Consider the following 113,093-nt stretch of genomic DNA (forward strand, 5'->3'; position numbering starts at 1 on the left):
TTTTATCCAACGAATACACAAAGTCGGCTGTTCCTACCTTTTGATTTTTCGCATTTAGAATTTCTACACGGGCAGTAGTCGAAGTCTTACTTTCCTTCAGTGAAATTACTTTCTGGGTCAGACCATCCAGTCCTGCATCGCGCCACAGGCGTGCGCCGTTCTTATCCCGGTTGTCATTATCCGTTGCCGGGCGGAAAAGGCTCAATGTCAGCGGAGCAGCCAATAAATCTTTGCCGTTCAGATTCAATGAAGTAAGTGCTCCTGTTTTCTTATCAACGGTGAAAGTCGTTTCGCCTGCTTTTTGCGGACGGTAGCCTGTGTAATTCTTATTACCGGCAAGTACAAACTGGTCGTATGCCACTTCCCAGTCCTTATCTATCATTGAAGAAGCTTCACGACGGGTCCAGCTGATATTCAGATAAGCCTCACGGACTGTATTCGGAAGTTTTACAGCACCCAAAGTAACATCGACGGTGGCGTGCGGCGCACAATCAACCATTTTCGTACCTTCCGCCAATATCTTGCCATTATCTGCTGTCACATTCCAGTTCAGTATATACTCGTTCAAGTTAGAGAAATCATACCAGTTCTTAACACGGATGGTCAGATTCTTCTGATTTGCGAGCGTTGCTTTTATGTTCTGATATACTTTCTTTACTTCGAGCAAATGCGGGTGCGGTTCACGATTAGCACCTACCAAGCCGTTACAGCAGAAGTTGCCGAAACTCGGAATTCCTTCCGGTCCGTAATCACCGCCATACGTCCAGTACCATTTACCGTTCTTGTCTATTTCGCGGAATGACTGATCCACCCAGTCCCAAACGCAGCCGCCTTGTGCCATCGGGTTGTTTTCAAATACATCCCAGTATTCTTTCAGTCCACCGCAACTATTACCCATTGCATGGAGGTATTCACAAAGAATGAAAGGACGATAGATGTCTTTCTCGTTTACATACGCTTTGATGTCGTCCACACTGCGGTACATACGGCAGTAAATATCTGTGTTATAGTTCAATTCAGCACGTTCATACTGCACGGGACGAGTTTTCTCTACCGATTTCAGCCAGTCATAGGTACGTTCGAAGTTGATTCCGTTTCCGGCTTCATTTCCCAACGACCAGATAACGATAGCCGGGTGATTCTTGGAACGCTCATACATGCGGTGGGTACGATCCATGTGCGCAGTCAGCCAAGTACTATCCTTGGCAAGGGAAGCAGGACCATATCCCATTCCGTGAGATTCGATGTTTGCCTCGTCAATCATGTACAAGCCGTAACGGTCGCAAAGTTGATACCAGTAAGGATGCGTGGGATAATGTGAGTTACGTACGGTGTTGATATTGTGCTGCTTCATCAGTTTGATGTCCAGTTCCATCAGTTCCTTGCTCACAGTACGTCCCAGTTGGGAGTGTTCGTGACGGTTGGTTCCCTTCACCAGTACCGGAACGCCGTTGATACAGAAACGTCCGTCTTTAATCTCCGAGGTACGGAAACCTACTTCACAGCCGGTCAGTTCAGTGACCTTGCCTTGTTCATCTTTCAATTCGAGCATTAATGTATAAAGATAAGGATGCTCCGCGCTCCAAGCCTTTACACCGGGGAGCTTCTTTTCTTCAAATGCGATAAAATTGCTCAATCCACGGGATTTTATCCGGATAGCATCCTGCAAAACAGCTTTACCATCAGCATCTTTCAGTGTATAAGCAATGGAAGAAGTAGTAGCGGAAGGTCCCTCTACGGTCACTTCAAGTCCGAAAATACCATCTTTGTATTTCTCTTTGTCTAAAGAAGCATTCAGTTTATAGTCTGCAATATACTGTTTGGGGGTACTGTAAAGATACACGTCACGTTCGATGCCGCTCAAACGCCACATATCCTGACATTCCAGATAAGCGCCCGAACTCCAACGGTACACCTCCAAAGCGACCACATTTTCACCTTCATTCAGTACATCTGTAATATCCCATTCGGCAGCCGTCTTTGATCCCTGGTTATATCCCAGTAATTTTCCATTCACCCATACATAATAGAAAGAAATAACTCCTTCACAACAAAGTACAACCCTGCGTCCTTGCCAGTCGGCAGGCACTTTGAAGGTACGGCGGTAGGAGCCGACTTCATTCTCTGCATAAGGAACCAGCGGCGGATTTTTCTTGAAGTTGAACATTTTATCATCAAACTCGTACGTCTCGTTGACATAGATAGCTGTACCATACCCCTGTGGTTCCCAGTTACCGGGCACGTTGATGTCCGCCCATCCTCCTGTATAATAAGAAGGTTGGTAAAAGTCCTTCGGACGGTTATCGGGATTCTTCACCCAATGGAATTTCCACTTTCCGTTCAGGCTCATATAAAATGGAGACTGCTCGTATCCTCCCGGCTTTTCAATGTCGGAAGCGTTGGCATAAGGCCATACGTATGTGTGAGGAGCGAGTTTGTTCAGTCCCACCGTATATTGGCTTTGCCATTCGGGCAACGGTTGTTGTTGCGCTAACATGAAAGTTGTGGCAGCCAGTACTGCTGATAAGATTAAAAACGTTCGTTTCTTCAGGTTATTCATGGTTAAGTACTCATTATTAATTTAGTTCATACTATTTCTTAAAGCTATTATTTTAAGGCACGGATTACACAGATTTCACAGCTTCAGTACTATGATTACGCAAAGCAACAGTGTTAATCCGTGTAATCCATGCCTCAAATAACCAATATTGATTATTCAATCATTATTTCATCAAAATAAACTCTCGCCTCTTGTCCCGGACGTACATGGTCGGCAGGACATTCTCCCGCCCCTTCTGCCGTTACACGGACATATCTTGCTTCCGTTCCTTTCATATCCATGGAGAAATCTTCGATAAAGGTTCCTTCACGGAATATATCCCGGAAAGTAAAATTCAGACCTGCTACCTCACGATAGATTTCGTTATCATCTGAAACTGCAATACGGATTGATTTCGGTTTATGTACCGCCATGCCGTAATTAGTGATACAACCTATAGTAAAAGCATTCAATTTTTCTTTTTGCAGCAAATCTATCGTAAAAGATATGTGGTCGCTCTTCTCCCAACAACACCATTCAAAGTCTGTATACTTCAAGCTACCACGTAATCCGTTCGTCATGAGTTTCTCATTCGGTTTATTTCCGAGGATAGGTTTGCCGGTCGCTTTGTTCCAGACAATAGGTAATACAAGCGTCTGCCCCATCTGCTCACCTTGTGCAAAGGTAGCACTCTTAATGGTTTGAGTCGCCGTTACCGTTAATGAATCGGTATATAAAGATGAACTAGCCGTCGGCTCGCTACCATCTACTGTATAACGGATTTCCACATCAGGACGAATACACTCCAACTTCACTTGCAACACACTATTTTCGGGAGTCACTTTATGCTGGATATTATACATGGAACGAGCATAAACAATTCCCTTCTCTGCAAGATGCTCATTATACCTGTCCATTCCTTTCAGGAACAAAGCCCAGTCTTTTTTATCCGGTTGTGTCCAAGCTACTTCGGCTAACGCGGCTAAACGAGGAAATAAAAGATAGTCCACATCTTCCGGTTTATTACAGAATTCTGTCCACATACAAGCCTGTACACCCATCAATAACGAAGCATATTCCGGTTTCCAATCCTTTTGTACCGGCTCGTAATCATACACGTCTTTCAGGGTATTATTCCCGAAATATGTCAACGGTTCAAACCACTGCGGTCCCTGATAACGAATCAGATACATAATGCGTGCCGGAGTCATAATAAAACGATGTCCTTTCTCTGCCGCCTTCAATGCAGCCTGTCCAAACCCTTGCCAACCAAGAATAATAGACTCTTCCGGCAGAAAACTGCTATTGGTCAGTTCATCCCAACCGATCACCTCTCTGCCTTTGCTACGTACATAGTCACTTATCCGCTTCATGAAATATCCTTGCAGGTCCTCTTCATTAGCCAGATTTTCTTTTTTCATCCGTGCCTGACACAACGGACACTTCTTCCAATGTGTTTTTTGAGCCTCGTCACCACCAATATGGATATAGCGTGAGGGAAACAATTCCATGATTTCATCCATCACATTTTGCAAAAAGTTGAAAACACTGTCGTTTCCTGCACAATAAATGATCTCGGAATTTCGTCCTCCCAAGCCGGGCAATACACCAATATAATCCTTCACCGTCGGGCAAGCCAGTCTGGGATACGCTGTCAATGCAGCATTGCTATGAGCAGGCATATCTATTTCGGGCACAATCTCAACCTGACGTTCAGCAGCATAAGCCACCATTTCCCGGATGTCCTCTTGGGTATAGAAGCCTCCTACCGGGGTAGGTTCTCCCTTTTTCGGATTGCGACGGGCAGGAAAAGGCAAATCCTGATGATCCACCCGCCACGCACCGACTTCCGTCAATCGGGGATATTTCTTTATTTCCACCCGCCAGCCATTGTCGTCTGTCAAATGAAAATGAAGTGTATTCAGTTTAAGCATTGACATACAATCAATGATACGTAATACATTTTCTTTAGGAATAAAGAAACGGGATGCATCCAACAACAATGCCCGGTATCCGAAACGTGGTTCATCCTGAATGATTACGACCGGAATGCTCCATTCCAATTTCTTGTCCAACAAACTTTCTCTTTCAATGGAGGGAGGAAGTAATTGGCGAATTGTTTGTAAGGCATAGAAAAAGCCTTTGTTATCCGAAGCCTTAATAACAATCTCTTGGGGAGAAACTTCCAAAGAATAGGCTTCGCTCTTCAAAGAAGGGTCTGTCAGCAAACGGACATTCCCCTCTCCTCCTACATTCAGTTTGGGGGTAAAACCGGCTGTACGAGTAAACAAAGTAATCAAACCTCTTGCAATTTCCGCCTGCTCCTCATTCTCCACTGCAAAAACTGTCTGATCGGAGAATAAATGGTTGCCACTGCCCGGCATCATCTGTGCCGGGCGCGGAACCATAGAAATACTGCGTGTTAAGTTTGTATTATCACATCCTGTCACTATTGATGCCAGAAATCCGGTCAACAGTATGAAGATATATTTTATCATGATATTATTTCAGGGTTATTCCTTGTCTCTTTCGGGGGAGAATCGGACAGGGTCATTATATTGTTCTTGTAGTTTCAACATCTCTTCTTTCAATTCCTTCACTACCGGCTCGTATTCAGGTTGCTCGTAGAGGTTATGCATCTCTGTCGGATCTGCCTGTATGTCATAGAGTTCCCACCAGTTGATATCATTATAGAAATGAATCAGTTTATAGCGTTCTGTGCGTATTCCATAATGGCGTTTCACCATGTGCTCGGCCGGATATTCATAGAAGTGATAATAAAGTGCCTTGCGCCAGTTTTCCGGATGTTCTCCTTTCAACAGAGGAACAAGCGAGACTCCCTGAATATCCGATGGCACCTCTGCTCCTGCCAATTCGAGGAAAGTGGGTGCATAGTCGATATTCTGTACCATTTCGGTGATATCCCCTCTACGGTCGAAGCCTTTCGGTAAGCGCATGACAAGCGGTGTACGCATGGATTCTTCATACATAAATCGTTTGTCGAACCAGCCATGTTCGCCCATATAGAAGCCCTGGTCGGAAGTATAGACCACAAGTGTATTATCCAGCAATCCTTTTTCTTTCAGATAATCGAGTACACGACCTACATTGTCATCCAGCGATTTAACCGTCTTCATATAGTCACGCATATAACGCTGGAATTTCCAATTGGCAAGGTCTTTGCCTTGCGGATTCTGTTTGTAGAAGTCATCGATAATCGGACCATAGAATTTATCCCATGCAGCACGTTGTCCTTCGTCCATTCGGGCTAAGAATCTTTCGTACAGTGATTTTAACCGCGAGTTCTTGTCAGGACGCAGCATTTTGAGGTCATAGATCATATCCATATCTTTCACGATGCTCATTTCTTGTGCAGCGGCAGCCGGACGGCCTTCATAATCATCAAAGAAATTATCCGGCAACGGGAAGGCCTTGTCTTCATATAAAGCCAGATTGCAAGTATCTGCCATCCAGTTACGATGAATAGCCTTATGATGAATCAAAAGGCAGAAAGGCTTTTGTGGGTCACGCTTGTTTTCCATCCAGTCAATGGCATCATCCGTAATAAGATTGGTGATATAACCATGTTTCTGAATGGTATCATTGTCCTGCGTAATAAAGTCCGGATTATAATAATCTCCTTGTCCGGGGACGATTTGCCAGTAATCAAATCCTGATGGCAAACTCTCAAGATGCCATTTACCGACTAATGCGGTCTGATAACCGACTTTTCTCAAGAGTTTAGGGAAAGTCTGCTGAGAACTGTCGAAAACGCAAGTGGTATTATCATAGAATTTGTTTGCACAGCTATGTTTACCCGTTATCATGCAGGCACGGCTGGGACCACTTAAAGAATTGGCCACAAAACTTTGAGTAAAACGTACTCCGTCAGCTGCAATACGGTCGAGATTCGGAGTTTCCATATAGCGAGTGTCATAACAGCTCATCATTTGAGCCGTATGGTCGTCTGTCATGATATAAACAATGTTCAGAGGTTGCTGTTCCGCAGGTTTTTGCTTGCCTGCACAAGAAGCTAGGGAAGCTATAGCAGCTACTCCCGCTAAAGGAAAAAATAAGTTTGATTGCAGTTTTTCCATAAATACTATTTTGTATAAGATTGCAGTAGCAAAGATAGAGGATAACCATCTATTCAGACTTCCACAAATCACCAATTAATGTCCAATATTCTACAAATCTTTTTATTTCATCAAAAAATACAGGAAATCACTATTTACTTGCTATACTTATAAGTAACAAAAAGGGGGATTTTCCCCCTTTTAATTGAAAGGCATTCATGTCATTAAAAAATCTGATGACAAAATAAACCTTTTACTCTCCCGCTTCGGGAACCGGTTTGATCTTATCCGCTAGTGCACTCCAACCCGTTTTATATGCTTCCACTTTATCTATTGCTACAAAGATAGATTCCAAAGCATCACAGCCCTCGAAAGCCGTAGCATTATATCCTAGGGTAGTTGCTGATAAAATAGTCAAGCTTTTTAAAGCAACACAATTCTTGAATGCCCGATCGAAAATATTAATAGTCCCCTTTGGAAGAATAATTGTTTCAATGGATGTATTCTTATCCTTTTCCGGCAAAGCTGGAAGATTTATATAGAATGCGTTAGCTGGAATAGCAGCACTATATACCAATTCCGATAAATCAATATTTACCACACCACTTGCTGTCTTTAGAGGTGTAGCGATGTGATCTCTAAGACTTGGAGCTCCTCCAGAACACGTTCCTGTCACCTTAACACTCAATACCCCCTCCGGTATTGTGATTGCCGCACCTGTATATTCTATAGTAGTCCACTGGATACCTGGATCTGTAGCTGCCTTAAACGTCACTGTTTTAATTACTGTTTGAGTTTCTCCATCCGAAAGCAAGAAAGCGACTGTAGCTTCTCCGGCTGCCGGATAAACAACTTTCAATTTTGTGTTATTTCCCGAACCTGTCACTTGTATTGTCCAGTTTGAAGGATTGGTATCCAACATTCTCATAATACAGCCTTCCGGAAGCACTATCGGATAAGTTTCTTCTCCTGCAGTCTCTTTACTATATTCCGCTGCTAAATAGCCATTCCAGTTGATATATTTAGGAAGTTCTACCGTTGCACCTCCGTTCAATGTAATTGTAACAATATTACCCGATTGAGTAACGCCCGTCACAGGATGGGCAACCGGATATGACGGTATCGTCACCGAGTTATCACCAATAGTTAATTTGGTAGAACCGTCCTGATTTGTTTCCATTTTGATAGCATCTCCACTATTTACGTAAATAGTTTTACCATCTACCTGCAAGGGCTCACCGCCCAATGTCCAATACCATTTACCATCATCGCCTTTATCCACGCCAATACTTTCTTCATTTGTTCCACTCACCTCACCATCTTTGTTGTAAAACAACGTAATAGGAGATGCATGAAGAAATGAAATTTTATAGCCTTCCGTTCCATCTTCTTTTGTCACCTTCTCTACATCGGTAATATAATCTGTAGCAGTAAGAATTCCCTGCAAGGAATTCAGTTGCTCAACCACTGTCTTCTGCCATTTCTCCAAAGCGGAAATTCTCTCTTCCTGTCCGTTGACTGCATCCCACAAATCTCCGTCATCATAGCTACAACTGCCTAATAAAGTTGCCGCAAATACTACACATAAAATTGATTTCAGTTTCATATTATTATCTTATTAAAAAGGTTTATTTATTCAGTTTATTAATAAAGGATCAGATCTTTCCGATATGGCATATCATGATCGGTATAGGTATCGTCGATATAGAAACGAACCCAGTCTATCTCCATACGGGGAATCAGCGCATTCGGATTATTTTTCAACATATTCCTTGCTGTCAGATAACTCATTTCCATTGATGGATAATCCGGAGCCTGTTTACCTAGGAACATCATCGTCAGAATGTAATAAAGTCCCTCGGTATTTACTTTATCTGTAAACGGCCATCTGGCACCATTAGCCAACGCTTGTGCTTCAGTTATAGTTATTGTAGTCTTACCATTGACTCCCATACGCACGGTTTGATTATCCACCCATTCCATCCAATAAATCTGGAACTGATCTATTGTTCCCGCAATGTCGGTTACGGCAACAGTCGGATTATAATGCCGACTTCCCCCTGTTCCAGGAGCTGTGTTTCCGATATGGAAAGTTTGTTCCGCCGATCTTCTATAGCTTAAATTTCCATGTTTGGTGTTATTTTCCATCACGTCTATTTCTCCAAAATCCGGCCAGACATTCCACTGCGAGTCGCCTCCTACCTGCTCATTACCTTGGAGCCAGATACCCGGTAACATTCCGCTATTTTCTGCACCACGAATACGTGCACGCGTCTCAATACGCATTCCCGGATAAATACGGATATTAGAGGATGCCCAAGTAGGACTATTTACATTTCCTCGCATAAACTTACAGGAATAAAAAGCAGAAGTTCCAAAATCTTTAGTACCATTATTTCCTGGAGTACGCTCTTTCAGTGAAATCATTCTCAAATAACCTTCGTCTGTAACCCATGCATATTTAGCATTATCCACAGAACCTGCAGTTTCTACTGCCGCTGTATTCTGGTCAGCAAAACCTAAAGGATATTCATTACTTACATATGTTTTATCATTACTTTCTTTCGTCGTTAAACACGAAGATATTTTATGAAATTCATATGCACGAAAGAATTTCCACTTTCCTTCCGGAAGCACTTTTCCACTATTCGGATGAGGATCTCCCTCATTCATTACCTGATAATTAGTCTGTCCCCAAGCTTTTATAGCCGCTTCATTTTTCGGTGAAACAAACAACTGGTCTGCATCTTCATATAACCAGCGTTCATCTCTTACCTCACTGCCCATATTTTTATGAATATCAGTCTTCTTTATAGTCAGCTTCGTAGCCTGTAAAGGATAGCGGCTAAGAACAGGAACTGTAGCAAGATCAAGAGTCAGCTCTTCATCCTCGGTAGTATTCACATCTTTTATCATAGTAACCGGCGCACTTTCTACCGAGTTCGCTCCAGCAGGAATAGTCAATTCTAAAGGAAGATTTTCATAACGTTCTCCTTCTCCGGCCTTAGGAGTAATAGTAATGGTAAGTTCATCTTTCAATGTAGTGTTGACGGAAGCTACCAATACAAAAGTCTGTCCCTCCTTCACCGTATTATCGGCATTATTCTTCAACGAAACTTTAGAGTAGTGGTAGTCACTGACAGTCACAATTTGCAAAGCACCTGCCATTCTATATCCACGTGCAAATGCAGATATTTCGATGGAACGTTCTCTATTCAGTCCTTCTTTCTTTACAGGAACCCGGACGGTTTTAGTCATCTCTCCCTGCCTCATGGTAACCACCGATGGAAAATCATCAAATACCAACTGATCGACTGCTCCCTTATCAGTAGTGGCACTCAATCTGATATTCAGATCTTCATTCATCGCTTTTTTTCCTTCTTCTGTACCTGTCACGTCAAAAGTGATTTCCAGCACCTCTCCCATTACCAAATCCGTACTGTTCAGTGTCATCTTTAAAGGTACAGGTTCTGCCAACGGGCTTACATTATCATCGTCAGAACATCCTGACATACTCACTGCCAGTAATATAAGCAGCATCCACAAATATGTCCATTCTAAAATCTTTTTCATACAGTATATCTTTAATTATAAAGTCTATGATTATTATTTCCACCCCGGATTCTGCTTCATCTGCTTATTCAGTTCCAGTTCATTTGGAGGAATAGGTAACAGATAGTCTCTCTTAGGATTGAATTGATAACCACCCGGTATCAACTCCTGCAAAGGATCCATCCATCCGTTGCCATCTACCAATACTTTGGCTAATGCTTCATGTTTATCTTCCGCAAATGATTTGTATAAAACACCATCATGTCCCAAATATGCTCCTTTGCCACGTTTGCCAACAATTACCTTATCAGCAGCCCAACGCATCAGATCATCCAGACGATATCCCTGCAGTGCCAGTTCCACACGACGCTCACGACGAATCTCTTGCATAACGGGAGTCAATGTATAACCATAATCTGTAAAGTTAGGATCTCTGGCAGGTGTCACATAAGTTACTCCGGCACGTGCACGCAGAGGTTTCAATGTTTTACTTAACACTTCATCATCACATTTGCCCAATTCCTCGGCAGCTTCGGCATAGCTCAATAATGCATCAGCATAACGCATGAGTACCAGTCCGGTTTCACAGTCCCCTGAAACGTATGTCGTATCTACTCCGAGACGAATGTGATACCCTGTTACATTTTTAGCATTACCATCACCTGCCAGGAAAGGAGGATTGATTGTTTTATCACCGGTAGAAGCATCTGCCACTTTCATCGGACGAGAACCTTTAGCAGTAGATTTAAACTTATAGCCACTGCTCATGATAGTTTCTGTGAGGCGCAAATCCCGGCTTTTAAAGGTTTCATTAAAATCTTTAAACTTGCTATTATTCGGATCAACAGGCGTTCCATCAGCATTCAAATAGGTATTTACCAAGTCTCCGGCTATACCGGCAGGTCCATCCTGATCGACAACTCCTCCACCCACTAATCCGGTCAAGGCATGAAACACACCGTCAGTAACCGAATATTTTCTCCAGAACAATACTTCTGAAATGTTGGAATAATCATTTTGATTAAACAGACGTCCGTAAGCATCTCCCGGATTGACTACACCGCCATCTGTTTCTTTCGTATTTAATTTTATACCTTGCTCGAAAAGCATATCTCCCCATCTCAACACTTCTCCAAAGAAATAAGCCGATTGGTCAGTGGCAGCCGCAAATTCATCATTCTTGTGGTATTTCTCCCACGAACCTTCGTATAGCGCAACCTGCATGGCAAGCAACATAGCCGCTTCCTTACAAATACGCAAACCGCTGTATTTGCTTCTATTGAACAATAGTTTCTCTGCTTTGTCCAGATCTTCCAAGATAAATTTAGCAACTTCACCACGATCTTTCTGCGGGATCTGCAAACCGGCTATCGTGGCATGTTCATCCCAGAAAGCATCCATAATAGGAATATTACCGAACTTCTTCAACTGAACAAAGTGCCAGTAAGCCCGCAGGAAGTAAGCTTCGCCTTTCAATGATTTTACTTCTTCTGTTTCCATGTCTTCCGGTACTAGGTAATAGTGAAAGAAATAATTCACATTACGCAGATTTTTATAACCGTTTTCCCAGTCTTCACTGCTGGAAAACAAGGTTTCCTCACCATTCAGACGCTTATTGTAAATTTCGGAAAGAATATTATCACTGTTCTTTTCTTCTCCACGCACTCCCATTCCGAATTTCGCTAATGAAGGAAGCGCTGTATAAAGACCATTGATATATCCACGCACTTGGGCTTCACCGGACAAGAACGATTCGTTGTTCGGTACGGTAAGCGGCTCACGATCCAGAAAGTCGGCACAAGAAGATACACATATTCCAAGACCCGCCATCAATACTATATATAAATAAAATCGTTTCATACTTCTCTGTTATTTATTAAAAAGTAAAATCAAGACCAAATACAAAGTTTCTGTTCATCGGATATACTTTACCGTTACCGTTCTCATTGGCAGCGGAGGTAAGTCCCGGTGCTGTAGCATTGCTACCACCCGCCCAAGTATTTACCTGATTCAAGGTTTCAGGATCAAAAGCCTTAGGCAACTTAGTAATAGTAAACAGGTTGTCACACGTAAAATATACTCTCAAATTTTCCAGTCTCATAGTTTTCAAGAGCTTCTTGTCGAATGTATAAGACACGGTCAGGTTCTTCATACGCATATAAGCGGCATTGACCATATAGCGTGTTGTATTGTAACCAATATTTGTATTATAATCTACTGTTTTGGGATCTGTCAGACGAGGAAGATATCCACGGGGATTCGACGGACTAAAATAGTCGAGATGCTCTTTAAAGAAGTTCTTTCCACCAAAAAGATAAGTACTTCCCGCTAATGCAAAATCACGTTTCGCCACTCCCTGGAACAAAGTAGAGACAGAGAATCCTTTATATCCCAAGTTCAAATTTATACCAAATGAATATTTAGGTGTAGCATTTCCGATTACCTTCAGATCGCCATGATCCTCCAATGTTCCTTTTCCCGGATCTACTTTACCATCACGATTAGTATCCAGATATTTCAAATCACCCACTTGCCAAAGGTTGTCATTCTTAAAGAAAGAAAGATCTTTACTATTCAGATATGAATCAATCTCCTGATTGGTCATAAACAAGTCATCTGCTACGAATCCCCAGATCTCACCTATATCCATTCCTTCATAATAACCTTTGTTGCGATCCAAACCGGTATGGTTGTTATAAATAATACCTTCAGGATTGTTATACTTCGTAATCACAGCCTTGTAATTGAATAAATTGAATCCTATTCCATAACTAAAACCACATTTCAACTTATCCTGCCAGTTGACAGAGAGTTCCCAACCCCGGTTACGAAGAGTAGCATTATTTATTTTTGCACGATCATCGGGAATGATACCGCTGACAGCCGGAATAGCTTCAGCAGGACCAATCATGTCTTTGGTCGTACGTTGATAAACATCAAACGTTACAGACAAACGGTCTTTCAATAACATAAGATCCAAACCGAAGTTGGCGGTGTCTACTTTCTCCCATGTAATGTACGGGCTGATCATTTTCGGAGTTAATGAGATTGTTCCTTTACCTATTACATCACCTCCTCCCGGAAGTAACCATGCATTCACGTTATTCGGGTCAAGACTCATCACTCCCAGATAATCATATAATCCTGCACCATTCTGATTTCCCAGACGTCCATAAGAAACACGTACTTTGAATTGTGATACCGGCATATTCAAATCGGCAAAGTATTTAGTACGGGCAATGTCATAACCGGCAGAAAAAGACGGGAAGAATCCCCAACGATGTCCCGGCGCAAAGCGGGAAGAGCCGTCATAACGTCCGCTAAGTTCCAAGAAATATGTATTCTGATAGTTCCAGTTGATTCGGGTATAAAATCCCATCGTAGCCCAGTGAGTGCGAGCCTCTCCGGCATATACGGTTCCATCGGCATTGTCAAATGAATAAGTATCTTCGCTCAACATTCCATCTTTATACATATATTCACTGGAATTTTTTTGCAATTCCATTTGATAACCTGCCATGATTTTAAAATCATGATCCCCCCATTGATTCATGTAGGTACTGGACAAACTGGGAGACAGATAGTAATTGAAAGCACTACCGCGTGTCAGTGAACCGAAACGTGTATTTTGCCATCTCATACCCGGATATTGATATCCCTGACGGTTGCCGGAAGTCTCTATAACTTGCCCGTTAGGCAATGCATGATTGCTTTTTTTCAATTTGAAACTATTATTTTCCACATCCAAACGGGCTTTCATTTCTCCCATGATATCCCATCCTTGCAGCGGAGTAATAATAGCCGAGAAAGATAATGCATCCGAAACACGGTTCTGATTATAATTGGACTTTTTCAAGTATAATAATTCATTCCAAGTTGGAGTAGAATACTCCGCCTGTTCAATGGGTAATTGAGTCACACGGGTTGGAGCCGTATTGGCTATCGTACCATAAAAAATAGTCTGATTAGCCATCGGACGATTGATTATGTTTATCGTTGCATTATTATTAAAGTGGAATTTCAACCAATCGGTTGCTGTAACCGAAAATTTAGTATTGATATTATACTTTTTCAGATCATCCTGAACCTGATCCATCAAACCTTCCTGATAAGTATATCCTAAACCAATGTAATAAGTAGATTTTTCTCCACCACCCTGTACACTCAAATTATGAGAATGACGTATCGCACGGTCTTTGAAATAATAATCAAACCAATCTGTATTACCATACTGAACATTATCGGCTGCTGCCCAACCGTCACCCGCTTGATTAGGACCGATGCCGGGAAATTCTGCCGAATAAGGATTAGCCATAAAGCCTTTTATCTTTTCGATGGTTGCATTTGAGATCTGAGCTGTACGTCCCATATTCACATCCCGCTGATTGCAATAGTTGGCATACTCTAATGAGTTCATCATTTGCGGCATATTAATAGGAGAACTGAAACCAACCGTTCCGCGATAGGTAACACGTGTCTTTTCCTTCCGTCCGCTTTTAGTGGTAACCAATACTACTCCATAAGCAGCACGGGCACCGTACACAGCTGATGCGGAAGCATCTTTCAAAACACTGATACTTTCGATATCGGCAGGATTAACATTCTGCATACTTTGTTCCACACCGTCTACCAATACATAAGGTTCGCCACCATTGATAGAACCAACTCCACGAATATTAAATTTAATTTCAGCACCAGTCTCACCACCTACACCGTCCGCTGCAGCATCTGACGCAAAGTTCAAACCAGCGACATTACCTTGCAACGCGCTAGTCACGTCGGTTACCGGACGATTGACAATCGCATCGGACTTAACTGTAGCTACGGCAGCCGTAATTGTATTACGTTTCTGCTTCCCCATACCTACCACTACCACTTCATCAAGTACTTTTGAGTCTTCTTTGAGCACGAAACGATTACCCTCCAGTTTCGTTACTTTTACTTCAAGAGGAGAAAAACCTACATAAGAAATAGTTAATGTGGCTCCAACTTTACCTTTTACAGAGAAATTTCCATCAATATCGGTTATGGCACCTTCTTGCCCTCCTTTTACCATGACTGTAGCACCAATAACAGTTTCACCCTTATCATCTACTACTTGTCCTTTAATCATTTGTTGCTGTGCAAATACTCCCGACGGAAATAACAGGAGTAGCATCAGAAGAACAACAAAGCAGCTTTGTTTTTTCATAAGCTTCTTTCTTTTCATAATATTACATTTAACAATAAAGACTTTATTTATTAGCTAACAAAAATAAATCTCAAAGACTCTTAGTTTAAAAGAGTTATTAAAACTACGCATTCAACAACTCTTATCGGCTACAAAAATATGAAGGCTATGAAAATAAGATGTTCCAAAATCGCTATTTTATATCCAATTTTGTCTGAAATCATCCATTTCATCGATAAATTATAGCGTTATAGACATCATTAAACACTTTCCAAGTCAAATAAGGAAAGCTATAATTATGATAAGACCTAACTTTTCTTTTGAGCTGAATACATGTTCTATTTTTCATATTCAGGAAGATGAAACGGTAACAGAAAAAAGTACCCTAACATAAAAAAGCATTAAGAAACTACATATATATGCATATTAGAAGAGAAATACTACATTTATTTTCGGATAATATGTATTCTTCCCAAAGAAATTGATAAACTTCCTCGGTGAGCAACAAACCGTTCCTCGGTGAGCAATACCTCCTTACTCACCGAGGAACCGCCCCAAAGTCACCGACCTAGGTATAAAAGTTTTCTGAAAAGACTATTTGCAAGCTAGTTCATCTTTAAATAAACAACTGAAACAAAAAGCAGAATATTCTCTATATAGGAAAATAAGAAGCATATAAACATAAAAAATGAACCTACAAGAAACACTTTCAAAGGCTATACAGCAAAACAGCATACAATCTCACACTCTATAAATGAAAATGAAGCGCATTTTTCAGCAAGCCATTGACCATTGACCTAAATATTAAAAGCAGGATGAATGGAATATACATTTTTTCAGATCAGCACATTTTTAATCCGATCCTTTCAGCAACCATACTCTTTCAACGTCTGCATCAACTTCGCTCCATTGATCGGCTTCACCAGATAATCATCGCAACCGGCTTTCAAAGCAGCCACCCGGTCGGCATCAAAAGCATGAGCGGTCAGGGCGATAATTGGTATTTCCGTATTGAACTTCCGGATCTCGGAAGTTGCAGTACGCCCATCCATAACAGGCATCTTCATATCCATCAATATCAGATCCACCGGTTGAGTCCGGACGATCTCAACCGCCTTCAGCCCATTCGGAGCATGTAACAACTGAAATTTATTTTTCAATATAGAAGATACTAAAAAAAAGTTACTCTGAATATCTTCTACTACAAGCACTCTTTTAGAAGACTTCATCTCTTCGGAAGCATGAGGTTCTTCTTTTTCCACTTCCCTCCCAAGGCGCTGACGGGAAATATACAGTCCGCTGTCGACCGATTCGAACTGGCACGGCAGAACCGCCCAGAACAGGGATCCTTTATCAAATTCCGACTCAAAACCTATCTCTCCTTTGAAAGCCTCAACTATGGCTTTACAAATAGATAATCCCAATCCGGTCCCCTGCGCAAACTCATCCAGTTTTTCAAAACGCTGGAACACCTTGTCTTTTTTATCTTCCGGTATGCCGATGCCTGTATCACGAACATAAAGATGAATACTCCCGTTTATCTTTTCATATCCCATTTCAATCATTCCTTCGCAGGTATATTTGATGGCATTAGTTACAAAATTGGTGAGAATCTGTGCCAACCGGTTCTTATCCAGACGAACGATACAAGATTCATAAGGATTCATAGCAACCAAACGAACCTGTGGATTCACTACACGACGATGCATTGCAGCAGCCAATTCATTGAAATAAACAGCCAGATCAAAATCCTCGTATTTCAATTCTACCGAGCCGGCTTCTATTTTCGAAAGATCCAGTATGTCATTAATCAGTTTCAGAAGCAATTCATTATTGGCATTGATAATCTGAATGAACTCTTCTTTTTCTTCTTTATCTTCCGTCACCATCAGCAAGTCGGAAAAACCAACGATAGCATTTAGAGGAGTACGGATTTCGTGACTCATATTTGCTAGAAAAGCAGACTTCAACCTATCGGATTGTTCAGCCCGGCTCCTCGCCTTTTCAAGTTCACCAATCATGTGCTGCCGCTCGGTCACATCATCCACGCGAATTACCACACCATCAACATCTCCCTGTTCATTAAATATAGGAGTAGCAAATACTTCAATGACGTGCTTGTTATCCAGATTAAACAAAATAGACTCTACCTGACCGGATTGGCGGGCACGTTGCATCACACAATTCTCACAAGGAGCGTTGCGATTATGGGCTGTCAAATAGCAAGGTTCTCCTTTCTTATAAGCCTCATACGAAAGGCTTTTACTACAAAGCGAGATATTCTCCCATTGTACGATATAGTCGTTTGCAATATACGCCAAGCCTGAATTAATATTGTTCAGCACCAATTCATTCTGACGAATCAAATGAATCATCCTTTGTTCGCTCTCAAGGAGTTCTTTTTTCGAGCGCACAGCTTCTTCATAGAGATTATCATATTTGTTTTGCCATAAGATACGCTCGGTGACATCCTGAGTTATCACCATATAATTCGTAATTTCAGACTTTTCATTATGAACGAAAGAAACAGTGATCTCAAAGAATCGAGTACCGGACAAACAAGTAGGGAAAAGATGACGTAAGGCATCAAAATCATATTTTGCAACGAAACGCACAGTCTCCCCTTTTCTAATTTGTTCTCTGATTTCATCAGAGAAACTCGTATAGTTGAATAGATTATAACCCAAAATATCTTTTTTGTCTTTTATCCCCATTGATCTCAACCGCGAATAATTGACATCTATCATAATGCCATCCTTATCATACAACTCGAGTCCTACAGACAAATCATTAAAAATGTCATGTAATAAATTATCAGCTATCCCATTTATCCGAATCTGTTCCATGTAGCAAGATTTGTATAGTATTGCAATTTCGTTTGTTCAGCCGGGCAAAGTTAAACAAATATTTTGCTACATATTAGAAAAGGGACCTTTTGGTCCCTTTCTGTATCTTTATTTGGTGCTTTGGTATAGAAAACTTTCAGCTTTAGCCAATGTCTCCGGTTTACCGATGTCAATCAGTTGTAAATTCTCTGCAAGATAACCGGAATAGTTTATTTGCCGACAAGTGGCAAGATAGAAATCCATAATAGAAAACTTCCCTTCCCAACGAGGCGTATCCATAAATTGGAAAATGGCAGGTGAAAGGACATGGATACCGCTGAATGCATATTCCTGATAGCATAATTCATCATATTGGAATCCCTCCGGCTTCACCTGTCCCGTATCCTTGTTAGTCCAGCCACAAAGTTTCTTCTTTTCATCAAAAAGCAGATAACGAGAGGTTTTACGTCGGCTTGCCAGTAAAGTTGCCACACCGCCACTCTGTAAATGATAGTCATATAATTCCTTCAGATTCACATCTGAAAGAATGTCTACATTATGTATCAGGAAAGGTTCATCCGAATTTTCAAAGAAAGAACGGGCTTTCTTGACTCCTCCACCAGTATCGAGCAACAAGTCACGTTCGTCGGAAATATGTATGGTAAGCCCGAAATTCTCATTGACTTTCAGGAAGTCAAGTATTTGATCGCCAAAATGGTGGATGTTAATCACAATTTCCGTGAATCCGGCAGCTTTCAGTTTTAAAATCACATGTTCCAACATCGGATGTCCGGCTATGGGAACCATAGCCTTAGGCATGGTATCGGTAAGCGGTTTCAACCGGCTACCCAAACCGGCAGCAAATATCATTGCTTTCATTTTATTCGTAACTTCCTCCTTTATAGTTAATCTCTTTAGATGGTTGCCTCAAACGTACGTTCTATATTCTGTTCCCGGTGCACCAGTTCGACTTTCACACCAAATTTCTGATTCAGGTGTTCTGCCAGATGCTGGGCTGAATAAACAGAACGGTGTTGCCCTCCGGTACAACCGAAACAAACGGACAAATTGCTGAATCCACGTTCCATATAGCGTTTTACGGAGGCGTCTACCAAAGCATAGGCATGATCGAGGAAACGGAGTATTTCACCATCTTCTTCGAGGAAAGTGATTACAGGTTCATCCAGTCCGGTGAAAGGTTTGTAACGCTCATACTTACCGGGATTGTTGACGGCCCGACAGTCGAATACATAGCCTCCTCCATTGCCGGTAGAGTCATCAGGAATTCCTTTCTTATAGGCAAAGCTCATCACTTTGACAGTAAGCTGCCGCTTTTTCAGGTCGTCCGTAAATTGTTTCAGTCCGGTAAGTTCCCGCAAAACCCTGCAGAGATACGGATATTCCGGGTATTCTTCTTTCAACAATTCACGCAGGTTTTCGATAGCATAGGGAACGCTTTGAATAAAATGAGGTTTCTTTTCGAAGTATCCGCGGAAGCCATAAGCCCCCAGCACTTGCAACGTACGGAAAAGAACAAAGTGACGAAGTTGGCTATAAAAATAGGATTCGTCAATCGGTTGGTATTTGCGAAGAGCGTCTATATATTCTTGCAGCAGTTCTTTACGGAGGCTATCCGGATATTTCGCTTTCGCTTGCCACAGGAAAGAGGCTATGTCATAATAGAACGGACCTTTACGTCCTCCCTGAAAGTCGATAAACCACGGCTCCCCGTCTTTTATCATCACATTACGACTCTGAAAATCACGATACATAAAAGTAGCGGAAGAACTACGTAGCAGAACATCGCTCATCTTCTGAAAATCATCTTCCAGTTTGTCTTCCTGAAATTCCATTCCGGTAGCTTTCAGAAAACAATATTTGAAGTAATTCAAATCCCAAAGGATAGAACGCTGATTGAACTCCGGTTGGGGATAGCAACGGGAAAAGTCGAACCCGTCAGCACCGGCAAACTGAATAGCGGGAAGTAAACGGATCGTCTTGCGGAGCAGTTCTTTTTCTTCCTCGGAAAATACACTGGTGGCCCGGCCTTTCTCAATGGCATGAAACAATAAAGTATCACCTAAATCTTCTTGCAGATAACAAGTTTTATCTTCCGATGCAATGTAAACTTCGGGAACCGGCAGGCCGTTTTTACGGAAATGTCCTGCCATATAAAGAAAAGCTTCATTCTCATCAATAGAGGTTCCATATACTCCAACCAGTGTTTGTATGCCCGTCAGACGGAAATAACGGCGATTGGAACCGGAAGACGGTAATTCTGCGATGTTTTCAGCGGGAACACCTGTATATGACTGATAAAGTTTCTGTAGTTCTTCGGTAATCATAGTCGTATATTTTCGGGCAAAGATAGAGAATCCAGCTAAATAAAGAAAAGAATTTTCATTCAAACACCATTCTCTGACTCAAAGGAATAATAAAATAAGTTTGCTTTCTTAACAAATATTCATTTGAATATATTATCTTTGTTTCAGTTTAACTGACCTAATACCATGAGAAAAAGAACCTTTATTCTGCTATGTATAGCGTTCATTATACAGTTTGTCGGTGTTCCCTCCCTTCAAGCCGGACATTATTATTACAAGCAAATCTCCCTGAAAGACGGGTTACCTTCTACCGTACGATGCATCCTGACCGATGAACAAGGTTTTGTATGGATTGGAACCCGTTCCGGACTAGGACGGTACGACGGCCACGAACTTAAAAAGTATACTCATCAAGCAGACAACCCTCATTCCATCCCCCACAACCAAATCAATCAGATAACAGAAGATAAACTGAATAACATCTGGATTCTGACAGAAAAAGGAGTGGCATGTTATCAACGGCAAAGTGATGATTTCTTCATACCTACGGACGAGAAAGGAAATAATATAGTAGCCTACTCGACTTGTTTAATGAAAGACGGAGTTTTATTCGGCTCGCAAAACAAAGTCTATTTCTATAGTTATCAGCATTCTTCTCTTCACCTTTTACAGACGTTTAATCGAGAGCCCAATTTCAATATCACGTTACTAAGTTTATGGAATGAGCACACTCTTCTTTGCTGCAGCCGATGGCAGGGATTACTTCTTCTGGATTTAAATACGGGTAAACACACACCTCCTCCTTTTGACTGCGGAAAGGAAATCATGAATATGCTTATTGATTCACAAAACCGGATATGGATAGCCCCCTACAACGAAGGCATAAGCTGTTTTTCCCATGACGGAAGACCATTGGCTTCGTATACCACACACAACTCGGATTTAAGCAATAATGTCGTCTTAAGTCTTGCTGAACGGGAAGGGAAGATATGGATCGGAACGGATGGAGGAGGCATCAATATTCTTGAACCTGAAACGGGAAATTTCTCTTTATTGGAGCATGTACCGGGAAGAGATAACTACTCACTGCCCGCTAACTCCATTCTCTGTCTTTATAATGACCGGAACAATAATATATGGGCAGGAAGTATTCGCAACGGTCTTATCAGCATCCGGGAGGTTTCCATGAAAACTTATACGGATGTATTGCCGGGCAATGACCGCGGATTAAGTAACAATACCGTACTAAGCCTCTATCAGGAATCTGATAGTCGCATTTGGATAGGCACGGACGGTGGAGGTATTAACCTTTTTAATCCCCTTACAGAAAAGTTCACCCACTTTCCTTCCACATGGGAAGATAAAGTAGCCTCTATCTGCCCTTTTACCTCCGGTAATCTATTGCTTTCTATTTTCTCACAGGGCGTATTTGTTTTCAACCCGTCAACGGGAAAGAAGACTCCTTTTATTATTATTGATCCCGAAACTTCCAAACGTCTCGGAAGCCGGGGAAAAACAGTAAACCTATTCCTCAATTCCCCCCATAGTGTACTGCTATTGGGAGACCATATCTACCAATACAACTTGAAAGAACAAACATTCAGTATTGCTACCGAACAACAAGGAGCAGACATTATCGGTACCATTTTGCCTATAGCAAATAGTCAGAATAACACATATCTGAACGACAGCAAACATATCTTCTGTCTGGACAACCGTACCAACCGCCTCGAAATAATATTTCAATGCAGTAAAGACACATTGATTAATTCTGTCTCACGAGATGAATATGGAAATTTCTGGATAGGAAACAATTACGGACTAATACATTATAACCCTGTCACTCAAGAACAAACTCCGATACCAACCTCCCTCTTTGAAGAAGTCACTCTGATAGTATGCGACCAGCAAGGAAAAGTCTGGATAGGAACTGACAATATGCTTTTCGCCTGGTTAATCAAAGAAAGAAAATTTGTTCTATTCGGTGAATCCGACGGTGTCATTCAGAATGAGTACCTATCCAAGCCCCGTTTATTAAGTTCACAGGGGAATATCTATATGGGAGGTGTGAAAGGATTACTGCATATTAACAGCAACTTGCCCTTAATCACTTCCGAATTCCCGCAATTACAACTCTCGGATGTGGTTATCAACGGAGAATCCGTTAATGATAAGCTAAGTAGTAACCCTATAGGAATTTCTGCTCCCTGGAACAGTAATATAACCATTCGGATCATGTCGAAAGAAAAAGATATCTTCCGGCAGAAAGTATACAGATATCAGATAGAAGGACTGAACGATCAGCAAATCGAATCATATAATCCCGAATTGGCCATACGCTCACTTCCTCCGGGAAGTTACAAGATCATGGCTTCCTGCACAGCGAAAGATGGTAGTTGGATTCCCAGTCAAGAGGTACTGGAACTGACGATTCTCCCTCCCTGGTATCGGACATGGTGGTTCATCATTAGTTGTGCAGTGTTCATTACTGCTGCTGTCATCGAAACTTTCCGAAGAACGTTAAAACGCAAAGAGGAAAAGCTGAAATGGGCAATGAAGGAACATGAGCAACAGGTGTACGAAGAAAAAGTGCGCTTCCTTATTAATATCAGTCACGAACTGCGTACCCCATTGACTCTCATACATGCGCCACTTAGCCGAATATTGAAATCGCTTTCTGCCGAAGATACACAATATCTACCTATAAAAGCGATATATCGCCAGTCACAGCGAATGAAGAATCTTATCAATATGGTACTTGATGTGCGTAAGATGGAGGTTGGAGAAAGCAAATTGCAGATACAACCATACGCTCTCAATCAATGGATTGAACATGTATCACAAGATTTCACCAGCGAAGGCGAAGCAAAGAACGTATGTATCCGTTATCAGCTTGACCCGCATATCGACACTGTTAGTTTCGATAAAGACAAGTGTGAGATTATTCTAAGCAATCTGCTTATCAACGCCTTAAAACACAGTCCGCAAGATGCAGAAATAATCATTACTTCGGAGTTGCTTTCAGAGGAAAACAGGGTCCGTGTCTCCATCATAGATCAGGGAAACGGTCTCAAACAAGTAAATACGCAGAAACTCTTCACCCGTTTCTATCAGGGTACAGGAGAACAGAGCGGGACAGGAATCGGATTATCCTATTCCAGGATTCTGGTCGAATTACACGGAGGTTCCATCGGTGCCCTAGACAATCAGGAAGCCGGTGCAACATTCTTCTTTGAACTCCCACTTCGCCAACAATCAGAAGAGATTATCTGCCAACCGAAAGCCTATCTGAACGAATTGATGAGCGATGACAGTAAAGAACAATTGCCGGAGGAGAGTAATTTCGATACGAGTTTTTACAGTATATTAGTGGTGGATGATAATCCGGACCTGACGGATTTCCTAAAAAAGTCACTGGGAGAATATTTCAAACGGATAATCATTGCTTCGGACGGTGTGGAAGCCCTCCAACTGACCAGAAGCCATACTCCGGATATTATCGTCAGTGACGTGATGATGCCGAGAATGAATGGATATGAACTTTGTAAAAACATCAAGGAAGACATTACCATCAGTCACATTCCTATTGTACTGCTGACAGCAAGAGATGATAAACAAAGCCAGTTAAGTGGTTATAAGAATGGAGCAGACGCCTATCTTACAAAGCCTTTTGAGATAGAAATGTTAATGGAAATCATTCGTAACCGGTTAAGAAACCGCGAATCTATCAAAAAGAGATATTTAAATGCAGGATTGGTTCCTGCACCGGAAGAAAGCACATTCAGCCAGGCAGATGAAACCTTCCTGTTGAAACTGAATAAAATTATTCAGGAGAATCTGGATAACAGCAATCTGGATGTCACTCTTATTTGCAAAGAAATAGGAATGAGCCGGGCTTCCCTTTACAATAAGCTGAAAGCTCTAACCGATATGGGAGCCAATGATTACATCAATAAATTCCGGATGGAGAAAGCGATCACATTCATCACTCATACGGATATGTCTTTTACGGAAATTGCCGAGAAGATCGGATTTACTACTTCACGCTATTTCAGTACGGCTTTCAAACAATACACAGGAGAAACGCCGACTCAATACAAAGAAAAACAGAAACAAAAAAGGAAAGAAGGAAAATAAAAAAGGTGAACATCATGCGGACAAAAAATATCCACGATGATGTTCACCACCCATTTTATCATTGCATCTCACTTACATTCAGCCATTCACTTTCTTATAATCCTCCAGAAACTTCTTCAATCCTGAATCAGTTAACGGATGATTGAGCAATCCTTTGATAGCACTCAACGGACAAGTAGCCACGTCAGCTCCTACTTCCACACATTCGATAATATGTTTTGTATTGCGAATAGAAGCAGCCAACACCTGTGTTTTATAATCATACGTACGATACATACGTACGATATCTCCCACCAGCTTCACCCCATCTTCACAAATATCGTCCAGACGGCCGACAAAAGGTGAAACATAGGTAGCTCCGGCTTTAGCAGCCAGCAATGCCTGTCCTACAGAAAACACTAACGTACAATTGGTACGGATTCCTTTCTGCGTGAAATGTTTGATAGCTTTGATTCCATCAGCAATACAAGGAACCTTTACTACGATATGCGGATTGAGTGCGGCAAGTTCCTCGCCCTCACGAATCATCCCTTCATAATCGGTTGCTATCACCTCGGCACTTACATCTCCCTCAACGATCTTACATATCTTGACGTAATGTTCACGCTGATTCTGCGTTCCTTTAATGCCTTCTTTCGCCATCAACGAAGGGTTGGTAGTCACACCGTCAAGTACTCCGAGGTCATAAGCCTCCTGAATCTGCTCCAGATTAGCTGTGTCAATAAAAAACTTCATACTCTTAATTTTTAATGGTTAACGATCTAATAGTCAAAGATAAGAATTTATTTCTATTCATCCCTGATTAAGCGATCGTAATTGACGGATCAAGATATACATCCTGAATGGCATTCAATAATTCTACTCCTTCGTTCATTGGCTTCTGGAATGCTTTACGCCCGCTAATCAATCCCATACCTCCGGCACGTTTGTTGACTACGGCTGTAATGACAGCATCACGTAAATCGGAAGAACCATGAGATTCTCCACCCGAATTAATCAAGCCTACACGTCCCATATAGCCGTTGGCTACCTGGTAACGGCAAAGGTCAATCGGATGTTCGGAAGCCAGTTCGGTATACATACGTTCGTCGATCTTTCCGAAACCAATGGCTTTGAAGCCACCATTATTAGTAGGAAGTTTCTGTTTCACAATGTCAGCTTTGATAGTCACTCCCAAGCGGTCGGCCTGACCTGTCAGGTCGGCGGCAGCATGGTAATCGACTGCACCTTTCTTAAAATCATTGTTACGCAGGTAACACCAGAGGATGGTTGCCATACCCAATTCGTGAGCATATTCAAAAGCTTCGGCAATCTCTACCAGTTGACGGCGACTCTGTTCCGAGCCAAAATAAATAGTAGCTCCTACGGCCACCGCTCCCATATTCCAGGCTTCTTTGACAGTGCCAAACAACACCTGGTCGAAGCTATTCGGATAAGAGAGCAGTTCATTGTGGTTCAATTTCACAATGAAGGGTATCTTATGCGCATATTTACGTGCTACGGATCCAAGAATTCCAAACGTGGAAGCTACTCCGTTACAACCGCCTTCAATAGCCAGTTTCACAATATTTTCAGGATCGAAATAGATCGGATTGGGAGCAAATGATGCTCCGGCAGTATGTTCGATGTCCTGATCGACAGGAAGTATAGACACATAACCGGTATTTGCCAACCGTCCATGTCCCAACAGAGATTGCAGGTTGTTTAATACTCTTATGTTTCGATCCGAATCAATCCAGATTTTATCTATCGTATCGGGAGACGGAACATGAATTAATGATTTATCGATGGTTTCACAGGTATGTTCCAAATAATAACAGGCCTGATCTCTTAATAATTCAACTACTTTACTCATAACTTTACTTTTTAATATGTAACTATTTTATTTTTTCTTTCCCTGATTGGCAACTGCCTCCATTAGTTTTTTAATCTCTTCCGGATTTCCCAGGAAGTAGTCGTTGGATACATTCAGGTTTTCATCAAACTCAAATACGTAAGGCACAGCCGTAGGTAGATTCAGTTTGACAATATCTTCATCGGAGATGTTTTTTAGATGCTTGATGATGCCTCTCAAACTATTGCCATGAGCGACCACCAACAGCGTATGAGCTGTTTTCAGACTAGGAAATATATCACTTTCCCAATAAGGCATAATACGTTCAATGGTATCTTTCAACGATTCCGTGCGAGGTAATTCTGCATCGGGCACTTCATGATAACGGTAATCAAAATGCGGATTTCTCAAATCTTTTTCCGAAAGTGGATTGGGGGCTATATCATAACTACGGCGCCAGATGAGCACTTGTTCTTCACCATACTTCCCGGCAGTCTCGGCTTTATTCAATCCCTGTAAGTCACCATAATGTTTCTCGTTCAGACGCCAGTTCTTTTCGACAGGAATCCAGTCGAGATTCATTTTATCGAGTACGCAATTCAACGTTTTCACTGCACGTTTTAAATAAGAGGTGTATGCTTTATCAAAATTAAAGCCATACTCTTTCAATGTTTCTCCGGCTTTTTCGGCTTCGGCAACCCCTTTTTCTGTCAGGTCTACGTCGGTCCAACCGGTGAAACGATTCTCTTTGTTCCATGCACTTTCTCCATGACGGAGCAATACTATCTTTTTCATTGCTAAAAGTCTCCTTTCTTCTTTTTATATATACAACAGATTGTTTCTTCACAAAGTTCACTAGAAAACAAATAGTTATCAATACCCAGAAATTATGATTCTTTCAGCTAAGAAGTAAGGTGCAGTAATTAGGCATATAAAAAAACTTACTCTCCTCTAACTCAAAACTTGCATGTATTGATCGCTTATGAATCAAAACAAGTTTATCGTCAGAGAAGAGTAAGCCTGTTAGAGAGAGAGTTTATATATACAAGAAAATCTGTTCTGTTTTTCTATTGTTCGTTTTCCTCAAAGTTATTTATCGGAAGCCTGCGTATCAGCATCTTTTCCATAATATCCTTCTTTTATTTTTTGAACGTTGCGCAGTAATGCCGCATAATGCCGGTAATTGAGATCTCCCTCCTTAGAAGCATCAAGTTGCTCTTTTACCGACTCTTCAATCTTATCTAAATGCTGTTCTACAAAAAGCTGAATATCAGAACGGCTGATTGCCAGATTTGCATTGGCACCATCTTTGCTACTAGGTTTAATCATGCCTTCGACAAACCCCAGATAAGTCCGGTGCAACTGACGGCGGAAATTATTCTCCAGTTCATTGGGATCATTCAACGGTTTCCATATTGCAGTAAATACATCGTTCAAATAATCATCGAGTGCATACGATTCCGAAGAACACAATGAGGTTGAGTAAATATTATACAACATTCCCGGTGCAAGTAGCAAAGCTACAACAGAGCTTTGGCGGTCACGAATCTCATCCACCGGCTTGACTCCGGTACGACTCACCACTTCATCAGGATAGAGCCAGAGCGGAGCTACAAACAAATTGCGTCCCAACCATTCAACAGCTTCTTTCTGCAAACTGCGTGGCAGATAATCATGCACTTTGAGATCCGGCAAATTATTGGTATAGCGTCCTCCTATGTTCTTCTGCACTTGCAGGGTATACTTCAGATGTTGGGCACGAACCGAATTATAAATGGTGGTTAAGTCAGTGTACTCTCCGTCAGGCTGTGCTGTCCAGGTCAGTATGTTTTCCATCACTCTTTTCAGGTTCTTTATACCGTATTCATTGGCTTTCATATTATTGTCGCCCAAGTCCTCACTCTGGCTACGGGGATCAAATCCCTTTCCTTCATCACCAACAAACCACAAGCGATGATCTCCCCGCAGTTTTTTGGTTACTTCGGCACGTAATACGTCTTTTTCTTTATAAGGATCCTTAAATTCCGGACGATAGCGATATCCCCATTGGATAGCCCATTTGTCATAAACACCGATACGAGGGAACAATCCTTTTTCGGAAATCCGATCTTCCGGTTGGGCTACATAATTGAACCGCGCATAATCCATGATCGATACCGTATGACCATTGGCTTCTACCCAAGCTTTATCACGCAGTTTCTCTACCGGAGTAGCCGAACTGGCTGCCATATTGTGCCGTAAGCCGATACTATGCCCCACTTCATGTGAAGAGACAAACTGAATCAGACTGCCCATTAATTTGTCGTCAAAAGTCATCGTGCGCGCGTGCTTATCCAGTGGCCCGCACTGCACCATATACCACTTTTTGAGTAAGTTCATTACGTTGTGATACCAACAAATATGGCTTTCCATAATTTCTCCACTACGCGGATCGACAATACGCGGACCGTAAGCATTCTCCGTTTCGGAGGGTAGATAACGTATCACACTATAACGCGCATCGTCCAAACTCATATTGGGATCGTTCGGCCATTCTTTAGCTATTATAGCGTTCTTGAATCCGGCAGCTTCAAATGCTGTATTCCAGTCTTCGACACCTGCTTTAAGATAAGGTATCCACTTCTTCGGTGTTGCCGGATCAATGTAGTAGATAATGGGATTTTTCGGTTCGGAGAGTTGTCCCCGGCGGTAACGTTCCGGATCTTTCGGTTCCAACCGATAGCGCTGAATGATGGCTCCACGATCGGTAGTCTGCTGGTCGTCCGAAAATTCGGTCAACGAGTTTTGGAAAAATCCCACCCGGTCATCGGCAAACCGTGGCTGCATCGGTTCTTTGGGTAACATCACGATGCTTGTATTCAGTTTCACAGTCACCGAACCAGTCTGTGCAGCCGGTAGTCTACCGGCACTAATACTATAAGTACGCAAAGTCACTGCCTCCACGTTGATAGGATAGGTTTTTATCGTATCCATAAATGTGCGGTCCTGGGCTAAAGTACCGATGCCAAGAATAGAACGGTCGCTTGAGGTAAAGCCACACAATTTATTATCACCTAAAAAGAGTTTTGATACATCAATGAGTTGTGCCTGAGTCTCCGGATTTCTACCGATTACATCAAATTTATAGATTACAGGATCTACAGTCGATTGTTTCAATGCCTCGGCAATGTTATCACCCGGACGGGCAAACTGTGATTGCACATATTCGCGTAAAAAGAGAGTCTTATCATCATGCTGTTCCCAATAAACAACACTCCGGTTCACCTCTTCTCCGCTAAGCATTTTGAAACCCTGTGGCACTGCTTTAAACCGGGTCACAGCCAACAACAACCGTCCTAAAAGAGTATCCGGCACTTCAAAATACCAGTTATCTTTGATGTGGCGTACCGTAAACATACCCTCACATTCACTTCCACCCTCTTTCAACAGTTTTTCATAAGCCGTTACTTTCTTAACAGTGTCTTTCTTGACCGTATCTTCCTGTGCTACCAGTTTCTTCTTTCCACTTTCCAGAAGAGATATACCACTGGTACGAGCTCCCACACCTTGCAAGGACAGGAACGCCAACACAGCCATCACCAAAATCTTTCGCATAGTTTTCTCTTTATTTTTTTATTCGTTAGTGTTCATTGTCAGGTTCGGATTTTTTTCGCGGGCAGCCAACGGAAATGGAATGATATACAACCGTGAATCCGGCTTCAACGTATATGTCTTTTTCTCGACATCCGTAGATACCAGCGGGAAAGTACGGGTGATTGTCTTTGCGTAATCAGCTTCCGTATTGTATCGTTTCAAGTCCCAGAAGCGACTAAATCCGGAGATTAACTCCTTACGGCGCTCATCAATGACTGCCTGCACCATCGCACGTTCGGTAGCAGGTTCCGGCAATACAGCTTCGGCTCCCTTGATTCGTTTTTCACGCAACTGATTCAATGTTTGGACAGCTCCCGGTATATCTTTCAGCCGTGCTTTCGCTTCTGCCAGAATCAGGTAAACTTCGGCAGTACGCATTCCCACAGACATAGGCTGAAACTTAGAATAAGTAATCGAAGTATTCCACAAAGCAGCTCCTGAACCTTCGTCAAAGTAGTATATACTGTTGTCACTCGTTTTAAAGAATTGGTTCAAACGTTCATCATTCTGCCCGAAAAGTTGTACCATCTCCGGGCTAAGCATACCATAACAAAAGGCCAAAACTTCAGTAGGACCACCCATATAAGCATAATTCAGCACTTCCGGGTTACCGCCTTTGGCATAAGTAGTAACCTTAGTCGGACCTCCTTTAGCTCCCAAATCAATATAATCAATCAGGGTATTATTCAACTTCAATGATTCTTCGGCAGCTTCTTTCGCTTTTTTCCAATCCCGATGGAACAGATAAACACGAGCAGCCAACGCATATCCAAAAGCTTTTGACGGATGATATACATTCACCGGCTCTTCCTGTAAATAAGGAAGCGCTTCTTCTATATCCTTAATAATAAAATCGTATACTTGAGCAACCGTAGATTTGGTTGGAGTAGCCTCCAAATCATATTTATCAATGATAGCAACTCCACCGTCAGTGGCTGCAGTTTCTGGATTATATGCTTTCGCAAATGTATTTATCAGAATAAAGTGATCCCAGGCACGCATGATCTTTGCTTCCGCTTTTGCCAATTCCTTAACATCTTTATCACCCAGACTAGCATCAACCAATGAAATTACGATATTTGACCGTAGGATATATGTATAACAATTTTCATATAAATTGTTATCACTTAGCTCTTTTCGGTTAGCTGCCTCATTAAAAGTCATGTTAATACCATCCCATGAAATAAATTCATTACCTATGATATTCGATTCTTTCGACCAGACATTATCGCTCAACAAGGCAAAAGCTGCCGGATGGTAGGCCCGGTTGGGCAGGGCTATCAATTCATAATAAGTATCAGTAGAATCCACCGTTTTCTTGCCTGTAGGAGTAATATCCACATAATCTTCACAGGCTGCAAAACCCAATATGAGAATAACTGGCAATATATAAAGTAATTTACGCATATCTTATATCTTTTAAATGGTTAGAAACTTGTTGATAATCCGATGGAGTAAGTCTTAGGAGAAGCGATGCCACGTGTACCGTCATTCATTCCATAGCTTTCCGGATCAATATCACTTCCTGCCTTACACCAGGTAAACAGATTATTTACCTGCACTTTCACTTTCAGAGAAGAGAGGCGGAGGTGCTGGCAAACCGTAAACGGCAAGTTATACCCTACACTCAAACTACGCAATTTCACATAACCTGCATCTTTCACATTGATGTCACCAAATTGCCACCAATCCTGGAAAGTTGTTGCATAAGTTTTTACCTGTGCCGGTATATCGAGGTACATACGTACCTGTGCATTCGAATCATCCGCAGTCCAACGGTTGGCAATTCCTTTCAAGGTTTGAGTACCTAACTGGTCATCCATTTTTAATACACTGTTACGCAGTTTATTACCACCAGCATACACAAAGAATGCATTCAAATCAAAATTCTTATAGTTGAATCTTAACCCTACTGACCCGCTGAATTTCGGAGTCAGCGAACCAAGGTTCACCAAGTCATCAGTACCTTTGAGCGAAGAACCAGAAGTGATACTGGCTACCGTACCATCTTCATTGAATTTCACCAGATCATTTCCATCTTTGTCCACTGCTACCGGATATCCATTCTCCATACGATCTATACGGTAAGCCCATAACGTATTATAACTAGTACCTTCCATAAAATAGTTCAGCGGACTCTTTATAAAGAGGCTCGCATTGTCGGATTCACTATGATCCACCTTCAACATTTTGTTCTTATTATGGTCAAAGTTAAAATCTACAGCGAAGTTCCAATCTTTCTTACGTATGATATTGGCTGAAAGGGAAAGCTCTACACCACGATTACGCATCTCACCATTATTTACTACACGTGAGCCAGCTCCTAAAGTCGGATCCATATATCGGCGTACCAACAAATCAGATGAGTGACGATTATAATACTCCAGAGTACCACTTATCAGATTCTTGAAAAGACGGAAATCTAATCCTATATTGTAAGTAGCCGTTTTCTCCCAGCGAAGCTTCGGATTCGGCAGATCATCATCCTCGTAAGTCAGATAAGTCGTTTTGATGGGATTGCTCTGTGTTTTTTTCTTTACAACAAAATAGGTAGTCGAAGCTTGATCTACATTACCGTTAATACCGTACGTCATACGTAGTTTAAGGTAATCCAGCCAGGAAATCTCTTTCATGAATGATTCTTCCGACAGAATCCAAGACGCACCGACTGACCACAAAGGATGGCGCTGATTACGTATATCGAGCCCGAACAAATCGGCTTGATCCCAACGAATACTTCCGGAAAGATTATAACGTGACAGATAAGAGTATCCTGCATTTGCATAAAAAGACGCATAACGATGGCGTGACTCGTGCAAAGTAGCAGACAGCCCCGATAAAGTAATCGTTCTGTCAGAAAGAGCACTGGTTCCTACACCGTCACGATAGGCTTGCCAATTCATAAAATCAGAAGTTAATGTCTGCGGATCGTAGCCATACAACAATTGGCGGGCAGGTGTCGGAATCTTATTTTCACGAAATTCCAGACCGGCAATGGCAGTTACTGCATGGTCCTTCCAAGTTTTATCAAAGTCTATTTGGTTTCGTACCGTGTAACGCTTACTTTCAACTTCTGTCTGAGAAAAACGTCCCCCTTGCGGCAATTGTGCTTTTCCATTTGTATCAACCATACTGTTATGTAGCATACGCATTGCATAAGTATTTTCCGACTCAAATAGTTCACTCTTACCTTTATTCCATTCATATTGATACATGAAGTTGTATTTGAACATTTTCAGGAAACGAGCCTGTAAACTTACAAACGGACGAATACTAACATCATGTGACTTTGTTATGCTTTCCTCCAATGCATCAAGTACATTGAAACCAAACGTTCTATAAGGTGAGACACCTTCAGCTTTTCTTACAACACTCCCATTATAGGAAGGATATGCACCTACATTCACATAAGGAGAAGTATAATGGTTACCGTCGGCATCCAATATCCGCTCATATCGTTGTTGCAGGGTATAGCTGGTATAGCTGCTATTCGGAGTATGACTACGTCCCATACGTACGTCCACTCCGGCATTCAGATTCAACCAGTTTGTGACCGCATAATTCGATTTATAGTACAAAGAAATTTTATTGCTTTTACCACTAATAACGCGCTGACTATCCTTTTCATAATTGAAAGAAAGGAAATGATTGCTATTTCCGGCTTTCTGTGATACAGTTACATTATAGCGCTGGGTTATAGCCGTACGCCAAGCATTATCACGATATTCCTTATAATAATCATTATTACGCCATTGTCCCAACGTAGCATTTACTTCACTACTGGTAATATCTCCATTGGCCTGATCCAGATAGAGTTGGAACAAGGGATTATAATAATTGTACTGAAAAGAAGATAAAAAATTCGCCGCACTTCCTTTTTCCGCCACATTAGCATCAAAAACAGCTGTTTGATAATCAATAATATCACTTGTTGAAGCTAAGTTCAAGCTCTTGAAACTTGGTTTGGTAGTAATAAACCAGTCTGCATTAATACTCACGTGCGCACCTTCTTTCTGAGCTTGTTTCGTGGTCACTACAATAACACCATTGGCTGCCAAAGCACCATAAATACTAGCAGCGGCAGCATCTTTCAAGACTGTGATACTTTCCACATTATAAGGATTTATCTCGCTCAAGCTTAAATTGGTTGGCATATCGTCCACAACGATCAGCGGATTTGTTCCTACGTCATCCGAGAACGTACCTACTCCACGAAGAATAGGACTCATATCACCCGTATTCGGATTAATATTCATACGCAAACCTGCTATCTGCCCTTCCAAAGATGAGGCCAGGTCACTGTGCATCTGTCTGTTCAGTTGTTCGGAATCAACGAAACCGAAAGCTGCAGTAGAACGTTCACGGCTAATACGCTGATAGCCCGTCACCACAACATCCCCCAACTGTTGCTTGTCCTCATGCATTATCACCCGGACATTGTTACGGTCTTTAACAGAAACCTTTTCCGACTGCATACCGACGAAAGACACTTCTAATGTATGTACATCCACCGGAACTTTACAAGTAAAGTTTCCCTCTGCATCTGCAATAGCACCAAAAGGACTATTGAGCACTTTGATATTTGCTCCCGGCAAAGGATTACCACCCTCATCCACTACCTGTCCCCCAACATTTCTGAACTTACCTGAAGCAGTTGTCGAAGTAGCTTTCACTTTACGGACAGTGATGAAATTTTGTTTCACATCATACTCAAAAGGCTTTCCTTCCAGAATCTTCTGAAGTGCTGCAAAAGGAGCCATCTGATATATACTCACAGTTACACGATAGGGTGCAACGTCTTCACTGGGAAAATTCACCTTATAACCAGATACATTGCTGAACTGTTTCAAGGCCGAACCGAGCGGTTCGTTTTTCATCTCTAAAGAAATCTGCCTGTTTTCTGCATTCTGCGCCCATCCTTGCAAGGTTGTTGCTGTAAACACCAGCAATAGAAAGGCAGTTTTCATCCACACAAGCTTTCTTTTAATTCTTTTTTCTAATAATGTAATTTGTTGCTTTTTCATAAGAGTTGTATTTGTATAGTTAAATCTGCTTGATTGTAATGGTCCCGTCCTGATAGTCCACCTGCACTTTCTCCAACTTATTCAGCAGTTCCAATGCTTCATCCAAATGGGTATTTTTATTAGCCCAGAAGTTCAATCTGATATGGTACAGTTCGCACCGCTCAAAATCGATATTCACATTATACCATCTTCCCAAAGCACCCATGATTTCTTCCAACGGCACATCCTCAAAGTAGAACATTCCCTCTGTCCAGGCTGTATATGTAGCGATATTCACTTCTGATACTTTTTCCTCTCCGGTTTCCGTATAGGTCAAATCCTGTCCCGGACGTAATGTTACCGACTTATTGTTAGCTGTGTTTGTGACCTGCACCTTACCATTCACCAAAGTTACATGACGATCTTCAACACTATAGGAACGCACGTTGAATTTAGTTCCCAGCACCATGGTATTCATGCCATTAGCACATACAATAAACGGATGTTCGGCATCTTTTGCCACTTCAAAGCAAGCCTCCCCTTCTAGTTCCACACGTCGTTCTTTTCCATTAAATGCCACAGGGTAGCGCAAACGACTTTCAGCATTGAGCCATACCTTAGTCCCATCAGCCAGTACCAGCAGAAAATCTTTTCCACGTGGTGTAGTCAAAGTCTGACAGCATACAGTGTCTGCCGAGACAGTTTTCCAGTCTTTCACATCCATCACACTGTCTGTCAATAACTGCTGTTCACTACGACCATCCATTTGTAGGACCACATGTTCATCATTGTTGTTCGCAGCAAAAAAACGTATCGGCTGTTCTGCAGGTAAAGAAGTGGAAGGAAGCAAAGAAGGAATCAGAAAAGCCAGTATCAAGACAGCTGCAGCAGAAGAAGCAATTGCCAAGATACGCATTTTCTTTCTGTACTTGCGTTTCCGTTGCAGATTCTCACGTATCACAGCTTCCTTACAAGCCATTAATTCCAAGAAAAGTTCTTTATTATCAGGTATATTTATCCACTGAAGGAATTCATCAGTTTCCCTTAATTGTGGATGTTGTATGGCACGAAGTGCATAATCTAAATTTTTATCTGAATGGTCTATCATAGTGTCAATAGTTTCATTAAACACGTAGAGGTTACTGAAACTGATGACACCCCGATAGGATTTTTTTTAAAAAAAGATGGTTAATTGTTTTCGGAGTATCTTTAAAGCTCTGGCAATGTGCGTTCTAACGGTATTATTACTAATACGTAACTTTTCACTGATTTCCGCACATTTCTTTTCATTTAAGAAAAACTCTTCCACTACGGTTCGCATTTGTGGAGCCATCTGGCGAATACTCTCCTGCATCCGGTTTATCTTATCTTCATACTCACGGTATTCTTTCACAGTCCAGCCACTGTAAAGTTCTTCCAGATACCTTTCCGCATTTTTATACACCACGTTCTGATGACGTATTTGGTCAATACAACGATTTCGCACCATGACGAAGAATAACGGCAGCAGATCCTCTTCCGTTGTCAACCGTTCGCTGCTCTCAAGCACCGAACAAAAGACATCGTTCACCACATCTTTTGCACTTTCCTCATCATTCAGCAGATTATATGCATGAATATAGAGTTTTTGCCAATGTTTCCTGTATATAACAGTTATAGCATTTTGACTATCATTCATGTATTTCCTGTTACTTTTTGCATTTTATAGAGCGCAAAGATAACCAATTAGAGCAAAAAAACATTCTATTTATTAAAAAAGATTATAATTCATATAAATGCATTTGTTGTTATAGACATATTCTATTCCCATCGTCTGGCTCTTAATATTTTGACACCTTGTTTCTCCCCAGAAAGATACGATTCACAACTATATCCGACCGTTCCCATTCATCTGGATGTTGATTTAATCTTCGCTTTATCTTTACGCTTACAGAATGCTTCGATTATTTTTTTTACACGAAGATAATTTATTGATATTCTGTTCATATATGCCCGTTTTCTTTGTAGTACAGACTTTCCTTATGATACAATCATACTATCTTTTACTTTTTTTAAGGTGGAATTCAACAAAAATGATTATTTTTACGAGCAAATTATTGTCTAACTCTTGATAATACAGACATATCTTGAAAATAAACGAACAAAACGAAAGTGAATTCCTACAAAAGCTTATGAACAAAGCGAATATAGGATGGTGGGAAGCTGACTTAAAAGCAAAGACTTACAAGTGTTCGGAACTTATCTCCCAACTACTCGGAATAGGAGAAGACGGGCTCATCAGTTTCGAAGATTTCAACAAGCGTATTCTAAAAGAAGACCAGGGATACGCCACTTTTCCGTCTTTTGACAAATTGCAACAGACTGTAGAAGAAATATACTTGTTTGATACTCCCAAAGGCCATGTATGGATTCGCAGCAAGGCATGCTTTCAGGAAACAGACGAAAACGGTAACACCAAAGTATATGGAATTGCCGAAACACAAGAGGGAATTCATATAGCCTCTGCACATCAGGCTCTACAAAATAGCGAGCGGATCCTGCATAATATTTATAAGAATCTTCCGGTCGGCATCGAATTATATGATAAGGACGGTCAAATGGTCGACCTGAATAAAAAAGATATGGAAATGTTCCGTATTTCCAATAAAGAAGATATTCTGGGAGTCAACATTTTCGAGAATCCTATATTGCCGGAGGAAATAAAACAAAAGATTAGAGACAATGAGAACGCAGATTTTACATTCCGGTATGACTTTTCCAAAATCAACAAATATTATCAGCCTGACAGTACAACCGGTTTCATTGACTTAACAACGAAAGTCACCACTCTATACGATCACAACCACGCACCTATCAACTACCTCTTAATAAATGTAGACAAGACCGAAGATACAATTGCCTATAATAAGATTCAGGAATTCGAGAGTTTTTTCGATCTGGTGGGAGATTATGCAAAAGTAGGTTACGCACACTTCGATGCTTTGAGTCGGGACGGGTATGCTTTGAGAAGCTGGTACATGAATGTAGGTGAAGAAGAGGGTACCCCATTGCCGGAAATCATCGGTATTCATTCCCATTTCCATCCGGAAGATCGGGCTGTGATGATCGACTTCCTGGATAAAGTGATAAAAGGAGAAAGTTCCAAGCTATCCCGCGATGTCCGCATCCGCAGAGCAGATGGAAATTACACTTGGACACGGGTTAACGTATTAGTCAGGAATTATCAGCCGCAGGATAATATCATCGAAATGCTGTGTATTAACTTTGATATTACCGAACTGAAAGAGACAGAGCGGATGCTGATTGGCGCCAAAGAGAAAGCTGAAGAAGCCGACCGGCTAAAATCTGCTTTTCTTGCGAATATGAGTCATGAGATACGTACTCCACTCAATGCGATAGTAGGCTTTTCCAGTCTGCTTGAGGAAGCGGAGGATGCAGAAGAAAAACATCTGTATATAACAATTATTGAAGAGAATAACAAACTCTTGTTACAACTGATCTCGGATATTCTTGACTTGTCAAAGATTGAGGCCGGGACTTTCGACATTATCCCGGAACAAGTGGATGCACAACAACTTTGCAACGAACTGCTACAGGCTATGCAGGTAAAGGCTACTGAACAAGTAGAGATTCTTTTAGCACCGGAACTTCCCGAACTTACTTTTACCAGCGACAAAAACAGGTTGTATCAGGTATTGCTGAACTTTATAACGAATGCTCTGAAATTTACTTCCAAGGGTAGTATTGTCATTGATTACCAAATCAACGGAAATGAAGTCAGATTCTCGGTTCAGGATACGGGAATGGGCATCGAACCGGAAAAACAGGAAGCTATCTTCACCCGATTCGTGAAATTGAATAATTTCATTGCCGGCACAGGATTGGGACTTTCCATCTGTCAGAGTATCGTCACACAGCTGGGTGGCAAAATCGGAGTGGAATCGAAACCGGGAGAAGGGTCCTGTTTCTGGTTTACGCATCCGCTCAACTAAAACCTGATTTCAAAGAAAAATAAATATCAGAAAATAATGTTTACCGGTTTCTCTTTAAGAAAATACGGTCTGTTATAGTGTTGGGAAGTTCCGATTCATAATGTGTCACCATAATCATCGTCTTATCTTTGCGTCGGCAGAAAGCCTCGATCACTTTCTTTACCCGGCGACGATTATAGGTATCCAAGCCATGAAGCGGTTCATCCAGAATCAGCAGTTCCGGGTCTTTGACGAAAGCTCTTGCCAGCAAGGCCAAACGTTGTTCTCCACTGGATAGTTGCAGGAATGGTTTATCTTTCAAATTTGCAATGCCGAATATATCCATCCACCACTCACAGATAGCCATCTGTTCCGGTTGAGGACGTTTATACAGACCGATACTGTCATGCAAACCACTGGCTACAATCTCAATAGCGGGCAGATTTTTAAGATAAGCACGGTGCATCTCCGGACTTACGTAACCGATATGTTTCTTGATTTCCCAAATACTTTCTCCCGTCCCTCTTTTCCGTCCGAAGAGACTGATGTCACAGGCATACGATTGCGGATTGTCTGCACAGACAAGGCTCAACAGAGTCGATTTCCCGGCACCGTTCTCACCACTCAACGCCCACTTCTCACCACGACGGACTGTCCAGTCCAGTTCTTTCAGAATAGTTCGGTCGCCATAACGGATACTGACCTTATTCAGTTTCACTACTTCCTCCGAATCGTAATTGTTGCCATCAGATGGCAAATCTATAATCCGGTGCTGCAAATCATCAAAAGAGGTAACCACATCTCTACTACGGAAAGCTTCGAGATAGGCTTCACGTTCCATTTTAGGAAAGACCTCCATTTTGTCCACAGGAATGACATGAGTAATGAATGACGGTATATCATCGAGCATGGAAAGCACCAGAATAATTTGTACGGACGACATTTTCGTCAGACGTTCGAGCAAAGAGAATAACAGTTCACGCGTAGGAGCATCCAGTCCGATAAACGGATTATCCATAATCAACACGCGGGGAGCAGTCAACAGGGTTTTGGTTAGCTGGAATTTACGTAATTCACCGCTGGAAAGGAGAATGATTTTCTTGTCGAGCAACGGTTCGATACGGAAGAGTTCAAACAGTTCGCATTGCAGTTGCTCGTCCTTGATTTCTCCCAACATCTCACGAACATCGGGAGCCTCATCCTGATCGTGAGCATTCCAACGCTGCTGATAGTAGTAATTGGCATCGGCAGCTCCATAAGTATCGCGGAAAGCAATGTATTTCACATTATCATAAAGAGTCTGGGTGGCAGAGGGGGAAAAATCATATTGCGCGGTTCCATCACGCAATGGATATTTTCCGATCAGGGTATCTATAAAAAGACTTTTACCACCACCATTGGGACCTACAATGGCTATGTGCTCATTCGCTCCGATAGTTGCCGTGATGGGTTTGGCTAAACGCACAAGCGGGTTGCGTGCTACGCCCCCCGCCATGCAGAATGTATTTTGGTTCATATTCTTTTATTCTGTTTTATTATTGCCCGCAAAGGTAACAATTTTATCATAAAAGACGCCAGATTGCAAACATATTCTTATTCGTTCCGTATAGGGAATATCTTTATTTACTTACTAAACCCATAAGGTGGACATTCAAAATTGGTAATATCCAATTTGTATTCCATCATATCTTTCAACTCGTGTATGGGACGTTCCAATTCGTAAGGTATCGGTTGTCTGCTGAATTGCTGAAAGTAAAGCAAACAAGCATCCCGCCACCAGACAGCATCCCGTGCCTGAATCTTCAGGCGGTGTTGTACATCACGAAAACGTTCGGAATCAATATACGGTTCCATCCTGTCCCACACTTTTTGAAAGTTCCTCACTTCGTTTACACCACGATCATACGCGTAGCACAGTTCTGCCCAAAGTGTACGTCCGCTCTTCATCTGATGATTCCAAGGGACATGGTGAAACCAAAGGAGTAGGTTCTCCGGACAAGTATTCACATTGTCCAGTTGCTCGCATAATGGAGAATGGTATTGTCCGGTAGCATTACTTCCTGTACTGCTGCGGTCGAAACCTATTCCCATGTTGTCGGCACGGTGGTAATAAGGAGGTAGCCAATCCGGGCGGGCATCGGGAATATCACACCAGGGTTCCGGTCCGTAATGATGTCCCCATGCAAAGATATGATGCAAGCCGAGAGGCATCATGTAGTCTACTACTGCTTCTCTCGATTTCTGAAGCACTTGGGAGTTGAGAAAGGAGAGTTGAGCGTCGATTTGCTCTTTTTGAATGCCTTCTCCTGCCGGAGTACTGGTTTGCACACCGGTAACGGGAAGAAAAGTTTGTTTCAACCATTCTTCTCCTATCTGTTCGGAAGAGAGCGAATGTTTCCATGCCAATCGTCCGAAAGCATACCAGTTGGCTTGAGCAAAAGGATGTCCACACCAATTAGTATCATCACCGATGTTTGCCACTCCGGAAATAGCCGTGAGCGGATGAGAGAATAAAGAACCATCTGTCACACGGGCAATAGTAGAGCCTTTGCCTTGTAGATAAGTATCACTGTCTAAACACTCTTTCCACATAGGAGCAAGGAATGCAAGATGATTGGAAAAACCAAGATACTCTTGTGTGATTTGAAATTCGGGCATAACTGCCGTCTTTTTCATGGCTCCGAACAGCGGGCTGAATGGTTCACGGGGCTGGAAATCTATCGGTCCGTTTTTGATCTGCACAATAACATTATCCCGGAACTTTCCATCCAAAGGTTCAAATTCAAGATAGGCTTGTTTAGCACGGTCGCTGTCGGTAGGAGAATAAACGAAAGCACGCCACATCACAATGCCATGATAGGGCCTCAACACATCGGCAAGCATATTGGCTCCTTCGGCATGAGTGCGTCCGTAATCACATGGACCGGGCTGCCCTTCGGAATTCGCTTTCACCAGAAAACCTCCGAAATCGGGAATCAGAGAATAAATCTCTTTGGCTTTCTGCTTCCACCAGTTTATCACTTCTTTATTCAACGGATCGGAAGTGGACAAACCACCTAAAGCTGCGGGAGAAGAGAAATTGATAGAAAGATATATTTTCAAGCCATAAGGGCGGAAAACGTCGGCCAAGACTTTGACTTTCTGCAAATAATCATTAGATAGTATCTTAGGACTTGCATTGACATTGTTTATTACAGTGGCATTAATGCCGATAGAAGCATTGGCACGAGCGTAGACTTCATAACGGGGAGAGACAACAGACGGAAGTTCGTCCCATTTCCAAAGTGAATGTCCGGCATATCCGCGTTCGATTGTACCATCCAAGTTATCCCAATGATTCAGGATACGAATTCGATAATCAGGTCGTTCGGAGATATCGAGGGATTGCAAAGCTGATTCCGGTAGTTGTCCGGTAGCTTGCAGACGGAGTAAATGATACGTTCCATAAAGTACTCCTTGTTCACCGGAAGAAGCTATCGTTATTTGACTGCCACCTTTGGAGGTCTGAATCGTATATCCCTCATTTCCAAGTGCACGAAGTTCTTTATTGTTCCGGACCTCCAAAGTAACCGGGATTCCTCCCTGCCAGAAGTTCTGTAATTCGGAAACCGCAATACGTAATGTAGGTGATTGTTTCTTGCTGGTAATTTCCGCTTTCGCTCCCGATGCATAACGAAGCCACAAGGCAGTTCCATCTTCTGCCCAAATAGAAGAAAAGCAAAAAAACAAAGTGAATGTCAATGCAAATATATTTCTCATAGTACAAAGTATGTTATCACAATTAATTTACAGTATGATAGCATAAGTAAATTAAGCATTCATAGTTAATAATAACCGCCTCTACCTGAAAAATCCCTATTACCTAATATTCTGGTAAAAGTAGGTATGTTTTTCAAATAGAGGCGGTTGTTTTAATGTATCCTATTATTCATCTTTTCCCTCGATAGTAATGATTCGCCCGTCTGCATCATACTGAAGTTCACAGACTTTTAGGCTACGGAGCCAAGTCTTTCCCTCTGATGGCACACAATCGTGATGAAACAGATACCACTTACCTTTAAACTCTACAATAGCATGGTGAGTAGTCCATCCTACCACCGGAGTCAGAATGACTCCCTGATAAGTAAACGGACCATAAGGGTTATCACTTGTTGCATAGCAGAGCAAATGAGTGTCTCCTGTAGAATAGGAAAAATAGTATTTACCATTATATTTATGCATCCACGAAGCTTCGAAGAAACGGCGTTCCGTATCCCCTGCTGTCAATGGCTTACCGTCTTCATCCAGAATTACCACTGCACGGGGTTCTTCGGCAAACTCCATCATATCTTCACTCAAACGAGCGACACGCGACGGGATTGCTTCCTCCTCTCCTTCCGGCAAAATAGCAGATTCCAAGGCTTTATTATTACGGTAACGTTGAAGTTGTCCACCCCACAATCCACCGAAATACATATAATAGTTACCATCTCCGTCATCCCATACAGCCGGATCGATGCTGTAACTTCCCTTCATCGGATTAGCTTCCGGTATAAAAGGACCATAAGGTTTATCACTCACAGCTACCCCGATACGAAATATATCATTCTGATCTTTCAATGGAAAATACATATAATACTTACCATCTTTACAAACCACATCACAATCCCAAAGTTGACGGCCCGCCCAAGGAATATCCTCTGTGGAAAGCACCACTCCATGATCTTTTATTTCACCGTTCATCACATCATCCATAGAATACACGTGATAATCTTTCATATTGAAATGATCGCCATTATCATTCTCGGCAATACCACTTTCCCAATCATGAGAGGGATAAATATACAGTTTGCCATCAAATACATGTACGGCAGGATCAGCCATATAATCACCGGGAACTAAATATCTTTTTTCTGTTTTCATACTATTTCTGTTTTTTCTGTTAGAAACTTATTTTGTTTTTTCAGCCTCTTTGATAATCAGGTCGACTACCGGCTTCGGTTGATAATTACGATCAAAAAGTAACGGATAATCCGTGCGGCCTCTCATCGGCCAGTCATTACGCCAAGAGTTCTGATCGGCTACTCCCCAAAGAGTAACCCTGGTGATGAGGTTATGATGTTTCAGGAACAGACGGAAAAAGTCATTCATTCTTTCAGTCCATGCTTTCGATACCTCTTCCGGCAATCCATCCGGATAAGGATTTATCTCTTTTTTATATTCAAAGGAAGCGGAAACTTCTGCACCTACATTGGGATTCGGTGATGGTATCACCGTCAAATCCAGTTCTGTTATCATTATCTTCACTCCTGTTCCGGCAAAGGCCAGCATACTCTTCTCAAATTCACTGATTTTCGGGTAGTCCATGCCAATGTGTCCTTGCATACCTATGGCATCAATACGGATTCCACGTTTTTTCAAATCGTTCACCATCTTCACGACAGCTTCTCTTCTGCCCGGTTGGGCCATTGAGTAGTCATTGTAGTAAAGTTCGGCATCCGGATCGGCCTCGTGTGCATACTGGAAAGCCAATGGAATATATTCTTCCCCCAGAATCTCATAAAACTTTGTCTTGCGATATGCTCCATTATCTTCAATCGCTTCATTTACTACATCCCAGCCTTTGATGCGGCCTTTATAGCGTTTCACGATAGTCATGATATGATCTTTCATCCGCTTCTTCAGGACTTCCGGAGAAACATTGTTCCCGTCCTTATCTACGCAAAACCAAGGAGCCAATTGTGAATGCCAAATCAGGCAGTGACCAATGATAGCCATTTGATTGCTCTCACCAAAACTGACAAATTCATCTGCCTGCGCAAAATTATACTTATTTTCTTTCGGATGAATGACAGAAGACTTCATGCAGTTTTCCGCCACGATGGAATTAAAATTCTTCTTTACAACTTCAACAGCTGCGACATCCTTACCGGAACTTTGATGTGTGTTCACTGACACGCCAATCAAAAACTTGTTTTTCAAAGCCTTTTTCAGCGAATTTCCATCTTTCGCAAAAACTTCTCCATAAGAAAAAGAAAACATCACTGTCAATAACAACAGAATTATTCGTTTGAGTTTCATACGTTATATTTTTGAGTAATAAACATTCTACTATCTTATCTATTCGCCTTTTTTACAGCGCGATTCTATCTCCTCATTTATATTGTCAATCACATTATCTTCCAATTCATATTTAGAAATAATGAACATAGCGACCAAAAGCAACAACGCCGGAATAACGGCTACGAGCCACAGTATTCCCTGTTCGGCAAAAGGCGATTGTGACACTTCATTTGTCTGGTCGAACCCGACAAAAGCCATAACAAGTCCCGGTACAACTCCTCCAAGAGCCATTCCCGCTTTATAGAAAATACCAGTCAAAGCATTGACTATACCCGAAATACGTTTACCATGAGTATATTCGCCATACGAAATTACTTCGGGAACCAAAGCCCACATATACCCTGTCGCAATAATGACTCCCGTCGATTTTATGAACTGCGCCACAAAGACCAACCATATCTGCGTTTTGAGTACCGGAACCACAGAAATAATATACAGCAATGCCATACCCAATATAGCGACTGAAAGGAATACATAAAACATTTGCTTTTTTCCAATGGCACGTTTAATGGCAGGTACCATCGGCATGAAAATGAATGCGGGTATCGAGCCCAAGGCCATGAAATAGGGTAACATCTCCGGTGCACGTACATTATAAATCATATAATATGAACCGGCAGAATTACCAATCGCCATCATTGCAAAAGCAGTAATGAAAAAGAACGCCAAAATACGCAAAGGTTTATTTCTACAAAATTCTACCCACAAGTCGGACACTTTTACTTTAGATGTCTCCTCCTGATCCATAACCACACGCTCCTTCGTCTGGCTAAAGCAGAACACCAATAACGCCAATCCGATAACAGCATAAATAGTCATCGTAATAAACCATGCGTTAGCAGATGCAGTAGTATTGATTTTACCATCGGGAGACAACACCTTCACCAGTATCGGAATACCGTATGCCACGGCCAAACCGCCCAAATTGGCAAGAAACATACGCACTGACGTCAACACCGTGATTTCATTCGTATCGCGGGTAAGTGACGCATTCAGTGCTCCATAAGGCACATTAATCAATGTATAACACATGGATAATCCAACGTAAGTGAAATAGGCATAGAATAGTGAGCCCGAAAAACCATTCCAAAAACAAAGAATAGCAAAACCTGTCAGCGGAATTCCTCCCCAAATAAGGTATGAACGGTATTTGCCTAGTTTAGGATTGTGCTTATCGACAAAAGCACCTACCAGAGGATCCCAAAGCACATCCACTATCCTGACAATAAGAAACATCACGGCTGCCACCTCCGGTTTAAGTCCATATACATTGGTATAAAAAATCAGCAGATACATACATACGGTCTGGTAAATAAGGTTTTGCGCCAAATCACCGGAACCGAATCCTATACGTTGAAGCCAAGAGAGTTTATAGAAACCTTTCGCTTCATTGGTCTTTATTGTATTCTCCATAAAATAGATAAATTGGTCATTTTCAGTTTTTCGTATTCATTTCTATCAAGATAGCTGCTGCCACTCGTTGCCCTAGCGTCTTTTTATCCAATGGATGAATATCATTCCATTCTCCTAAATCACTATTTTTAATCAGAGTAACATTTTTATTTGTATCGGCTACTTCCGTCTGCGCTTTCCGGAATTCCGCCCAGGCAGTGCGTCCTCCTTTATCTGTGGGTGAAAGGAAATCCGCCAGCTCAATGATATAGAAAGGCATATCCGACTTATTCCATCGTTGTCTCCAATCGCTAATCATAGCCGTCAACAAGTCTTTATACTCATTTCTGCGTGAGACATTCGATTCTCCCTGATACCAGATAACACCAGATACCGTATAGTTCAGCAAAGGAGCAATCATGGCATTATACAGTCCTGTGGGTTTATAATGAAAAGCCGTTTGTCCCGGAGCAGCGGGCATAGGAGCACCGAGATGATATTTCCAACTCCCCTCCAGATTGATCTCCGATTCTCCTTTTTCCGGCTGACCTTTTCCGAAAAGAATTTTATAAGGCTTCTCCTTTACAAATTGAGGACGACCGCCATAACTGAAAAGGCGTATGGTTATTGTATTTTTTCCGGCTTTCAGCAATCCGGCAGGAATGGTATAGATACGGGGAGGATACTGATAAGAGACAGTCCCCACAAATGTGCCATTTACATAAACAGAATCCGCATCCACAATGCATCCCAAGCGAAGAGTCGCTTTCTCTCCCGCCTGTTGTGCAGACACCTGAAAGTCTTTACGAAACCAGTGGGAACCATTGATGGTATTTAGTCCGTTTGTTGCCCAGCTGGAAGCAAACAAATCTGTTTCTTTCCAATTGCTATCATCATAATCGGCAGCATACCAAGGGGTAGCCTCATGCATCCCTTTATCTCCCTGAAACAACGCCACATTCCAGGCATGACTTTTCTTCCTCTCCTCTTTTTTCATCGACTCCATCAAATCGTCTGACTCATAGATACGCTTTTCATTCAAATAAAATGGAAAAGGCTTCAAACCTTCCTCACTGATCCACGCTTCTATCGGTGAACCTCCGACACTGGAATTTATGATTCCTACCGGAACTTTAGTCTTTTGATAGATCTCTTTAGCGAAGAAATAGACCAAAGCAGAGAAAGGCATCACATTTTCAGGAGTCATCGCTTGCCAGGAAATTCCCGGAATGTCTGTCTGCGGAGCATGAAAATTATAAAGCAGAGGTGTTTTTATATAGTGCACCATCGGATAGTTGCTGTCCGTAGATATTTCATCGCGAAAACGATCTGTAACCCGCGAAACAGGCAATTCCATATTCGACTGTCCCGAACATACCCAAACATCACCAATAAGAACATCCTTTAATTCGATATCATTAATGGTCATAGTATAAGGTCCGCCAGCTTTCAATACAGGCAAAGTCACTTTCCAGTTACCGTGTGCATCGGCAACAGTCTTATATTTCTTTTTCAGGAAAGTTATATCAACGGTTTCATCAGGATCAGCCGTTCCCCAGATATTGACAGGTTCCCCACGCTGAAGTACCATTCCGTCGGAAACAAGAGTCGGAAGTTTAACCTTTGCTCCGCCCAACAAGGCGAAGCAAAGGAACACAACTACTAACCCTACCTTATAAAACCAATACTTATTCATTCTGTCTTTTCTTTTATATGTCTTTATTTCATGATAATTTAGCAAGAGAAGAAATCCATCGGGATTCCACTTTGCAAACTTAGGAAGTTTCTTCCCACTTACCCAGAAATTCTGATTCAAATCATTACTCGCTTGTTACATCATCGTTTACGTATGTTACAAAAACTTGTTGCAATGTTACATTCAAGCTGAAACCACCGATAAACAAGAGGAAAGGGAAAGTTTTAGAACGAGCGGATTACAGTAGTTATTGTTATTCATTCGATCCACTCCAAGATAATAACAACTACTGTAACCCTCACTCTCCCCTTCTTTAATCGTTATAAAATCATTTATTCCAAATCTCCGGTAAAGTCTCCGCTGACATCTTTACCAGCCAAACCATCGGCCACTCCCTTATAAGCATGTTTACGTGCATAATTAGCATCCCAAAGGTTCGGAGCGTCATTCGGTATCCAATTCACATGTTCTTTTTCATTGTCCGATACTCCCCAGATGGTAATACCATATTGTTTATCCACCGGAATATACTTCTTGTACATATCAATGACATACTGATACATTTCTGCCTGTTGTGCCAGATTTTCAGTAGTAGGCGACGAGGTGTTAACCTTAATATCCAACTCGGATACTTTAATCAACTTGCCGGTAGCACCCAGTTTCTGGAACATTTGAGCAATATTGTCTTTATTGGAATCAATAGCAATATGCATTTGTGTACCGATACCATCCACTGTGGCCCCTTTGCTTTCGATGTATTCCACATATTTAATCAGACCATCACACTTATTGAGGTTATATTCCAGATTATAATCATTGATGAATAGTTTGTCATCCGGATTTCCATACTGACGGGCAAGTTTGAAAGCTTCTACTGCATAGTCTTTCGGAGTCAGGAAATAATCTTGCCAGTAGAATTCATCAGAAGCCAGATCAGTTTTGCCTTTACCAGTCTTAATGTCTGATGTTTTTGCATCATCCATCGGTTCATTGACTACGTCCCATGCATGAACATAAGGTTTGCAATGGGTAACCATCTTTGAAATCCAGTCTTCCATAGCATCTCTGATAATCTCGGCTTTTTCTTCGTCGGTCTTCTCAATGATAGTAGGACCGGAAGCACGAGTGACAGCACGTGTCTCCACCACTTTCTCCGACAATACGATATTATCTATATAATAATCACCCGCACTAACTCCGAAATTGATACAGAATCGATTCATATCCTCTTTAGACACTGTAAACTCTTTCTTAAATTCTGTCCAAGTCGTGCTCACATTTCCATCTACATAGCATTCACCTGCATAACTCGTTGAGTTCTGAATTTGAATTTGGAAAGTAGTTGAGACACTTGCTTTAATCATAGCAAAGAACTCATAGGTCTTGCCGACTTCCAAAGGAGTATCAAAGCCATATCCGGCCTGTGCCTTATATGCATTGCCCGCCCCTCCGTCAACAGAACTAGTCAGCTTCATCGAATATGAACTTCCATATCCTTCACCTTCTTCCGAAATCGCGGCCTTTCCACTACTCCAAGCTCCCCAAGGAGTAATAGCCTTACTTTCAAAATCTCCGTTAGAAATCAGATTAACCACAGTAGGCTCCGCATCTTTGTCTGTCACAACAATATTATCTACATAATAAGTCACATCCGGCAAATAACCAAATTCAAATGCAATCTGAAATGTAGTACTAACAAAATCATTCACTGTGATCTTCACCTGCTGCCATTGAGACGTTGTCTCAAAAGCTTCCGTCCAACTGCCACCTGTAGCATACCAGTCTTTATATGGATAATTATTCTCTAATCCAACAAAAGTCAGTCGGGCTTTGCCTGGTTCATCCGAACGGACAAAAAATGAAATTTCATAATTATGCCCACTTACTGCTGAAATGCCAGGAGTATATAATTGCACAGAATGAGATGCCGTTACAGAAGATCCTACTGCAAATTTCAATGCTTTGGAAGTAGCTGTCAACCCTTCTCCTTCCACAATGGACATCGCATCACTTCCATTTTTACGATCCCAGCCATCAAAGGTTCCATCTTCAATGCCCGAGAGATCCAACAAATTACTGCCCGCCGGTCCCGGAATAACTTCCGGTGCAATCAGACTATTCAGATAACTCGCATTCTGATTAGTGTGCCAAATCAGACAGTGCCCATAAATGCTGATACCCGCTTCTGTGGTCTTTGTAAACAACTGATCGACCTTATCAAATTTCAAATTCCCTTTAGAATCGACCATAGGACCGTGCTTCATGGCATATCCTATCGTCAGATCATTAAAATTCTCATTCACAATGGTATTCGTTGTCTCGTCACCAAGATATTCATCCATCCCCACTCCGATACCCAACTTAAAGTTGGGATCGGATAAATATTCTTTCAACGGCTTGTAACGGGAAATCTTTTCAGCCAACTGTAAAGGCAGCTCGGAAGAAGTAACCGCTCCATGTGTAGGGTCTTTATACCACTCCATCTTATTATCGTCACACGATGTCAATATCAGCACCGACAAGGCAACAAACGGAAGCATATTTCTGTATTTCATAATCTTTTCAATTTAAAGTCATTATTATTCTGCACCCTCTTCTTCATCCGGGAAATCGGTATATTCCGGCTTCGTCAAAGGTACGACACGCCAGTTATCAATATAAATCTTCACGGAAGTTGTTTTGGATAGAAACTCTGTTTCTTTATCCGAGCTCGCACCTGTGATCTTATCCAATGTAATATCAGAGTTCTCAAAATAGAAACCGAAGTTGGCATAAGAAGCAGATGCACGGGTAGCGGCCACATCGGCAAAAGTGGTCCAAGCTCCGCTGGATGCTTTCGATTTGTAGAATTCACTGAACGGAACAGTTACAGTCTGCCAACCGGTTGTCTGGAAAGGAACGATCTTTCCGCCTACAAGCCACGGTACGTAATTATAACAGTCTCTCTCCCATTCTCCACCATTGAATCCGTTCTGACCACAAATCTTCAGGAATCCGGATTCAGACCAAGGTTCGGGCACATAAATTTCAAACTGAATAGCACATTCGGCAACAGGAGTTTCAGCAGGGACACCCAGCGTCAACCAGTCAGGATCAGTGCCATTACCAGCTGTCCAAACTTCAGCACAACGATTCTTCGCTGCTGCCACCGGCAACTGTCTTTCTAATGGCAAACGACAGTAAGCACCTTGCGACACATTACCTTCACCAATCGAAGCAGATTCCAGTTCGGTTGTTTGAATCATACTTTCAGAATCGCCCCATGCTCCTTGTGCACCCACTCCATCGAAGTTCAACAACAAGCCTTTCTTATAATTGAAATAAGCAGGAGAATAAGCACCACCATTCGAACCTTCTACGAAAATAGAACCGCCTTCTTCAGAAACTCCGGCAGGCATATCCACCATAAAATATTCACCGTCAAGATCAGAAGTAATACCATCTGTCACCACCACATTTCCGGGGAAAACGACTTTTGCTATTTCCGTCAATCCACTTCCATAAACAATGATAGGTTCACCTACATTCGGCATACAGTTGGAGATTCTCGTTATAGACGGTGCAGCAGCACGAATCTGGAAATCATAAACGTATTCACCGCCATCTTTTACCAAACGAATTGTATTACGTACATTCTCGTCAGCTTCTGTAGTCGGAACTTTACTGTTCACACTAACCAGAAAAGATTTATTCGAAACAAATACCGGATTAAAATAACAGTTATATCCATTAATATACACTTTCTTCAATCCGTTGAATCCTTCACCTTCAATTCGGATCAGTTGTCCCAAACGGGCAAAATCGACCAAACGGTCAGGAACATTCGACTTCGCGTCTTCCAGGTAGATCCCGGTTATGTTCATCACAGAACTTCCGCCATTATCGTCATCGTCGTCACACGAAACAAATGAACAAGAGCAGATGAGCAGGCTCACCAATAAGCCAAATGCTTTCATACTATTTTTATATATCAAGCTTTTCATTCGTATTCTCGTTTTTAGTTAAACAAATCGGTTATTCTGTCTTCCTTAAATGCATAAGGCACAGGATCCGCTTTCAACAAAGGATTTTGCACTGTCTCCGATTCCGGATAAGGAAGAAGAAATATACTGGAATCGATATCACCTATGGCACGTTTTGTTTCATCCGAATCTTCATCTCTCTTCAAAGTTTGTGTATCCGCATCCCATACTACAGGGATAGCAGTACCCCTATCCTGTCCGGTGATATAATTGAGTACTTCCTGTTGTTTATAATAAGCTCTACGTACCAAGTCATACCAATACTGTCCTTCCAGACAAAGTTCCAGTCTACGCTCACGACGAATATCTTCGTAAGTAATCGAATTTTGGGGTTCCAAACCGGCACGCTTGCGCACTTTGTTAAAGTATTCCATTGCATCGGCATCATCTGTTGAAGGATTATTTCCCAATATAGCTTCTGCATAAATCAGATATACTTCTGCCAGACGCAACATGTAAGTATTGATAGGAGTACTTCCGGAAGTGATCTTCGCATTATCTTTGCTAGAACCACAAACATATTTCTTACAATAAATTCCGGAAACAGTACCCGATGCTTTCTTCTCACAAGTATATCCTCCGTTTGCTTTCTGTATTTCAGGATAATGATCGCCATAAGCCATCCAAGTCGGCTGACGTCGTTTATCTCCTTTTTCATACTCCCAAATCACGTCCGGTTGTGCAAAAACATAACCGCCCCATGCACGGTCATTACCAGTAATAGCTGACTCACAAGCGAAATAATCCTGTATCGTATTACATTCTCCATACGTACCATTACTAACCCATTGCAAAGCAAACAGTGTTTCCGAGTTGTTATTATTATCAATCATAAACAAATCGGCATAGTCAGTCATCAGTTCAAAATTTCTGTTTTCTATCACTTTTAAAGCCGCTTTCTTTGCCAAATCCAGATAGTCCTGATTACGGGTCGCACTATTAGGGTTACTACTATAACCGGCATACGTCAGATAAACACGCGACAACATACCAAAGGCACTGTATTTATTGACACGTCCGGCAGCAGAAGAAACCTCCGGCAAATATTTTGCCGCAAATTCCAAGTCACGCATCGCAAATTCATAGACATCACTTACCGGGCTGGTATTGACAATTGGATTAGCTACCAATTCATCCGTATCTTCATTAATAATAACATTTCCCCATAACATCGCCAGATAGGAATAAGCAACTCCACGCATGAACCGTGCTTCAGCAATATATGGGTTCTTCACTTCTTCGCTATTGGATGAGTTACCTTTGATCCCGTTAATAATCTTATTAGTTTGCTGTACTATATTGTATAATGAGCCCCAAGCCGAAACTAACGGCCCCGTCAATCCGGTTTCGGTCAAATCGGCAAAAGGATAGATATAATTGGAGGTTGTCGCACAAAGGTTGAATCCGCGTCCATCACCCAGTCCATAATAGAACTTATCGTTAAAGTCGAACCACACCTTATTATACAAAGGAGCTGTTGCTGCCCGGAAATCATCTTCCGTTTGATAAAAGTTATCTCCTGCGATATTGGAGTTATCTTCAGAATCGAGGAAGTCACTGCATCCTGCAAACGCCAAAGCTACAGCCAACATGAAAGAGTATATATATTTACTTGTTTTCATATTTAGTCACTTTAAATGATTAAAAGGTTAAATTCAGACCGAATGTATAAATTCGCGGAGAAGGATAACGATAGTTATCAAAGCCTGTAAGCAAAGCGTCCTGATTGGCAGAACCTATTTCCGGGTCCATCCCTTTGTATTTTGTGAATGTATATACATTCTGCAGGTTACAATAAAGTTTCAGATTCTGAATACCAATCGGTGCCAACCATTTACGCGGGAACGTATAGCCGAAAGAGATAGACTGAATACGCAGGAAAGAACCATCTTCCACAAAGCGGTCACTGAAACGATAATTGGAATCATCTGTCCCTTTGGCAATAGCCATACGGCAAGCATAAGGGTCACCGCCTACAATCTGTATATTCCGATAATCATCCGGACCATTCGGATCAATCAAAGCCAGTTGTGCATAATCCAACGCCGATTTCAGGATATTATTATTGCCCCGTGGATTTTCAAGTTCACGACGCCCCCAGTTTACAACTTCATTTCCCACCGATCCGGTCAGGTTAATGCTCAAGTCGAAGCCTTTATAAGAGAAAGAGTTACCGAAGCCGAAAGTAAAGTCCGGTTCAGGATTACCGATATAAGTACGGTCCTGTTCATTGATAACACCGTCTTTGTTTACATCTTCAAAAATATAATCACCAATCCAGACACTATTCTTGGAAATCGACATACCTTCAGGCAATGCTACCGGCTTAATTGCTCCGGAAGCATCTTTATAGTAAAAGTCAGTAGCCTTTTCAAAGCGGCCAATCACTTTATAACCATAAAACTGTCCGATAGGGTTTCCTACTGATGTACGCGTCAGTACGGTTATTGTTTCGCCTGTCTGATTACTCTTATCTATCAGGCTGGTTGCCGTATCCAGCGATTTTACTTTATTACGGTTCATAGAGAATACCACGTTACTTCTCCATTGGAATCCGCCTTTATCAATATTCACTGTATTTAAAGTCAACTCAAGTCCTTTATTCTCCAAAGAACCCACATTCTTCCAGGGTGCGGAAGTAGAGCCCTGACCTGAAGTTCCCACGTAAGCAGGAAGAGGCACTTGCAACAACAAATCATTTGTTTTCTTATAATAAATATCGGCAATCAATTCAATCCTGTTCTGGAAAAGATTAATATCAAGTCCCAGATTACTTGAATAAGTAGACTCCCATTTCAATTCGGGATTCGGAGTATTGCCAGCCAGCAATCCTGTTCCCCAAACGGTAGCAACAGATGAATAAATGGCTTTATATGCATTATTAGGCACATTCTGATTACCTACAACGCCCCATCCTAAACGCAATTTCAGATTATTAATAATATTGTTGTCTTTCAAAAAAGATTCATTGGAAACCTTCCAAGCCAAAGCAGCCGACGGGAACCATCCCCAACGATTATCTTTGTAGAATTTGGAAGAACCGTCGCGACGAAGAGTAAATGTCAATAGATATTTGTCATCGTATGAATAGAACAGACGGCCGAAATAAGATAAAATCGAACTTTCTCCACTATTACCATTATTCTTGGCTGTTGCGGCATCTCCCAATGTCAGGTCGGTTGCGGCATTGGACAAATATCCCATACGGCTTCCCATCAGATATTCCCATTTGCTCTCCTGCATTTCCTGACCAATCATTGCATTCACATTGTGCACTCCAAAAGTTTTCATGTAATTCACGATATTTCTCCAACTCCAGAACTTATTATATGATTTGGAGAAAGTCCCCTGACGGTCCGTATTTTCAATCGCACCAAAAGTATATGAGGGATCAAATTTATAAGTATTAGCTACCCCATAATCGAAAGACAATTCCGTTTTAAACGTCAGTCCGTCAATGATAGTAGCTTCAGCATAGGTGTTTGCCCGAATACCCATTTTCTCGTTGCGGTTATCCTTAATCATGGCAAGACCCACCGGATTCGTTTGTACCCATTCGTCCGTATCCGGTCCGTCAAATGTGCCTTCAGCATTACGAACAGCCACACTCGGACTCTGCAATAAAGCAGTTCTAATCAACGACTCGTCAGATACAGTCAATTTCTGACGGGAATTACTAAACGCAAAGTTAATACCCATTTTTAAATAGCTCTTCACCTGGGCATCAAAACTACCTCGTAAGTTCAGACGCCTGAACCCTGAACCAACAGCAATACCATCCTGATTGAGGTAGCCTGCTCCCAAAGCATAGTTACTTTTATCAGTACCTCCGGTCACAGAAAGATTATGACTGGTCATCATAGCTTTAGAGAACATCTCATCCTGCCAGTCTGTACCCTCACCTAGTAAATCCGGACGAACAAAGTTATTATCCTTGTTCACTATTCCCCAATCATTTCCCGAATAGTCTTTTCCTGAACGAACATTCTTATGCTCCGCATATTCCCGCAGATTCAGCATATCCAGTTTTTTAGGCATTTCCTGCCATCCTATATATCCGTCATAAGTTATTTGCGCCTCACCCTTCTGTCCACGTTTGGTAGTAATCATAATCACACCGTTTGCAGCTCGCGCACCATAAATAGCAGTGGCGGAAGCATCCTTTAATACGTCCATAGAGACGATGTCCGAAGGATTGATAGATGCCAGTGCATTATCACTTCCCGAACCTGTGGAACCGTCGATGATAATACCGTCAATGACAAAGATAGGTTCATTGGAGGCATTCAAAGAGTTGATACCACGAATACGGATGGAAGAACTACCACCGGGCATACCGCTATTAGCCTGTACCTGCACACCAGCAGCACGTCCTTGCAGTACCTGGTCAACGGAAGTCACTACAGATTTCTTAATGGCTTCATCGTTGACCGATACAACAGAACCGGTCAGGTCACTACGTTTCATCTGACCATATCCAACTACTACTACTTCGTCTAATACTTTTGCATCTTCTTTGAGGGTAATATCAAACTGCTTTTTCCCGGCTACAGGAATCGTTTGTGTCTGATATCCGATAAAAGAAATCTTCAAGCTACCTTTGGCTGATACATTCAACTTAAAATTACCATCCAAATCGGTAACTATACCATTGGTAGTGCCAGCTTCTACTACACTGGCTCCGATAATCGGTTCGCCCGATGCATCTTTGACCACTCCCGTCACGGAAACAGTCTGTGCCAATACCCATACAGGGAAGAGGCAGAAAAGAATGATAAGACCTAACGGTCGAAAATAATGATTTGTGCTTTCCATAAAATCATTTTTTTAATTAATAATGATAGTGGTTAATCCAAGTTATAGGTTTTTCTCTTCTTATTTATAATAAGGAATAGAGTAAGGAATTCATGTTTCCATAAGCAGTTATTATTTTAAGGTGTCCGACAATTCATTTTTTTGGTTAATGCAAATTTATGGATAATATATCAAGCATAGGTGGAGATTTTGTTTCAAGCAATTGACAGGCGGTTACATACACTTGCATGTACGTTACAAGCTATTGCACACCCGTTACATACCCCTCCCAGAAGCATCCCTAAAGGGTTTGCACGTAACATCAGTAAAAGGAAAAGTAACAAAGCTAATGCTATTTTAATTTAATATAGTATCTTTGTCTATATAAAAAGCACCAATAAACCCTGCTTATATTAATGAGTATGAAAGCACAAATCCTATTCCTTTTTTCCATATACTGTTTCCTGATAGGAAGCACTCCTGTTATGAAAGCACAGACCGGCAAATTCTATTCAACAGACAAAGAACTTTCCAACAGTCTGATCAATGCCGTATATCAGGACCGGAAAGGATTTATCTGGATAGCTACCGAAAACGGACTTAATAAATTCGACGGGACACGTTTCTCGATCTATCGACATAATGCTACGGATAGCACCAGCTTGAAAAACAACTATGTACGGACATTATTCGAAGACAGTCGCGGTAATTTCTGGATCGGATGCATCAATGGCTTACAACGATATGACCGCGCCACAGATAACTTTCACGAATTATTCATCTCTCGGAAAGACGGACGAAAAAATCCTCATATCACTTCCATTATTGAACGCCGGAACGGAGATCTTTGGATAGCAACTTCCGGACAAGGCGCCATATCCCTAAAAAAGAACAGCAATCCCGCCTCCTTCCATATCGAAACCGAACTGACAGACCGGATAGGTAGTAACTACCTGAATGTCATTTTCGAAGATTCCCGGCAAAATTTATGGATTGCTACAGAAGAAAAAGGACTGTACCGTTATTCTCCGGAAAGTAAAGAGCTTAAAAGCTATAAAGCACCTTATCATATAGCAGGCGATGACGTTTCTGCCATTTGTGAGGATGCACACGGACAAATTTTCGTAGGAACCTTGACAAAAGGTCTTTTCAGACTATCATCCCGACAGGAAGGAAACTTCGAACCTGTCCTCTACCAAAACCGGATGAATTTGAATATCCGGACTCTCATCATTGATACCCGTGGAAAACTTATCATAGGAACAGACGGTGAAGGAGTAAAAGAATATCAGCCTCAACAAGATATTATTGTGGACAGTGAGATTAATGCGGGTCCCTTTGACTTCTCCAAATCCAAGGTTCACTCGTTAATCGAAGATAAAGATCACAATTTATGGCTGGGCATTTTTCAGAAAGGTTTGATACTAGTGCCCGGCATTTCAAACAAGTTCGACTACTATGGCTACAAATCAATACACAACAACACTATTGGTTCCAGCTGTGTTATGGCTATTCATACAGATGAACAAGCTACAATCTGGATAGGTACGGATAACGACGGATTATATGCCATAAACGATCAGGGAAAACAATTACGCCATTACACCCATCAGGCAGGTAATCCCCAATCTGTCCCCGGCACTATCCTATGTCTCTATGAAGATTCCAATCAGGAACTTTGGCTAGGATCTTACTTCGATGGTCTGGCACGGATGAACAAACAAACCGGAACATGTCAAGATGCCACCTCTCTTTTACAAGGAAATCTTAACGCAGGCAAGCCCAAAGTTTCCTGCATCATTGAAGACAAAAACAAGAATCTCTGGGTGGGTACTTATGGTTCGGGCTTATACAAAATCAATTTACCAACTCAACATGTCACCTATTACGAATCTACCCGCAACGAAAACGATGACTGGAGCATCAACCGTCTTCCGAACGATTGGATCAGCTACCTACTGGAAGATAAAGAGGGAATGATATGGATCGGCACTTATAAAGGTCTGGCCGTACTCAATCCTCAAACGGACAATTTTATCAATTATAAAAAGCAAAACAATCTCCTCCCCGGGTATGTCGTTTACAGTTTATTGGAAAGTAGTAATGGAGAGATCTGGGCTGGTACTTCCGAAGGACTGGTCTGCCTGAATAAAGACAGACTAACACCGGTACTTTTCACTACTGCCGATGGACTCCCCAGTGATATTATTTGCGGCCTGGCTGAAGACGAGAAAAAAAATATATGGATCAGTACCCATCAGGGAATCTCCAAACTGAATCCTCCGGAAAAGAAGTTTATCAACTATTATGCAGGCGACGGTCTGCAAGGAAATGAGTTTACACGCACTGCTGTATTTAAAGATAAACGCGGCAAGATATTTTTTGGAGGTACCAATGGAGTAACAGCTTTCTACCCCCAGGATATCACCGAAATCAAAAAAGAAATGAATGTATTGATTACCGGCTTTCACGTTGCTAACCGCCCTGTGAAAAAAGGGGATAAATCCGGCAACAATGTCATCACTGATACTGCTGTCATGGATACCGAGCAATTTACACTGGCATATAATGAAAATACATTCAGCATTGATTTTTCTGTTTTGGAATTCAGCAATCCCGACCGGATTAGTTATCAATATAAGATAAAAGAATTAGGCGATGAATGGATCAGTACGCAACCGGGAACAAACCGGGTGACTTATAGCAGTCTGAAACCGGGGAAATACACTTTCTCCGTACAGGCACGCGACCATAATAATTTCTCTAATATCCGCACAGTTACTATTGCCATCACTCCACCCTGGTACCAGACCTGGTGGGCAAAAGTAATCTGGGGATGCCTCGGAGCATTACTAATCTATGCTCTTACCATGTACATTCTGTCACGTATCCGCCACCGGCAAGAAGTGATGCGACAAAAACACATGGAACAGATTAACGAAGCCAAATTACAATTCTTCATTAATATCTCACATGAAATACGTACCCCGATGACTCTTATCATCAGCCCGTTAGAGAAACTGTTAGCCGAACATTCCGAGAAACAACCGGTTTATCTCATGATTTACCGGAATGCCCAACGTATTCTACGCCTAATCAATCAACTGATGGACATACGAAAACTGGACAAAGGACAAATGCATCTGAAATTCCGGGAAACAGATATCGTAGGATTTATCAATGACTTGATGCAAACATTCAATTATCAAGCGCAAAAAAAGAACATCACATTTACTTTCGAAAAAGAACTGGAAGGTGCTGATTCTCTGAAAGTATGGATTGATCTAAATAACTTTGACAAAGTATTGATGAATGTCCTTTCCAATGCTTTCAAATATACACATGAGGGAGGAAATATCGAAGTGTTATTGAAAACCGGTCACAACGATGCCTACCGGGGTGCTTTGAAAGATTATTTCGAAATAGATATCACCGATAACGGGATCGGTATTGACAAAAACAAAATAGAACAAATATTCGAGCGTTTCTATCAGATTGACAACGACATGACACAATCTAATTTCGGTACAGGAATCGGACTGCATCTTTCACGGTCGTTAGTGGAACTGCACCACGGCATCATCAAAGCAGAAAACCGCGAAGACGGACAAGGAACCCGTTTCGTCATCCGCCTACCGTTAGGTAGTAATCACTTGAAAGCAGAGGAACTGGAAAATCCTGAAGAAACCGGAAGCGAACCAACCATCTCCCAACTTCCCAAAGATTCGATCTATGAAACGGAAGAAGAAAACAAAACCAATGAGTACAGGAAACCCAAAGCAAAAACACGTTATCGCGTCTTAATTGTAGAAGATGATGAAGAAATACGCCGCTACATACGTAGCGAACTGGATAGTGATTTCCGTATCTATGAATGTACAAATGGACGGGAAGGACTGGAAACCATTTTGAAGGAGAAACCCGATCTCGTCATCAGTGATGTTATGATGCCCGAAATGGATGGGATCACTCTCTGCCGGAAAATAAAACAGAATATCAATATCAATCATATACCGATTATATTATTAACCGCCAAATCGAAAGCCGAAGACCAAATCGAAGGGCTTGAAATTGGAGCAGATGCTTATATCGTAAAACCATTCAACACTGAATTATTACGAACTACTATCAGTAATCTGATAGCCAATCGGGAAAGACTGCGCGGCAAACTGGTAGGTGAACAACAAGTAGAAGAAAAAATAACAAAGATAGAAATGAAGTCCAATGATGAGATCTTAATGAGTAAAGTAATGAGAACCATCAATGACCATCTCGCCGATCCTGCCCTTAATGTAGAGATGCTGGCAGCCAACGTTGGAATGAGCCGCGTACATATGCACCGCAAATTAAAGGAGTTGACTAATCAGTCAGCACGAGATTTCATTCGTTCTATCAGACTGAAACAAGCTGCCAATCTGCTACGTGAGAAGAATCTAAGCGTTTCGGAAGTTGCATACGCTACAGGCTTCTCCAACCTCTCTCATTTTTCCAATACATTCAGAGACTTTTACGGAATTTCACCGAGTGAATATAAAGAACAACAGATGTAACAAACAGAATAAGACTTGTTACAAACAAGAATCCGAATTAGAAAAGAAGCCGTTATCTTTGCCGTGTATCACAAATGTTCCATTTCATTCATTAATAAAGTAGAGCCATGACGACACAAAAGATTTTCTTTTCTCTAATTATTATCCTGTTTACCATAGCTACCGGATTTAATATAACCGGATGCCAATCCATTCCCCAAACAAATGAAGCCATTTTCGACTTCTTCGAATATCAGGGAGAAGATGTTATTTTCGAAACACCGATTGATTCGATCTATGAATACCGGAATCCGATTGTCTGTGGTTTTTACCCGGATCCCAGTATCTGCCGGAAAGGAGAAGACTATTACATGATACATTCCTCTTTCTCTTACTATCCGGGAATCCCAATCCTACACAGCCGTGACCTCGTACATTGGGAACAAATAGGACACGTACTCGACCGTCCCTCACAATTAAAACTCGACAACATCCGCCTAAGCGGAGGTATTTATGCACCAGCCATCAGCTATAATCCTGCTAATGACACTTTTTATGTGGTTACCACCTGCGTAGATGGCATCGGCAATTTTGTTGTAAAAACGAAAGACCCGCAACAAGGTTGGAGCGACCCGATCCTTCTTCCTGAAGTTGGCGGAATCGATCCTTCCCTCTTCTTCGACGAAGATGGAAAAGCATATCTCGTTCATAATGACGCACCAATAGGAATACCGGAATATGACGGGCATCGTGCCATCTGGATTCACAACTATGATCCGGGCACCGACCAGACATTCGGGAAAAAACAAGTCATCGTAGATGGAGGCGTAGACAAAAGCAAACACCCTATCTGGATAGAAGGACCCCATCTCTATAAAATCAAAGGAAAATATTATCTGATGGCTGCTGAAGGTGGCACATCCGTCAATCATTCAGAGGTTATTTTCACCTCCGACCATGTGAAAGGTCCCTACCGACCCGTATCCGACAGCCCGATCTTAACGCAACGCGATCTCCCCGAAGACCGTGCCAATCCAATCACCTGCACAGGACATGCCGATCTTATTGAAACACCGGACGGACAATGGTTTGCCATATTCCTGGCTTGCCGCCCTTATGAAGGTGACTTATACCATACCGGACGTGAAACATTCCTGCTTCCGGTTACATGGAAAAAGGGAACACCTGTCATTATGGAAAAAGGGAAAGCAATTCCTACTGTTGTACGTCCCGAAAATTGGAAAGCTGATGTTGCCGGAATTACGCCACAAACATTTACAGGTAACTTTAGATGGAGAGATGACTTCAATACCGATGAGAAATTAGCTTTGGAATGGCTGTTCATCCGGACACCGCGAGAGAACTGGTGGAGTATTCACGAAGGCAAACTTCATCTGACTCCTGCCGCTTCTGATATTTATACTGTGGGTGCTCCCGCCTTTATTGGTCATCGTCAGCAACATACCAATTTCACTGTTACTACGGAAATGAGTTTCACTCCGCTCAATGAACAAACATTTGCCGGACTTGTCTGCTATCAGAATGAAAAATTCAATCTCATTTTTGGCAAAACAATCCGGGAAGGAAAACAAGTGATTACTGTAGTCCGTACTGACAATGGCAAACAGACAACTGAAGGTACATTTACACTAGAGGATAAACGAACCGACCTCCCTCTTTACCTTCGTATCACTGGACGCGGTGGAAAATACAGCTTCACCCTATCTTTCGACAAGAAGAAATGGCAAGAAGTAGTCAACGATTTAGATGCCACCATCTTAAGCACCCATAAAGCAGGTGGGTTTACAGGAACTATTATCGGTATGTATACCGGAAAATGATTCTTAATCTTCAAACAAAAGTTACTTGTACATAATCAATGCAGACTGTCCGGGAATAATTACTTCCGGTCCGGTCTGCGTACCTAATCCACGCACATCTATCACGCCATCTTTGCATACCACTGTATATTTACCAACAGGCACTTCCAAACGCGCAGGAGTCATACGGGAATTAAAAGCTACGATAATATCTTCCCAACTATCCCCGTTCGCATGATCCTTCAGGCGGAATGCAATCAGGTTTTGTCCCTCCACCGGAAGAAACTCCAGATGCTTCCGAACCTTTTCCGCATCTCCCATACGGAAAGCGGGATGGGACTTACGCAGATCTATGAGTCGCTTATAATACATGAAAACATCTCCGTTCGTCGTTTTACGTCGCCAATCGATAGCATTGACTGCATCCGGACTCTTATAACTATTGTCCACTCCTTGTTTATCGCGCATCACTTCTTCTCCTGCATAGATAAAAGGAATACCTTGCGAAGTGAAGACTACCGTCTGCGCAAGCTTATCAAGTCGAACCAGTTGCTCGGGAGTAGCTCCCGGCATACTTGCTTTCAAGCGATCAACAAGGCACAAACCGTCATGGCAGGAAACGTAGCTAATCATCTGGGTAGGCTGCTCCGCCCACGGTTTCTGACTATAATTAACAGAATCACACCGTACTTGCGGATGCTCAATAGCACCCACAATACCGAATTTAACACTCATTTCTGCTCCCGGAACTCCGGCGAGGAAAGCCCCTTTCTCCTTTTTCCACACAGGTCCGCAAAGCCCGTCACGCAATTCATCCGAGAATACGGCAATTCCCGGCATGTGGGAAACATTCCCTTTCATTGCCAACGAATCTGCCGGATATTGGGGAGTGTCGGCTGCCCAACCTTCTCCATAAATACAAATGGTAGGATCAACCTTGTTCGCCGCTTTCCGGATCTCATTCATGGTTTCAATATCATGCACCCCCATCAAGTCAAAACGGAAACCGTCAATATGATATTCTTTTATCCAGTAAAGAACGGACTCTATCATGAACTTGCGCATCATAGGGCGTTCGCTTGCCGTCTCATTACCGCATCCGGAACCATTTGCCAATGTCCCGTCTTCTTTCTGACGATAAAAATAACCGGGAACAGTACGTTCAAAGTTACTTTCAACGGTATTAAAAGTATGATTGTAAACCATATCCATTATCACACGAACACCAGCTCTATGTAATGCTTGTACCATCTGTTTGAACTCTTTCACACGAGTGGCAGGTTGATAAGGATCAGTTGAATAAGAGCCATCCGGCACATTATAATTCGCCGGATCATATCCCCAGTTATAGTGGTTTTCTTCCAGTTTTGTTTCGTCGATAGAAGCATAGTCAGAGGAAGGAAGAAGATGTACATGTGTCACACCCAGTTCTATCAAGTGATCGATACCGGTCAGTAACCGATCCGAATTCATGGTCCCGTGTTCAGTCAATGCGAGGTATTTACCTTTATTCTTAATTCCCGAAGTAGAATCAACCGAGAAGTCACGATGATGCATTTCATAGATAATCATATCAGCAGGAGATTTCAGAGAAGGACGCCTGTCACTCTCCCATCCCTCGGGATTTGTAGTCTTCCAGTCAATAATGGCGGCACGTTTCCCATTCACTCCGACAGCATGGGCGTTGATTCCCGGCGTGTCTCCCTGCCATTTATCGTTAATTTTTACATTGAAAGTATAGAATTTACCAAGCAGGTTCTTGTCTACTGAAGTTGTCCAGGTTTCATCTTCTGTGGGTTCCATCTTTACTGTTTCATAAGCATGTCCGCCTTCACCGGCATCATATAGCATCAGGCGTACTTCTTCTGCAGTTGGTGACCAAAGATAGAATTTGGTTGCCAACGGCGTATATTCCATTTCCATAAGACTTCCCGTACGAACCGGATACAGCTCAAAAGAAGCATATTCCTTTTTCGCAGGGGAGCAGCTCATTACTGTTGTCACTGTAGTCACCCCTAATATTGCTAAATAATTACTTCCCATCTTCATTTAAACCTCCCCTAGATATTTCCTTTATATCTATCCCTATAATCAGTCGCTTTACTTCACCTTATCCGGATTCTTCGCTATAAAATCCTTCCAGCTATTATAACCTTTTTCCATTGCCGGGCGTCCCATTTGCAGGAAATGACAATAGGCTGCCGCCAATCCGTCTGTTGCATCCATAAAAGTAGGCATATCCTCTTTGGGAAAGCGCAACATCCGCTGCAACATATCCGCTACCTGTTCTTTTGATGCCTGCCCGTTTCCGGTGATAGCCATCTTTATCTTCAAAGGAGCATATTCCGTAATCGGAATGTCCCGGCTCAACGCCACTGCCATCGCTACCCCCTGTGCACGGCCCAACTTCAACATCGATTGTACATTTTTACCGAAGAAAGGCGCTTCAATAGCCAGCTCATCAGGCAGATAACTTTCAATAATACTCAATACCCGTTCATGGATATGGCGAAGTTTCAGATAGTGGTTGGCAAATTTACGCAAGTCGATAATCCCCATCGCAATCATTTCAGGCTTGGTTCCTTTCACTCTTAGAACACCGTATCCCATGATTGTCGTACCGGGGTCAATCCCCAGGATTATCTTTTCTTTTACCGGTTGAATCACTCTATCACCTCCATCAGGGTCGGAAACCCGATCACTTTATCTTTAAATATTTTTGCCAGTTCATCATTCAAACGTACTCCCTGTTCCAAATGCCAACGATGCAGCAACCCGCTGCTTTCCACCTCCCATTGCAAAGAATACGCACTTCCTTCTTCCCGATGACTCAATATCCGGCAAATGCGCGGTGCTTTTAAAGCACCGTGTTTCTGTACTTCAGGGATATAGCTTTCTTTTATCCAAATCATGAAATTGTCGTGAACGTCATCGTCCACTTGAAAAGTTGTATTATAAATCAGCATATCTTAATTTCATACTATTATTTACCGCAAACATAGCAATTATTTCAGAATAATGCATTATATTTGCGGCAACAAAAAAGATTCGTTTACAAACGTTATCATATAAGATAGAAAAGGGGCGTTAGCTCATCTGGCTAGAGCGCGACACTGGCAGTGTCGAGGTGATCGGTTCGAGTCCGATACGCTCCACAAACATCGCAGAAGGGTTCTAAAACAGAACTCTTTTTTCTTTTTTATAACTATTCCATCCCTCTATTCCCTTCAAAAGAAAAACTCATAGAAAAAAACGCCTAAATCTCCCATGTTTCCGGCCTTACAGCTGCATTTCCGACTGAACATCTACACTTTCAAAAAGATATCGAATACCTACAAATAGGTATTTCAATGACGTTTTATCATAAAAACATAAACAAGAAGTATTATATCTTAAGATTTTTATGTTATTTTGCATTGCGTAATTCTATTATAAAAATGAATCATTTAACGGATAAAGAATTAGTAAGTCTATTCAGCACGGATAAGGAGAAGGCTTTCAACCTTTTCTTTCAGCGTTACTATATCCGTTTATGTATGTATGCAGTACAGATTACAGATGACTTTTCCGAATCCGAAGATATCGTTCAAAGTTTTTTTATTTCATTCTGGGAAAAAAAGCTCTATAAAACCATTACTGACAATCTGAAAGGATATGCCTATCTCTGTATTCGCAATGCATCACTGAAATTCATTGAAAAACGAGAAAAGATAGACTCCAGCGATATTCTTCTAAACGAAGAAGAATACCTATATATATGTGAAAGCCTTGAAGAGAATGAACGTGAACAAAAAGAAAAGGAGTTGGAAAAAGCTTTAGCAGCATTGCCCGAACAAGAAAAGAAAGCACTCTATGGTGTCGTTATTGAAAACAAAAGCTATAAAGCAGTAGCTAGCGAACTGCATATCAGCGTCAATACATTAAAGACTTATCTTGCCAGAGCGATGAAGAAACTGCGTAAAAACGAGAAATTACTTCTAGTATCTTTATTCTTGATAAACCTATCATAAATCTTCCAAGAAAAAAAGTCTCTCGTTTTTGACACCCATTTTACACAATTCCGGATCATATAATAAAACGAGAGAAAAGATGAATCAAGAAGATCATAATAAAACGGAGAAAAATCTGATTACTTTGCTCAACTGGTACCGGTTGAAACGGGTAAATGAATTTGCGGCACAATGCGATGAAGCACAAGCATGGGAATCAATCCAGCAACGCATCCGCCACCGTAAACGGATACGAATGTACACCTATTGGAGCAGCACTGCCGCTGCCTGCCTGTTAATAGCAGCTTTCAGTTTTTACACACTCACAGAATATGACCAATCTCTATTTGCACACAGAGGGGAACAGAAAGCAACCCTGTTTGTAAATAACGGAGAATCTTACGACCTGCTGTCGCAAGATAAATCTATATTTAATGCAAACGGCATGCAAGTTGCTCAAAATACAGAAAAAGAATTAAGATACGACACTCAAACGAGTATACAAAAGAATGCAGGAAAGCATATTTTAAATGTACCCAGAGGAGGAGAATATAAACTCGTGCTTTCAGACGGTACACGTGTACACGCCAATGCCGAAAGCCGCCTTACTTATCCCGTTTCTTTTACCGGTAATAAAAGAGAAGTCTACCTCACAGGAGAAGCTCTCTTTGAAGTTGCCAAAGATACGCTCCATCCTTTCATTGTACATACCCCGTACGGTATAGTAGAAGTAGTAGGAACACGGTTTAATGTCAATACTTACGAGAAGAATCAAACTACCGTAACCTTGGAAGAAGGAGCCGTAAAAGTATACTGCGAGGAAAAGAAAGGGACAGAACAAAAATCTCTTTCACCCGGTGAGCAAGCTGTCATACAATCAAAAACAATTAATACACAAACAGTTCAGGTACAGGAATATACTTCCTGGGCAAACGGTATATACGAATATACCGATACGTCACTGGAAACTATTGTACAACAACTTTCGCGCTGGTATAACGTCAACATAACCTTTACCGACCCGCAATTGCGTGAACGAAAGTTTGCAGGAGTCATCTTCCGCGACCAACCATTACAAAAAGCAGTAGATATATTATCCAAAGTTTCTAATGTACACTTCAGACAGAAGGGAAATGTTATTGAGATAACAGAGAACCGTCCCCAATATTAAACAGGAAAAAGCGTTGTTCAAATATGAAAAAATATCTTTTAATCCGGATGATGCAAACAGTAGCCATTATCCTGTTTGCCGCCAATGTATCGGCACAAAACCAAAATGTGGTCATATCAGTACGGAATATCCCGGTACGTACTGCACTGACCCAGATTCGGCAAGCTGCCAATGTACATTTTGTCTATGAAGAGAAGAATATTAATGGCCAACAGACTGTAACACTCAATTATCCGCAAGGGACATCATTGAGCACTTTACTCAACAACCTTTGCAAGCAAATAGGACTGACGTACGAAATCAATGAATCCGTTATTCTACTCTATCCTGCTCAAAAGCAAACCACCACTCATGACATCCATATCCTGTTATTGGAAAGGGGAAACAAACAGCCGCTACCAATGGCAACCTGCGTTCTTAATCCGCTAGGAGCTTATGCCGCAACCGACATGGAGGGAAAGGCTGTACTAAAAAATGTCCCCACAGGAAAATACATATTAAATATTTCGTATGTAGGCTTCGAGACTGTGCAACGGGAAATCAACGTTGAACAAAACCTGGATCTGACGATCCGCATGTCTCCCACTTCGCTAGCTTTGAAAGAGGTAGTAGTGGTAGCAAAACAAAATGCGGCCGGAGAATCTACCAGCTCCATTATAGGCAGACAAGCGATAGACCATTTACAGGCTATGAGCCTTGATGATGTGATGCAACTCATACCGGGGCACTTAATGAAAAATACAGATCTGACATCCCGTTCCAATGTACAGCTCCGTACTCTTGTTAACAATAACACCAATGCCTTCGGTTCGAGTATCATAATGGACGGAGTTCCCATGTCCAACAATGGTACACTATCGCAAGGAGGATTTTCAAGTACCGCATTTGTCGGAACAGACTTACGCCAAATTAGTGCGGACGATATTGAATCCGTAGAAATAATCCGTGGTATTCCTTCTGCCGAATACGGTGATTTAACCTCCGGACTTGTAGTTGTTCATTCCAAAATCGGACAAACTCCCTGGCAGATCAAGGGAAAGATAAATCCCGGAACAATGAATTACTCGCTCGGTAAAGGATTGCGTTTAAACAAAGATGCCGGTATCCTGAATTTCAATCTCGACTATGCACAAGCATGGGGAGATCCACGCCAGAAAACAAAGTCATTCGACCGTTACACCTTTAGCTTGGGATACAGCAAAGATTTTTCACGTATCTGGCATACAGACACAAAGGTACGTTACATGATGGGCAAAGACTGGAATGGAAAAGACCCGGATGCCATCGACGACGGCACTTTTCAAAAGAATCGCAACCAGCTGTTCTCACTAAGCCATAATGGCAAACTATCAATTAATAAACCATTCTCACGTACTGTTAATTACACATTAGGTGTCAGCTATACTCAAACAGAGATGGAAAAGAGCGCCATTGTTGCCAATTCGTCCGGGTTGCTACCGATACTTACTGCCACAGAAACAGGGTATTATAATGTGCCTTTCGAGCAAAGCTCATATCAGGCAAGCGGAGGTTCCCTTAGCCGTCCCGGAAATGTATATGCCAAAGTCAGCAACACGTTCTTCGTAAAATCAAAGAAAACATATCAGAACTTCAAAATGGGAGTGGAATACCACTACGACTGGAATAATGCCCGCGGATATTATAATGATGACGACCGTTACCCATTGCAACCCAACAGTAACGGACGTCCCCGTCCTTTCTCCGATATTCCGAGCATCCATCAGATGGCCGCTTACATAGAAGATAACTTCCGTTGGGATATATCAGAAAACAGATTTCTGAAAATACAGTTAGGCGGACGTTTCACCACCTTACAGCCGTGGGCGGATGAAGCAACCTTTTCTTTCTCTCCCCGTGTAAATGCTTCGTTCTCCGTCAACAAATGGCTGAATATCCGTGGAGGATTCGGACTCAACTCAAAAACTCCCGGTTTAGATTATCTCTATCCCGACAAAAAGTACATCGACCGTGTAGCTGCCAATTATATGCCTCAAGACGACAAAGTCGGACAAATATTGATGTACCACACCCAAGTGTACCACGTGCAACGAACTAAAGGATTGAAGAATGCGACCAATCGCAAATGGGAGGCAGGGTTCGACATAAAGTTATCGGACAAGCATAAATTAAGCCTCATCGGTTATCATGATAAAACCGCTAACGGATTCGGATCGGCCACAGAATATTTTACGTATACAGCCAACTATTATTCTGCGGAAAAAGGACTGATTATCACTCCTGGACAAGCTACAAAAATAGATTGGGATAATCCAGAACGCACGGACCTTGTACTCAGTACGACCGGTAAAATAGGAAACACGAATGTCTCTATCAATAAAGGGATAGAAATGGACTTTGACTTCGGCGAGATTCCGGCACTGCACACTTCATTCTATCTGTCAGGAGCATATATGGAATCCAAGACCTACTCTACAGACATCAACAGTAGCAATCCTACCGATCTACCTACTGAATATCAGGTAACCAATACCATTCCATTCAAAATTGTATATCCATCCGGGCTAAACTATAGCACTTACCGCCGCTTTACGAACACTCTGCGGATTGTGACCAATATCCCGGCACTGCGTATGGTAGCTTCGTTCTCAACACAAGCCATCTGGTACAATTATTCCAAGAGCAACAATCCTCCGATGGACCCTATCGGATGGATAGACACAGACCTCTCTTATCATGAAATAACAGCAGATATGCTGGCAGATGAGAACTACAAAATAAAAGGAGTATCATTGAAAAGCCAACGCAAGAATCCTAAAGACAATGTGCCAAGCAAAGCCCCTATTACATGGTTAATGGCGGGACGCCTCACCAAGGAGCTGGGCAATATAGGCGGCATTTCATTCTATGCCAACAACATACTCTTTTACGAACCTTTTCTCAAAAACTCTACCTCCAACACGCTAGTACAGCGTAATACAGGTAATTTCAGTTTTGGTGTCGAATTATTCTTTAATTTATAAATCACAATATGAATAGAACAATTTCTTTTATTACAAAAATGATGTTTGCGGCTGTCACAGTTATCATGGCTGCATGTTCCTCTGACGACAATGCCACACAAGCATTGACCGTACAAGTGAAAGTATCCATGCCCGAAGGATTCAAGTCCGACATTCTATATACAGGGCACACTGTTACAATGGGTAAATACACCGCCATTACAAACGAAAAAGGTATAGCCACTTTCGAAGGAGTGATTCCCGATTTGTATGACATCTCTACTTCCTGCGAAATCACTGCAGAAGAATATGAAGAAATGACAGGCAACGATCCGCAAAATGAAAATTATGTGATTTCCGGCAGTCTATTGAAATATACTGTCGGTTCGTCAGCAACCATCGAACTTCAAACAAGTATTTCTGCCAAACAATCAATTGTTATCAGCAAAGTTTACTATGCAGGAACCAAAGACAACAATAATAAAAATTATCTGGCAGGTAAGTACATTGAGTTCTTTAATAACTCGGACCAAACCGTTGATATAGCCGGACTTTATTTCGGACTGGTAGAGTCGGAAAGTACTCCTGCATATACGCTTGGCTCCACACCGGAATATATTTACCTAAAGCAGATTTACCGTTTCCCATCTAATGTAGTCGCAGAAGTTGCACCGGGAGCCTCGATAATCGTTGCCAATAGCGCCATCGACCACACAGGAAATAATGAAGTAGATTTATCCAAAGCCGACTTTGAGGCTAAAGATACGCAGGGGAAAACAACCAACAATCCTGCAACCCCGGCTGTGGAACTGATATATACAACATTTCCCACAATCAGTAATATGAACCTGGTACAAGGTGGCCCCTGTTCTGTTGTATTATTCAGTACAGATGAAGATGTGACCTCATGGGAAACTGTATACGTTGACGGCAAGGATAAAGGAAGCAAGTTTGTCAAAACCCCTGTAAAATACATAATGGATGGTGTAGAATGTTTGAAAAACAAAAGTACGGGAGTAGATAAAAACACTAAACGTCTTTACAACTATATTGATGCAGGCTATCAATACACGGAGGCTACCACCGGATATACCGGAGAAGTAGTTTACCGCAAAACAGCCAAGACAGAAAACGGGCGCACCATTCTTGCTGATACCAATAACAGCAGTAACGATTTTGCCGTATCAAGTGAAATCAAACCGAAGGAATACAAATAATAGAAAACAAAAGAGACTGTGCCCCAAGAACATATAACCTTCCGGTACAGTCTCTTCAACTACTTCACGAAATAATTAAACCAATTCAGAAATGATGATGAACCATCGATATATACTCTTTACCGGTCTGATGGTAACTGCACTGTACATACATGCCCAAGATATCGAATTACAGACAAAAGAAAAATACGAGTACGCCGATGCTACCCAGTTATGGAGACGTACCCTGAATCCTGCCGGGCTCTCTTTGGATACGCTGACCAACCGGGGAATCAGTTATTTCGAATTCTCTCATCAGCAAGGCACACACTATCGGGTTCAGGACGGTGATGAGCAAAACAAATTATTGTTCACTTCAGAACGATACCAAAAAATTGGGAAATTTCTCTACGGATACGGGCGTTTTACCTTTGACATGGGACGGCAATTCAACCGTTCATGGAGCGACGTATTGCGTAGCCACCACTCCAATCCTTACTTTTCAGGAAGCTCCATCAAAGGAAAGTACGACTTCCAGAACTTCGACCTCTCGGCAGCGTTAGCCACTCTGCCTATCAAAAACTTCACTTTCGGCGCACGACTGGATTATAAAGTAGGAGATCTTTCCCGACTAAAAGACCCCCGTTCACGCACCAATCTGGCAGACTATCAACTGACTCCTGCCGTCACCTACACGTGGAACAAACACTCGCTGGGTCTTAGCGGTTATTACCATCGCAGAAAAGAAAAAATCCCCAACATCACCACCGTACAAACCGATCCGAACCTCAAATACTACACCTTTACCGGAATGGAAAATGCTGATGGTACCACTGGTGGTTACTCCGGTTTTGAACGTGAATTCGTCAACCATGAATTTGGCGGTGAATTGTCTTATCAATATAAGAACGAACGGATTCAAACGCTTACCACCCTTTCATACGCCAAAGGCAACGAAGACGTATGGGGAGACATCAAATATTCACCGGGAAAATATCACACTACCACCTACAACCTGCTTTCTATGAACCGGATCAAATCCGGACGCACAGAACACATCATCGACATTTCCATTAACTATCAGACAGGAAAAGCCGACGAATACCGTCAGGAAAAAATAATAGAAAAAGATCCGGTAACAGGTATCGAATCCTCCTACTGGAACACACTTCTCACGTATGACGAACGTTACACCGTCGATTTACTCAATGCCAATCTGCACTACCGCCTGTTGTGGAGTAATCATCACACCGGAGAAGCCACAGCCTACGCAGGCGCACGCGCCTATTTCCAATCGGTAGAAGATCAATACAATCTTCCGTCTTCATCACTTACAGTCCGCCAGGCAACTATCTGCATGGAAAGCGGATATTCATTCCTGCGCAAAAACAACCGTTCATTATGGATAGAAGCAGAAGCCGGATATCACATCTCGCTATCATCGGACCTGTCACTCAACGATCCGTCCACAGAATACGCCCAAAGTGTGCTTTTACCCGACATAACCTATTATGGAGCATCGTATGCGCACGGAAAATTGCAAATACAATATCAAATGCCTGTAACTATAAAAAAACACACCAACGTGTGGTTCGTCAAAGCCACAGGAGCATATCTGAAGACCGACAAGAAAACCGATTCCAAAATGTTCGGAATAAGTCTCGGACTGTACCATTAACCTTCCTCACCCCACAAAAAACAACCAGATAATTTACACCAATCATGATGAGAATTGCCAATAACAAACTTCGGTTGCTACTCCTGCTGCTCTTTCCCACCCTCCTTTGGGGTAACTCTGCCCCCATGTTTCACATCCGGCAAAACGCCAAAGGATGTTTGGTAGAAATACCCAAACGATTGATAAACCGGGATTTCCTGTTAGCAGCCCGTGTGATGACCGTCAGTTCTCCCAATAATAAAGTCAAACTTTATGCAGGCCAGCGACTTTATGATCCGGTATGGATACGTTTCAAATATGACAAAGAACAGTTATATCTGTTACGTCCCGACTCCAAAAACTTATGTGAGGACACAACTCATCTTTCATATCCGGCTTATGCGCGCAATGCCATCACTCCCATAGCGGAATCCTGGAAAATAGAACAGGAGACAGACAGCTCGATTGTTGTAAACTGGAGCAAATTTCTTAGTGAGCCCATAGAAAGTGTAGACCCTTTTGGAGGGAAAACGTCACCAGGACGTTCCCTGCCCCAACTCAATAAAATACTTCAGGTAGACGTCCACGAAAAGAACCTGGAAGTCAGCGTACAGTATGGTTTTGAAGGAACCACCCAGCCTTTCCTCACTACGATACGGAAATCGCTGTTACTACTGCCTGAGCAACCCATGCAACCACGTATACACGATGCCCGGGTAGGATATGACAATATCCCTAAACGGAAATTCGACTTCGATACTTCCTCAATCGCAGCGGAAAACTACATCACCCGCTTCCGGATTGTCCCCTCTCCTAAAGATGTACGCAGTTATTTGCAAGGCAAACAAGTGAAGCCTCAACAACCCATCGTTTTTTATATAGACGATGCCTTCCCTCCTCTTTGGAAAAAAGCCATACGCAAAGGAATACTGGATTGGAACAAAGCATTCGAAGAGATTGGTTTTAAAGAAGTTATGCAAGCAAAGACATACGCCGAAGCCGGACCGGAGTTCGATCCGAACGATATACGTTTCAACTGTTTCCGATATGTAGTCAGCGATTTCCCGAACGCAATGGGGAAACACTGGGTAGACCCGCGTTCAGGAGAAATTCTGCAAGCAGATGTGTTGTTTCACAGTAATGTCATAGCCCTGCTACGCAAATGGTATTTCCTGCAAACATCAGCCTACCATCCTGCGGCACGCACGAAAACACTACCGGATGACATAACGGCACAATTAATCCGTTACGCCGCCGCCCATGAGATAGGCCACTGCCTCGGACTGGAACATAATTTCAAAGCCTCGTATGCCTATAATACAGAAGACCTGCGCCGTCCGGAATTTACAGAACGTTACGGCACCACCCCGTCCATCATGGATTATGCCCGGTTCAATTATGTCGCCCAACCGGGAGACGGCGTCCGTTACGTATTACCTCCCCTGTTGGGAGTGTACGACCGATACGCCATCCGTATCGGATACGCCTATCTCTCCCGCGAGAACACCCGAACTGTAGCCGGATGGATAGATGAAAAACAAAACGACCCCATGTATCATTGCGGACGCATAGCACCGAGCACCATCCCCACTGATCCTACCGTTCAAACCTCCGATCTCGGCAACGACCCTGTCGCATCGGCAACCTACGGAATCCGCAACCTTCAACAAATATTGACGCAATTGCCGGAATGGAACAAAAAACGTCTGACAGATAACCCGTTTGAGGAGATGCCCGCCACCTATACCGATTTGCAGCAAGCCTATTTCGACCATCTGGAACGTGTGATTCCTTTTATTGGTTTCTCCGATGAAGTATCCGGAAAAGCTGTCGAATTTCTTTGGAAAGAACTGCTTGGCGGATACGACTTCCTACGGACGGATGCCGTATGCAAATATGCCGGCAACCCAACCGAAGCCATCATAAAAGCACAAAAGACAATTATTGAAAAGATGTTTGGCAGAATCATTGCCGAACGAATCTCTTCGAACGAAACACCAGCAGGATTTACCTACGCCCATTATCTGGAAGTCTCTGCCAACTATCTTTTTACGGACAAGACACCGGACATATTCACACGACATTTGCAGGAAAGCTATCTCCAGACCTTGCAATCATTGCTAACAGAAGCACGTACCTCCTCTTTCAGTGTACTCTTCTCCCCGACGGTCAGCGAGCATCTTACCCGCATCCGCGAACAGTTAACAACTAATCCTTCTACCTGGAATAATTATTTAAAAAACAAAATACAATGAAGCTAACTACCATTATTTCCGCCTTCTACCTCCTCTGCCTGTTGTGCATACAACCCGTGCATGCCGATGGAGGCTTCTGGCTACCTACTCAAATACAAGGAAAAGTACATCAGGCAATGAAAAAACAGGGATTGCGTCTTAGTGAAAAAGACATTTACGACATCAACCAGTCGTGCTTGTCGAATGCTATCCTTTCATTAAGTTATGACAACAGTACATTTTCTCCCTCTGCCAGTGCCTCTTTCATCTCCGGTGAAGGACTGGTATTGACCAACTTCCACTGTGTCGCACGTTATCTCGAACATATCTCCGATGCAAACCACGATTACGTGAAGCATGGCTGCTGGGCTACCCAACGCAGCGAAGAGACTTATCTTCCGAATTTACAGGTCAATCAATTAATCACTATCAAAGACGTAACGACGGAAATCACACAAGATACCGGGAATCTTACCGATCAGGCACTTACCCAAAAGATCAACGAGAACGGGAATAAAATTGTCAAATCCCAAGCCAAAGGTCGCGGTGTAGAAGGAAAAATCTACTCCTTATTTGGTGGCAGACAATACATCCTAGCTGTCTTCCGCAGCTTCAAGGATGTGCGTATCGTAGCCGCTCCCCCCATCTCGATAGGGAAATTCGGAGGCGACACAGACAACTGGCAATGGCCCCGTTACTCCGCCGATTTCGCCATCTTGCGCGTTTATGCCAACGATAAAAACCAACCGGCAGCCTACAACAAGCAGAACCGCCCCTATCAACCCGACGCTCATTTGTCTATCTCTACCAAAGGAGTGAAACCCGATGATTTTGTGATGGTTGCCGGATATCCTGCACAAACAAGGCAATATGTCCCTTCGTTCGCCCTTGAGAAAATTGTATTCAAAGACACGCAAGCAGAAGCAGATATTGCCAAAATCAAGCTCGACTTCTACACACAACGTAAAGAAACGGCTGCCGACTCGCTTTATTCCTACTATAACATTAAGGCCGGAAGCGCTGCTAATGTCTATCTAAAATCAATTGGTGAGATCAGTGGTGTGAAAGAATCCGGCATCATTGCCCGGAAACAGCAGGAGGAACAGGCGATGACAGAATGGATTCTGTCTGATGACACCCGTACGCAACGCTACGGGGCAACATTGCTCGATGATATGAAAGCAAACTACGAACGTCTTACCCAACTGAACTTCACAGACCAGATGTTTCGCGAAGTCGCACTTTACGGTACCAACGTCATCCCTTTTGCCGGAAAATTTGAAAAACTGGTGCAAATGGAACAAAGAAAAGGCAAAAATGTAAAGACTGCCATGAAAGGAGAAATCCGCAAACTGAAACCGCTTACCGTAGCATTCTATCGTGATTTCAGACCTGAAGACGACAAATATATCATGAAAAAGATGTTGGCTTATTATCTGGATCACGTAGATTCTATTTTCTACTCCACAGCATTGAAAAAGGTAGAAAAGCATTACCCTCAACATCTTTCTGCCTATATAGACAGCCTGTACGATCATTCCCCCTTGCGTAATCAGGAAAGTATGCTCGCACTTCTGGACAGTGTACCGACACAAGGAACAGCTGCACTGTCACAAGATGGGCTGTATCAGTTGTCACTCGGTTTCTATCTGGTGTATGTAGAAAAAATAAACCGTTTGAAACAAGCGTATCAGAATAAAAACATGAAACTCTACTCCTTGTATCTGCAAGCATACGCTGAAAAGAACAAGGGGACACAAATTGCATTTGACGCTAACCGCACCCTGCGTTATTCTACGGGAAAAGTAAAGGCAGCCGTTCCCAGCGAAGGAGTCATCTATACTCCATTTACAACTGTTGACGGAATGCTCAGCCGTCATCGCCTTTATGCCGGAAACAAGGACTTCAATCTGCCGGCACGTTTCGTCAAACTCATCGAACAACGCCAACCCAGTAACTACTTTAACCAGAAAGTGACACCCACCTGTTGTTTCCTGACAGATGCACATACCACTTCGGGTAGTTCGGGCAGTCCGGTATTGAATGCCAAAGGAGAAGTGGTGGGTATCAACTTCGACCGTATCTGGCAGGGACTTAGTTCCGATTACGAAACTGCAGGCAATGAGAAAAGCCGTAACATCGCAGTAGATATCCGCTATGTATTATGGACTTTGGAGCAATACTCACATTCCCAATACATATTAAACGAATTGGACATTCACTAACTTAGTAAATTCTATATAAAAATGTTATCTCCCAAAACACTAAAATACTTACGTTTAACGCACCGTTATGTATCTTTCATTTGTGCAGGCATCCTGTTTGTCTATCTCCTTTCCGGCTTCCTGCTCAACCACCGGAAAGAATTTACATTCATGAATCAGAAAAAGGAACGCACAGTGGACTATATATTCCAGCTCCCTGCCAATAAAGACGATTTTACAGAAGCCGATGCACGAAAGATTATCTCCGATCTCTCATGCAATCCCGACCTGTATAACCGTTTCAGCCTCAGTAAAAACAAACTGACCATCTTTGGCAAAGAGCAATTGGTAATCAAGTTGGATGCAACCAGCCAGCAGGCATTTATCAAAGAAATGCATCGTCCCGCTTTCCTAACCGCATTGAATAAGTTACATCGCAATCCGGGTTCTTTATGGACAATAACCTCCGATGCATTCCTCTTACTCATGTTTATTTTGCTCATCACCGGGTTACTGATTGTTCCCGGGAAAAAGGGATTGTGGGGCATTGGCGGAATTCTAACGATAATAGGAATTTTAATACCTATATTGATTTACTGGATGATAGTATAATTTCTTATTTTTATTTATCCGTATGCATCTTTCTGTACTATCTTTCCGTATCGCAGAAAACAAAAAAGGACCTTTATTCAAGGTCCTTTTTAATCACTTCGTCCATTTCTTTTATACGTTTCTCACGGTCTTTAATGGGACCGTCTTTCTTGTCATTCTTAAATGCGTCATCGGCACGGTCGGCAACCTCGCCACTCCATTCCTCAAACTGGTTCTTAGCCGGACGACCATTCGGTTCGATATTTTCTTCGGCTATCGAATCATGCCTGTTAATCATATCATCCATAATTTCTCGTTTTAAAAGTTTATGGCTATAAGACAATACAAACGAAGAAAAGTTTTCTATTTTAATGATTTTTGAAGAAATCAGTCATGTTATTATACTATCAAAGAAACACTCCAGCCCAATCTGTGTCATTCATCCAGATACCTATATAAATTACAGTTACCGGCAACGTCCAGCACATTCAGCTCTTTCAAGCGTTTTTCCACTTTCTTTTGTGAAACCAGCCCGAAATTCCGTAACATATCACGCAATTTCCTAAACCCATATTGAGAAGTGATTTGTAGCAGTTCCCGGAGCGTTTTTATATCAGCTTCAGAAATGATCCGCTGCGACCGAATATCAAATTTCAATTCTGTGATAGGAGTATCGAGCAAAGCCTTTGCCGCTTTTATATCTTCGGGAATAAAAATTTCCGGATTCGTCTCTTCTGCTTCCCTCATGAGCATATCATTATCAAAGCCATTCTGGCGGGATTTCATTTCATACGCCCTTATTGTTGCTCTAAGGCGGATATTTTCTTCCTTATAAGTCCTAAGGAATCCCGCTTGAGATTTTATTTCCTGTACAAGTCCCTCAAATACTTTCTGCGCTTGACGATATTTCATGTGTTTCCGGACACTAAAATCCTTGATGTTTCCTTGCAAGACGGTATAGAGAAACAGTTGCCGTCTTTCATCATTTCTTATCATTCCGGCAAGCTCTTTTATTATTAACCGAATCAATGGGGTCAACTCTTTCAGCGATTGAAGCAGAAAAAGTTCCTCTTCATTTTCCTTCATCTTCTCATCCATCCGGCGTTTGTGTTCTTCTTCGGAAAGACTGAACCGGATATTTCGTTCAAGACAATCCGTCAGACTGTTTTCATCAAGCATCAGATAATCACCGATTTCTGAATAAATAATCTCCTGTCTTTTACACCAAGTAATAATACGTCTGGTAGATACCTGATACTTGGTTGCTGCTTCTTCAATACCAATCCATTGTTTTGTTGTCATACCTCGTTTTGTTTTTAGATGTATACGTCGCAACCAAATATAAAAAAGGTGCGAACGATACATATATTTCCCAACAGCGGTACTAGCAAAACCGACAGATGAAAATACAGTATGCCCGCACCAAAACTTATATATCGATAAGGATATAAGCTTGGCACGGACATTTGATTTATCATCTGTTTGAAAATTGCTAGTTTCCTGTTAGATAAATTAAATGTCCTATAAATACAAGTCCGGCTGTCAAAGGTCCGGTCCTTGATTGCAAATATACTTCTTTTTTCTGAAAAGAAAGATAATAAATGACAAGCTTTTTAGTTACAATGGAATTTTATATAAGATAAATAAGTAAACAACTACATGGGGGAATAGTTTCATCGGCGAGAAACTAAAGTTCCATCAGTGTGAAACTATAGTTTCACCTAAGAGAAACTAATAGTTCCAAGCAGGAGAAACTACAGTTTCAAGGCGATGAAACTGTAGTTTCGCACCGCAAAACCAATAGTTTCAAGGCTTGAAACTATCGGTTACAAGGCAGATCCCGCCCCGTATGTACAGGGGTAATAAATAAAATAGCTTATCTGCCTGTGGTTAATACTATTCAGGCAATGAAACTTCATCTGTGATTTTTACTTGATTTGGGTATGCATCTCTACCATACCGCCTTTGCAGTGCGTTTATCTCTTCTTTGCTTTGCAGTGACAGCATTATTGCCGTCACAGTGCTGTCACCATGCTGCTGTCACGCCATTAACTTTTCATAATCAAACAGTTAAGTTACAATCTGTGACAGATGACAGCAAATTTATTTTTTTTATTTATTGGAGAGAGTATAAGTTCAACTTATAAATGCAATATCTCTTTTTTTATTAATCGGACTTTGGATGCAAAGTTGCTTATTTATTCCGATAGAGTTGCGGACGGAAAGGAACATAAAGAGTGTAATTACTATCCGCCGGCTTTCCTCCCACCAATGCAGGTGACCATTTCGGCATCCCTTTGACAATGCGGAGAGCCTCCTCTGCAAATTCCGGATGAGTGGAACGTAGAATATGAGGACGAAGGATAACCCCTTCCTTATCAATAGTAAACTCACATAAAGCATAACCCGAAACATTCTTCTCCAAAAGCCCTGACGGATAAACCATTTCACTGGCAATATATTCTTCCGGAGTCATCGCAGAGAAATGAGCAGGTTCCTCCACCTGTCTTCCGGAAAGTGTCTTTGAACGGGGACCCACCGGATAAATTCCGATATACATCGGCCGCTTATAAGCATCCGGCTCTTCCTTGGTACGCTGTTGCAATGCTTTTAATAAAGCAGCAGCCTCCACTGCCAACGTCTGTTCCGAAATATTTTCCCCCCGGGATAACATATAAGCCGACTGACAAACCAACACGAGACGTTCCATCAACGTTCCCTTTTCCGGCGACCATTTACGTCCCATCTGCTCTTTACCTTTGGCATTCGTAGAAGAGAAAAAATAAACAATTCCATCCAAACCAGCCGTAGAACCGTCCAAATCCTGTACCTGCTCTGTCACCAAACGAAAGATAGCCCCTAAAGACTGATATAGGGAAGCACTAATGACAACCGATTTAGTATCCACCGTCACCGTTCCCTTCTCCGCCTGCCAATAAGTACGCGATAATGTGTTCGAAACCAGCGTATAACGTCCGTTCCTCTTCTCTACCGACATTGCATACTCCGGCGAAAAGGAAGGGATAGCTGCAAAACGCGCATAAGGCTGTTTCTGGAAGCCTGTATTAAGTAAAGAAAACACACTACGATAATATTCGCCTAACTCGCCTGTATAAGTGGAAAAAGGCTTCACCGGCTCCAAATAGTCAATTTGGGCCGCAAGGCGAAAAGAAAAGGTTAAAAGCAGAAGACAGAAAACAATCTTTTTCATAAGTTGCCGGATTTTCGGTACATATCGGCAACAAAGATACAAATTATTTCGATGGTTCGTGATAAAATTATATCTTTGCACGGTTTTTACTAAGAAACTGAATAACAATACATCAAAAATATGATAGCTAAGATTGAACAACTTCTGAAAGAGGTGGAAGCCTTACACGCCTCCAATGCCGAAGAACTCGAAGCTCTCCGCATCAAATACCTAAGTAAGAAGGGAGCCATTAACGACTTAATGGCAGATTTCCGTAACGTAGCTGCCGAACAGAAAAAAGAAGTCGGCATGAGACTGAATGAACTGAAAACAAAAGCGCAGGACAAAATCAACGCGCTGAAAGAAATGTTTGAAAGTCAGGACAACGATTGTGACGGACTGGATTTGACACGTTCGGCTTATCCTGTGGAACTCGGCACACGCCACCCGCTCACCATTGTAAAGAACGAAATCATTGATATCTTTGCCCGTCTGGGATTCAGCATTGCCGAAGGTCCGGAAATTGAAGATGACTGGCACGTGTTCTCGGCACTGAACTTTGCCGAAGACCATCCGGCACGCGATATGCAGGATACTTTCTTTATCGAAGCCCACCCGGACGTAGTATTGCGTACACATACTTCTTCTGTACAGACCCGTGTGATGGAAACGTCACAGCCTCCTATCCGCATCATCTGTCCGGGACGTGTATATCGTAACGAAGCTATCAGCTATCGCGCACACTGTTTCTTCCATCAGGTAGAAGCACTGTATGTAGATAAAAACGTATCATTCACCGACTTGAAGCAGGTGTTGCTGCTCTTCGCCAAAGAAATGTTCGGTGCTGATACAAAAATTCGTCTGCGTCCGTCTTACTTCCCGTTTACCGAACCAAGTGCGGAAATGGATATCAGCTGTAACATCTGCGGTGGCAAAGGATGTCCGTTCTGTAAACACACCGGCTGGGTAGAAATCCTCGGTTGCGGTATGGTAGACCCGAACGTACTTGAATCAAACGGAATAGACAGCAAAATATACAGCGGTTATGCTCTCGGTATGGGTATCGAGCGTATCACAAACCTGAAATATCAGGTGAAAGACCTCCGTATGTTCTCTGAAAACGATACGCGCTTCCTAAAAGAATTCGAGAGCGCTTACTAAATTAGATTTCACCACAGAGGACGCAGAGGACACAGAGTTCTTATTTCAGCCGTATCAACTACGGCTCGTTTTTCATAGAAAGTCATTAGAAAGAAAAAACTCCGTGAGACTCTGCGTCCTCTGCGTCCTCTGTGGTGAAACAAATACATTCATTATGGCAAAGGATAGACTCATTACTCCCAGTTATTGTTTCATCTTGGCAGCCAACTTCCTGCTATACTTCGGTTTCTGGTTGCTGATTCCTGTTTTGCCGTTCTATTTATCCGAATTCTTTCAGGCTGGAAATTCCACTATCGGCATTGTCCTCTCCTGCTACACGGTGGCAGCCCTCTGTATCCGTCCGTTTTCCGGCTATCTGCTCGACACGTTTGCCCGGAAACCTCTTTATCTGTTTGCTTACTTCATCTTCATGATGATGTTCGGCGGATATTTAATTGCCGGTTCCCTTACCTTATTTATTATCTTCCGAATCATTCACGGAGTCTCTTTCGGAATGGTCACAGTAGGCGGAAACACGGTAGTGATAGACATTATGCCCTCTTCCCGGCGAGGGGAAGGCTTAGGTTATTACGGGCTTACCAACAACACAGCCATGTCCATCGGACCGATGTTCGGACTGTTTCTGCATGATGCGGGAGTTTCTTTTGCTACGATATTCTGTTATGCATTCGGTTCCTGCATTTTAGGTTTTCTATGTGCAAGTCTGGTAAAAACGCCCTACAAGCCTCCTGTGAAACGGGAGCCGATCTCGCTCGACCGCTTTATCCTGATGAAAGGACTGCCTGCCGGACTTAGTCTGCTGTTACTTTCCATCCCTTACGGAATGACCACTAACTATGTCGCCATGTACGCCCGCCAAATAGGATTGAACACACAAACCGGGTTCTTCTTTACCTTTATGGCAGTCGGTATGGCCATCTCCCGCATCTTTTCAGGAAAACTGGTGGATCGCGGAAAAATAACGCAAGTAATAGCTGCCGGATTATACCTGGTTGTTTTCAGTTTCTTCCTGCTTTCAGCCTGTGTATACCTGATTCAATGGAATGATACCGTCTGTACCCTGCTGTTTTTTGGCATCGCATTATTAATGGGTGTCGGGTTTGGCATTATGTTTCCGGCATTTAACACGCTGTTTGTCAACCTCGCCCCTAACAGCCAGCGGGGAACAGCGACTTCTACCTACCTCACTTCCTGGGATGTAGGAATCGGCATCGGTATGCTGACCGGAGGATATATCGCAGAAATAAGTACATTTGATAAGGCCTATCTTTTCGGAGCCTGCCTGACGGTAGTTTCCGCCCTCTATTTCAGACTAAAAGTGACGCCTCATTACCATAAAAACAAGCTACGATGAGAAAGAAAGAACGTTATGAGAAAGTAATCGCCTGGTTTCAGGACAACATACCTGTAGCCGAAACCGAACTGCATTACAACAATCCGTATGAGTTGCTGATCGCTGTTATTCTTTCTGCACAATGCACGGACAAACGGGTGAATATCATCACTCCTCCTTTGTATAAAGATTTTCCGACTCCGGAAGCACTGGCTGCCACTACGCCGGAAGTGATTTTCGAATACATACGAAGCGTGTCTTATCCCAACAACAAAGCCAAACATCTGGTCGGCATGGCAAAGATGCTGGTAAATGACTTCAATAGCGAGGTGCCGGATAATCTGGAAGATCTGATAAAGTTGCCCGGTGTAGGAAGAAAGACTGCCAATGTGATTCAGTCGGTTGTATTCAAAAAAGCGGCAATGGCGGTAGATACACACGTGTTCCGTGTCAGCCACCGCATCGGACTGGTCCCGGACAGTTGCACCACCCCGTTCAGCGTGGAAAAAGAACTGGTGAAGAATATTCCGGAAAAGCTCATACCGATTGCCCATCACTGGCTCATCCTGCACGGCCGTTACGTTTGTCAGGCACGTACTCCCAAATGTGACACCTGTGGTTTGCAAATGATGTGCAAATATTTCTGTAACACCTATAAAGTTACAAAAGAGGAACCAAAAGCCAAGAATAAATAACGATTTAATAGCAAGGAACCGAAATAAATAGTAACTTTGCAGTCGTTCTAAAAGAAGAATTTTAAAAACACTTTTAAATAAAAATAGAGTATTATGCAGACAATTGACAAATTCAATTTTGCCGGTAAAAAGGCATTTGTTCGCGTGGACTTCAATGTACCCCTGGACGAAAACTTCAACATTACAGATGACACTCGTATGCGTGCAGCTCTTCCTACTTTGAAGAAGATTCTGGCAGACGGCGGAAGCATCATCATTGGCTCTCACCTGGGCCGTCCGAAAGGCGTTGCCGATAAGTTCTCTTTAAAACATATCATCAAGCATCTGTCTGAACTGCTGGGCGTTGAGGTTCAGTTCGCTAACGACTGCATGGGCGAAGAAGCTGCTGTAAAAGCTGCTGCTCTGCAACCGGGAGAAGTGCTGTTGCTCGAAAACCTTCGTTTCTACGCTGAAGAAGAAGGCAAACCAAGAGGTTTGGCAGAAGATGCAACTGACGAAGAAAAAGCTGCTGCTAAGAAAGCTGTAAAAGAAAGCCAGAAAGAATTTACCAAGAAATTGGCTTCTTACGCTGACTGCTACGTAAACGACGCATTCGGTACTGCCCACCGTGCACACGCTTCTACAGCATTGATCGCTAAATATTTCGACGTAAACAACAAGATGTTCGGTTACTTGATGGAGAAAGAAGTGAAAGCTGTTGATAAAGTATTGAACGACATCCAACGTCCGTTCACTGCTATCATGGGTGGTTCTAAAGTTTCTTCTAAGATCGAAATCATCGAAAACCTGTTGAGCAAGGTGGACAACCTGATCATCGCCGGTGGTATGACTTATACATTTACTAAAGCAATGGGGGGTAAAATCGGTATCTCTATCTGTGAGGACGACAAACTTGACCTGGCTTTGGATTTGATAAAGAAAGCTAAAGAAAAAGGTGTAAACCTGGTATTGGCTGTTGACGCTAAGATTGCTGACGCATTCTCTAACGATGCAAATACTAAATTCTGTGCTGTTGACGAAATTCCTGACGGATGGGAAGGTCTTGACATCGGTCCTAAGACTGAAGAAATCTTCGCTAACGTGATCAAAGAATCTAAGACTATTCTTTGGAACGGTCCTACAGGCGTATTCGAATTTGATAACTTCACTCACGGTTCACGTGCAGTAGGTGAAGCAATCGTTGAAGCAACTAAGAAAGGCGCATTCTCACTCGTAGGTGGTGGCGACTCTGTAGCTTGCGTTAACAAGTTCGGTTTGGCTAACGGTGTGTCTTATGTTTCAACTGGTGGTGGCGCATTGCTCGAAGCAATCGAAGGAAAAGTTCTTCCGGGTATCGCTGCTATTCAAGAATAAGATTATTGTTAATTTCACACAAAAATGTTGGTCGGGGCAGTTCTTTGTGAAAAGAGTTGCCCCTATTTATAAAAAAAGAGGTCCTCTTATTTATAAAAACGAGGTATGAAAAGACCGGTACTATTCTTTTGGTTCATCCTTTTCTTCCTTTACTCTTGCCAGAGTAAGAAAGGAGACAGCTCTTTTTTACCTCTAGCCGAACTGCAACCACTTACCTTAGGCATGATGCCTACACTAGACGGACTTCCTTTTCATATAGCCAAAACGCAAGGCATTTACGACTCATTAGGACTGGACTTGACCATTCTTTCATTCAACTCTGCCAACGACCGGGACGCTGCTTTCCAAACCCGGAAAATGGATGGCATGATTACTGATTATCCCAGTGCGGTAGCATTACAAGCTATTCATCATACTGATTTAGCATTCATCCTGAAGAATGACGGTTATTTCTGCTTCATTGTCTCCAAAGAAAGTAATATCAACCAACTGGAACAGCTCAAGGAAAAGAATATCGCTGTATCGCGCAACACAGTTATCGAATATGCCACCGACCAGCTATTAAGCAAAGCCGGAATCAAGCATACGGAAATAAACATGCCGGAAATCGGCCAGCTTCTTCTCCGCCTGCAAATGTTGCAGTACAATCAGATTGACGCCTCTTTCCTGCCCGATCCTGCCGCATCCATCGCCATGAACAATAAACATCGTTCATTGGTAAGTACGCAAGAGCTGGGTATCGATTTCACCGCTACCGCTTTTTCACGAAAAGCACTCAACGAAAAGAGAAAAGAAATCGAGTTACTCATCACAGGATATAACCTGGGAGTAAATTATATAAAAATGCACCCGCAGAAAGAATGGGAACAAGTACTGATAGAAATAGGTGTGCCCGAAAATCTGACAGGGCTCGTTGCCCTCCCCGGTTATCAAAAAGCAAAACGCCCCTCCGCTGAAGCGATAGACAAGGCTATACACTGGTTGAAAGAAAACCACCGAATACCCCAAACCTACTCTGAAAAGAATCTGATTGACACTACGTTTATCCCCACAGTATCAACCATAATCAAATAACAACTGACTCATGCGAAAAACACTACTTAAACTCTTCACTTTTGTATTATGTATAATAGGTATGCAAAATGCCCTTCTTGCACAAGAACAAACGCCACTAAATCAGGTTGTCAACACGCTGAAAGAACGAATTAGCCTCTCCGGATATGCCCAGCTGGGATATACATACGACGATGCAGCGAATCCTGACAATACATTCGACATCAAAAGAATCATTTTCATGGCACATGGAAAGATCACCAAACGGTGGACTTGCGACTTTATGTACGACTTCTACAATGGCGGTATGCTACTCGAAGTATATACCGATTATCAGTTTCTCCCCGGACTTACGGCACGTATCGGTGAATTCAAAGTTCCTTATACCATAGAAAATGAATTGTCTCCTACTACAGTAGAACTTATTAATTGCTATTCACAATCTGTCTGCTATCTGGCAGGAGTAAGCGGTAGCGATAAGTGTTACGGAATGACTTCCGGACGGGATATTGGCATGATGCTTCACGGGAAAGTATTTCGAGACTTCCTGCAATATAAAGTGGCCGTAATGAACGGGCAGGGATTGAATACCAAAGACAAAAACAACCAGAAAGATGTGGTCGGCAATTTGATGGTTTATCCTCTGAAATGGTTATCCGTAGGTGGTTCGTTCATCCGCGGAACAGGGCACGCCATAGCCGATTCGGAATATACCGGAATCAAAGCGGGAGAAAATTACGCCAAGAAACGTTGGAGTGCAGGAGGTGTTGTCACTACTCCGACTTTTAATCTGCGTACGGAATATCTTGGCGGAAAAGACCGAAGTGTGACAAGTGAAGGCTTCTATGCAACGGGAAGCCTACGCTTTGCACGGAATTTCGATTTCATCGCTTCGTACGATTATTTCAACCCGAACAAGAGCGCAGATTTCAAACAAAATAACTATATTGCAGGCGTACAATACTGGTTTTATCCCAGATGTCGATTGCAGGCACAATACACCTTTTGTGACAAAAAAGGAGATGGACAGAAAGATTCCAATCTGATACAGGCACAGGTACAGGTGAGGTTTTAATTCAAGTATTAAGTATTAATCGTAGTAGTTGAAAACAGACTATCATTCATTCCCATAGGGTTATGAATGAAATTATAAATAAGGAATTAGGCACGGATTACGCGGATTACACGGTTTTGGCTGCGCAATCTTTTTGAAGCCGTGTAATCCGCGTAATCCGTGCCTGAATATATTCCTCTTGGAACAAATATTAATCTTATTAATAACAATAGCTAAAAAAACATGGAAAGTAAAATCGCCGAAACCAATGCCCGAATAGACGTGGCCGACGTATTAAGAGGATTGGCAGTAATGGGAATCATCCTCTTGCACAGTATTGAACACTTTAATTTCTATTCTTTTCCGGAAGAAGTCCCTTTTGAATGGATGAAATTTACCGATCAGGCAATCTGGAGAGGATTATTCTTCACATTCAGCAATAAAGCATACGCTGTATTTGCTTTGCTATTCGGTTTCAGTTTCTATATTCAGGACAATAACCAACAACGGAGAGGGAAAGATTTCCGCCTGCGTTTTTTATGGAGATTATTCATCCTGTTCATTATAGGACAATTCAATGCCGCTTTCTTTACCGGTGAAATATTAACCATGTATGCGATTTTAGGAATTATCCTGCCGATATTTTGCCGGATGAGTGACCGTACAGTTGCTATCTTTGCTACTTTATTAATCCTTCAACCTATCGACTGGGCAAAATTGATCTATGCCTTATGCAATCCTGACTATGTGGCAGGTAAAAGTCTGGCAGGCTATTATTTCAGCATCGCTTTCGACGTGCAAAAGCATGGCAACTTCCTTGAAACAGTCCGCATGAATATGTGGGAAGGACAAATGGCTAACATGACCTGGGCATTGGAACACGGACGTATCTTACAAACACCGGGACTATTCCTATTCGGAATGCTGGTTGGTCGCCGCAAATATTTCCTGTATAGCGAACAGAACGAACGCTTGTGGCTAAAAGCATTGGCAATTTCGCTTCTCTGCTTCTTCCCCATCTACGGATTAAATAATATGTTGCCGGAATTCATCGAACGGAGTGCCGTCCTTGTTCCTCTACAATTGATATTAAGTTCATTCAGCAGCCTTAGTTTCATGGTATTACTGGTGACAGGATTACTGTTGACTTTCTACCGTGTGAAAGACCGCAGTTTCTTTATGCGTTTCACCTCTTATGGTAAAATGAGTTTAACGAACTATCTCGGGCAATCTATTTTCGGTTCTCTTTTGTTCTATCATTGGGGATTCGAATTGGGACGATATTTAGGAATCACATATAGTTTCCTTTTTGGCATCCTTTTTGTTCTATTACAAATGGTATTCTGTTCGTGGTGGCTCCGACACCATAAACATGGTCCTTTTGAGGGTCTCTGGAAACGTTTGACTTGGATTGGAAAAAGTAAATAATTAAATAATGATGAACGAAAAAACGATTAATGAACAATACGCATATATACGTACCTTACTTGAAGAGAAAAGACTCAAGGAAGCTTTGATGCAGTTGGAATCTCTGCTGTGGCAGTGTCCTGACTGGGATCTGCGTACCCGCCTGGAACAATTGCAGACTTCCTACAAGTATATGCTGGAATACATGAAACAAGGAGCAAATGACCCTGAACGGTGGAATCTGTATCAGAAAATGGTATCAGACACGTGGGGAATTGCCGACCAATCACGTTTGCTCATATTGGATAACGCTTCATCAAGATACTATCATGAAGTACGACGCACTCCCAAATCGCCAGACTTGTCAAACTATGGTCTTAAAACCATATTGCACATACTGGAGTCTTTTAATGACGACTTGGCAGTCAGCGGATTACTGTCTGACGAAAAGATGGATGAAGTATTAAAGCGGCATGAGGACACGCTCAAGTTTATGTTTATCAGAACATGGACGAATAGTGCATGGACTCCCGAAGACGAGGAAGATGCAAAAGCCATGCTTGCCTCGGAATTACTTCCGGGAGATGACTTATGTTTGTTTGTCAGCGCCCTCACATTAAGCTTGATGGAATGTTTCGACTTACGAAAAATAATGTGGTTGCTTGATGCTTACGAGCATCCCAACGTCAACGTCAGTCAACGGGCATTGGTTGGTGCGATGATTATTTTCCACATTTACAGAAGCCGCCTTACTTTCTATCCGGAACTGATAAAAAGGGTGGATCTCATGGAAGAAATTCCTTCATTCAGAGAAGATGTCGCACGTATTTACCGCCAAATGCTATTATGTCAGGAAACGGAAAAGATTGATAAAAAGATGAGGGAGGAGATTATTCCCGAAATGCTGAAGAATGTTTCCTCCATGAAAAATATGCGGTTCGGCTTTGAAGAAAGCGATGAAGAGAACAACGATATGAATCCGGATTGGGAAGATGCATTCGAGAAATCCGGACTGGGGGATAAATTGCGTGAAATGAACGAATTGCAGTTGGAGGGTGCAGATGTATATATGAGCACTTTTGCGGCATTGAAAAACTATCCGTTCTTCCGCGAGGTACATAACTGGTTTTATCCATTCAGCAAGCAACAGTCTAATGTGCTCAAGGCAATGAAGCAGGCGGGAAATCAGGGAGGCAGTCTACTGGATTTAATTCTTCAATCGGGGTTCTTCAGCAATAGTGATAAGTACTCGCTCTTTTTCACGATCCATCAATTGCCACAGTCACAACAGGATATGATGTTGAGCCAACTGAACGAACAGCAGGTTGCAGAATTGGCGGAGAAATCGAATGTTGAGACGATGAAGAAATTCAATGAACGTCCGGGAACGGTCAGCAACCAATACCTGCACGATTTGTATCGTTTCTTCAAACTTAGTGTGCGTAAGAGTGAATTCAGAGATATTTTTAAAGAGAAGCTCGATCTTCATCATGTCCCTGCACTCGATAATATATTGCACTGGGAAGATGTATTGTTTCCCATTGCCGATTTCTACCTGTCAAAGGAACGTTGGGACGAGGCTATCGAAATTTATGAGGAGTTGGAAACGATTGGCGGATTCGAAGGAGAGAGTGCGGAATATTATCAGAAGTTTGGCTATGCATTGCAAAAAAGGAAGAAATATGCAGAGGCTATTCAGGCTTACCTGAAAGCAGACACGCTGAAACCGGATAATATCTGGAACAATCGCCATCTGGCTATTTGTTATCGGCTGAACAGAAACTATCAGGTAGCAATCACCTACTACAAAAAGGTAGAAGAAGCTGCTCCGGAAGATACCAACGTGACTTTCCATATCGGTAGTTGTCTGGCTGAATTGGGGCAATATGAAGAAGCACTGAATTATTTCTTCAAACTGGATTTCATCGAGAGCAATTGCATCAAGGCATGGCGTGGTATCGGCTGGTGTTCATTCATCAGCCAGAAACATGAACAGGCGATGAAGTATTATGAAAAAATAATAGAACAAAAGCCTCTGGCTATTGACTATATGAATGCAGGACATGTTGCTTGGGTGATGGGAGATATTCAGAAAGCTGCCGTTTTCTATGGAAAAGCCATTACAGCAAGTGGAAACCGGGAACGATTCTTGGAAATGTTCCATAAAGATGAAGAGGCTCTTCTCACACAAGGAATTCGGGAAGAAGATATTCCTCTGATGCTGGATTTATTATAGTTTTCGCATCTTTCAGTTTGGGATATTCAGTAAATGTTCCTGCTTAAAAATACAGAAAAAGGCTGCCTCATTTTCTATTTCGAGGCAGCCTTTTTTGCATTATTGTACTAAGTATATCTTATGTATTTTATGTAATCAATACGTTAATTACACTGATATATTCAGATAGATTCAAGATACTTACTATAGCTTTTTCAACTCTCCGTACAGTTTCTGTATAGGAAGTCCCATAATATTATAGAAACTACCGGAAATTGATTTAACCCCGATATATCCGATCCATTCCTGAACGCCATAAGCTCCTGCCTTATCCATCGGCTGATAACGATCTACGTAATACAGGATTTCATCTTCCGACAAGACATCAAACAAAACTTCGGAGGAAGCGGTAAAGCTTTTTTGCCACTCGGTAGTAGTCAGGCAAACTCCTGTGAAGACCTGATGAGATTTTCCCGAAAGAGTACGAAGCATTTCAACGGCTCCTTCCCTGCCCTCCGGTTTTCCAAGTACTTTCCCATCTAACCAGACTATGGTATCTGCCGTAATCAATAATTCTCCCGGCTTCATCATGGTACGGTAAGCATCTGCCTTTTCACGAGCAATATATTCAGGTATTTCAGCACCCACCAATGTGTCCGGATATGACTCGTCTATATCTGGCAATGTTCTGACTACATAGTCTACTCCCAGTCCTGACATCAGTTCTTTCCGACGGGGAGAATTGGAAGCTAATATAATCCGGTATTTCTTTAAGTTATCAAGCATGATTTTATTTACGATTTGACGATTTACTATTTACGATTGAAAATACTTTTTATTGATGATTGAAAAATGTTTCTGTTGATGATTAAGAGCAATTTCGTTGACGGTCAAAAGTACTGCTATTGACATCACCGGATTAATTTACAAAGATACTCCAATCGTAAATCGTAAATTGTCCAATCGTCTAATCCATTCACCAACCGAAAGCGTCTTCCGCCATCCATAGACCGTGAGCTTTCAGCACCTGCTCCACTACATCACGTCCGCATCCGCGTCCACCGTCTGCATATGAGATATACTTTGCAACGGATTTCACTTCCGGCACGGCATCTTTCGGACAGCATGGCAGTCCGCACTCACGCATCACTTCGATATCCGGTACGTCATCTCCCATATATAAAATTTCATCATCGGTCAATCCGTACTTATCACGAAAAGCACGATAATCGTGTATCTTCACAGCAGAACCCATGTATAATTCCTTCACTCCCAGTCCTTCAAAACGAATACGTACCGCTTCTGTGCGGCCACCGGTGATGATAGCTATGTGAAGTCCTTTTTTCACAGCCAGCTGGATGGCATATCCATCTTTGATATTCACGGTTCGCATCGGTTCACCGGAAGGATGCAAAGGTACAGTGGTCGAACTCAATACTCCGTCCACGTCAAAAGCTAAAGCTTTGATACGGGATAAATCATAGTTGATGGTGCTCATGGATACTTTTGCTCATTAGTTTATATATTTCCTGCAATGCCGGAGAATCTACCAACATGGCAAGATGATTACTCATCACATTCTCATCGTAACGAACAGCGGGTCCGGTCTGTGCATCACGTGGCGCCAATTCGTGTACTTTACGAGCCGTTTCATCTATCAGCGGAAGCATGACATCGAAAGGCAAGTTGTATTTTTCAAGTAAATCGGCTGCTAATGCATACATGTGATTTGTGAAGTTACAGATAAAAACAGCAGCTAAATGAAGGCTTTTACGTTGCTCGGAAGAAGCTTCGTAGACCTTTTCCGAAAGAGTGGCGGCAACAGCCTTCAACAGCTCCACATCTTCCGGCCTTTTCGCTTCAACAAAGAAAGGCACTTCCTGAAATTTGACTTCACGCTGTTTGCTGAATGTCTGCATCGGATAGAATACTCCGTAACGTTCTGCATGCCCTTCCCAAACGCTCATCGGGATGCTTCCTGCCGTATGCACCAACAAAGACGCCTGCTTTCCTTCTGTTATCTGCGGTAACAAATCTACTAAAGCGGCATCTTTCAACGATACGATATACAATTTTGCATCTTTGGAGACAGCCTGCAAATCTGTAGTATATTCAGCTTCTACTTTCTCGGCTAAGGCACGGGCAGATTCCATGGTCCGGCTATATATCTGTACAATGCGGAAGCCTTTACGATAAAGAGCTTTCGCCAGATTAGTAGCCAAGTTACCTGCACCGATAAACACGATCGGTGTATCTTCTATACTTCTTTTCATTATTCTCTTATCGTTTTGCAAACCAGAATAAAATGATTCCGATGATGAGCAATGTCAATGGCAACAGATATCCGGATAACGAACCTAATAAGGATATTACCAAACCGATATTCATCACTAGCCAAAGGCCAAGCAACACCAGACCAATTGATTTATCGCGTTTGAAAATAAGGAAACAGATCGAAGCGTACAATAACATATTGTCCTTATTCATTACCCATGGTAGCCCGATGGAAGAAAAATGAATCAACTTATCGATCAGAAAAAGTGCTCCGATTACAATAAAGGTAACAGCGGTAGCCAGATAGGTATCTTTACTATTATTCGCTTTAGCAGCTCCCATGCTTATTTTCCTCCAAACTTATTAATATGAATTTTCTCCCATTGAAGATGTTCCTCATTGAAAGGTTTACGTTCCATCCCTTTATGGCCGATAGCAATGACAGAAAGAATCTGAAGTTGCAAAGGAATATCCAAAATTCCATGGACAAATTCATCGGAAGGCATTCCGGTAGCAGTGAAACGTTCGCGAACCTGCACCCAACAACTTCCCAAGCCAAGATCTTCAGCCTGCAACTGTATCATGATGGAAGCAATGGAAGCGTCTTCAATCCAAACATCGCTAGCCAACGGATCGGCCATTACAACAATCGCCAAAGCTGCGTCGGCAATGAACGAAGAAGCCTGTTCTTTGCAATGAGACAATTCTTTCAATACCTCTTTATCATCAACCACTACAAACTGCCAACTATTACTACGTTTGGAAGAAGGAGACATCAAAGCTGCTTTCATCAATGCAACTACCTGATCTTGTGTCAATTCTTCATCGGTGAACTTCCGCATACTACGACGGTTCTTTATCAATTCACTGAAATTTTCCATATTATTTCCGGTTTCATTTGATTAATGTATGCAAAGATAATGCAAACCGAGCGTAATAGGAAATAAAAGTTTATACTAAATGAAGAATATATCGTATCTTTGCACAGAGAAATAATTTCATTATGAAAAAGCGAATTACACAAGACGATTACGTTAAAGCGAATCGTAAAGCTAGCCGTGAGGCAGAAATTGAGATGTACGGGCACCCTATTTGTCACAAACGAGTGCACCAGTCAAAGAAAGTATATAACCGTAGAAAGATAAAGGCAGCCGATAAAAAGCTGCCTTATTTTTTTGTATTCAGGATAGCGTCACTATATTTAGAGGTATTAAAAAGATAGTTTATCTATACAATCCGTGTTAATTCTCCAGTTGTAGAATCGATAATAAATCCGTAAACTGTCACATCTGAAGGAATCAAAGGATGACGCACGATAAAATCGACTGTTCCCCTCACGGACTTTTCCGTATCTTCGAAGCCATCCAGCCAGGCATGAAAATCAACTCCGCAGAAGCGCATCATGTCAATATAATCCGGATTTATCCCCCGTGCCGTCATCTTTTCAAGCATCGTTTCACTATGCATATGACAAGCTCCACAATCAGAATGAGCAATCACCATTATCTCCTCCACACCCAGTTCAAAGATAGCTACGAGTAAACTCCGGATCACGCTACCGAAAGGATGGGAAATAACGCCACCTGCATTCTTTATCATTTTTACATCGCCATTCTTAATTCCTAATGCGGCTGGAAGCAAAGCAGTCAGTCGGGTGTCCATACAGGAAAGAATAGCTATTTTCTTATCGGGATATTTGTTGGTAATATACGATTCATATCCCTTGTTCTCAACAAATTCTTTGTTGTAAGCTAATATTTCTTCTATCATAGTTCCGCTTAAATTATAAAGCTCTGTTCGATGGCACAAAGATAAAGAAAATATATAAAAAAGGGATATGTCATCGCGACATATCCCCTCCTAATTTAAAATTTAATCTGTAAGAGTTCTAATACCCATTATTTCCATATTCTTCTGCATTATCAATCTGACTCAAGAAGTTAAAAGAGATCGGACGTAAATAATGCTTGTTTTCATCAAAGTTTTCAGCCGCACGAGGATTACCAACAGTAAGACGTTGTTTGAAAGAATCTTTGTGACGCTTCATCGTCACCCAACGTTGATATTCTCCACATAATTCACGAGCATACTCGTCCATAACATCATTTTGTGTAGCATTACTCAATTTCATGGCATTGTAAGATGCATCATCACGAGCTGCACGCTTTTTCAGTACATTCAGATATTCTGCCGCTTTTCCGCCATTTCCTAATTGCTGGTTAGCTTCAGCAGCAATCAGATATACTTCAGCCATACGCATAATGAATACATCACCTGTCTTACGTTGCAGATTACTACTATATGAATCTTCCGATAGCCAATTAAATTTGTTGAAACCAGGATACATGTTTTTGTCATTAGTGACTTTTATATCCGTTTTACGATATTGTCCGTTATCAAACAAATCATCAATATTGATTACATAATATCTACGTTTCGCTTTTTCCGCATCCGAAAGTTTTTCTTTTGACAAATAGAAACAAATTCTATCATCGTCTTCAGCAACAGGATAAGGGATTACATAAGGATTCTTCACTTCTTGCAACTTGGAAGGATCACCGCTATTTTCTCCTTTAGGCCAAACCTTGGCAGTAAGCCTCGGAGCCCAAGTTCCATCGTAATATGCATAATTCAAGTCACCATATGGATAAATATACTCATTATGAAATTTTGCATCCAACCCATAAGTATTAATCATATTTTGAGTAAGAATTGTAAATGAACTAATGTTATCATTTACACCATGTTTGGTTCCTATTTTCGGTGTAGTACCATCATCCAATGTTTGCTTCTTATTAGTAAATAGGTAGCTACCTCCCGACTGTACGCCGGAGAACTGCACAAAGGCGGTCGTAAAGGTTACCTCCCATCGCTTATCATAATCTGCATCAAAGCAATCCAACAAATACTTGGAGGGTGCCAAAGTACTATTATTTGTACGTCCATACCAATAGTTTTGATTATCCGGTGTTGGATAAATAGTTAAAGTATTTGGTTTTGGATACATATAAGTAAAGTTATTATTACATTGTGTCCCCGCGTTCCAAATCTCCAGATTTGTTGCATCCGGACCGGCAGCAATAAATAAGGCCTCCTTATTATTTCGATTGTTCGCCGGTGCCCAAACATCTTCCACATCATCATAAAGACAACTGCTATATGCTGAAATCATATCTTCTGCCACTTCTTTTGCACGCTGCCAATAAGATACTCCATCCTCTGTCAAACCATATTCACCTCCACCTTGAGCGTAGACACGAGCCAAAAGTCCTAACGCAGTCTTCTTAGTCACACGCGCACGATTATTATCGTAAGGGGTGTCCTCAAGATTGTTGGCTGCAAATTTCAAATCATCAATTATCTGCGTATATAGTTCTTCAATCGAGTTACGCCGCGGAGTCAAAATAGGATCTTGGGATGATTCTTCCAATGTTAATGTTACATTGCCATAATTATTCACTAATATAGAGTAATAGAATGCACGGAGACAACGGGCTTCAGCCACTAAAGTCGTTATATCCTTTTCATTACCGTCAGTTACCAATTCAGCTCTGGTCACTACCGCATTACAATTACCGATCATAGAATAAGCCTGACCAAACAACTTATTTGTCGCATTGGTATTTGTGGCTAAACCATCATAATAAATCACCTGTTTGGCATAATCAGGATTACCTGCAGGAGTTATCCAACAGTCCGTTCCGCCTTCAGCAACGGATAAGAAATCATACACACTGAATAACTGCCCATAAAGTGATGAATAACAGTAAGATTGTAATCCTTTGAGCCCATCAAAAGTAGCAAGAATTTCATCCCCTGTTTTTTGACTTGGATTATACTCATCAAGCGAGCAGGCAGACATTGAAGCCACAGCGAATGTAAGCGCTGCTATTTTATAGATTGTTCTTTTCATTTCAATACTTTTTTTAGTGAAAACTAGAATGTAACATTTACACCAAATACAAATTGTTTGGTCAATGGGTACTTCAGAGAGCCATTCATTTCAGGATCATAGTCTTTCAGCAAATGGCTTTTTGCAAATACAAACGGATTTGTAATTGTAGCATAGAAACGACATTTCTCTATACCGGCTGATTTTAATATGGATTTCGGCAAGCTATATCCCAAGGTTATGTTCTTAATCTTTATAAATGAACCGTCTACATAACGTAGTCCATAATATCCTGTATATTGTTCAAGCCCTTTATTAGCATTGGCAGCAGGAAAATCATTTGATGGATTGTTTTCCGTCCAATAATTGAAATATGTTGGGAAGTTACGTATACCCTTCGGGTCATAAGATGTCAGCATATCATAGGCAAACATCTGTCCGTAGCGTGCATACACGAATATACTTAAATCAAAGTCCTTCCAAGTGAAATTATTCTGAAAACCTAAAGACCAATCCGGAGAATTGTGACCCAAGATTTGATAATCCGCATCACTTGGAGTATATTTATTATCAGATGTATAATAAATAACATTACCATTTGCATCTACGGCAGCACGCCCCGTTTCCTCATCAATCTTATAGAATCTGCCATCTGCCTCCTTTACCAAATTAGGTATATTGATTTTCAAATCACCAGGTGCAGCCCCAAATACTGCCGCATCAGTCTCTTCCCCCTTTTGCCATACACCGTCCAACTTATAATGATAATAAGAATTAATAGCTTCTCCCAATGCCAATGCATATCCAGTGTCACCATTATTAAGCACATCAGAATCTCCACCGGACAATTTAGTAATTTCTTCCTTATTATGATTGAAAGTCACACTAGAGCTCCAAGTAAAATTCTTTGTTATAATATTGCGTGTATTAAGAGCCAACTCAAAACCTTTATTGCTAGTCTCACACATATTCAAATTTGTGGTATAATTCGCTGTAGTTCCACCATCTGGTGAGAATGCACCGTTTACAACAGGAAGAGCTTTATTCCATATAACATCTTTCGTTTTTGTATTATAATATTCCATACTAACATCAATACGATTATTCAGGAACGCAGCATCAATACCGATATTGGTATTATATGACTTTTCCCACGTAAGCAAGTAGTTTGGAATATTCTGTGAGAACTTATAAATAGGCGTCAAAACACCCCCTAACACCATATTGACAGAAGTAGCATCCAATGACGCAGCAGAAGAGTAAGGATCAATACCTGCCGTACTACCTGTAACACCGTATCCAAAGCGAATTTTCAGATTGCTCAACCAATTTGTCGTACTCTCCATAAATTTCTCGTCAGAAATTCTCCAACCCAAAGAAAAAGCCGGGAAGGTATCCCATTTATTACCTTCTGCCAGTCTGGAAGATCCGTCATGACGAACAGATGCAGAGAGCAAATACCTGCCCAAATATGAGTAATTCAAACGACCGACATATCCCATTCCTTTAGACATGCTATATGAAGTACTTCCCGAAGTTGCAGAATTACCGTCAAGAATATTATGCCATAAGAATTTATTATCAGAAACACCTTTCTGATACAAAGTAGTGACATCACTACGATTATGATTCCAAGACGTAACCGCGGTAAGAGTTATATCATGTACTTTCTTAATTTGGAAATTGTAGGTAAGTATATTCTCCCATTTATAGTTATACGAACGGCTGTCTTTTACCTGTGCCTTAATGCCATCTGCCGTTTGATTTGCTTTATACCATTGAACAGATCCCTCTCCGGTAAAAGTATTGCTACGTGAATATCCCAAACTGGCACCGGCACGAGTAATAAAAGTCAATCCTTTAAGAGGAGTGATTTCCAAATAAGGATTAAAATATACTTTGAGGTTTTGGGCCTGATTGCGATACAAACTTTTATCCTCATTCAAAAGATAATTATATACTGTAGATGAAGGGTCGGCAACTGGTTGAGGGTTTATACTCCCATCTTCATTATACAAAGTTCCAAGGGGATTTGATGCCATCAAAGTCTGCAAATCAGAATCAGCTTTATTTTGATGTACATAGGATAACTGCGTATCAATCCCAACCTTCATCCAGTTCTTAATCTTATGGTCTACCCGGATTTTAGATGAATAAAGTTTATAGCTATCTTGTGCAAACTGCCCATCCTCATTAGAAAAATTCAGAGAAAAATAGGCTTTTGTTTTTTCCGTTCCACCGGCCACAGAAACTGAATAATTCTGTGTTACACTAGTTTTCAACAAAGCATCCACCCAGTCTATATATTGTCCATTTTGATGCGCATTCCATTCAGCATCAGTAGTAAACAGATTTTTATCATCTGCAACTGAACTCCAACGTCCATCACCAGCACCAATAGAAGCATCTCTCAATGTTTGTATATAGCTCTCTCCACTACGCATCTCCGGTGTTCTTGACCAGCCGTTTACACCTACATACGCATTAAAATTAACTATAGCTTTACCTTCCTTACCGCCTTTTGTAGTAATTAAAATAACACCATTTGCACCACTCGAACCATAAATAGCCGTTGAGGAAGCATCTTTTAAAACTTCAATACTTTCAATATCATTAGGATTCAATGTAGAATAATCCCCTGGCATACCATCAATTATAAATAAAGGATTTCCAGAATCCTTCTGGAATGACCGGTTACCACGCAGCTGCATCTTTACTCCCGAACCGGCCTGTCCCGATTCACGCGTAATGTCCAATCCTGCTACTTTACCTTGCAAAGCCTGCATCGGATTCGAGCCCGGGTTCATTACGACATCTTCACTTTTTACAGAAGTGATAGCCCCGGTTAAATCGCGTTTCTTCATCGTACCGTAACCCACCACAACAACCTCATCCAATGCCTTTGTATCCGAAACCATTTTCACATTGACCGGTCCATTCCCCGCCACTGTTACAGTTTGTTCTTTATAACCGATATAAGAAATGACCAGTTCTTTTCTTCCCGCTGGAAGATTGATAGAAAAGTTACCGTCAAAATCAGTAATCGTACCTGTACTTGTTCCTTTCACAACAATAGAAACACCAATCAGTGGCTCCCCGCTTTCATCAACAACAGTTCCTTTCACAGTTTTCGTTTGTGTGACAACTTGCACCATAGTATTAGAGACTCCATCTTCTGCATAAACAGAATATGACAGAGGGGCATACAATAAAGACAGCCCTAAAATCATGGAAGCGCGTCTATGATGATTCTTCCATGCTTCAACAAATGCATTGTATCTCATTCGTTCTAATTTAAAGTTAATATTAATTCTCGTTGTTTTGCAAAAACTATTTGATTATAATCATAATTATGACGAACATAATTTATACACGTACTCACCTTTTATACCATTTTTCTCTTAAAAGATATATTTTTTCCAATAAATTCGCAAAGATAAACAGCACTTTACTTCAAGCATCTCCAACAAATTCTCCGTTTTGTTGTTGAATAAAGAATAAAAAGTGTAAATTTGTACCTAGATGCCACTTAAACTAACGACATATTATCAAGGGAAGGATATTCCTGAATTACCGGGAAAAAACACCTTCCATTCCAAAGAGTTATTTCAGATTTATGAAGCAACTCCCGGGTATACTCCTTTATTAATAGTCGCAACGGAAGACGGCAAACCTGTGGCACGCCTGCTCGCCGCTATCCGCAAAGCTAAAAAGTGGCTTCCTTCCTCTTTAGTGAAACATTGTGTAGTATATAGCGAAGGTGAATTTCTGGACGAATCCCTTTCTGACAATAAAGAGAAAGCAGAAGAAGTCTTTGGGGATATGCTCGAACATCTCACGCAGGAAGCATCGCGCAGCTGTGTCCTGATCGAATTCCGAAACCTGAACAATTCGATGTTCGGCTATCGGGTTTTCAGAGCCAACGATTATTTCCCTGTCAACTGGTTACGGGTACGCAATTCGTTACACAGCATGAAAAAGACGGAAGACCGATTCAGTCCGTCGCGCATCCGGCAGATCAAAAAAGGACTCAAAAATGGAGCCAGAGTAGAGGAAGCACATACAGTGGAAGAAATACACGCCTTCTCACGAATGCTACACAAAGTCTATTCTTCCCGCATACGCAGATATTTTCCTGCCAACGATTTCTTCCGTCACATGAACAGCGTGCTAATTAAAGGAAAACTAGCAAAAATATTCGTTGTAAAATATAAAGAGAAAATCATCGGCGGTTCCGTCTGCATCTATTCGGGAGACGATGCATACCTCTGGTTTTCAGGAGGGATGAGAAAGACGTACGCACTTCAATATCCGGGCGTGCTAGCCGTTTGGAAAGCATTGGAAGATGCACACCAGCGAGGATTCCGCCACATGGAATTTATGGATGTGGGTCTTCCGTTCCGCAGACACGGCTATCGTGATTTTGTTCTCCGCTTCGGAGGAAAACAAAGTAGTACCCGCCGCTGGTTCCGCGTCAACTGGAATTGGCTGAACAAACTCTTAGTCAAATTTTACATCTAAATGTAATCTCAAGATTACAAAACAACTCTTTATGTTCCTTGTCCACCATTTTTTCTGCTTTATCACCCAACAATTAAATGCAGAAATATTTCTTTATTAGGTAAGAATTGTCTTTCTTTGTGCTGTTTTATGCCTTATGAGCACAGATTTAAAACCAAATAAAAAAAGTATAGTTATGAAGATTTCACACATTGAACATCTGGGCATTGCTGTAAAAAGCATTGAAGAAGCCCTTCCTTACTACGAAAATGTATTAGGTCTGAAGTGTTACAACATTGAAACAGTGGAAGATCAGAAAGTAAGAACCGCTTTTTTAAAAGTAGGTGAAACCAAAATCGAACTGTTGGAACCGACTTGCCCTGAAAGTACCATTGCCAAATTTATTGAAAACAAAGGTGCAGGTGTTCATCACGTTGCATTTGCTGTAGAAGATGGCGTAGCTAATGCTTTGGCAGAAGCAGAAAGCAAAGAAATCCGCCTTATCGACAAAGCTCCCCGCAAAGGTGCTGAAGGTTTGAATATCGCTTTCCTTCACCCGAAATCAACTCTGGGCGTGTTAACAGAACTCTGCGAACATTAATCATAAACTCTAAAACCAACAAGAACTCATGAGTAATCAACTTGAAAAAATTAAAGAGCTTATTGAACGCCGTGCCGTAGCACGTATCGGAGGCGGTGAAAAAGCAATTGCGAAGCAACATGAAAAAGGGAAATACACAGCACGCGAGCGTCTGGCTATGCTGCTTGATGAGGGTAGCTTCGAAGAAATGGACATGTTCGTTGAGCACAGATGCACGAACTTCGGTATGGATAAAAAACATTATCCGGGCGACGGAGTAGTGACCGGCTGCGGTACGATCGAAGGACGTTTGGTATATGTGTTCGCACAGGACTTTACCGTTTCTGCCGGTTCACTGTCAGAAACAATGTCACTGAAAATCTGTAAAATCATGGATCAGGCAATGAAAATGGGTGCTCCCTGCATCGGTATCAACGACTCGGGTGGTGCACGTATCCAGGAAGGTATCAATGCTTTGGCCGGTTATGCAGAAATCTTCCAACGCAATATCCTTGCTTCCGGTGTTATCCCACAGATTTCCGGTATCTTCGGTCCTTGTGCCGGTGGTGCTGTTTATTCTCCGGCTCTGACCGACTTCACGCTGATGATGGAAGGCACTTCTTATATGTTCCTTACCGGACCAAAAGTTGTGAAAACCGTAACAGGTGAAGATGTTAGCCAAGAAAACCTCGGTGGTGCAAGCGTTCACTCCACAAAATCAGGCGTGACTCACTTCACCGCTAAAACAGAAGAAGAAGGTTTCGAACTGATTCGTAAACTGTTAAGCTTTATTCCTCAAAATAATCTTGAAGAAGCTCCTTATGTAGATTGTACAGACCCAATCGACCGTTTGGAAGATTCTTTGAACGATATCATTCCCGACAGCCCAACTAAACCGTATGATATGTACGAAGTAATCGGCGCTATCGTGGACAACGGTGAATTCCTTGAAATCCAGAAAGATTATGCAAAGAATATCATCATCGGTTTTGCCCGTTTCAACGGCCAGTCAGTAGGTATCGTTGCTAATCAGCCCAAGTATCTGGCTGGTGTGCTCGACAGCAATGCATCTCGCAAGGGTGCACGTTTCGTCCGTTTCTGTGATGCATTCAATATTCCTATCGTATCGTTGGTAGACGTACCGGGATTCCTTCCGGGAACAGGGCAGGAATACAACGGTGTTATCCTTCATGGAGCTAAGCTGTTGTACGCTTACGGTGAAGCTACTGTGCCCAAGGTTACTATCACATTACGTAAATCTTACGGAGGTTCTCACATCGTGATGAGCTGTAAGCAACTTCGCGGTGATATGAACTACGCATGGCCGACTGCCGAAATTGCAGTAATGGGTGGTGCAGGAGCAGTAGAAGTATTGTACGCACGTGAGGCTAAAGATCAGGAAAATCCTGCCCAATTCCTTGCAGAGAAAGAAGCAGAATACACGAAACTGTTTGCCAATCCCTACAATGCAGCAAAATACGGCTACATTGACGATGTGATTGAACCACGCAACACACGTTTCCGCGTGATCCGTGCTTTGCAGCAGTTGCAGACTAAGAAATTGAGTAATCCGGCTAAGAAGCATGGTAATATTCCGTTGTAATCCAACTTTTCACATTAAAACAAGAACGATTATGAACAAAACCAAAATCGGAATATTCCTTTCTTTGCTGTTGCTGATTGGGCTGACTTCTTGTGGAGAGCAAAAGTCAAACAACAAGTTGGTACTGAATGAAATCCTGATAGACAATCAGAGTAATTTTCAGGACGACTACGGGTTGCACAGTGCATGGATCGAAATATTCAATAAATCATTCGGTAGCGCCGACCTGGCAGCTTGTTTGCTGAAAGTAAGTAGCCAACCGGGCGATACAGTTACTTATTTTATCCCGAAAGGTGATATACTGACATTAGTGAAACCACGTCAACATGCTCTGTTCTGGGCAGACGGCGAGCCTAACCGCGGTACTTTCCATACCAGTTTTAAGCTGAATCCGGAGACTGCCAACTGGATTGGCTTGTACGACTCCGGCAGAAAGTTGCTTGACCAGATTGTAGTGCCGGCAGGCGCTCTCGGTCCCGACCAATCATACGCTCGCATAAGCGACGGAGCAATGGAGTGGGAAGTAAAAGGTGGAAGTGGTGACAAATACGTGACTCCGAGCACTAACAATAAGACTCTTGACAGTAATGCCAAAATGGAAAAATTTGAGGAACACGATGCTGAAGGTATTGGAATGTCTATTTCTGCCATGAGCGTAGTATTCTGCGGATTGATTCTTCTCTTTATTGCTTTCAAGATTGTAGGAAAAGTAGCCGTAAATTTGAGCAAACGTAATGCTATGAAATCTAAAGGCATCGACAAACAAGAAGCGAAAGAGCTGTCACAAGCTCCGGGCGAAGTTTACGCTGCCATCTCTATGGCATTACACGAGATGCAGGATGAGGTACACGACGTAGAAGAAACGGTACTCACCATCACTCGTGTAAAACGTAGCTATTCACCATGGAGTTCGAAGATTTACACCTTGCGTGAAACTCCCAAAAAGTAAATCACCCCATAAAAAAATAAAACGATGAAAGAATACAAATATAAGATCAATGGTAACTCTTATAAAGTGACCATCGGAAATATTGAAGATAATATCGCTCATGTAGAAGTGAACGGTACACACTATAAAGTAGAAATGGAGAAACAACCGAAGCCTGCTGCGAAACCAGTAACAGTGCGTCCTATGCCTAATGCTCCTACTGCTCCTACTCAAGTAGTGAAACCAGCTGCTCCGTCTACCGGAAAATCGGGAGTGAAATCTCCGCTGCCGGGCGTTATCCTTGACATCAAAGTAAACGTAGGCGATACTGTAAAGAAAGGCCAGACTATCATTATATTGGAAGCCATGAAGATGGAAAACAATATCAATGCGGATAAAGACGGTAAAATTACTGCCATCAACGTAAACAAAGGTGACTCTGTTCTTGAAGGTAATGACCTCGTAATTATTGAATAATATGGGAGATTTTATAAACTTTTTAGGAAATAACCTCGCCGACTTCTGGACATATACGGGCTTTGCAAATGCTACTGTAGGGCACATCGTTATGATTCTTGTGGGTTTGGGGTTCATCTATTTGGCAGTAGCCAAAGAGTTCGAACCGATGTTGCTGATTCCTATCGGTTTCGGTATATTGATCGGTAATATACCTTTTAATATGGATGCGGGACTGAAAGTCGGTATCTATGAAGAAGGTTCTGTATTGAATATCCTGTATCAGGGAGTGACCTCCGGCTGGTACCCGCCGCTCATCTTCTTAGGCATCGGTGCTATGACGGACTTCTCGGCACTTATCTCCAACCCGAAATTGATGTTGATCGGTGCAGCTGCACAGTTCGGTATCTTCGGTGCATACATGATCGCATTGGAAATGGGTTTCGACCCGATGCAAGCCGGTGCTATCGGTATCATTGGTGGAGCAGACGGTCCGACGGCCATCTTCCTTTCCTCCAAGCTAGCACCTAACCTGATGGGAGCCATTGCGGTGTCCGCCTACTCCTACATGGCGTTGGTTCCAGTGATACAGCCGCCTATTATGCGCCTGCTCACCACCAAAAGTGAACGCGTCATTCGCATGAAACCGCCGCGTGCAGTTTCTCACACAGAGAAGGTGATTTTCCCGATCATCGGTTTGTTGCTGACTTGCTTCCTGGTTCCTTCCGGTCTGCCTTTGCTAGGTATGCTGTTCTTCGGTAACCTATTGAAAGAAAGTGGTGTAACCCGTCGTTTGGCTAATACTGCCAGCGGTCCGTTGATTGATACTATCACTATCTTGTTGGGTCTGACAGTAGGTGCTTCTACGCAAGCTTCCGAATTCCTGACGCTCGACTCTATCAAGATTTTCGCTCTCGGTGCATTGTCATTCATCATTGCAACTGCATCCGGTGTCATCTTTGTTAAGATATTCAATATCTTCCTGAAGAAGGGCAACAAGATTAATCCGTTGATCGGTAACGCAGGTGTATCTGCCGTTCCTGACTCTGCACGTATCTCGCAAGTAATCGGTTTGGAATACGATTCAACCAACTACTTGTTGATGCACGCTATGGGGCCGAACGTTGCCGGAGTGATCGGTTCAGCAGTTGCTGCCGGTATCCTGCTTGGATTCTTGATGTAAGAGACAAATGCCCCTGCCGGATTTCCATTCGGTATGCTTTAAACATATATATAAAGATCACCCGTGTTACATTCAGTTGCGACACGGGTGTTCTTTATATACAGCCATAGTGTTATCTTCTCTTATCATTCCGTTAATCTATCCAAAACGATCTACGAATAATTCGTAAATAAAATATTTTTAGTAACTTGCAACAAATAAGTCAAACAACTAAAATAAGATTTTATGAAACGGATTATTATTCTGTTCTTCCTTGGTTGCACCATCCCTCTCATGGCACAACACACAGACCATATTCAGGAAGCTATGGCAAACTACGATTACGAGACAGCTCTTTCTCTTATCGCCCAAAAGAAATCAACCCCTCACCTACTCTTACAGAAAGGCAAAGCGTTGCGAGGACTAGGACTCACCACAGAGGCACTATCCACCTACGAAGAAATTATCTCTAACAATACCACCAATGCTCGTGCATTCATTGAAGCAGCCGAATGCTGCCGGGCACTGGCCAAATACAATCAAGCGCTGAAATATTACGAACACGCCCTTGATCTGAATCCGGAGAACAAATATGTACGTATTCAATATATCAGTTTACTCCTGACCCAGCAAAAGTTTCGCGATGCACTTGGCGAAAGTAGTCTAATGACGGAAAAAGACAGTTCCGCTATTGTCCTGCATCTGCAAGCTCAAAGTTTTGAAGGGATGGGCGAACTTCTGCCTGCCGCAGGTTGCTATTACAATATTCAGGAGAAATATCCCGACGATTACCTGGCTGCCACCAAACTGGGAGCTTTGAATATATCCGGTTCATATTTCGATGAGGCCATCGAAGCTACAGAAAAATACCGTCAAATTGACAGTACCAATATCTCGGTCAACCGGCAGAATGCCTTGGCATATTGCCTCAAACGAGACTATCCCACTGCCATCCGGCGTTATGAATATCTTGTTAGCCAAGGAGATAGCACCTTCCACACTTGTTATTATCTGGGAATTAGCTATTATGCAGTGGAGAAATATTACGAAGCCCATGATTTTTTGGAAGTCGCCCGTAAATACGATCCCGATAATATCAATCTCCTTTATTATCTCGGCCGGGCGTGTTCTAAAACTTCCTGGAAAAAAGAAGGCGTAAACTATCTGGAAAAAGCAATTGAATTATCCATACCTAAAGATAGCAGCATGACCAGACTCTATATTGGAATGACCGACTGCTACAAGATGGCACAAATGCATAAAGAACAGATCGAATCCATCAAAGAACGTTACCAACAGTATGACAAACAAAACCACAAACTATTGTATGACATGGCCTATATATACTTCTATGCCCTGAAAGACAAGAAAAACACCGAGCGCTGCCTGGAAGCATTTCTAAAAACACGTCCTAAAGACAGTGAGAAAGAGGAGCTGGAAATAAATGAGGAAGGCGAACTTATCCTGGGAAAATCTAATTATTATAATGCTGCTGCCAACTGGCTGAAAGTTCTTCGAGACAAACAGAAAGTAGAAAAATTCTTTCAAAACGGACACTCAACATCCATGAAAAATGAACAGAACAATAAATAAGTATGGCTCTGCTCTGCAATGATATTCGCTGGGACAATATTTAAGTTAATAAAAAAGGCTGTCCTAGGTTAACCGGGAGCAGCCTTTCTTTTATTTATGGAATAATCCGAGGATTACTGTGCCAATTTGTTATCAGAACCGAGCACGTTAAGAATTTTGTGCTTGTACAGTTTTTCCATGTTGTCACGAGCCGGACCAAGATACTTACGTGGGTCGAATTCAGCTGGTTTTTCAACGAAAGTCTTACGGATAGCAGCAGTCATAGCCAGACGTGAGTCAGAGTCGATGTTGATTTTGCAGACAGCAGACTTAGCAGCCTTACGCAACCATTCTTCCGGAATACCGATAGCAGCTTTCAGTGCACCACCGTATTTGTTGATAGTTTCCACTTCTTCTTGAGGAACTGAAGATGATCCGTGAAGAACGATAGGGAATCCCGGAAGTTTTTCCATTACAGCATCCAATACTTCGAAAGCCAATGGAGGAGGAACCATTACACCTGTAACCGGGTCGATGTGGCATTGTTCCGGAGTAAACTTGTAAGCACCGTGAGAAGTACCGATTGAGATAGCCAAAGAGTCGCAACCAGTGCGAGTAGCGAAGTCGATTACTTCTTCAGGGTCAGTATATGTGTGGTGGTCAGCAGAAACTTCATCTTCTACACCAGCCAATACGCCAAGTTCACCTTCTACAGTTACGTCGAACTGGTGAGCGTACTCAACAACTTTCTTAGTCAATGCAACGTTTTCTTCGTAAGGAAGATGAGAACCGTCGATCATCACTGAAGAGAAACCTGAATCGATACAAGATTTGCAAGTTTCGAATGTATCTCCGTGGTCAAGATGAAGAACGATTTCCGGATGTGCGCAGCCTAATTCTTTAGCATATTCTACAGCACCCTGTGCCATGTAACGCAACAAAGTAGCGTTAGCATACTGACGAGCACCTTTAGAAACCTGAAGAATCACAGGAGATTTAGTTTCAACAGCAGCCTTGATGATAGCCTGCATCTGTTCCATATTGTTGAAGTTGAATGCTGGGATAGCATATCCACCTTTGATAGCCTTAGCAAACATTTCTTTTGTGTTTACCAATCCTAAATCTTTGTAATTTACCATTTTGTTTAAAGTTTATTGTTAGTGAATAAAAATTCTACGCAAAAGTAAGCATTATCCATCGAATAACGAACATTGGAAAGAAAAATATAGTAGAAAAAGGTTTAAATCAGACACCAAAAATTAGCAGGAATACGAGTGTGACATTAGATTGTAATGTCTACCTTGCAAATAAACGGATAAAAGACAGTAAAGTGCATTTCTGCATTCTATCCATCATTCATCAATATGAGTTATGCTATTCGTATATGAATAATGCGAATCATATTAATATAGATATATTATAGGTACGGATTGCCTAAATTTAGAAAGCAGAGCATCTTTATCGAAGTTTTTTCCATAAAACCTTTTTCTATTTCACAGAAAAGCATTATCTTTGCGCTCTGAAAATGACCATTACACTATTTCTTACCAAAATAGTAACAGAATATAAATTAAAAAAACAGATACTGAAATGAAAAAAGGCCTTCATCCAGAATCATACCGTCCGGTAGTATTTAAAGATATGTCAAATGGTGACATGTTTTTGTCTAAGTCAACTGTAGCAACTAAAGAAACCATCGAATTCGAAGGTGAAACTTATCCGTTGCTGAAGATTGAAATCTCAAACACTTCTCACCCGTTCTATACAGGTAAATCTACATTGGTGGATACTGCAGGTCGTGTTGATAAGTTCATGAGCCGTTACGGTGACCGTAAGAAGAAATAATTCGATCTTTCGTGAAAGATGAAAAAAGAGGAGATTCTCGTAGAGAATTTCCTCTTTTTCGTTTCTGTATTCCTTATTCCTTTCGATTTGTTTATTCCTCCCCCTTCGAAACAAAATGGTTTCAGCCGGAGTCAGAAAGTTTTTAGAGATATAACCCCAAAAAGAAATAAAAGAAATATCACCAAATCCGATTTATTATCAAATAAAGGGAGTACCTTTACCCGACTAATTAAGTAAAAATGGAAATAACTGATTTAAAACAAATGACAAAGGAGGAAGTTTTTAATTTTATCAGACAACGCCTTTCTTTCAATGATGAATTGCTCGAGCAGTTCAGACATGTAAAAAAGGACGATCTCGCAAAAGAACATCGTAGATTCGAAATGTCCGGAAACGAATCAAAAACAGGCTGGTGCACAGTTTTCAATACTGCTATTCTAAATGAGTTTGCCGATCTGGGTATCTATAACTATACTTCTTACCTTTTTCTCGACTTCCACAATGGCACTCCAACCATTTATCTCAAATACTTTCTTGAGGACGAAAATCTGGAATATACATTTAACGGATATACCACAACAGAAATCATATTTGAAATTTTAGAACTGACTATCTTCTCCGGAAAGCCGGAAAGAAAACGGAACTAAAACGAAATAAAAAAATAGTTGTACAGAAATATAATGTTTCTGGCGGTTAGTGAACTGTACTCCTAAAGTTTTGTATCCAACTTTAAGAGTGCAGTTCATGATTAAACTGTCGGAAACTTTTCATCATTATCACCATATTCCTTATCTATATATCATATCTACCCTATCAATATACCATATTTCCTGTAATCAATCCCGCTTTTCCATCTAATTCCGAAAAAAACATATATCTTTGTCATACGCTTTCTACCCATCAGCGTGATGAAAAAGCAAAAGCGTTTTTTATTTCCTAACGGAGTAAATAACGTATTGTCTCCCAAATCGAAACTTAGCAAATTTCATGCACCGGGAGATGATACAACAGATACTCCACGTAGATGATCGTATATCAACATATCGATTAAAGATGTTATATATATATTGATTAGCATAGGTGTCTGTTGTTTATCATTATCTGGTGCACGGTATGCTAAGACCTCGATTTAGATAATAGTATAACAGCACTCACGTTTTTATTGTATCCGGTCGGTTTCAACAATCCTTATACCCCAAACCAATTCTCCCCCCCGACCGAAATCACAAAAATCGTGGGTGTTCGTTGCACCTCTCCGGACAATACGTTATTTACTCCTTTTTCTTATAACACATTAAAACAAAGGTACTGATATACATATCTACACTGGAAATCCTTCCGTCCCCGGAGGGATTTCTTTTTAATTATACGTATCTGC

73 protein-coding genes and 1 tRNA gene (1 of these 74 only partly in view) are annotated in these 113,093 nt (G+C 41.9%); 31 read left to right on the forward strand and 43 right to left on the reverse strand.

The genetic code is table 11. The features are described 5' to 3' along the window. From I2I13_RS11130 to I2I13_RS11175, 10 genes are all read right to left on the reverse strand, one after another. Nucleotides 1-2,560, reverse strand: the 5' portion of a protein-coding gene (locus I2I13_RS11130; RefSeq protein WP_195649514.1) for a glycoside hydrolase family 2 TIM barrel-domain containing protein. It extends 515 nt beyond the left edge of the window; 2,560 of the gene's 3,075 nt are visible here — the first part of the coding sequence; its start codon is at nucleotides 2,558-2,560; its stop codon lies beyond the left edge, outside the window. Nucleotides 2,561-2,712: 152 nt separating this feature from the next. Beyond that, nucleotides 2,713-5,037, reverse strand: coding sequence for a family 20 glycosylhydrolase (locus I2I13_RS11135; RefSeq protein WP_195649515.1), 2,325 nt, complete (start codon nucleotides 5,035-5,037; stop codon nucleotides 2,713-2,715). 15 nt (nucleotides 5,038-5,052) lie between these two features. Further along, complete coding sequence (locus I2I13_RS11140) at nucleotides 5,053-6,636, reverse strand: sulfatase (protein WP_195649516.1); 1,584 nt, start codon at nucleotides 6,634-6,636, stop codon at nucleotides 5,053-5,055. A 232-nt stretch (nucleotides 6,637-6,868) separates the two neighbouring features. Further along, nucleotides 6,869-8,221, reverse strand: a complete 1,353-nt coding sequence (locus tag I2I13_RS11145) for a PL29 family lyase N-terminal domain-containing protein (RefSeq protein WP_195649517.1) — start codon at nucleotides 8,219-8,221, stop codon at nucleotides 6,869-6,871. A gap of 38 nt (nucleotides 8,222-8,259) precedes the next feature. Further along, a complete protein-coding gene (locus tag I2I13_RS11150) occupies nucleotides 8,260-10,188 on the reverse strand; it encodes a DUF5006 domain-containing protein (protein ID WP_195649518.1) in 1,929 nt (642 codons plus the stop codon). A gap of 33 nt (nucleotides 10,189-10,221) precedes the next feature. Further along, on the reverse strand, nucleotides 10,222-12,027 hold the full coding sequence (locus I2I13_RS11155) for a RagB/SusD family nutrient uptake outer membrane protein (RefSeq protein ID WP_195649519.1): 1,806 nt from the start codon (nucleotides 12,025-12,027) through the stop codon (nucleotides 10,222-10,224). A 16-nt stretch (nucleotides 12,028-12,043) separates the two neighbouring features. After that, nucleotides 12,044-15,376: a TonB-dependent receptor gene (locus I2I13_RS11160; RefSeq protein ID WP_195649520.1), complete on the reverse strand. Its 3,333-nt coding sequence runs from the start codon at nucleotides 15,374-15,376 to the stop codon at nucleotides 12,044-12,046. Nucleotides 15,377-16,203: 827 nt separating this feature from the next. After that, the gene (locus I2I13_RS11165) at nucleotides 16,204-18,183 is read right to left on the reverse strand and encodes a response regulator (RefSeq protein WP_148364728.1); all 1,980 of its coding nucleotides are present in this window, start codon (nucleotides 18,181-18,183) and stop codon (nucleotides 16,204-16,206) included. Between the two features lie 108 nt (nucleotides 18,184-18,291). After that, entirely contained in the window at nucleotides 18,292-19,041 is a 750-nt protein-coding gene (locus I2I13_RS11170; protein WP_167511756.1) for a nucleotidyltransferase family protein, read from the reverse strand. A gap of 35 nt (nucleotides 19,042-19,076) precedes the next feature. Next, on the reverse strand, nucleotides 19,077-20,507 hold the full coding sequence (locus I2I13_RS11175) for an RNase adapter RapZ (RefSeq protein ID WP_195649521.1): 1,431 nt from the start codon (nucleotides 20,505-20,507) through the stop codon (nucleotides 19,077-19,079). A 165-nt stretch (nucleotides 20,508-20,672) separates the two neighbouring features. Here I2I13_RS11175 and I2I13_RS11180 point away from each other — a divergent pair, with 165 nt between their 5' ends. Further along, entirely contained in the window at nucleotides 20,673-24,623 is a 3,951-nt protein-coding gene (locus I2I13_RS11180; protein WP_148364721.1) for a two-component regulator propeller domain-containing protein, read from the forward strand. A 78-nt stretch (nucleotides 24,624-24,701) separates the two neighbouring features. On the opposite strand, the gene fsa is transcribed toward I2I13_RS11180, so the two are convergent. The 8 genes from fsa to I2I13_RS11220 all read right to left on the reverse strand — a co-directional run bounded on the left by fsa (nucleotide 24,702) and on the right by I2I13_RS11220 (nucleotide 36,771). After that, nucleotides 24,702-25,358 (reverse strand): fructose-6-phosphate aldolase, encoded by a 657-nt coding sequence (gene fsa / locus I2I13_RS11185; protein WP_148364720.1) that lies wholly within the window; start codon nucleotides 25,356-25,358, stop codon nucleotides 24,702-24,704. Nucleotides 25,359-25,425: 67 nt separating this feature from the next. Further along, nucleotides 25,426-26,478, reverse strand: coding sequence for a class I fructose-bisphosphate aldolase (locus I2I13_RS11190; RefSeq protein WP_148364719.1), 1,053 nt, complete (start codon nucleotides 26,476-26,478; stop codon nucleotides 25,426-25,428). Nucleotides 26,479-26,505: 27 nt separating this feature from the next. Next, nucleotides 26,506-27,252 carry a 2,3-diphosphoglycerate-dependent phosphoglycerate mutase gene (gene gpmA, locus I2I13_RS11195; protein WP_148364718.1) on the reverse strand — a complete coding sequence of 249 codons (747 nt, stop codon included), beginning with the start codon at nucleotides 27,250-27,252 and terminating at the stop codon, nucleotides 26,506-26,508. A 294-nt stretch (nucleotides 27,253-27,546) separates the two neighbouring features. Further along, nucleotides 27,547-30,051 (reverse strand): zinc-dependent metalloprotease, encoded by a 2,505-nt coding sequence (locus tag I2I13_RS11200; protein ID WP_195649522.1) that lies wholly within the window; start codon nucleotides 30,049-30,051, stop codon nucleotides 27,547-27,549. 18 nt (nucleotides 30,052-30,069) lie between these two features. Further along, the gene (locus I2I13_RS11205; protein ID WP_004304371.1) at nucleotides 30,070-31,497 is read right to left on the reverse strand and encodes a RagB/SusD family nutrient uptake outer membrane protein; all 1,428 of its coding nucleotides are present in this window, start codon (nucleotides 31,495-31,497) and stop codon (nucleotides 30,070-30,072) included. Between the two features lie 20 nt (nucleotides 31,498-31,517). After that, the gene (locus tag I2I13_RS11210; RefSeq protein ID WP_195649523.1) at nucleotides 31,518-35,114 is read right to left on the reverse strand and encodes a SusC/RagA family TonB-linked outer membrane protein; all 3,597 of its coding nucleotides are present in this window, start codon (nucleotides 35,112-35,114) and stop codon (nucleotides 31,518-31,520) included. A gap of 19 nt (nucleotides 35,115-35,133) precedes the next feature. Next, nucleotides 35,134-36,201 (reverse strand): FecR family protein, encoded by a 1,068-nt coding sequence (locus I2I13_RS11215; protein ID WP_195649524.1) that lies wholly within the window; start codon nucleotides 36,199-36,201, stop codon nucleotides 35,134-35,136. A 66-nt stretch (nucleotides 36,202-36,267) separates the two neighbouring features. After that, the gene (locus I2I13_RS11220) at nucleotides 36,268-36,771 is read right to left on the reverse strand and encodes an RNA polymerase sigma factor (protein ID WP_195649525.1); all 504 of its coding nucleotides are present in this window, start codon (nucleotides 36,769-36,771) and stop codon (nucleotides 36,268-36,270) included. A 493-nt stretch (nucleotides 36,772-37,264) separates the two neighbouring features. On the opposite strand from I2I13_RS11220, the gene I2I13_RS11225 reads away from it, so the two are divergent. Next, nucleotides 37,265-39,085, forward strand: coding sequence for a PAS domain-containing protein (locus I2I13_RS11225; RefSeq protein WP_195649526.1), 1,821 nt, complete (start codon nucleotides 37,265-37,267; stop codon nucleotides 39,083-39,085). Nucleotides 39,086-39,125: 40 nt separating this feature from the next. On the opposite strand, the gene I2I13_RS11230 is transcribed toward I2I13_RS11225, so the two are convergent. The 10 genes from I2I13_RS11230 to I2I13_RS11275 form a co-directional block, all read right to left on the reverse strand. Continuing rightward, nucleotides 39,126-40,580 (reverse strand): ATP-binding cassette domain-containing protein, encoded by a 1,455-nt coding sequence (locus I2I13_RS11230; protein ID WP_195649527.1) that lies wholly within the window; start codon nucleotides 40,578-40,580, stop codon nucleotides 39,126-39,128. 107 nt (nucleotides 40,581-40,687) lie between these two features. Further along, complete coding sequence (locus I2I13_RS11235; protein ID WP_195649528.1) at nucleotides 40,688-42,823, reverse strand: alpha-glucuronidase family glycosyl hydrolase; 2,136 nt, start codon at nucleotides 42,821-42,823, stop codon at nucleotides 40,688-40,690. A gap of 165 nt (nucleotides 42,824-42,988) precedes the next feature. Continuing rightward, on the reverse strand, nucleotides 42,989-43,966 hold the full coding sequence (locus I2I13_RS11240; protein ID WP_195649529.1) for a glycoside hydrolase family 43 protein: 978 nt from the start codon (nucleotides 43,964-43,966) through the stop codon (nucleotides 42,989-42,991). A 27-nt stretch (nucleotides 43,967-43,993) separates the two neighbouring features. Beyond that, nucleotides 43,994-45,124 carry an endo-1,4-beta-xylanase gene (locus I2I13_RS11245; protein ID WP_195649530.1) on the reverse strand — a complete coding sequence of 377 codons (1,131 nt, stop codon included), beginning with the start codon at nucleotides 45,122-45,124 and terminating at the stop codon, nucleotides 43,994-43,996. Between the two features lie 39 nt (nucleotides 45,125-45,163). Continuing rightward, nucleotides 45,164-46,579 (reverse strand): MFS transporter, encoded by a 1,416-nt coding sequence (locus I2I13_RS11250; RefSeq protein ID WP_122137759.1) that lies wholly within the window; start codon nucleotides 46,577-46,579, stop codon nucleotides 45,164-45,166. 22 nt (nucleotides 46,580-46,601) lie between these two features. Continuing rightward, a complete protein-coding gene (locus tag I2I13_RS11255) occupies nucleotides 46,602-48,254 on the reverse strand; it encodes a sialate O-acetylesterase (RefSeq protein WP_195649531.1) in 1,653 nt (550 codons plus the stop codon). Between the two features lie 332 nt (nucleotides 48,255-48,586). Then, nucleotides 48,587-50,809, reverse strand: a complete 2,223-nt coding sequence (locus I2I13_RS11260; RefSeq protein ID WP_195649532.1) for an endo-1,4-beta-xylanase — start codon at nucleotides 50,807-50,809, stop codon at nucleotides 48,587-48,589. A gap of 24 nt (nucleotides 50,810-50,833) precedes the next feature. Further along, nucleotides 50,834-52,237 carry a glycan-binding surface protein gene (locus I2I13_RS11265; protein WP_195649533.1) on the reverse strand — a complete coding sequence of 468 codons (1,404 nt, stop codon included), beginning with the start codon at nucleotides 52,235-52,237 and terminating at the stop codon, nucleotides 50,834-50,836. Nucleotides 52,238-52,251: 14 nt separating this feature from the next. Next, nucleotides 52,252-53,898, reverse strand: a complete 1,647-nt coding sequence (locus tag I2I13_RS11270) for a RagB/SusD family nutrient uptake outer membrane protein (protein WP_195649534.1) — start codon at nucleotides 53,896-53,898, stop codon at nucleotides 52,252-52,254. 19 nt (nucleotides 53,899-53,917) lie between these two features. Then, entirely contained in the window at nucleotides 53,918-57,091 is a 3,174-nt protein-coding gene (locus I2I13_RS11275) for a TonB-dependent receptor (RefSeq protein ID WP_195649535.1), read from the reverse strand. Nucleotides 57,092-57,486: 395 nt separating this feature from the next. On the opposite strand from I2I13_RS11275, the gene I2I13_RS11280 reads away from it, so the two are divergent. Together I2I13_RS11280 and I2I13_RS11285 are read left to right on the forward strand one after the other, a co-directional pair. Then, nucleotides 57,487-61,620 (forward strand): two-component regulator propeller domain-containing protein, encoded by a 4,134-nt coding sequence (locus I2I13_RS11280; RefSeq protein WP_195649536.1) that lies wholly within the window; start codon nucleotides 57,487-57,489, stop codon nucleotides 61,618-61,620. Nucleotides 61,621-61,727: 107 nt separating this feature from the next. Further along, on the forward strand, nucleotides 61,728-63,440 hold the full coding sequence (locus I2I13_RS11285; RefSeq protein ID WP_195649537.1) for a glycoside hydrolase family 43 protein: 1,713 nt from the start codon (nucleotides 61,728-61,730) through the stop codon (nucleotides 63,438-63,440). Between the two features lie 21 nt (nucleotides 63,441-63,461). On the opposite strand, the gene pulA is transcribed toward I2I13_RS11285, so the two are convergent. The 3 genes from pulA to I2I13_RS11300 are packed head-to-tail and all read right to left on the reverse strand — an operon-like array spanning nucleotide 63,462 to nucleotide 66,385. After that, entirely contained in the window at nucleotides 63,462-65,468 is a 2,007-nt protein-coding gene (pulA, locus tag I2I13_RS11290; RefSeq protein WP_195649538.1) for a type I pullulanase, read from the reverse strand. Nucleotides 65,469-65,519: 51 nt separating this feature from the next. Then, nucleotides 65,520-66,086 carry a crossover junction endodeoxyribonuclease RuvC gene (ruvC, locus tag I2I13_RS11295; RefSeq protein ID WP_195649539.1) on the reverse strand — a complete coding sequence of 189 codons (567 nt, stop codon included), beginning with the start codon at nucleotides 66,084-66,086 and terminating at the stop codon, nucleotides 65,520-65,522. Next, nucleotides 66,083-66,385 carry a DUF4286 family protein gene (locus I2I13_RS11300; protein ID WP_004304386.1) on the reverse strand — a complete coding sequence of 101 codons (303 nt, stop codon included), beginning with the start codon at nucleotides 66,383-66,385 and terminating at the stop codon, nucleotides 66,083-66,085. Before I2I13_RS11300 ends, ruvC begins: the two co-directional genes overlap by 4 nt. Nucleotides 66,386-66,500: 115 nt before the next feature. On the opposite strand from I2I13_RS11300, the gene I2I13_RS11305 reads away from it, so the two are divergent. The 9 genes from I2I13_RS11305 to I2I13_RS11345 all read left to right on the forward strand — a co-directional run bounded on the left by I2I13_RS11305 (nucleotide 66,501) and on the right by I2I13_RS11345 (nucleotide 79,463). After that, nucleotides 66,501-66,574, forward strand: a tRNA-Ala gene (locus tag I2I13_RS11305). A gap of 282 nt (nucleotides 66,575-66,856) precedes the next feature. Beyond that, a complete protein-coding gene (locus tag I2I13_RS11310; RefSeq protein ID WP_122137782.1) occupies nucleotides 66,857-67,429 on the forward strand; it encodes a sigma-70 family RNA polymerase sigma factor in 573 nt (190 codons plus the stop codon). Between the two features lie 79 nt (nucleotides 67,430-67,508). Continuing rightward, nucleotides 67,509-68,579: a FecR family protein gene (locus I2I13_RS11315; RefSeq protein WP_195649540.1), complete on the forward strand. Its 1,071-nt coding sequence runs from the start codon at nucleotides 67,509-67,511 to the stop codon at nucleotides 68,577-68,579. Between the two features lie 23 nt (nucleotides 68,580-68,602). Next, nucleotides 68,603-71,581 (forward strand): TonB-dependent receptor, encoded by a 2,979-nt coding sequence (locus I2I13_RS11320; protein WP_229128622.1) that lies wholly within the window; start codon nucleotides 68,603-68,605, stop codon nucleotides 71,579-71,581. Between the two features lie 8 nt (nucleotides 71,582-71,589). Next, complete coding sequence (locus I2I13_RS11325; RefSeq protein ID WP_195649541.1) at nucleotides 71,590-72,777, forward strand: DUF4876 domain-containing protein; 1,188 nt, start codon at nucleotides 71,590-71,592, stop codon at nucleotides 72,775-72,777. A 91-nt stretch (nucleotides 72,778-72,868) separates the two neighbouring features. Continuing rightward, complete coding sequence (locus tag I2I13_RS11330) at nucleotides 72,869-74,434, forward strand: DUF6850 family outer membrane beta-barrel protein (RefSeq protein ID WP_195649542.1); 1,566 nt, start codon at nucleotides 72,869-72,871, stop codon at nucleotides 74,432-74,434. Nucleotides 74,435-74,478: 44 nt separating this feature from the next. Continuing rightward, nucleotides 74,479-76,668 (forward strand): zinc-dependent metalloprotease, encoded by a 2,190-nt coding sequence (locus I2I13_RS11335; RefSeq protein WP_195649543.1) that lies wholly within the window; start codon nucleotides 74,479-74,481, stop codon nucleotides 76,666-76,668. Then, a complete protein-coding gene (locus I2I13_RS11340) occupies nucleotides 76,665-78,872 on the forward strand; it encodes a S46 family peptidase (protein WP_195649544.1) in 2,208 nt (735 codons plus the stop codon). Before I2I13_RS11335 ends, I2I13_RS11340 begins: the two co-directional genes overlap by 4 nt. Before the next feature lie 21 nt (nucleotides 78,873-78,893). Continuing rightward, entirely contained in the window at nucleotides 78,894-79,463 is a 570-nt protein-coding gene (locus I2I13_RS11345) for a PepSY-associated TM helix domain-containing protein (RefSeq protein ID WP_004321502.1), read from the forward strand. A gap of 73 nt (nucleotides 79,464-79,536) precedes the next feature. Here the strand turns inward: I2I13_RS11345 and I2I13_RS11350 are convergent, their stop codons facing one another. The 3 genes from I2I13_RS11350 to I2I13_RS11360 all read right to left on the reverse strand — a co-directional run bounded on the left by I2I13_RS11350 (nucleotide 79,537) and on the right by I2I13_RS11360 (nucleotide 82,653). After that, the gene (locus I2I13_RS11350) at nucleotides 79,537-79,749 is read right to left on the reverse strand and encodes a hypothetical protein (protein WP_117934125.1); all 213 of its coding nucleotides are present in this window, start codon (nucleotides 79,747-79,749) and stop codon (nucleotides 79,537-79,539) included. A 128-nt stretch (nucleotides 79,750-79,877) separates the two neighbouring features. Then, the gene (locus I2I13_RS11355; protein WP_148364703.1) at nucleotides 79,878-80,744 is read right to left on the reverse strand and encodes a hypothetical protein; all 867 of its coding nucleotides are present in this window, start codon (nucleotides 80,742-80,744) and stop codon (nucleotides 79,878-79,880) included. 892 nt (nucleotides 80,745-81,636) lie between these two features. Further along, the gene (locus I2I13_RS11360; protein WP_195649545.1) at nucleotides 81,637-82,653 is read right to left on the reverse strand and encodes an energy transducer TonB; all 1,017 of its coding nucleotides are present in this window, start codon (nucleotides 82,651-82,653) and stop codon (nucleotides 81,637-81,639) included. Nucleotides 82,654-82,773: 120 nt separating this feature from the next. Here I2I13_RS11360 and pheS point away from each other — a divergent pair, with 120 nt between their 5' ends. From pheS to I2I13_RS11400, 8 genes are all read left to right on the forward strand, one after another. After that, nucleotides 82,774-83,793 (forward strand): phenylalanine--tRNA ligase subunit alpha, encoded by a 1,020-nt coding sequence (gene pheS / locus I2I13_RS11365; RefSeq protein WP_148364701.1) that lies wholly within the window; start codon nucleotides 82,774-82,776, stop codon nucleotides 83,791-83,793. Nucleotides 83,794-83,947: 154 nt separating this feature from the next. Beyond that, entirely contained in the window at nucleotides 83,948-85,147 is a 1,200-nt protein-coding gene (locus I2I13_RS11370) for an MFS transporter (RefSeq protein ID WP_148364700.1), read from the forward strand. Next, on the forward strand, nucleotides 85,144-85,821 hold the full coding sequence (nth, locus tag I2I13_RS11375) for an endonuclease III (RefSeq protein WP_004300865.1): 678 nt from the start codon (nucleotides 85,144-85,146) through the stop codon (nucleotides 85,819-85,821). The genes I2I13_RS11370 and nth overlap by 4 nt, the downstream gene beginning before the upstream one ends. A 93-nt stretch (nucleotides 85,822-85,914) precedes the next feature. Then, nucleotides 85,915-87,174, forward strand: coding sequence for a phosphoglycerate kinase (pgk, locus tag I2I13_RS11380; RefSeq protein WP_148364699.1), 1,260 nt, complete (start codon nucleotides 85,915-85,917; stop codon nucleotides 87,172-87,174). Nucleotides 87,175-87,279: 105 nt separating this feature from the next. Then, nucleotides 87,280-88,248 (forward strand): ABC transporter substrate-binding protein, encoded by a 969-nt coding sequence (locus I2I13_RS11385; RefSeq protein ID WP_195649546.1) that lies wholly within the window; start codon nucleotides 87,280-87,282, stop codon nucleotides 88,246-88,248. A gap of 61 nt (nucleotides 88,249-88,309) precedes the next feature. Continuing rightward, nucleotides 88,310-89,302, forward strand: coding sequence for a porin (locus I2I13_RS11390; RefSeq protein WP_195649547.1), 993 nt, complete (start codon nucleotides 88,310-88,312; stop codon nucleotides 89,300-89,302). Nucleotides 89,303-89,524: 222 nt separating this feature from the next. Beyond that, a complete protein-coding gene (locus I2I13_RS11395) occupies nucleotides 89,525-90,709 on the forward strand; it encodes a DUF418 domain-containing protein (protein WP_148364696.1) in 1,185 nt (394 codons plus the stop codon). 7 nt (nucleotides 90,710-90,716) lie between these two features. Next, a complete protein-coding gene (locus I2I13_RS11400) occupies nucleotides 90,717-92,924 on the forward strand; it encodes a tetratricopeptide repeat protein (RefSeq protein ID WP_195649548.1) in 2,208 nt (735 codons plus the stop codon). Between the two features lie 183 nt (nucleotides 92,925-93,107). Here I2I13_RS11400 and I2I13_RS11405 read toward each other — a convergent pair whose 3' ends face one another. The 5 genes from I2I13_RS11405 to I2I13_RS11425 all read right to left on the reverse strand — a co-directional run bounded on the left by I2I13_RS11405 (nucleotide 93,108) and on the right by I2I13_RS11425 (nucleotide 96,058). Further along, on the reverse strand, nucleotides 93,108-93,689 hold the full coding sequence (locus I2I13_RS11405; RefSeq protein ID WP_148364695.1) for a Maf-like protein: 582 nt from the start codon (nucleotides 93,687-93,689) through the stop codon (nucleotides 93,108-93,110). A 190-nt stretch (nucleotides 93,690-93,879) separates the two neighbouring features. After that, nucleotides 93,880-94,401, reverse strand: a complete 522-nt coding sequence (locus I2I13_RS11410; RefSeq protein ID WP_195649549.1) for an HAD family hydrolase — start codon at nucleotides 94,399-94,401, stop codon at nucleotides 93,880-93,882. Beyond that, on the reverse strand, nucleotides 94,382-95,176 hold the full coding sequence (locus I2I13_RS11415) for a Rossmann-like and DUF2520 domain-containing protein (RefSeq protein ID WP_195649550.1): 795 nt from the start codon (nucleotides 95,174-95,176) through the stop codon (nucleotides 94,382-94,384). The genes I2I13_RS11410 and I2I13_RS11415 overlap by 20 nt, the downstream gene beginning before the upstream one ends. Before the next feature lie 7 nt (nucleotides 95,177-95,183). Continuing rightward, entirely contained in the window at nucleotides 95,184-95,519 is a 336-nt protein-coding gene (locus I2I13_RS11420) for a hypothetical protein (protein ID WP_148364692.1), read from the reverse strand. A gap of 2 nt (nucleotides 95,520-95,521) precedes the next feature. Beyond that, nucleotides 95,522-96,058 carry a nitroreductase family protein gene (locus I2I13_RS11425; protein ID WP_004327009.1) on the reverse strand — a complete coding sequence of 179 codons (537 nt, stop codon included), beginning with the start codon at nucleotides 96,056-96,058 and terminating at the stop codon, nucleotides 95,522-95,524. A gap of 122 nt (nucleotides 96,059-96,180) precedes the next feature. Between I2I13_RS11425 and I2I13_RS11430 the strand changes: the two genes are divergently transcribed. Next, a complete protein-coding gene (locus I2I13_RS11430) occupies nucleotides 96,181-96,399 on the forward strand; it encodes a hypothetical protein (RefSeq protein ID WP_148364691.1) in 219 nt (72 codons plus the stop codon). 5 nt (nucleotides 96,400-96,404) lie between these two features. On the opposite strand, the gene I2I13_RS11435 is transcribed toward I2I13_RS11430, so the two are convergent. From I2I13_RS11435 to I2I13_RS11445, 3 genes are all read right to left on the reverse strand, one after another. Beyond that, complete coding sequence (locus I2I13_RS11435) at nucleotides 96,405-96,947, reverse strand: carbonic anhydrase (protein ID WP_148364690.1); 543 nt, start codon at nucleotides 96,945-96,947, stop codon at nucleotides 96,405-96,407. A gap of 118 nt (nucleotides 96,948-97,065) precedes the next feature. Next, nucleotides 97,066-99,090: a RagB/SusD family nutrient uptake outer membrane protein gene (locus I2I13_RS11440; protein WP_195649551.1), complete on the reverse strand. Its 2,025-nt coding sequence runs from the start codon at nucleotides 99,088-99,090 to the stop codon at nucleotides 97,066-97,068. Nucleotides 99,091-99,113: 23 nt separating this feature from the next. Further along, nucleotides 99,114-102,353, reverse strand: coding sequence for a TonB-dependent receptor (locus I2I13_RS11445; protein WP_148364688.1), 3,240 nt, complete (start codon nucleotides 102,351-102,353; stop codon nucleotides 99,114-99,116). A 238-nt stretch (nucleotides 102,354-102,591) separates the two neighbouring features. Here I2I13_RS11445 and I2I13_RS11450 point away from each other — a divergent pair, with 238 nt between their 5' ends. From I2I13_RS11450 to I2I13_RS11480, 7 genes are all read left to right on the forward strand, one after another. Beyond that, nucleotides 102,592-103,590, forward strand: a complete 999-nt coding sequence (locus tag I2I13_RS11450; RefSeq protein ID WP_148364687.1) for a GNAT family N-acetyltransferase — start codon at nucleotides 102,592-102,594, stop codon at nucleotides 103,588-103,590. A 175-nt stretch (nucleotides 103,591-103,765) separates the two neighbouring features. Beyond that, entirely contained in the window at nucleotides 103,766-104,170 is a 405-nt protein-coding gene (gene mce, locus I2I13_RS11455; RefSeq protein ID WP_002561104.1) for a methylmalonyl-CoA epimerase, read from the forward strand. A gap of 28 nt (nucleotides 104,171-104,198) precedes the next feature. Continuing rightward, nucleotides 104,199-105,752 carry an acyl-CoA carboxylase subunit beta gene (locus tag I2I13_RS11460; protein WP_148364686.1) on the forward strand — a complete coding sequence of 518 codons (1,554 nt, stop codon included), beginning with the start codon at nucleotides 104,199-104,201 and terminating at the stop codon, nucleotides 105,750-105,752. A gap of 31 nt (nucleotides 105,753-105,783) precedes the next feature. Continuing rightward, complete coding sequence (locus tag I2I13_RS11465) at nucleotides 105,784-106,701, forward strand: OadG family transporter subunit (RefSeq protein ID WP_195649552.1); 918 nt, start codon at nucleotides 105,784-105,786, stop codon at nucleotides 106,699-106,701. 24 nt (nucleotides 106,702-106,725) lie between these two features. Further along, nucleotides 106,726-107,157 (forward strand): biotin/lipoyl-containing protein, encoded by a 432-nt coding sequence (locus tag I2I13_RS11470; RefSeq protein ID WP_148364684.1) that lies wholly within the window; start codon nucleotides 106,726-106,728, stop codon nucleotides 107,155-107,157. 1 nt (nucleotide 107,158) lies between these two features. After that, nucleotides 107,159-108,319, forward strand: coding sequence for a sodium ion-translocating decarboxylase subunit beta (locus tag I2I13_RS11475; RefSeq protein ID WP_117937399.1), 1,161 nt, complete (start codon nucleotides 107,159-107,161; stop codon nucleotides 108,317-108,319). 225 nt (nucleotides 108,320-108,544) lie between these two features. After that, the gene (locus tag I2I13_RS11480; protein ID WP_195649553.1) at nucleotides 108,545-109,891 is read left to right on the forward strand and encodes a hypothetical protein; all 1,347 of its coding nucleotides are present in this window, start codon (nucleotides 108,545-108,547) and stop codon (nucleotides 109,889-109,891) included. A gap of 113 nt (nucleotides 109,892-110,004) precedes the next feature. On the opposite strand, the gene I2I13_RS11485 is transcribed toward I2I13_RS11480, so the two are convergent. Further along, the gene (locus I2I13_RS11485) at nucleotides 110,005-111,009 is read right to left on the reverse strand and encodes a class II fructose-bisphosphate aldolase (RefSeq protein ID WP_195649554.1); all 1,005 of its coding nucleotides are present in this window, start codon (nucleotides 111,007-111,009) and stop codon (nucleotides 110,005-110,007) included. Nucleotides 111,010-111,460: 451 nt separating this feature from the next. Here I2I13_RS11485 and I2I13_RS11490 point away from each other — a divergent pair, with 451 nt between their 5' ends. Beyond that, on the forward strand, nucleotides 111,461-111,715 hold the full coding sequence (locus tag I2I13_RS11490; protein ID WP_005678397.1) for a type B 50S ribosomal protein L31: 255 nt from the start codon (nucleotides 111,461-111,463) through the stop codon (nucleotides 111,713-111,715). A gap of 239 nt (nucleotides 111,716-111,954) precedes the next feature. Beyond that, nucleotides 111,955-112,362 (forward strand): hypothetical protein, encoded by a 408-nt coding sequence (locus I2I13_RS11495; protein ID WP_148364681.1) that lies wholly within the window; start codon nucleotides 111,955-111,957, stop codon nucleotides 112,360-112,362. Nucleotides 112,363-113,093 lie beyond the last annotated feature (731 nt).

The organism is Bacteroides sp. D55t1_190419_B8 (assembly GCF_015558905.1).
Classification (GTDB): domain Bacteria; phylum Bacteroidota; class Bacteroidia; order Bacteroidales; family Bacteroidaceae; genus Bacteroides; species Bacteroides vicugnae.

Bases quoted from the DNA above. Each gene is read 5' to 3' on its own strand.
- I2I13_RS11135 (WP_195649515.1), bottom strand. From the start codon at position 5,037: ATGATAAAATATATCTTCATACTGTTGACCGGATTTCTGGCATCAATA.
- I2I13_RS11140 (WP_195649516.1), bottom strand. From the start codon at position 6,636: ATGGAAAAACTGCAATCAAACTTATTTTTTCCTTTAGCGGGAGTAGCT.
- I2I13_RS11145 (WP_195649517.1), bottom strand. From the start codon at position 8,221: ATGAAACTGAAATCAATTTTATGTGTAGTATTTGCGGCAACTTTATTA.
- I2I13_RS11150 (WP_195649518.1), bottom strand. From the start codon at position 10,188: ATGAAAAAGATTTTAGAATGGACATATTTGTGGATGCTGCTTATATTA.
- I2I13_RS11155 (WP_195649519.1), bottom strand. From the start codon at position 12,027: ATGAAACGATTTTATTTATATATAGTATTGATGGCGGGTCTTGGAATA.
- I2I13_RS11160 (WP_195649520.1), bottom strand. From the start codon at position 15,376: ATGAAAAGAAAGAAGCTTATGAAAAAACAAAGCTGCTTTGTTGTTCTT.
- I2I13_RS11165 (WP_148364728.1), bottom strand. From the start codon at position 18,183: ATGGAACAGATTCGGATAAATGGGATAGCTGATAATTTATTACATGAC.
- I2I13_RS11170 (WP_167511756.1), bottom strand. From the start codon at position 19,041: ATGAAAGCAATGATATTTGCTGCCGGTTTGGGTAGCCGGTTGAAACCG.
- I2I13_RS11175 (WP_195649521.1), bottom strand. From the start codon at position 20,507: ATGATTACCGAAGAACTACAGAAACTTTATCAGTCATATACAGGTGTT.
- I2I13_RS11180 (WP_148364721.1), top strand. From the start codon at position 20,673: ATGAGAAAAAGAACCTTTATTCTGCTATGTATAGCGTTCATTATACAG.
- fsa (WP_148364720.1), bottom strand. From the start codon at position 25,358: ATGAAGTTTTTTATTGACACAGCTAATCTGGAGCAGATTCAGGAGGCT.
- I2I13_RS11190 (WP_148364719.1), bottom strand. From the start codon at position 26,478: ATGAGTAAAGTAGTTGAATTATTAAGAGATCAGGCCTGTTATTATTTG.
- gpmA (WP_148364718.1), bottom strand. From the start codon at position 27,252: ATGAAAAAGATAGTATTGCTCCGTCATGGAGAAAGTGCATGGAACAAA.
- I2I13_RS11200 (WP_195649522.1), bottom strand. From the start codon at position 30,051: ATGCGAAAGATTTTGGTGATGGCTGTGTTGGCGTTCCTGTCCTTGCAA.
- I2I13_RS11205 (WP_004304371.1), bottom strand. From the start codon at position 31,497: ATGCGTAAATTACTTTATATATTGCCAGTTATTCTCATATTGGGTTTT.
- I2I13_RS11210 (WP_195649523.1), bottom strand. From the start codon at position 35,114: ATGAAAAAGCAACAAATTACATTATTAGAAAAAAGAATTAAAAGAAAG.
- I2I13_RS11215 (WP_195649524.1), bottom strand. From the start codon at position 36,201: ATGATAGACCATTCAGATAAAAATTTAGATTATGCACTTCGTGCCATA.
- I2I13_RS11220 (WP_195649525.1), bottom strand. From the start codon at position 36,771: ATGAATGATAGTCAAAATGCTATAACTGTTATATACAGGAAACATTGG.
- I2I13_RS11225 (WP_195649526.1), top strand. From the start codon at position 37,265: ATGAACAAAGCGAATATAGGATGGTGGGAAGCTGACTTAAAAGCAAAG.
- I2I13_RS11230 (WP_195649527.1), bottom strand. From the start codon at position 40,580: ATGAACCAAAATACATTCTGCATGGCGGGGGGCGTAGCACGCAACCCG.
- I2I13_RS11235 (WP_195649528.1), bottom strand. From the start codon at position 42,823: ATGAGAAATATATTTGCATTGACATTCACTTTGTTTTTTTGCTTTTCT.
- I2I13_RS11240 (WP_195649529.1), bottom strand. From the start codon at position 43,966: ATGAAAACAGAAAAAAGATATTTAGTTCCCGGTGATTATATGGCTGAT.
- I2I13_RS11245 (WP_195649530.1), bottom strand. From the start codon at position 45,124: ATGAAACTCAAACGAATAATTCTGTTGTTATTGACAGTGATGTTTTCT.
- I2I13_RS11250 (WP_122137759.1), bottom strand. From the start codon at position 46,579: ATGGAGAATACAATAAAGACCAATGAAGCGAAAGGTTTCTATAAACTC.
- I2I13_RS11255 (WP_195649531.1), bottom strand. From the start codon at position 48,254: ATGAATAAGTATTGGTTTTATAAGGTAGGGTTAGTAGTTGTGTTCCTT.
- I2I13_RS11260 (WP_195649532.1), bottom strand. From the start codon at position 50,809: ATGAAATACAGAAATATGCTTCCGTTTGTTGCCTTGTCGGTGCTGATA.
- I2I13_RS11265 (WP_195649533.1), bottom strand. From the start codon at position 52,237: ATGAAAAGCTTGATATATAAAAATAGTATGAAAGCATTTGGCTTATTG.
- I2I13_RS11270 (WP_195649534.1), bottom strand. From the start codon at position 53,898: ATGAAAACAAGTAAATATATATACTCTTTCATGTTGGCTGTAGCTTTG.
- I2I13_RS11275 (WP_195649535.1), bottom strand. From the start codon at position 57,091: ATGGAAAGCACAAATCATTATTTTCGACCGTTAGGTCTTATCATTCTT.
- I2I13_RS11280 (WP_195649536.1), top strand. From the start codon at position 57,487: ATGAGTATGAAAGCACAAATCCTATTCCTTTTTTCCATATACTGTTTC.
- I2I13_RS11285 (WP_195649537.1), top strand. From the start codon at position 61,728: ATGACGACACAAAAGATTTTCTTTTCTCTAATTATTATCCTGTTTACC.
- pulA (WP_195649538.1), bottom strand. From the start codon at position 65,468: ATGAAGATGGGAAGTAATTATTTAGCAATATTAGGGGTGACTACAGTG.
- I2I13_RS11300 (WP_004304386.1), bottom strand. From the start codon at position 66,385: ATGCTGATTTATAATACAACTTTTCAAGTGGACGATGACGTTCACGAC.
- I2I13_RS11310 (WP_122137782.1), top strand. From the start codon at position 66,857: ATGAATCATTTAACGGATAAAGAATTAGTAAGTCTATTCAGCACGGAT.
- I2I13_RS11315 (WP_195649540.1), top strand. From the start codon at position 67,509: ATGAATCAAGAAGATCATAATAAAACGGAGAAAAATCTGATTACTTTG.
- I2I13_RS11320 (WP_229128622.1), top strand. From the start codon at position 68,603: ATGAAAAAATATCTTTTAATCCGGATGATGCAAACAGTAGCCATTATC.
- I2I13_RS11325 (WP_195649541.1), top strand. From the start codon at position 71,590: ATGAATAGAACAATTTCTTTTATTACAAAAATGATGTTTGCGGCTGTC.
- I2I13_RS11330 (WP_195649542.1), top strand. From the start codon at position 72,869: ATGATGATGAACCATCGATATATACTCTTTACCGGTCTGATGGTAACT.
- I2I13_RS11335 (WP_195649543.1), top strand. From the start codon at position 74,479: ATGATGAGAATTGCCAATAACAAACTTCGGTTGCTACTCCTGCTGCTC.
- I2I13_RS11340 (WP_195649544.1), top strand. From the start codon at position 76,665: ATGAAGCTAACTACCATTATTTCCGCCTTCTACCTCCTCTGCCTGTTG.
- I2I13_RS11345 (WP_004321502.1), top strand. From the start codon at position 78,894: ATGTTATCTCCCAAAACACTAAAATACTTACGTTTAACGCACCGTTAT.
- I2I13_RS11350 (WP_117934125.1), bottom strand. From the start codon at position 79,749: ATGGATGATATGATTAACAGGCATGATTCGATAGCCGAAGAAAATATC.
- I2I13_RS11355 (WP_148364703.1), bottom strand. From the start codon at position 80,744: ATGACAACAAAACAATGGATTGGTATTGAAGAAGCAGCAACCAAGTAT.
- I2I13_RS11360 (WP_195649545.1), bottom strand. From the start codon at position 82,653: ATGAAAAAGATTGTTTTCTGTCTTCTGCTTTTAACCTTTTCTTTTCGC.
- pheS (WP_148364701.1), top strand. From the start codon at position 82,774: ATGATAGCTAAGATTGAACAACTTCTGAAAGAGGTGGAAGCCTTACAC.
- I2I13_RS11370 (WP_148364700.1), top strand. From the start codon at position 83,948: ATGGCAAAGGATAGACTCATTACTCCCAGTTATTGTTTCATCTTGGCA.
- nth (WP_004300865.1), top strand. From the start codon at position 85,144: ATGAGAAAGAAAGAACGTTATGAGAAAGTAATCGCCTGGTTTCAGGAC.
- pgk (WP_148364699.1), top strand. From the start codon at position 85,915: ATGCAGACAATTGACAAATTCAATTTTGCCGGTAAAAAGGCATTTGTT.
- I2I13_RS11385 (WP_195649546.1), top strand. From the start codon at position 87,280: ATGAAAAGACCGGTACTATTCTTTTGGTTCATCCTTTTCTTCCTTTAC.
- I2I13_RS11390 (WP_195649547.1), top strand. From the start codon at position 88,310: ATGCAAAATGCCCTTCTTGCACAAGAACAAACGCCACTAAATCAGGTT.
- I2I13_RS11395 (WP_148364696.1), top strand. From the start codon at position 89,525: ATGGAAAGTAAAATCGCCGAAACCAATGCCCGAATAGACGTGGCCGAC.
- I2I13_RS11400 (WP_195649548.1), top strand. From the start codon at position 90,717: ATGATGAACGAAAAAACGATTAATGAACAATACGCATATATACGTACC.
- I2I13_RS11405 (WP_148364695.1), bottom strand. From the start codon at position 93,689: ATGCTTGATAACTTAAAGAAATACCGGATTATATTAGCTTCCAATTCT.
- I2I13_RS11410 (WP_195649549.1), bottom strand. From the start codon at position 94,401: ATGAGCACCATCAACTATGATTTATCCCGTATCAAAGCTTTAGCTTTT.
- I2I13_RS11415 (WP_195649550.1), bottom strand. From the start codon at position 95,176: ATGAAAAGAAGTATAGAAGATACACCGATCGTGTTTATCGGTGCAGGT.
- I2I13_RS11420 (WP_148364692.1), bottom strand. From the start codon at position 95,519: ATGGGAGCTGCTAAAGCGAATAATAGTAAAGATACCTATCTGGCTACC.
- I2I13_RS11425 (WP_004327009.1), bottom strand. From the start codon at position 96,058: ATGGAAAATTTCAGTGAATTGATAAAGAACCGTCGTAGTATGCGGAAG.
- I2I13_RS11430 (WP_148364691.1), top strand. From the start codon at position 96,181: ATGAAAAAGCGAATTACACAAGACGATTACGTTAAAGCGAATCGTAAA.
- I2I13_RS11435 (WP_148364690.1), bottom strand. From the start codon at position 96,947: ATGATAGAAGAAATATTAGCTTACAACAAAGAATTTGTTGAGAACAAG.
- I2I13_RS11440 (WP_195649551.1), bottom strand. From the start codon at position 99,090: ATGAAAAGAACAATCTATAAAATAGCAGCGCTTACATTCGCTGTGGCT.
- I2I13_RS11445 (WP_148364688.1), bottom strand. From the start codon at position 102,353: ATGAGATACAATGCATTTGTTGAAGCATGGAAGAATCATCATAGACGC.
- I2I13_RS11450 (WP_148364687.1), top strand. From the start codon at position 102,592: ATGCCACTTAAACTAACGACATATTATCAAGGGAAGGATATTCCTGAA.
- mce (WP_002561104.1), top strand. From the start codon at position 103,766: ATGAAGATTTCACACATTGAACATCTGGGCATTGCTGTAAAAAGCATT.
- I2I13_RS11460 (WP_148364686.1), top strand. From the start codon at position 104,199: ATGAGTAATCAACTTGAAAAAATTAAAGAGCTTATTGAACGCCGTGCC.
- I2I13_RS11465 (WP_195649552.1), top strand. From the start codon at position 105,784: ATGAACAAAACCAAAATCGGAATATTCCTTTCTTTGCTGTTGCTGATT.
- I2I13_RS11470 (WP_148364684.1), top strand. From the start codon at position 106,726: ATGAAAGAATACAAATATAAGATCAATGGTAACTCTTATAAAGTGACC.
- I2I13_RS11475 (WP_117937399.1), top strand. From the start codon at position 107,159: ATGGGAGATTTTATAAACTTTTTAGGAAATAACCTCGCCGACTTCTGG.
- I2I13_RS11480 (WP_195649553.1), top strand. From the start codon at position 108,545: ATGAAACGGATTATTATTCTGTTCTTCCTTGGTTGCACCATCCCTCTC.
- I2I13_RS11485 (WP_195649554.1), bottom strand. From the start codon at position 111,009: ATGGTAAATTACAAAGATTTAGGATTGGTAAACACAAAAGAAATGTTT.
- I2I13_RS11490 (WP_005678397.1), top strand. From the start codon at position 111,461: ATGAAAAAAGGCCTTCATCCAGAATCATACCGTCCGGTAGTATTTAAA.
- I2I13_RS11495 (WP_148364681.1), top strand. From the start codon at position 111,955: ATGGAAATAACTGATTTAAAACAAATGACAAAGGAGGAAGTTTTTAAT.